The following is a 110,816-nucleotide window of genomic DNA, read 5'->3' as shown; positions in this document are numbered from 1 at the left end:
AGCTCCAGCGCGAGCGAGCGCGTGAGGCCCACGACCGCGTGTTTGCTCGCGCTGTAGGCCGAGAAGCCGGCCACGCCGATGCGGCCCCAGATGGACGACTGGTTGATCACGCTCGCGCCGCGCGGCAGCAGGGGCAGCAGCGCCTGGGTGAGCCGGACCATGCTGCTCACGTTGTTGTCGAGCAGGCCGGTCCAGCGCGCCATGAAACCCGCTTCGCTGTCGGCCAATGGTGTCGGGTACTCGGTGCCGGCGTTGTTCACCAGCACGTCGAGCCGGCCCCAGCGCTCCCGCACCTGGGCCGCCACGGTCGCCACCTCGGCGTCGCTACCGAGATCGCACACCGCGCTGTGCACCTGGCTGCTGTGCAGCGATTCCACCAGCGCGTCCAGCGGCGCGGCCGCGCGGTCCAGCAGCATCAGGCGCGCGCCCTGTGCGAGAAAGGCGCGCGACAGCGCGCTGCCGATGCCGCCGGCCGCGCCGGTGATCAGCACGGTCTTGCCTTGCAGGTCGTGGTTCACGGTCACACCGCCGTCAAAAAGGACACCCCCACCGCACCGATGAACCCATCCGCGCGGTGCGGCGCCCCGGGCGGCAGCACCGCGCCGTAATCGCTGGCGAGCACGCGGGTCACGCGGTGGCGGTGGTAGGCGCGCAGCAGCTCGCCCACCGTGACCACCTGGGCATTGCCCTCGGGGTACAGCTCGCGGTGCAGGCGCGGCAGCTGGTACCAGGGCGCGACCGGGCGCTCGTGGTGGGCGTTGTGGAACCCGAAGTTGAGCCAGACCAGGTTGAGCAATGGAGCGTCCAGGCCCACCACGTCGCTGTAGGTGTTGGCCTGCTCGTAGGCGCGGTCGCGCAGCTTGTCCTGCGGGATGGGCTTGTCGTCGAGGATGGGGTAGGCGTCGTAAGTGTGCTGGAAGCAGTCGGCAAAACGCAGCAGGTGCACGAACAGCAGGTAGGCCAGCGCGTAGAGTGCCAGCGCCTTGAGCGACCACCAGGCCAGCAGCGCCCAAGCCGTGATCCGGACGATGGCGACACCGATCACGCGGCCACGCGCGGCTTTCTTGCGCTCGCCCAGGAAGGGCAGCGCGATCACGAAGCCGCGCATGACGAACTCCACCGCGGGGATGTGCAGCCATTCGAGCGCCAGCACCATCCGCCGCACCAGCGGGTGGGCGCGCAGGAAACCCTGCAGGTCGAAGGTGATGACGTCGGCGCGTTCGACGTGGTGGCGCATGTGCTTGCGGCGCAGGTCGGCGAAGCTGGCGTAGGCGCTGCCGTTGATCCAGCTCATGAACCGACCCCAGCGCTCGTTGGCCTGCGGCGTGCGGAAGATGGCGTGGTGCGCGAACTCGTGAATGAAGTAGGCCGACCAGGTGAGCGTGAGCGCGACCAGCAGCACGCCCAGCGCGTTGAGCGCCCAGTGGCTCTGGCCCAGCAGGGCGATGCCGAGCGGCCAGCCGAGCACGGTGAAGGCCAGCGCTGCGGTGTTGGGCCAGACGCCATCGGCGTGACGGAAAAGGGCTTGTTTCATGGCAGGAACTCCATGCGGAAAACGCGGGGTGGCCAGCGCTCCGCACACCCGTGCCAGCGGCACGGGCGGCGGAGAACTCTGAGCGGGATTTACTTGGCCAGCGCCTTGACGAGCGAAGCGTCGAAGGTGGCTTCGGTGGCCGGGATCGTGGTGATCTGGCCCTTGGCCTTGAGCAGCTGGCCGATGATTTCACCGCTGGCGTAGTAGGAGGTGGTTTCCTTGGCGGGCAGGAAGGCCTTGGGCATTTCGGCCAGCGGGATGTTGTAGACACCACTCATCTGTTCCTTGGCTTCCTTGGCCGAGACGCCCATGAACTTGCCGATGATCTTGGCGGCCTCATCGGGCTTGGCTTTCATGTAGGCCATGCCGTCGAGGTAGGCCTTCATGACGCCGGTGATCTCGGTCGGCTTGGCCTTGATGACCTTGTCGTCGAACACCAGCACGTCAGCGATCAGACCGGGCGCGTCCTTGGAGGAGAAGATCACCTTGAATTTCTTGCCGCCGCCCTGGCCCAGGATCTGCGACAGGCTGGGTTCGTAGGTCACGCCGACGGGCAACGCGCCCGAGGCCATGGCCGCGGGCACCGCTTCGGGCGTCATGCTCACGGGGCTGATGTCCTTCTCGCTCAGGCTCACCGTCTTGAGGGCATAGGAGAGCAGGAAGTCCGAGGGCGAAAGCGGGTTGTAGCCGATCTTCTTGCCCTTGAAATCCGCCACCTTGGCGATGCTGCTGTCGGCCACGATGGCGTCGCCGCCGTTGGAGTAGTCGATGGGCATCACCACCTTCATGGCGCGGCCCGCCGCCACCTGGCCGACCACCTGGTCGTAGGTCAGCATGCCGCCGTCGACCGCGCCCGAGGCGATGGCCGCGGGGATCAGCGCCGGGTCGTTGAAGACCTGCAACGAGACCTTGAGGTTGTGCTTCTTGAACAGGTCCAGCGATTCGGCCACGTAGAAGGGTCCGTAGCCGATCCAGACCACGGTGGCCAGTTTCATGTTGACGGGCGCGGCCATCGCCGCGGCGGTGGCCAGCGAGAGCGCGGCACCCAGAGCAGGCTTGAACAGCTTGCCGAGCACGGAAGAGGACGTGGTGGAACCTGCGGGAGAGGAGAAGAGACCAGCCAGTTTCATGATGAAGCTCCATTTGATGAGGGATGGGCGCAGGAGAACCGATCAGACGTCGTTCTCCCGGGCTTTTATCCCTCCGTGGAGCCTGCGATGAGGCCGGTCCACTCTCGGACCAGACCCCGCGGTGAAGCGGACGGAACCCTAGTGGACCTACGCACGAGCCGCTGCCCCTGTGTGCAGACCGCTCTCCATGCTGATACTCCCCCATGCATGTATCGTGCCAGCTCCGCCGCCCCGTTTTTGCACCAAATAGCGGCACAGCGCACCCCGCCCGCCCACCTCGGCGCTGAAATTGGTGCGTGAAACGGGGCCTAGAATCCCCAGCACCACCGCACCCCCTCGCTGACCATGCCCCACACCATCCCCGCCTGCCCGCAATGCGGCCTTGAAAACACCTACCCCGACGGCGACCACTTCGTCTGCCCGGACTGTGCCTTCGAGTGGCCGCAGACGGCCGCGGGCGCCGAAGACGAAGCCGCCGGCGACGGCACCGTGAAAGACGCCAACGGCAACCCGCTGGTCGACGGCGACTCGGTGATCCTGGTCAAGGACCTGAAGGTCAAGGGCTCGTCCACGGTGCTCAAGAAGGGCAGCAAGATCAAGGGCATCCGTCTGGTGGACGGCAACGACGGCCACAACGTGGACTGCAAGACCGAGCTGGGGCCGATGCTGCTGAAGTCGGAGTTCCTGAAGAAGGCATGAGCCGCATCGCTGTCATCGACTTCGAAACCACCGGCATCTCGCCCGGCCAGGGAGACCGCGCCACCGAGGTGGCCATCGTGCTGCTGGAGCGCGGCCAGGTGGTGGACCGCTTCCAGAGCCTGATGAACGCGGGCGTGCACATCCCGGCCTTCATCACGCAGCTGACCGGCATCACCAACGCCATGGTGGCCGATGCGCCGCCGGCCGAGGCTGTGATGGCGGACGCCGCGCGCTTCGTCGGCGAGCTGCCAATGGTGGCGCACAACGCGTCGTTCGACCGCCGCTACTGGATCGCCGAACTCGCGCGCGCCGGTGTGCCGGCACCGCAGCCTTTTGCCTGCACCGTGCTGCTCTCGCGCCGGCTCTACCCCGAGGCGCCGAGCCACAAACTGGGCAGCCTGGTGGACTGGTTCCAGCTACCCCGGACCGGCCGCGCCCACCGCGCGCTGGCCGACGCCGAGATGGCGGCCGAGCTGCTGCAACGCATCCAGCACGACCTGCGCACACGCCACGGTGTGGCCGAGCCGGACCACGCGTACCTGATGGGCCTGCAGCGCTGCACCAAGGCGGCCGTGACCAAGCTGCTGGCCCGTCACGCCGTGCCACAGGGTGTTTTGAGCGCCCGCTGACGGCCCTCGCGTCGGGCAACGAACGCCCGGCGAGGGCAGGGCGCGAACCGCGCCGCCCATCCGCCAGCGGGCCCGAACCCGAAAGCCCGTGCTACGATTTGCAGCATGCAACGCCGCACACCCTTGTCCACCCTATCGCTAAGCCTAGTGCTCGGCCGGGGTCTGCCTGCGTTCGCCTTTCTCGTTGCCTGAAGCGCAACACCCGACTTCCCCCTGACCCCGGCCCACGAACCAGCCTCCATCACATGGAGGGCTGCAGGGGATGTCGCCTTTGTTTTTTCAGATCCCCCGATTCGTGGAGCCGTTCATGATTGCCCAGCCCGCCCGCAAGTACCAGGCCTTTCCCCCCGTCGAGTTGCACGACCGCACCTGGCCGTCCCAGTCCCTCACCCACGCCCCCGTCTGGCTGTCCACCGACCTGCGCGACGGCAACCAGGCGCTGTTCGAGCCCATGAACGTCGAGCGCAAGCTGCAGCTCTTTCAGGCGCTGGTGCGCATCGGCTTCAAGGAGATCGAGGTGGGCTTTCCGGCCGCCTCGCAGACCGACCACGATTTCGTGCGCCGCCTCATCGACGAAGGCCTGGTGCCCGACGACGTGACGCTGATGGTGATGACGCAGGCGCGCGCCGACCTCATCGAGCGCACGGTGGACGCCGTGCGGGGCGCGCCGCGCGCCATCGTGCACCTCTACAACGCCACCGCCCGGGTCTGGCGCCGCGTGGTGTCCGGCATGAACGTGACGCAGGTGATGGCCTTCGTGCAGGACCACGTGTCACTCCTGAAACGCCTGACCGACGCCCGGCCCGAGACGCGCTGGACCCTGCAGTATTCGCCCGAGACCTTCAGCGCCACCGAGCTGGAGCTGTCGCTCAAGGCCTGCCAGACGGCCATCGCGGCCTGGGGCGCGGGCCCCGGGCGCGAGGTGATCATCAACCTGCCCAGCACGGTGGAAAACGCCACGCCCAACGTGTTCGCCGACCAGATCGAGTGGATGCACCGCCGCCTGAGCCCGCGCGAGCACATCGTGCTCTCGGTGCACCCGCACAACGACCGCGGCACCGGCGTGGCCGCGGCCGAGCTGGCGATGCTGGCCGGGGCGCAGCGCGTGGAAGGCTGCCTGTTCGGCAACGGCGAGCGCTGCGGCAACCTCGACCTCGTCACGGTCGCGCTCAACCTCTACACCCAGGGCATCCACCCGGGTCTGGACTTCTCCGACATCGACGGCGTGGCGCGCGTGGCAGAGGCCTGCACGGGCCTGCCCATCCACCCGCGCCATCCCTACGCGGGCGACCTCGTGTTCACGTCGTTTTCCGGCTCGCACCAGGACGCGATCAAGAAGGGTTTCGCGGCGCACGATCCCGAGGGCCTGTGGCAGATCCCCTACCTGCCCATCGACCCGGCCGACCTGGGCCGCACCTACGACAGCGTGATCCGCGTCAACAGCCAGTCGGGCAAGGGCGGCATCGCTTTCCTGCTGGAGCGCGAGCGCGGCGTGGTGATGCCACGGCGCATGCAGGTGGAGTTCAGCGCCGCCGTGCAACGCCACACCGACGCCAGCGAAACCGAGATGAGCGGCCCGGCGCTGTGGGCGCTGTTCCAGACCACCTACCTCGACCCGGGCACCACGTTGTCCGCGGTGGCGCAGGCCATCACCTGCCACGCGCACCGCCTGTCGGAAGACGGCCAGGGCATCGAGCTGGACGTCACGATCGAAGGTGTGCGGCAGACGCTGCAAGGACAGGGCAACGGCCCGATCGCGGCCACCGTGGATGCGCTGGGCCTGCCGCTGGAGGTGCACGGCTACGAAGAGCGGGCCACCGGTGCGGGCGCCCAAGCGCAGGCCCTGGCCATCGTGGAGGCCGGGCTCGCCGGCACGCCCGGCGCGACCTTCGGCGTGGGCCTGGACAACAACATCGTCACCGCCTCGGTGCGTGCCGTGCTGAGCGTGGCCAACCGCCTGGTGGCGCCGCCCCGGACGGCGCCGGCGGTGGCCGCCACCGCCGAAGGCTGATCCGGTCGGGCTGCGCGGATGGGCCGGCGACGGCCCATCCGTTACCCTTGGCACCCATGCGCCGTGTCCTGCCCATCCTCGCCCTGACCATCCCCTTGCTGATCGCCGGCTGCGGCAGCTCGCCGCCAGCACGGGGGCCCGTGTACCGGTCGCTGTCGACCGAGCAGTCGAGCGACATCGCCATCCACGCACTGGGGCTGGTGGGCACACCCTACCGCTGGGGCGGCAACACGCCCGAAAGTGGCTTCGACTGCAGCGGCCTGATCGGCTACGTCTACAAGAGCCGCGCCGGCGTGGCGCCGCCGCGCACGGTGGCCCAGCTGTCGGGCTTCGGCCAGCCGGTGAGCACCCGCGAGTTGCGCACCGGCGACCTCGTGATCTTTGGTTCCGGTCGGCCGTTCCACGCCGGCATCTACGTCGGCGAAGGCCGGTTCGTGCACGCACCGTCCAGCGGTGGCACGGTGCGGCTGGACCGGCTGGACAACCGCTACTGGGCGCGCCAGAGCACCGCCTTCCGCCGCCCTTGAAGGGCGGCCCTTGGTGGCCGCGCGACAATACCGGGCTATGACCCACGCCCACCGCACCACCACCCCGCTGTCCACCCAGGACACCACCCGCATCGACGACCTGCGCATCGGCGCGGTGCGCCCGCTCATCACACCCGCCCTGCTGCAGGAATGGCTGCCCACGCCGTCCGGGGCATTGGCGCTGGTGGAGAGCAGCCGCGCCGCGCTCTCGCGCGTGCTGCACGGGCAGGACGACCGGCTGATCGTGGTGGTCGGGCCGTGCTCCATCCACGACCACGGGCAGGCCATGGAATACGCCCGCTTGCTGAAAGAACAGGTGGACGCGCTGAACGGCGACCTGCTCATCGTCATGCGCGTCTACTTCGAAAAGCCGCGCACCACCGTGGGCTGGAAGGGCTACATCAACGACCCGCACCTGGACGGCAGCTTCGCCATCAACGAAGGCCTGGAACTGGCGCGCCAGCTGCTGCTGGACGTGCTGGCGCTGGGCCTGCCGGTGGGCACGGAATTCCTCGACCTGCTGAGCCCGCAGTTCATCAGCGATCTCGTGAGCTGGGGCGCGATTGGCGCGCGCACGACCGAAAGCCAGAGCCACCGTCAGCTCGCCAGCGGCCTCTCGTGCCCGGTGGGCTTCAAGAACGGCACCGACGGCGGCATCAAGGTCGCGAGCGACGCCATCCAGGCGGCGCAGGCATCACACGCCTTCATGGGCATGACCAAGATGGGCCAGGCCGCGATCTTCGAAACGCGCGGCAACGCGGATTGCCACGTCATCCTGCGTGGTGGCAAGGCGACCAACTACAGCGCCGACGACGTGGACGCCGCCTGCGCGCTGCTCAGGGCCGCGGGCCTGCGCGAGCAGGTGATGATCGACGTCTCGCACGCCAACAGCAGCAAGCAGCACCGCCGGCAGATCGACGTGTCCGCCGACGTGGCGCAGCAGATCGCCGCGGGCGACGCGCGCATCACCGGTGTGATGATCGAAAGCCACCTGCACGAAGGCCGCCAGGACATCGTGCCCGGCCAGCCGCTGCAGCACGGCGTGAGCGTGACCGACGCCTGCATCAGTTTCGAGCAGACCGTGCCGGTGCTGCAGGGCCTGGCCGAAGCGGTGCGGGCACGGCGCTCGAAAACCAGCCGCTGACCCACCGGCGCCGCGACGCACAGGCCGTCCTGGCTGGCTCGCGGTCCGTGACACTGTCAACTTTTACAGGGATTTGATCCCGCTCCTGTGCCGGGTGTCTAGAGTGCGCCAGTCGCTGGCTTTGGCTGGCGTCTCATTCACCCACAAACAGCATTCAGGAGGTTTCATGTCCCCATTCAATCTGACCGGCCGCAAGGCCCTGGTGACCGGCGGTGCCCGGGGCCTGGGCGCCGGCATGGCCGTGGCGCTGGCTGCGGCCGGGGCATCCGTGATGATTGGCGACGTGCTCGAAGAGCAGGGCCAGGCGACCGCACGGGCCCTGGCCGCCACAGGCGCGCAGGCCGCGTTTGTGCACCTCGATGTGACCGACGAAGCCCACTGGCTCGCGGCGATCAGTGCCACGCACTCGGCATTCGGGGGGTTTGACATCCTGATCAACAACGCCGGCATCGAGATCACCGCGCTGGTGACGGAGATCGATCCCGACGCGCTGCGCCGCATGCTCGACGTGAACATCGTCGGCACCGCGATCGGCATGAAGCAGGCATTCCGCGCCATGCGCCCGGGTGGCCTGGCCGGACAGGGCGGCGTGGTGGTCAACGTGTCGTCGGTGGCGTCCACCATCGCGTTCCCGGCCATCGCGGGCTATTCGGCCACCAAATCGGCGGTGGACCGGCTCACGCGGGTGGGCGCCATGGAAGCCGGCAAACTGGGCTACGGGGTGCGCGTGAACAGCATCTACCCCGGCCTCGTGCCCACCGACATGGGCATGCAGCTCGCCAGCGACGTGGTGAGCGCCGGCTTGTTCGAGTCACCCGATGCCGCCGTGATGGCCATCGTGGAGCAGACGCCGCTGGGGCGCCTGGGCACGGTGAGCGACATGGCCGACGCGGTGGTCTTCCTGTGCTCCGACGCCTCGCGCTTCATCACGGGCGCAGGTCTGCCCGTGGACGGCGGCATGGGCATGTGAGGCCGGGCCGGGCCTTGGCCCGGTCGGCCCGTGTGCTCAGTTCAGCGCGGCTTGCGCGGCACCATCGGGCCGCGGCCTTCGATGTGGCGGAAATTGATACGGCCCTTGGTCAGGTCGTAAGGCGAGAGTTCAAGAGAAACCCGGTCACCCGCGAGGATGCGGATGTGGTTCTTCTTCATCTTGCCGGCGGAGTAGGCAATCAGCTGGTGACCGTTGTCCAGCGTCACGCGAAAGCGCGTGTCGGGCAGCACCTCGTTGACGATGCCCATCATGTCGATCAGTTCTTCCTTGGCCATGTGAGGCTCCTTTGCTTCAAATACAAATCTGGGGAGAAGGCACCGTCGCTGCCACGGTGGCCGGGCGCACGCGTGCACGCAACGCGTCGTTCACCCAGTCGATGCCTTGCGCCACGGCGTAATGCGCCGCTGCGTCGTGAGTGGGGAAATCATCGTGGAAGCGCATGACACGGTCGGTACAGGCGCTGCCCGAGCCGCTGGCGATGGACACCTGGGCGGCAAAACGGCCGCACGGCAGCGGCCGGGGGCAAGCCGCGATGCGGTACTTGCCCAAGGTGAGAGGAGTCAGTCTCTTCGTTGTTGTGGTCGTGGAAATCGTATGAATCATCAAAAACATCAAAGGGCGGAACGCCGCGGTCTCATGGACCGCACAGCAGGAAAACGCCCGAAAAACACATTGGCAGCCCCAAGCGCCGGGGTGCCCGACTGAATCAGCCGGCGCCGGCCCGGTGTCGGGAACACCTGACCAGAACCGGTGCACGAGCCACGGCAGGGGCATCGGCAACAGCAGGGAAAAGATTGCGACGGCGCCGACCTGGAAAGGGTGCGGGGCTGGCGCGGCTCGCGATGGAGGGGCTGGACCGGCGGCCCCTCTGCCGGGGGCGGTGCGTCAAGGTCGTCAAACCCGGACGCGGCTGGTCGCCCAAGGCGAACCAGTTAATGTACCACGATGTGGAAAAACGTGCACGGTTGGAGCACTCACCAGTGCTCGGTTGGGCCGCAACCCAACATCAGCAATGCAACCGTGAACTGCACGTCACGGGTCACTTTTTCCCCCGGAGACGGTCCGGGTTCCGGCGGCTTGAACGGCGCATCGTCTTGAACACCTTCGCGCATCCAGTCACTGACCATGTGGTTCCCTCGTGAAGGCAGGGCGAACACCCCACCGCTTTGGCGTGGGGCTCATTCACTCTTCCCCGACATCCCGCCCCTTGCTGCTGCGCCAGATCGCGCGCACCAGCCACAGTCCGCCGACGAACGCGCTGGCAAAGCCGAGGAAGCCGAAGGCGGGCAGGCCGAACAGGGTGGGACCACCTTTGACGGTCATGACGATGGACGAGCCGATGATGAGCGCGGCGATCACCAGCGCCATGGTGAGGCGGTTGGCGGCGCGGTCGATCTGGTCGCCCACGCGCTTGAGGTGCGCCAGCTCGATGCCCACGTGCACCTTGCCACGGCGCGCGTTGCGCAACAGGCGCGAAACGTCGTGCGGCAACTGCTCGGCCACGGCGAGCGTGCGGCGCAGGGTCTGCCAGGCGCGGTTGGCCATGACCTTGGGCTGGTAACGCGCACGCACCACCTGCTTGAGCAGCGGCAGGGCCTCGGTGGTCATGTGGAACTCGGGGTCCAGGCTGCGCCCCATGCCTTCAAGCGTGATGAAGGCCTTGATGAGCAGGGCCATGTCGGACGGCAGACCAAGGTGGTGCTCGCGCAGGATGGTGGTGACGTCGGCGAGCATCTCACCCAGGTTCAGCTGGGCCAGCGGGGTGCCGTGGTACTGGTCGACGAAGGTTTCGATCTCGGTTTCGAGCAGGCTGAGGTTGACGCCGTGCTCGTCGCCGGTCCAGTCGAGCAGCACATCGGCCACGGTCTGCGGGTTGCGCTCCACCAGGCCCAGCAACAGGTTCAGGAGTTCTTCGCGTCGGCGCACCGACAGGCGGCCGACCATGCCGAAGTCGATGAAGGCGATGCGGTTGCCTTCGAGATAGAAAACGTTGCCGGGGTGCGGGTCGGCGTGGAAAAGGCCATCTTCGACGATCTGTTTGAGCACGGCCTGTGCCCCGCGTTTCGCCAGCAGGCTGCGGTCCAACCCCTGGGCATCCAGCAGGTCAAGTTGATTACCGGCAATGCCACCCACGAAGTCTTGTACGTTGACGCGCTCTTTGGTGTGCACCCAATGCACCCTGGGCACCACGATCCAGGACAGGCTGACCAGGTTGGCGGCGATGCGTTCGGCGTTGCGGCATTCGCTGGCCAGGTCGAGTTCGCGTTTGAGCGAGCGCGCCAGCTCGCGCACCAGCTGTTGCGGGCGGTAGGGTTTCAGCGCCGGGATTTCGGCTTCGGCGATGGCAGCCAGCCGGGCCAGCAGGCGCAGGTCGGCGTCGATGGTTTCGGTGATGCCGGGGCGGCGGATCTTGACAACCACTTCGGTGCCGTCGTGCAGCTGGGCGCGGTGCACCTGGGCGATGGACGCGGCGGCCAGCGGCTCCACGTCGAAACGGGCAAAGATGGTTCCAGGCTCGCCACCGAGGTCTTCGCGCAACTGCGGCAGCAGGACCTCCAGCGGTACCGCAGGCACCTGGCTGTGCAGTTTCTCGAACTCCGCGATGAATTCGGGGCCGAACAGGTCGGCGCGACCGGCCAGGATCTGGCCGAGCTTGACGAAGGTGGGGCCGAGTTCTTCGAGCGTGAGGCGCAGCTGGACCGGGGGTTCGAGCCGCGCCAGATCGGCGGCGTGTTCCCACTTGAGGACGTGGCCTGTGCGCTCCAGCCGGTCGGCCAGGCCGAGGCGGCGCACGCTGTCGCCGAAGCCATGGCGGATGAGCACGCCCAGAATGGTGTTCAGGCGGCCCATGTCTCGGGCAGCGCCCAGGGTTTCGATCAGCATCCGAGCATCATAAAGACCCGCCGCCGCGCAGCGCGCGCCGCGGATCGCTCTCCGGCTCGGTGGAGTGCAGGACCCGACTTACTTGCGGTCCGGCAACTCGATCTTGACTTCGAGCACTTCCAGGTTGTCCTGGCGCTCCAGCATGACCTTGATGTCGTCCGGATTGATCTTGATGTACTTGCCGATCACGGCCACCAGCTCGCGCTGCAGCGCGGGCAGGTAATCGGGCTCGGCGGCATTGCGACCGCTGCGCTCGTGCGCGAGGATGATCTGCAGCCGCTCCTTGGCGACGCTGGCAGTCTTCTTTTTTTCGCCCAGAAAGAAGGAAAGGAAGGACATGCTCACTTCCTTCCGAACACGCGCTTGAAGAAGCCCGCCTTTTCGGCTTCGACGAAACGAAGCGGTTTCTCGGCACCGAGAAAACGGTCGATCACGTCGCTGTAGGCCTCGGCCACGTCGGTGCCCTTCAAGTGGATCGCCGGCATGCCCTGGTTGGACGCGGTCAACACGTTTTCGCTCTCGGGGATGACGCCGATCAGCTTGATGCGCAGGATGTCCTGAATGTCTTCCAGGCTGAGCATCTGGCCATCGGCCACACGCGTCGGGTTGTAGCGCGTGATCAGCAGGTGTTCCTTGATCGGATCCTTGCCCTCGATGGCGCGTTTGGTCTTGCTGCCGAGCATGCCGAGGATGCGGTCGGAGTCGCGCACGCTGGAGACTTCGGGGTTGGTCACGATCAGCGCTTCGTCGGCGAAGTGCATGGCCATGAGCGCGCCGGTCTCGATGCCGGCGGGCGAATCGCAGACGATGTATTCAAAGCCCATGGCGGACAGGTCGTTCAGCACCTTTTCAACGCCGTCCTGCGTGAGCGCGTCCTTGTCGCGCGTCTGGCTGGCGGCGAGCACGAACAGGTTGTCGCACTGCTTGTCCTTGATCAGCGCCTGGTTCAGGTTGGCTTCACCGTGGATGACGTTGATCAGGTCGTAGACCACGCGGCGTTCGCAGCCCATGATCAGGTCAAGGTTGCGCAGGCCGACGTCGAAGTCGATGACAGCGGTCTTGTGGCCGCGCAGGGCGAGGCCGGAGGCGAAGCTGGCGCTGGTGGTGGTCTTGCCCACGCCGCCCTTGCCGGAAGTGATGACAACGATTTGGGTCATGTGGAGGTTCCTGTGAAGGTGGGGAAGTGGCTGAAAGGCTGCTGGCAGCCGTCAGGCAGACAGGGGATCGATGATCAGTTTGTCTTCGCCGTCGGGACCGGGCATGAGACGCACCTGGGCGGCCTTGCCCCGCACTTCGGGGGGCAGATCGGTCTCGCTGGTGCGGTAGATGCCGGCGATGGAGATGAGTTCGGGGTCCATGGACAGCGCGAAGATGCGCGCGTCGGCGTTGCCACGGGCACCGGCGATGGCTTTGCCGCGCAGCGGTGCGTAGACGTGGATGTGGCCGTCGGCGATGACTTCGGCGCCGGGGTTGACCATGGCCATGACGACCAGATCGCGCCCGCGGGCGTAGACCTGCTGACCGGAGCGCAGCGGTTTGTCGATCACCATCGCACCCGGTGCCACCGGGGGTGGCACAGCGGCGACCGGAGCGGGCGTTTCGGGCTGGACCGGCGCCCGACTCGGGGCGGGCTGGGGCGCGGGGCTGCGCTGGACCAGGGCGTCGGGCGCCGAAATGAGACCCGCGGCCAGGGCGGCGGCGGTCTGGGCATCGCTGCCGCCGCGCACGGCGATGGGCTGCAGGCGGTACTGGCGCAGGAGGTCGGCGAGTGCGGCGAAGTCGAGCGCGGTTTCGAGACCGGTGGCCTCGGTGCCCTGCAGGGGAGAGAGGTCGATGACCAGCGGGTCCTGGTCAAAAAAATCGGGCATGTCGCCGAATCGCTGGGCCAGTTCTTCGCTCAGACGGGCGAGGTCGGCGGATTTGAGCAGCAAGGCGACCAGGGGCAGGTTGGCGCTCTTGATCTCGAAGGTGGCGGGCGCGTTGGCAGCGAGGGCAACGGACATGAAGGGCAGGCTCGGTGGCTGGAGAGAAAAACGAGGTCCCAGCGGATGTGCAGAGGGTGAAGCCGCACAGCAAGACCCGGGCCCACTGCGCGCCGCGCATCTTACCAGCCGGGGGGTGTGCGTTTGTGCCCAGGTGTGTGCCGGTGTGAGGGGCTGTAAACCCGGTGCCCAGCCGTTCGTCGGTTTGCTCGATGGCAACGCACAAACCGAGGTGTCCCGGCATACTGAAACCCGTATGGAAAACACCCCCATGTCCCCTGAGAAGTCGCCTTCCGGTACGCCGGTTTCAGCCTGGGCCCGTGTGTCGCTGGTGTGGCGCATGACGCGGCCTGCCTTCCTGCTGCTGACCGTGGTGGCCTGCGTTCTGGGCACCGCCACGGCAGCGGCCTGCGGCTGTGGTCTGGATCTGCCGCTGGCGCTGGGCGCCATGGCGCTGGCGGTGCTGGCGCACGCGGCGGGCAATGTGTTGAACGACCTGCACGACGCCCGCAACGGCGCCGATGCGGCCAACACGGACGGCATATCTCCCTTCACCGGCGGTTCGAGGCTGATCCAGACCGGCGCGGTGAGCGAACAGCAGACCGCCGAGCTGGCCAAGGCGTTGCTGGTGTTTCTGGTGCCCGCGGGTCTGTTGCTGGCGGTGAAGGTCGGCGGCGGGGTGTTGCTGCTGGGCATGGCCGGACTGCTGCTGGCCTGGGCGTATTCCGCGCCGCCGCTCAAGCTGATGTCGCGCGGTCTGGGCGAACTGACGGTGGCGCTGGTCTGGTTTCTGGTGGTGGTGGGCGCGGACTATGTGCAACGGCGGCAGTTCTTCGTGATCCCGGCGAGCGCAGCGGCGGGTTTTGCGCTGATGGTGGGTGCCTTGCTGCTGATCAATGGTTTTCCGGACGCCGCAGCCGATGCCCGGGTGGGCAAACGCACCCTGGTGGTGCGGCTGGGCCCGGTGGCGGCGGGCGCGCTGTACGGGGTGCTGGTGCTTGGCGCCCATGCGTGGCTGGCGGCCAGCGTGTGGCTGTTGATTCCGCCGGAGCCCGCGCTCTGGGGACTGGTCTCACTGCCGTTCTCGCTGGCGGCACTGACCTGGCTGCTGACCCATCTGCACCGGCCGCAGCAGCTGAAGCCGGCCCTGGCCCTCACTGTGGTGGCCACGCTGCTGCACGGTCTGGGCATGGCCTGGGGCTTTGCGCAGATGGCGCGCCTGCACTGAAACCCCGCTTTTTGGCGATTGCGCAGGGGGTTTTTGCACAACCCTGTGTGTAACTTTCTAATAAGCACCGTGTTATCCACAGCACGGTGGAAAAGCGTGAACTTATCCCCGTTTGGCTTCGGCAGCAACAGGCCCGTCTTCACACGCTTGTACTGGCGCCAAGTCCTTGATTGGCCAGCAAAAAAGCCGCTTGTCCACAAAAATTTGGCTGCTCTACTATTCCTACTAATTTGAAATAAAGCTATAGAAGAATAAGAACAGCCGGGGAAGCGCCGTCCGGCGCACCGAACGGACAAGTCCAAAAAAGTGACCCGGTCGGTGTTGGAAACCGGTTCCGGTTGTTTTGGGTCCAGAGGGTTTTCCATCACCGAAACCCGCCGGAACTGCAGCCGCAGATCGGCTGTTGGCAGCTGTTTCTCACAAGCCTGTGTGTAACTTTTTAATAAGTTCAAGGTTATCCACAGAGTTGTGATCAGTTGCCGGGTTATCCCCTTTTCTGTCCGATCGCAACAGGGACGCCCTCACAGGCTTGTACGGTCATCAAGTCCTTGATGGCATTGGAGAAAAAACGCTTGTCCACAAAAATGTGGCTGCTCTACTACTCCTACTAATTTGAAATAAAGATATAGAAGAATAAGAAAGCCAAAAAAAACCGCCCGGAGGACCGGGCGGTGGTGTCAGAAAAACGCTGCGCCGGTGGCGCGCAGCTTTTCAGAGCGTGTGTGTGACGAGTTTGAAGTCCGGGTCTTCGGGAAACGGCTTGATGCTGTAACCGAGGCCCTTCATGAGGCGCAACATGCCCGGGTTGTTGGCCAGCACCAGGCCCTCGATCTCGGCCAGGCCCTTGTCACGCGCTTCTTCCATGATGCTGAGCATGAGACGCGAGCCCAGGCCCTTGCCGTTGAAGTCGTCAGCCACCACCAGCGAAAACTCGCAACTGGCCTTGTCGGGGTTGGTGATGTAGCGCGAGACGCCCACGATGCGCTCGGTTTCCACGATTTCGCCATCGGCGTCGGTCTTGCGGGTGCGGTGGATGGCCACCAGCGCCATCTCGCGGTCGTAGTCGATCAGGGTCAGCCGCGACAGCATCGACGGCGGCAGCTCCTTGAGCGATGACACGAAACGGAAATAGCGGCTCTCGGGCGACAGGTTCTGCACCAGGTCCTGCAGCATCTGGGCATCGTCGGGGTGGATCGGGCGGATGGTGTATTCACCGCCGCCGCGCAGCGGCCAGATCTGCTCGTAGCGCGCCGGGTAAGGCAGGATGGCCAGGTGGGCGTAGTTGCGTGCCGTGGCGGGCGCGCTGTCGATCACGATGCGGGCGTCCACCGCCACCGCGCCCGATTCGTCCACGATGATGGGGTTGATGTCCATCTCGCGCAGCTGGGGCAGCTCACAGACCATTTCCGAAACGCGCAGCAGCACGTGTTCCAGCGCGTCCATGTCGACCGCGCTGGCACCGCGCCATTCACCCAGGGTCTCGGCCACGCGGGAGCGGTCGATCAGGCGGCGGGCCAGGAACTGGTTGAGCGGCGGCAGCTCCATGGCGCGGTCGTCGATCAGTTCGATCATGGTGCCGCCGGCGCCGAAGGCGATCACCGGGCCGAAGGGGTCGTCGGTCACCAGGCCGATGCAGATCTCGCGGCCGCGTTTGTTGCGGGCCATTTTCTGGATCGTGACGCCGTTGATGCGTGCGCCGGGCTGGGCCTTGGTGACGGCCTGGATCATGGTGTTGTAGATGTCGCGCACGCCAACCGCGTTGAGCACGTTGAGCGCCACGCCGTTGACGTCGCTCTTGTGGCTGATGTCGGGCGAGTCGATCTTCAGCGCCACCGGGTAACCGAGTTGGGTGGCGATCATCATGGCTTCGTTGGCGCTGCGCGCCAGGATGGTCTGGGTGACCGGGATGTGGAAGGCCGAGAGCAAGGCCTTGGATTCCATCTCGGTCAGGATCTTGCGACGCTCGGTGAGCACGTTTTCGATCAGCAGGCGCGCGCCCTCGATGTCGGGCTGGGCCAGGGTGGACAGGGGCGGTGGCGTCTGCTGCAGCAGTTGCTGGTTCTGGTAGAAGCTGGCGATGTTGCCGAAGGCGCCCACGGCGGCTTCGGGCGTGCGGAAGCTGGGGATGTTGGCGGTGGCGAGCACGGTGCGCGCTTCGCCCACCGAGGCATCGCCCATCCAGCAGCAGAGCAGGGGTTTGCCCAGCCGGGGTTGGAGATCGGCCATGGCGCGCGCCACGTCGGCCGCATCGATACCCGACTTGGGTGAATGCACCACCAGGATGCCATCCACCGTGTTGTCGCGGCCGGCGGCGTCGATCGCGGCGCGGTAGTGTTCGGCCGAGGCCTCCTCGGAGAGGTCGATCAGGTCGTTGAGCGAAGCCAGGGCGGGCAGCAGGGGTTTGAGGCTGGCGATGGTGTCGGGCGCGAGCTTGCCCAGTTCCAGCGAAATCTCGCTCACCCAGTCGGCGGCCAGCACGCCGGGGCCGCCCCCGTTGGTGACGATGGCCAGGCGCTTGCCGACCGGGCGGTAGCGCGAAGCCAGGCATTTGGCGGCCGAGAACAGTTCAACGAAGGAGCGCACGCGCACCGCCCCGGCGCGGCGCAGTGCAGCGTCAAACACGTCGTCGCTGCCGACGATGGTGCCGCTGTGGGTCTGCGCGGCTTCGTTGCCCGCCTGCTTGCGCCCGGCCTTGAGCACCACCACCGGCTTGGCGTTGGCGGCTGCGCGCAGCGCGCTCATGAAACGGCGCGCGCTGGAGATGCCTTCCATGTAGACGACGATGCTGTGGGTTTGTGCATCGGAGGCGAGGAAATCGAGCACCTGGGCGATGTCGACCGAGGTGTTGGGGCCGAGTGAAACCACGGTGGAGAAGCCCACGGCGTTCTGGCTCGCCCAGTCCAGGATGGACGCCGTGAGCGCGCCCGATTGCGAGACCAGCGCGAGCGGGCCGGCGGCTGTCAGCGGGCCCACCACGCTGGCGTTGAGGCCGGCGCGCGGGCGCTGGAAGCCCAGGCTGTTGGGGCCGAGCAGGTGCATGCCGTGGCGACGCGCGACCCGGTGCATGTCGCCCGCCATGTCGGCCGTGGTGCCGCTGCCGACCACCAGCGCCGCCTTGCACTTGATGCGCCCGGCCACTTCCAGCGCGGCGATCGCCTCGGCCGGAGGCAGGGCGATGATGGCCAGGTCGGCCCGGGTCTGGGCCAGATCGGCCAGGGTGCCGGTGGTGTGGATGTCGAGGAAGACCAGGTTGCCGCTGAAGCGCTGGGCGGTCAGTGCGTTGATCAGCGCCCGCGCTTGCGGTATCTGGCTGTCGGGATCGTCGGTTTTGCCGGCAAAGACGGCGATGGTTTCGGGCAGGAAGAGCGGGGTGAGGTAGTGTTTGTCCATGAGGGACTCAGGTTGCTGAAGATTCGGATGGTTCGTGTTCTCAGTCGGCGCCGATCAGCACGCGCACATGGGCCGCGACACTGCGGGCGAGGGGGCTCAAAACGTAGCCGCCCTCCAGGCAGGAAATCACGCGCCCCTGGCAGTGTTTGCCGGCCAGTTTCATGAGTTGCTGGGTGACCCAGGCGTAGTCGGCTTCCACGAGGCCGAGGTTGCCCATGTCGTCTTCCCGGTGGGCGTCGAAGCCGGCCGAGATGTAGATCAGCTGCGGCGCGAAGGCGTCGAGCGCGGGAATCCAGTGGTCGGTGACCGCGGCGCGGAAGGCGTCGCTGCCGGAGCGGCTGGGCAGGCCGACGTTGACCATGTTCGGGCCGACGGCGTTCTCACCGTTGAAGGGATACAGGCCCTTCTCGAAGATGGAGCACATCAGCACGCGTTCGTCACCGCGGAAGATGTCTTCGCTGCCGTTGCCGTGGTGCACGTCGAAGTCGATCAGGGCGATGCGCTGCAGGCCGTGCACATCGAGCGCGTGGCGCATGCCAACGGCCACGTTGTTGAAGAAACAGAAACCCATGGCCGCCGAGCGCTCGGCGTGGTGGCCTGGCGGGCGCACGCTGCAGAAAGCGGTGGTGGTTCTGCACGTCAGCACCAGGTCGGTCGCCTGCACCGTGGCGCCTGCGGCGCGCAGGGCGGCCGAGAGCGTGTGTGGGCACATGTTGGTGTCCGGGTCCACCGGGTGCAGGCCTTCCTTGGGCGAGGCTTCGAAGATTTCGCGCACGTAGAGCGAGGCGTGGGCCCGGCCCAGCTGTTCCTCGGTGGCCATCGGCGCGTCGTACGGGATCATGTAATCCAGCAGACCCTTGACCAGCAGGTGGTCGTTGATGGCACCCAGGCGCTCGGGGCATTCGGGGTGGTGGGCACCCATGTCGTGGCGGGCACAGTCGGCGTGCGTGATGTAGGCGGACAGCATGGTCTTGTGGTCTCCTCGGGGGGTGGTGAGAGGCCGGGCCTCTGCGTGCCCGTGCGGATTGACATGCATCAATCTAGACCCGAATGCTGACAAGCATCTTGACGCACCGCAACAAGACCTTGCCGGAGCCCACCCCTGGAGCCTGGATCGGAGCGCGTGTCTGCTTTCCAGAAAGCGGTGGAACCGGCTTTGCCGGGCCACTCGCGTTTGCCCCTAGGGGGGTGACGCGAAGCGGCGCGGGGGGACGATCAGTGCAGGCCCGTCAGGGATGCCGCCACCGCACGCTTGAACGGCGTGAAGCGTTCACCCAGCCCCACCATGGCCTGGCGCAGCAGGCGGGCCGGCGTTTCTTCTCGGGTGTAGAGCGTGGCAAGGGCGTGGGTGGCCATGTAGAGGCCGCGGCTGGCGCCCTGGTGGGCGCGCTGGTAGCGCTGCAGCAGGGCGGGCGAGGCGATGTCCTGCCCTTTCTGATGCGCCTGGATCAGTGCCTTTGACAGGCTGTCAATGCTGCGCAGGCCGAGATTGAAGCCGTGGGCCGTGACCGGGTGCATGCCCACGGCGGCGTCGCCGACGACCGCGAAGCGCTGCGCCACCAGGCGGCGTGCCCAGACGCCCACCAGCGGGTAGGCGTGGCGCGTGCTGCTGAGCCGCATGGCGCCGAGCTGGTGGCCGAAGCGCTGCGCCATGGCGGCGTTGAACGCGTCTTCCGGCAGGTCCATCAGGGGCTGGAGTTCCTGGCTGGGCAGGGTGAGCACGACCGAGGAGCGCGGCAGGCCCGTCTGCGGACAGGGGTTCATGGGCAGCAGGGCGAGCGTCTGGCCGTGGTCGAACCACTCCCAGGCGGTCTCCAGGTGAGGCTGCTCGTGCGTCATGTTGCAGACCAGCATGGTGCGACCGTAGTCGTGCATGTCGGCCGGAATGCCCATGGCGCGGCGGGTGCTGGAATGGCGGCTGTCGGCGGCCACCACGAGTTTGGCGCTCAGGCGCTGACCGGCGGCAAGCGTGAGGTGGGCGCCGCTGGCGCCGGTGTGGATCTGGGTGACCTGTTCGCCGCAGCGCAGCTCGGGCGGCTGGCCGCTGGCGTCTTCGGGTGCCAGGGCCGCCTCGAAGGCGGCGCGGCGGATGTGGTGGTTGGCGACAAGGAAACCGAGTTCGGATTTGGGGCTCAGCTGGTGGCTGATGCGCATGCGCTGCTGGCCGGGGCCGGCGCCGCCGTCGAGCACGAGTGCGTCGCGCAGCGGCGCGATGTGGGCTTCACCGAGCAGGGGCCAGATCCCGAGCTGGCGCAGCAGCTCGGCGCTGTGCTGGGTGAGGGCAATTTCTCGGCCATCGAAAACGGGCTGTTGCAGCGCGTCGCGGGTGTGCTGTTCGATCAGGCCGATGTGCAGTCCGCTGCCGCGCAACGCTCGGGCCAGGCTCAGGCCGGCCGGGCCGGCGCCGATGATGATGAGGTCAAAGTCCATGGCGGGGCAGCTTATCGGGTGGCTGGGCGGTGGGGCTTGACTCAGGTCAAGCCCATGAAAAAGCCCCGACGGGCGGGGCTTGGGAAAGGGTTCGGGTCGGGTTCAGCTGCGCGGCTGCATCGGGGCATCGCAACCGGCACCGCCACCCATGCCACCCATGCCACCCATGCCACCCATGCGGTGGTGACCGCCGTGGTGGTGTTCGCCCATCATGCCGCGTTCACCCTGCAGGCCGGCGCGCTGGAAACCGCCGTGGCGCTGGCTGTCAAACACCTTCTGCTGCTCGGGCGTGAGCGCGGCGTAGAAGCTCTTGGTGGCGTCGATGCGCTTGTCCATCCGGGCGTCGCGTTCGGCTTTCAAGGCCTGCATCTTGTCCAGACGCTGCGGCGTGGTCAGCTTGGCCCAGTCTTCACGGTTCACGTCGCGACCCATGTATGGCTCCGGTGTGGTGCGGGCCACAAAGGCGCTCCACGCGGCTTCCTGCGCCGGCGTGATCTTCAGGGTTTCCTTGAGCTGGGCCTGGCGCTCGGCCATGCGTTTTTGCATGCGTTCCATGCGATAGGCCCGCTTCTGGGTGAGCTCGGCGCTGCCCGGTGTGGCGGCCGGTCCGGTCTGAGCGCGTTGGGCCATGTGTTGCGCACGCATGTCTTGCGACGGGGCACCCATGCCCTGGGCGATGGCGGTGGCGGAAACACCCACGAAAGCGGTGGCGAGGGCGGCGGCGATGAGGGTGCGTTGGCTGAACAGTTTCATGAATCACTCCTGAGGTTGAAGAAGGGCTTTCCAGAATGGGCAGGCGGGGTACCTGCTTCCGGAATGGCTTCAGTGTGAGCAGCTGCTGTATCTGCTCTGTGCTGGAGTGATGCCGGTTTGTAAAGATTTGTTCCGCTAACGCCTGGATGGCTTGCGGCAGATCAAGGATCCACAACCTGGCCGCCCAAGGTGGATCAACCCGCTGCGGGACAGCGACCCGCGCAGCGGTGGAGTGTGGGGGTCAGAGACTCCCGAGGTCGTCGAGGATCGGGCAGTCGGGCCGGTCGTTGCCGGGGCAATGGCACAGCAGTTCGTCCAGCGTGCGCTGCATGGCCTGCAGCGCTTCGATGCGCTGGCCCAGTTCGTCGCGGTGTTTCTGCGCGATGCGCTTGACGCTGGCGCTGCTGCGGCGCCGGTTGTGCCACAGGCTCACGAGTTCGGTGATGGCGTCGAGGCCGAAGCCCATGTCGCGCGAGCGGCGGATGAAGCGCAGGGTGTGCACGTCGGCCAGGCTGTATTGCCGGTAGTTGCTGTCGGTGCGCGCCACCGCGCCCAGCAGGCCGAGCGCTTCGTAATGCCGCAGCATCTTGGGCGAGATGCCGCTCAGGCTGGCTGCGGTGCCGATGTTGGCCGGCCAGGCGCCTGCGGCATCCAGCGGGAACTCGGCCACATCGCTGGGCCGGGCGGCACCGCTGGCGTGTTTCATGCAGCGACGGCGTAGCCTTCTTCGCTGATGGCCGCGGCCACCGCGTCGCGCGGCTGTTCGGTCTGGACTTCCACCAGGTTCTGGCTGCGGTCAATGCGCACCTCGGCCTGGGGGTCCAGGGTCTTGATGGCGGTGGTGACGGCTTTTTCGCAGTGGCCGCAGGTCATGCCCTGTACGGTGAAGGTCTGTTGGCTCATGGTGGTTCCTCAAATTGAAAGCTTGCATCTTCAGCCTTGACACGGTGTCAAGGTCAAGTCCCCAGGCGATGAACGATACACCTTGTCGCTTGACCTTCCCATGGGGGTAAAGCTTATAAACAGGGAGTTTCCCTTGCGCCTCTGCGCGTCTTCCCCTCAGGGGGCCACGCCAGCGGCCCGCCAGAGGCGGTTCCACGGCGTGTGCTATTAAAGATCTCATGAACACAGCAACCTTAGAAGCCTCGGAGCTTTCCCCATCCTCCTGCCAGATCGACCTGGGCATCGGCGGCATGACCTGTGCTTCCTGCGTCTCGCGCGTGGAGAAGGTGTTGAAGAAGCAGGCTGGCGTCAGCGGTGCGAGCGTGAACCTGGCCACCGAGTCGGCGCGCGTCACGCTCGCCGGCCCCGACGACGCCGAGACCCTGGCGCGCATCAAGCGCGCGGTGCGCGACGCTGGCTACGAGCCGCGCTCCATGGCCGCGATGGACGAAGACAGCAGCGAACGCTGGCACGGCATCCCGACCGACTTCCTGCCCGTGCTTGCAGGCCTGCTGCTCTCGGCGCCGCTGGCCCTGCCCATGGTGGGTGATCTGTTCGGCAAACACTGGATGCTGCCGTCGTGGTTGCAGTTCCTGCTCGCCACGCCGGTGCAGTTCTGGCTCGGCGCGCGCTTTTACAAAGCCGGCTGGCACGCGCTGAAGGCGCTCACCGGCAACATGGAGCTGCTGGTGGCCATCGGCACGACCGCCGGCTGGATGCTGTCCACCTGGCTCTGGTGGCGTGCCGAACCGGGCGAGATGGTGCACCTGTATTACGAAGGCTCGGCGGTGGTGATCACGCTGGTGCTGCTGGGCAAGTGGCTGGAGGCGCGCGCCAAGCGCCAGACCACCAGCGCCATCCGCGCGCTGCACGCGCTGCGGCCAGAGTGGGCGCACCTGTTGCCCGACGGCATCAAACGCACCGAAGAGACCGACGTGCCGGTGGACGAACTGCTGCCGGGCGACCTGATCACCGTGCGGCCGGGCGAACGTTTTCCGGCCGACGGCACGGTGGCGCAGGGCAGCACGCAGGCCGATGAGTCCATGCTCACCGGTGAAGCCATGCCGGTGGCCAAGGCGGTGGGCGACGGCGTGACAGGTGGCGCGCTCAACGGCGAGGGTGCGGTGCAGGTGAGCGTGCGCGCGGTGGGCGCGCAGAGCGTGCTGGCGCACATCATCGCGCTGGTGCAGGACGCGCAGGCGGGCAAGGCGCCGGTGCAGCGCCTGGTGGACCAGGTGGCGGCGGTGTTTGTGCCGGTGGTGCTGGTGATCGCGCTGATCACGCTGGGTGGCTGGCTCTACGTGGGCGCGCCGGTGGAAGAGGCCTTGTTGCACGCGGTGTCGGTGCTGGTGATCGCCTGCCCCTGCGCACTCGGCCTGGCCACGCCCGCGGCCATCATGGCCGGCACCGGGGTGGCGGCGCAGCACGGCATTTTGATCAAGGACGCGCAGGCGCTGGAGATCGCGCACCGCGTGGACACCGTGGCGTTTGACAAGACCGGCACGCTGACCGTTGGCCATCCGCGGCTGCGACTGATCGAGGCGGCCGCGGGTGTGGACGAGCTGGCGGTGTTGCAGGCGGCGAGCGCGCTGCAGGCGCAAAGCGCGCACCCGCTGGCGCGCGCCGTGCTGGAAGCTGCGGCCACGCGTGGGCTGACGGTGGCCGCCGATGCGGCGCAGGATGTGCAGGCGGTGTCGGGCCGCGGCAGCCTGGGCACGGTGCAGGGCGCGAAGCTGGCGTTGGGCAGCCTGCGCTGGATGGACGAGCTGGGTGCGGCCATGGGGCCGCTGGCGGCGCGCGTGCAGACGCTGCAGGACGAGGGCGCCACGGTGTCGGTGCTGGCGGCGCAGGGCGAGGCCGATCAATGGGCGCCGCTGGCCCTGCTGGCCTTCGCCGACGAGGCCAAGCCCGGCGCGGCCGCCGCGCTGGCCGGGCTGCGCGCCCAGGGCCTGCGGCTCTTCATGGTCTCGGGCGACAACCGCGGCGCCGCGCTGGCCATGGCCCACACGCTGGGCCTGCGGGCCGACGCAGGCGAGGTGATTGCCGAGGTGTTGCCGGGCGACAAGGCGGCGGTGGTGCGGCGCCTGAAGCAGGGGGAACGCGAACCGCCCGCGGGGCTGGTGGCGCTGGCGGCGGTGGAGGGTGGCACAGCGCCCGCGGCCGTCACAGCGGGTTCAAAAGAAAGCCACCACACCGTGGCGATGGTGGGCGATGGCGTGAACGATGCGCCGGCCTTGGCCGCCGCCGATGTGGGCCTCGCGATGAGCCACAGCCAGGGCGGCAGTTCCGACGTGGCGATGCACGCCGCGGGGATCACGCTCATGCGCGGTGACCCGATGCTGGTGGCCGCTGCGCTCGACATCTCTCGCCGCACCGTGAGCAAGATCCGGCAGAACCTGTTCTGGGCCTTCGCCTACAACGCCGCCGGCATCCCGCTCGCCGCGCTGGGCTACCTGAGCCCGGTGCTGGCCGGCGCGGCGATGGCCCTGAGCTCGGTGAGCGTCGTCAGCAACGCACTCTTGCTCAAGCGCTGGAAGCCACCGGTGCAGCGCTGAAACCCCGTGTGCCCGGCCGCTCACCCGTTGTCCGTGCTTCGGGGACGTCGCAACTTGGCGGGCAGGGTTGATGTGCATCAAGCTGGTGCGCGCCGTGTTCGGTGATAGTCTTGGGTCGAGTTAACCGACCGATGGGTCGGTTTTATGACCCCAGAGGAGACCAGCACCATGAACCACGAAGCCCTGCGGGTCATCCGCGACGAACACGCCTCCCTGGCGGCGATGCTGCAATCGCTCATGCAGATGGTCCGGCGCGGTCCCGATCCCGATGGGACGGGCCAGTCCGAGCTGTTTTTTGACGTGTTGCGGGCGATGCTGTTCTACATCGACGAATTTCCCGAGAAGCACCACCATCCCAAGGAGTCGGACCTGCTGTTCCCCCGCGTGGCGCGCGTGGCACCGCACACCATGGCCGCCATCGACCAGCTGGAGCGCGACCACATGCAGGGCGAGCTTCGGGTGCGCGAACTCATGCACCTGCTGATGGCCTGGGAGCTGCTGGGCGACACCCGGCGCCAGGCGTTCGAAGACGAGGTGACCCGCTATGTGGATTTCTACCTCGAGCACATGCGGCTCGAAGAGTCGGTGATCCTGCCGGAGGCCGAAAAGAGCCTGACCGACGCCGACTGGCACGCGCTCAACGCCGCGTTCGCCACCAACCAGGACCCCCTGAACAGCCGCGTACCGCGCGACCCGCAGTTCGACCGCCTGTTCACCCGCATCGTCATGCGCGCGCCCGCACCGGTCGGTCTGGGTCAGGGCTGATCGCCGCGCTCGATATCAGCCACCTCAACCTGCCCCGGACGCTGCGGCCAGGGCAGCGTGGCGCGGAACACCGGGCTGCGGCCAGCGAGCCCGATGCCCACCCGGACAGGCATCGCCCGTCCGCGCGGGCGCGCTCTGGCCCACAATGGCCGGCGATGTCCATCCCCTTGCCCGCTTCCCCGGCGCCCGACGCGTCCGACCGCACGCCCTACCTGCGCCTGGCCCTGGCGCTCTCGCTGGGCGCGGCGGTGTCGTTGGGCATCACGCGCTTTGCCTACGGCCTGCTGTTGCCGCCCATGCGCGACGACCTGGGCTGGAGCTACACCCTGGCCGGCGCCATGAACACCGCCAACGCTGTTGGCTACCTCATCGGTGCGCTGGCCATGTCGTGGCTGCTCAAACGCCTGTCGCCCATGCGCGTGCTGCTGGCGGGCTCGGTGCTGGCCACGCTGTTCATGGCCGCCAGCGGCTTTTTCACCGACGCCACGGCGCTGCTGCTGCAGCGCTGTCTGGCGGGTGTGGCGAGTGCGCTGGTGTTCAGCACCGGTGGCCTGCTGGCTGCCCGGCTGGGCGCGCGCCAACCGCATCGAAGTGGTTTTCTGCTCGGGCTGTATTACGGCGGCACCGGACTGGGCATCGTGGTCTCCGCGTTCGGCGTGCCCTGGCTGCTGGAACGGGCGGCCGGTCTGCCCCACGGCTGGGCCTGGGCGTGGTGGGGCCTGTCGGTGTTGTGTGCGCTGGCCACCGCGCTGCTGGCCTGGCCCGCGCGCGTGCTCGCGGCCAGCGAAGCTGCCCGCCCGGCTGCGGCCGCGTCTCCCGGTCAGGCCGCCGGACCGCTCGCCAGCCGCGTGTTCCGCATGCGCGACTTCGCCTTTGCGCTGGCGGGCTATGCCGGTTTTGGCGTGGGCTACATCGGCTACATGACCTTCGTGATCGCGCTGCTGCGCGAGCAAGGCAGCAGCCCCGGCGCGATCACCCTGTTTTACGCGCTGCTCGGGGTGGCGGTGGTGGCCTCGTCGCGCATCTGGGCCGGCCTGCTCGATCGCCACAGGAGCGGCCAGGCGCTGGCGCGGCTCAACGCCCTGCTCGGCGTGGCCGCCATCCTGCCCGCGCTCACCACCGCCTGGCCGCTCGTGATCGTTTCGGGCCTGCTGTTCGGTGGCGTGTTCCTCTCGGTGGTCGCGTCCACGACGGCGCTGGTGCGGCACAACCTGCCACCCGCGCAGTGGGCCGCAGGGATCAGCGCTTTCACCGTCATCTTCGCCGCCGGCCAGATCGTCGGCCCCACCGTGGTGGGCCTCATCGCCGACGGCCCGGGCGGGCTGGCGCGCGGGCTGGTGTTTTCAGCGCTGGCGCTGTGGGTGGGGGCGGCGCTGGCGCTGCGGCAGCGGGCGCTGTGAGGTGATGCTCAGCCGTGGATGCGCTGGGGCAGCTGCTGCACGGTCCAGATCGGACAGCCCAGTTCGCGCTCCATGGCGCTTGCCTGCGCCCACAGACCCTGATCCCCGGAAACCAGCGCGGCGGTTCGCGCTGTTCAGCGGCCATCGCTGTGGCGGGTGCCTGGGTGCGCGCCCAGACGATGGCGCCGTTTGCGATCGGTGCAACGCCCATGAAAAAGGGCCCCGATGAGCCCCTTGTCGTGATTCGGAACGCTGCAGGCGTCAGATCAAACCCTCGGCCTTCATCGCGGCCTGCACCGCCGGACGGGCCGCCACACGCTCGCGGTAGGCGGCGAGGTTGGCCAGGCCGCTCACGTCCAGGCCCAGTGGCTTGATCCAGTTGGTGACGGTGAAGAGGTAGCCGTCGGCCACGGTGAACTGGTCGCCCATCAGGTACTGCCGGCCGGCGAGTTGGCCGTCCACCCAGATCAGGCGCTGCAGCAGGCGGTTTTTGAAAATCTGCTTGGCCTCGGCGGGCTGGGCGGGGTTGAACAGGGGGCTGAAGCCGCCCTTGTGCAGTTCGGTTCCGATGAAGTTGAGCCACGACTGCAGCTGGTAGCGGGCCAGGGTGCCGTTGGCGGGGGCAAGGTTCTTCTCGGGTGCCTGGTCGGCGATGTACTGCACGATGGCCGGGCCTTCGCGCAGGGTTTCGCCGCTGTCGAGCGCGAGGAAGGGCACGTAGCCCAGCGGGTTGACGAGGTAGTAGTCGCTGCCATCGGGCAGCTTGTGCGTCTTGGTGGGTGCGGCGACGGCTTCGAACGCGAGACCGGCTTCGTGCAGGGCGATGTGGGGTGACAGCGAGCAGGCGCCGGGAGAGTAGTAGAGCTTCATGGGGTGGTTGCCTCGGGGGTTGCCGGGGGAGAGGGTGGGTCCGGGCTTGGGCACCGGGTGGCGGGATGCTAGCGGACGGGCCGGTTTTCTGCTGGGCGCGAGGGCTTTGGTGCTGTGTGGCCCGGTGGACGGTGGGTTGGTGCTTCAAATGGACTCATGAAGCTTGTGAATCGTTGGTATCTTGAGGTTCCAATTCCGAGCATTGCCACACCAAGGACCACCATGGCCACGGGACAGTTTGCCTACGCCAACAACACCAACCGCTTTCTGGCCGCGCCGGAACTGGGCGCACAGCCGTTTGCCGTGGCCGGTGTGCCGTTCGACGGCGTGGTGACGAACCGGCCGGGGGCGCGTTTCGGCCCGCAGGCGATCCGCGCGGCGAGCCTGATGCTGTGCGACGGCACCCACCCCGTGTTCGACGTGTCGCCGCTGGGCCGGCTGGGCGATGCGCTCGACATGCGCCTGCCCAACGCCTCGCCGCTGCCCGAGGTGCGCGCCGCCATCGAGGCGCAGGCGGCGGCGCTGATGGCGAAACACCACGGTGTGTTCCTCGGCGGCGACCACTCGGTCACGCTCCCGCTGCTGCGCGCGGCGAAGGCTCAATACGGCGGCGGCGAGCCGCTGGCCTGTGTGCATTTCGACGCGCACTGCGACACCTGGAGCGACCACTTCGGCGAACCCTCGGGCCATGGCACCTGGACCTACGAAGCGCTGCAGGAGGGGCTGATCAGCCCGGCGCACACGGTGCAGATCGGCATCCGCTCCAGCGGCGAGCGCGCCGCGCGTGAGTACGTGGCCGACCAGGGCGGGCAGATCTTCACGGCGCGCGCGCTGCGCGGGCTCGACGGTGCGGGGTTGCGGCCCGCGATCGACGCGATCCGCGCGCGCATCGGCCAGCGGCCCTGTTACCTGACGCTGGACATCGACGTGCTGGACCCGGCGTTCGCGCCCGGCACCGGCACGCCCGAGCCCGGCGGGCTGACCAGTTCGCAGGTGCTGACCTTCATCGAGGAGCTGGCCGGGCTGAACTGGATCGGCATGGACTGCGTGGAGGTGGCTCCGGCCTACGACCACGCCGAGCTCACCAGCAACGCCGCGGCGAACTTTGTCTGGACCTATCTGTGTGGCCAGGTGGCCAAAGCGGCCCGAACGCCGAAAGGGGGCTGACCCATGTTCTCGCGCTCCTTGCTGGGCTCCGACACCCAGCTCAACCAGCAGAGCTATTACGAAGCCAGCGTGATCCGGCCCTTGCCGAATGCGCCCCTGCGCGGCGCGGTGCAGGCCGACGTGGTGGTGGTGGGCGCGGGCTTTGCGGGCCTGAGCGCGGCGCTGGAGCTGGCGCAGCAGGGCCTGAGCGTGGTGGTGCTGGAAGCCGACCGCGTGGGCAGCGGCGCGAGCGGGCGCAACGGTGGTCAGGCCATCGTGGGCTATGCCAGCGGGCAGGGACCGTTTGAAGCGCAGCTGGGTGAGGCCGATGCGCAATGTGCCTGGGACATGTCGGTCGAGGCGGTGGACCTGATCGAGCAGCGGACCCTGGCCCTCGGCATCGACTGCGACTGGCAGCGCGGCTACACCTATGTGGCCGAATCGGCCCGAAAGGCGCGCGCGCTGCAGGCCGAGGTGGACGATCTGCGGCGGCGCGGCGTGGTCTGTGATGTGGCGACGGGCGACGATGTGCGCCGGCTCATCGACAGTCCGCGGTATGTGGCCGCGGCGTACGAACGGCGTTCGGGGCATCTGCACCCGCTGAAGTACGCGCTCGGTCTGGCGCGGGTGGCGCAGGCGACGGGCGTGCGCCTGTTTGAGAACACGCCGGTGACCGGCCTGCGGCGCGGCCAGACGCTGGTGGCCACGACCGCGCACGGGCAGGTGACGGCGCGCTTTGGCGTGCTGGCGGGCAACTGCATGCTGCCCGAATACGGCCCGCAGGTGGCGCCCGAGATCACGCCGCGCGTGATGCCGGTGGGCACCTACATGGTGGGCACCGCGCCACTGGACCCGGCCCTGTGCGAGCGCCTGATCGCGCACAAGGCGGCGGTCTGCGACAACAACTTCGTGCTCGACTATTTCCGTTTCAGCGCCGACCACCGGCTGCTGTTTGGCGGGCGCGTGAGCTACACGACCATGACGCCGCACGACCTGAAGGGGGTGATGGCGCGGCGCCTGTGCGCCGTGTTCCCGGCCTTGAAGGGCGTCCCGATCGAATACGTCTGGGGGGGCTTCGTGGACATCAGCATGAACCGCGCGCCCGACTTTGGCCGCCTGGGCGACAACCTCTATTACCTGCAGGGCTTCAGCGGCCACGGTGTGGCGCTCACCGGGCTGGCGGGCCAGCTCGTGGCCGAGGCGGTGGCGGGGCAGGCGGGCCGTTTTGATGTCTTCAGCCGCCTGCAGCACCGCCCGTTTCCCGGCGGCTCCCTGCTGCGCACGCCCAGCCTGGCGCTGGGCATGCTCTGGTACCGCTTGCGCGATGCACTTTGAGGGCCATTGGCCCTCAAAGCATCACCGTTGCTGGCGCGGCTCGCCCCGTTCGTTCACCGTGATGGTGTTGCCCGGGTCCATGGCCATCTGGACGCGGTGGTCCTGGCCGCGGAAGTTGTAGGACACGTCCCAGAACGCGGGTTGCGCGCCACCGGGGGTGTTTTCGCAGCGCCGCACGTCCTGCGTGGCGGCCTGCCCATCACGACCGACGTTGGCACCGAGCGCGGCACCCGCGATCACCCCACCCACGGTGGCGATGTCCTTGCCGCTGCCGCCGCCCACCTGGTGGCCCAGGATGCCGCCGATGAGGGCGCCAGCCAGCGCACCGGGCACGTTGGCGTTGCCGCCCTGGCCCTGCACCTGTTCACGCTCAACCCAGCAGCGCTGCCCCGAGGTGGCGAGCACGGCCCGCACGGACGTGACCGGGGCTTCGAAGAGGCGCTCGTTGTTGCGGCGGCGGCTGTCGTAGACCGCCACCGGTTGCGGCGCGTAGCGGTGGTTGTCGATGCGATCGTTGCCTTCAACGGTGCGCACGGACGAGATGCTGTCGTTCATGCCCATGGCTTCCAGCGAAGGGTAGCGGCCGGGACGCAGCACGACGCAGCGGCCGCGGTACCGTTTGTCGTCGCAGACCTCCCAGCGCTCACCGATCACCACCGCCGAGGTGGCGCGGTCGTTGAAACCGGCCCGTTTGAGGTTGGCGATGGCTTCTTCTGCGGTAAAGGAGCGGCCCTGGAAGCCCGCCCGTTCGAAGAAGGTGACCTGGCCGTCCACTGGGGCGTGTCCGAATGGAGGTGCATAGCGGTCGGGGCGGATGCGCACGTTGCCCGCGACGGTACGCACCGAGGTGACCTCGTTGTCCAGACCCATCGCTTCCAGCGACGGGTAACGTCCGGGGCGCAGCACGACGCAGCGCCCGCGGTAGCGGTTGTCGTCGCAGACCTCCCAGCGTTCACCGACCACGACCGCCGACGAGGCGCGGTCGTTGAAGCCGTAGCGGCGGAAGTTGGGGATGGCCCCGGTGGTGGTGAAGGCGCGGCCGTCGAAGCCTTTGCGCTCGTAGAACGTGACCTGGGGCGCGACCACGACCGGAACCGGCGCGTAGCGGTCGTCGTCCACCCGGGCGTTGCGGGCGATGGCGCGCGCCGAGGAGAGCTCGTCGTTCAGGCCCATGTCGGCCAGCGAAGGGTATTTCCCCGGACGCAGCACCACACAGCGACCCTGGAAACCGCTGTGCTCACAAACCTCCCAGCGGTTGCCGACGATCACCACGGACGAGGTGCGGTCGTTGAAGCTGTAGCGGTCGAACCGGGTGATTTCCTGGTTGGCACGCACGGTCCGGCCGCCAAAGTCCGGGTTTTCGTAGAAGGTGGCCTGCGCGGCCACCTGGGCACTGAAGGCGATGCCGGCCACGGCCAGCAGGGTTCTTGATAGGGAAGTCATGTCGGGGTCTCCTGAAAGGTTGTCACCTGTCAGTTTGATCCCCGGTTTCCATCGGGTCTGTGCGCTGTCGCACACGCTGCCGAAAGATCCTATCCCGTGCCGCCCAGGCCGTACCACGGTGGGGTGATGTCCTGGACGTACAGGTCCGGCGGGTGCGTGGGCACACCGGGAAACGCCGATGCCGGGGTGCCGGGGGCGCGCAGGAAGCGCCGGCAGGCCGTGCCATCGGCGGGCGCGGTCCCGGGCGGGGTCCGGAGCGCCGGGACCCGGGCGTTCAGGCCCGCCTGAAAGTGCGCCAGATGGAGAGAGCAGGACATGGAGGGGGATTTGCTTGGAAGGACGGGCCGGTGGTGCGATGGGCTTGCGCAATCGCTGTGCCAGCCGACCCTCCCTGCCCGGTGTGTGCCCCATGAGGCCCTTGAATCTGTTGGCTTTTCGGACCGTTTCGACGCCGTTCGCAGCACCGGGACCGGGGGTCGGTGGGTGGGGCAGATGCCCCGTTTGGGCCCGTCGCCGGGGGTTTTGCCCCACCCACCGCTGAGGCCTGCTGAGCGGCGATCAGGCGCCCGCCGCCAGCGGGTTTTGCGTTACGCTGCCCAGCATGGAATGGGATCCACCATGACCCGAACAAGCTTCTCTGGTGCCCGCCTGCTGGCTTCCCTGCGGGCCTTTTTCGCCCATTCGCCGCTGACCTGGACACGCCGTTTTGCCGTGCTCAGCCTGGTGTGCATCGCCCTCTCGGCCTTGACCAGCGCGACCCTGCTGTCGCGCCATGTGTCCGAGCGCATGCTCTGGCGCAACGCCGAGCTGGCGCAGGAGTTCCTCGACAGCCTGGTGCGCATGCAGGACGGCCACCGCCTGTTCCAGCAGGGCGGCGAGGCCCGGCAGTTCGAGCAGCTGTTTGGCGAGATGGCGCGCATGCCGGGGCTGGTGCACACCAATGTGTTTGATGCGCAGCGCCGGCTGGTGTGGTCCACCAACCCCGAGGCCATCGGGCGCGACGCCGGGGTCAACGCCGAACTGGACGAAGCACTGGGCGGACGGCTGGCGCTGGAGAGCGCGCTGCTGGAGGCTTCCAGCTTCATCAAGCCGGAACACGCGTTCGTGCCCGACGACGGGCGCGATGCCATCGAGGTCTACATCCCGGTCCGGGACGCGGCCACCCACCGCGTGGTCGGTGTGGCCGAGCTCTACATGCTGCCCACGCGCCTGATCGACTCGGTGCACGAGGTGACGCGTTACGTGTGGCTGGCCTGCGCGGGTGGCGGCCTGCTGACCTACCTGGTGCTGGTCTGGATGGTGATGCAGGCCGACCGGCAGATCGCGGCCCAGCAGCGGACCATCGTGACCAACGAGTCCCTGGCCGCCGTGGGCGACATGGCGTCGGCGGTGGCGCACGGCTTGCGCAACCCGCTGGCGTCGATCCGCTCCAGCGCCGAGCTGATCGCCATGGGCCCCGAGCAGCCGCGGGAGGCGAACGACATCATGTCGGAGGTGGATCGGCTGCAGGCCTGGATCGCCAAACTGCTGGCCTACGCCCAGCAGGGCGGCCGGGCGCTCCAGCCTTTGTGTCTGCGTGACCTGCTCGACGCCGTGCTGGCCGCGCACGCGCCGCGCGCCCGGCGCCAGGGGATCGCCGTGTCGTGTGAACTGGCCCCCGACCTGCCACAGGTCTGGGCCGACGCGCCCGCGCTGGAGCAGGTGGTGGACAACCTGGTCAGCAACGCGCTCGATGCCATGCCCGCGGGCGGCGAGCTCCGCCTGAGCGCCGCGCTGGAAAAGGGCGTGCTGAACCTGGTGGTGGCGGACAACGGTGTGGGCATCCCGGCCGACGATCTGGAGCGTGTGTTCACGCCCTTCCACACCACCAAGCGCAGCGGCCTCGGTGTCGGCCTGCCGCTGGCGCGCCGCAGCATCGAGCGGCTCGGCGGCACGCTGACGCTGGAGAGCCGGCCCGGCCAGGGCACCCGCGCCCGCATCCGCTGGCCGGTGCGCAGCCACCCCGCAACCCAAGACCTGCCCAACTGAACCGGAACACCGACCCCATGAGCTACAGCGTTCTGATTGTGGAAGACGAGCCCGTGCTGGCGCGCAACATGCACACCTACCTGGAGCGCCACGGCATCGGCTGCCAGCTCGCGGCCAGTGGCGAAGAAGGCCTGGAACTGCTGGAGGCCGAGCGCCCGGACGTGGTCCTGCTGGACCACAACCTGCCGGGCAAGACGGGGCTGGCCGTGCTCCGCCTGATGCGCGAGCGTGAGCCGAACCTGCCGGTGGTGATGGCCACCGGGCACGGCAGCGAGCAGGTGGCGGTGGACGCGATGCGGGCCGGCGCTTTCGACTACCTGATCAAGCCGGTGTCGCTGCACCAGCTCAAGCAGGTGCTGGACCGCGCGGTGCAGCAGCAGCGCCAGGCGCAGGAGCTGCGGCACCTGCGGGCGGGCAGTGCGGTGGCGTTGCCCGAGGGCCAGGGCATCGCGGCGCTGGTCGGCGACTCTGCGCCCATGCAGCGCCTGCGCGGGCGCTTGCGCCAGCTGGTGGAGGCCGATGCGCAGATGACCGACGGGTTCGCCCCGGCGGTGCTGATCGGCGGCGAGACCGGCACCGGCAAGGAGCTGGTGGCGCGCGCGCTGCATTTCGAAGGGCCGCGGCGCAACGGACCGTTCGTCGAAATCAATTGCGCCGGTCTGCCCTCCCAGCTGGTGGAGAGCGAACTGTTCGGTCACGAACGCGGGGCTTTCACCGATGCGCGTGAGCGGCGCATCGGCCTGGTGGAGGCGGCGCACGGCGGCACGCTGTTCCTGGACGAGGTGGGTGAGCTGGAACTGGCCACCCAGGCCAAGTTGCTCAAGCTGCTGGAAGACCACCAGGTGCGACGTCTGGGCAGCGTGCGCGCGCGGACGGTGGACGTGCGGGTGCTGGTGGCAACCAACCGCTCACTGGAGGCCATGGTGAAAGAGGGCCGGTTTCGCGACGACCTGTATTTCCGGCTCGGGACTTTGAAAGTCAACCTGCCGCCCCTGCGCCAGCGCCAAGGCGACGTGACCCAGCTGGCGCTGCTGTTCCTGGCCCGTTCGGCGCGCCGTTATGGCAAGGGCCCGCTGGTGTTTTCCGCAGAGGCCCTGCAGCGCATGGAGGCGCACAACTGGCCGGGCAATGTGCGCGAGCTGGCCAATACGGTGGAGCAGTGCGCGATGCTGGCGGGCGACCCGGTGATCGAGGCCGACGATTTGCCCCTGCCGGTGGCGCTGGAGGCGGGGTTCGCCGGCGTGGCGCCGCTGAACACCGACCCGCTGCCGACCAGCCTGCCCGACGCCGAGCGCCGGCTGTTGCTCAGCGCGCTGGAGCGCAACCGCTGGAACGTCACCCAGGCGGCGCGCGCGCTGGGCATCTCGCGCGACACCATGCGCTACCGGATCGACAAGTTCGATCTCCGCGAAGGCGGTCCGGCGGCCTGAGCGCTCAGCGGTGCCTCAGGTTTTCTTCAGGCTCCGGACGGCCGCACTGAGCACCGGGCCGCAGCGCTTGATGTCGGACAGCGGCGCATAGCCGTAGCCGATCACCAGGCCCCTGAGGTCTTTGCGGGCGAGGCAGTAGGCCGAGAGCGGGCGCACCGTGAGACCCTGTTGCGCGATGCGCTGGGCCAGCGCGACGTCGTCCACCGCGGCGGGCAGGCGCAGGCACAGGTGCAGGCCCTGTTCAGCGCCGCTGATGGCGGGGCCTTCGGTGCCGGGCGCGAGCACCGGCTTGAGCGCTTCCAGCAAGGCCTGCCGGCGCTCGCCGTAGCTCTGGCGGGCGCGGCGCAGCGCGCTGCTGAAGTGGCCCATCTCGATGAACTCGGCGAGCGCAGCCTGCATGGGCATCTGGCCGGGGCGGTTGAGGTCGTAATGCGCCTGCTTGAAAGCGGCGACGAGCGGCTTGGGCACGACCAGGTAGCCCAGCTTGATGCCGGGGTAGAGCACCTTGGAGAAGGTGCCCATGTAGAGCACGCGGCCATCGGTGTCCAGGCCTTCGAGGCTGGAAATGGGCGGGCCGCTGAAACGGTATTCGCTGTCGTAGTCGTCTTCGAGCACCCAGGCGCCGTGTGCGCGCGCGGTGGAGAGCAACTGGTGGCGCCGCGGCAGCGACATCACCGCGCCGGTGGGGTACTGGTGCGAGGGCGTGACGTAGATCAGGCGTGGCGGCTGGGCGTTGTCGGCGGCGCTGGGGCAGATGCCTTCGTCGTCCACCGGCACCGGGTGGATCGCCAGGCCGGTGGCCATGAAGGCCTTGACGGCACCCCAGTAGGCCGGGTCTTCGACCCACACGGTGTCGCCGTGGTCGGCCAGCAGCCGGGCGCAGAGTTCGAGCGACTGCTGGGTGCCGGTGGTGACGATGACCTGGTCCGCATCCAGCTGCACGCTGCGGAACACGCGCAGGTAGTCGGCGATGGCGCGGCGCAGCGGGGCGTAGCCGCCGGAGTCGTTGTAGTCCAGCATGTCCGGGTAGGTCATGCGCCAGTGTTTGTTTTGCAGGCGCTGCCAGAGCGTGAGCGGGAAGGCGCTGAAGTCGGCGATGCCGGGCGTGAAGGGCTGGACTTCGAGCTGCGTGGCGCAGAACGTGGTGGATAACGCCAGACCGCGGGCCGACAGGCGCGAGGGCGCTACCGTCGGGGCGCCGCGCTGGTGGGGCCGGGCGGCAGAGGCCGGGTTGACCCGCGGCACGTTGTCGTTGACAAAGGTCCCGCTGCCCACCCGGCTGACCAGATAGCCTTCAACGCTGAGCTGGTTGATCGCCGCGACCACGGTGTTGCGCGACAGGCCCAGGTCCTGCGCCAGGTCGCGGCTGGAGGACAGGCGCTCACCCGCACCGAGCTTGCCGTCGAGCATGGCGCGGCGCAGGGCCTCGTACAGTTGGCGGTGCAGGGGCAGGACGTCCTGGCTGCCCAGTCGGTTCATCTCGCTCAGCAAAAACTCGGACAGCATGGGTGTTGGAAAAAATGTTCAATGGACTGTTCGGAGCGGAGTGCCTCACCCTGAAGCAACGTGGAACCGGCTTTGCCGGGCCACCCGTGCGGACCCCCTCAGGGGGAAGCCGCGTCAGCGGCACAGGAGGGTATTCGCGAAATGGCACCATAAGGTGGCATCAACTGGCTCTGATTGTGATCCAATTTGAGCATCAGAATCAAGTGACGTATTTGGAGATTCCATGAACAAGCTGCCGCCCTGCATGGTTTGGCTGCCAGCCGACCACCGCCTCATGGGCGATCACGGGCATCTGATGCCGTTTTTGCTGCTGGGTGACAAATACGCGCGCGCCGTCAAGGTGGGAGCCCAGGCCCAGCCGGTGATGTTCCCGCTGGCCGAGACGGGCGACATCAGCGACCTGCTGGCGATGGTGGATGGCGTGATGCTGACCGGATCGCCCTCCAATGTGCACCCCTCGCATTTTGATGAAGACGTGGCCGACCCCAGCCTGCCGCTGGACCCCGCGCGCGACTTGCTGACGCTGGCGCTGGTGAAGGCCTGCGTGCACGAAGGCGTGCCGCTGCTGGGCGTGTGCCGGGGTTTCCAGGAGATCAATGTGGCGCTGGGTGGCCGGCTGCACCAGCGGGTGCACGAAGTGCCGGGCCTGGCGGACCACCGTGAACCCAAGGCCGCCCCTTTTGAAGAACAGTACGCGCCCAGCCACCCGATCCGGCTGGCGCCGGGCAGTGTGTTCGAGGCCTGGGCTGGTGGCGCCGAGACGATGGTGAATTCGCTGCACGGCCAGGGCATCAGTCAGCTCGCGCCCGGGCTGGAGGCACTGGGTCATGCACCCGATGGTCTGGTGGAGGCGTTCGGCGTCAAGGGCGCCCACACCTTCGCCTACGCTGTGCAGTTCCACCCCGAATGGCGATGCTGGGAAACGCCGTTCTACGCCGCGATCTTCGAGGCCTTCGGCAAGGCCTGCCGCCAGCGCATGAGCTTGCGCATGCAGGCCGCGGACCTGAACCGCAGCCGCGTCACCCTCGGCGCCTGAGCGTTTTTCCCAACCCGGCAGCACCGCACACAACGACAGACAAGGAACCGGCACATGACAGCCCCCAAAACCGTGATCACTTTCAACGACCTGGAGAACTGGCTCAACGAGCGCCGCGTCACCGAGGTGGAATGCCTGGTGCCCGACCTGACCGGGGTGGCGCGCGGCAAGATCCTGCCGCGCGGCAAGTTCACCGAAGACCGTGGCATGCGCCTGCCCCAGGCCATCGTGGGCATGGGGGTGACGGGCGAGTTCCCCGAGAGCGGTCCGTACTACGACGTGGTGGACCCGACCGACAAGGACATGCAGCTGCGCCCGGATCCTTCTACCGTGCGCATCGTGCCCTGGGCCACCGACCCGACCGCGCAGGTGATCCACGACTGCTTTGACCACGAAGGCAAGCTGGTGCCGTTTGCGCCGCGCAGCGTGCTGCGCCGCATCTGCGACCTCTATGCCACCGAGGGCTGGGAGCCGGTGGTGGCGCCCGAGCTGGAGTTCTACCTGACCGCGCGCAACACCGATCCGAACACCCTGCTCAAGCCGCCGATCGGCCGCAGCGGCCGCGCCGAGACTTCGCGCCAGGCCTACAGCATCGACGCGGTGAACGAGTTCGATCCGCTGTTCGAGGAGATCTACGACTACTGCGACAAGATGGAGCTCAACGTGGACACGCTGATCCACGAGGTGGGCGCGGGGCAGATGGAGATCAACTTCTTCCACGCTCATCCGCTGGGCCTGGCCGACGAGGTGTTCTTCTTCAAGCGCACGGTGCGCGAGGCCGCGCTGCGCCACGACATGTACGCCACCTTCATGGCCAAGCCGATCGCCGGCGAGCCCGGCAGCGCCATGCACGTGCACCAGAGCATCCTGGACAAGGCCACCGGCAAGAACATCTTCAGCAACGAGGACGGCACGGCGTCCGATGCCTTCCACCACTACATCGGCGGCCTGCAGCGCTACATACCGGCCGCCATGGTGCTGGTGGCGCCCTACGTCAACAGCTACCGCCGCCTCTCGCGCCACACGGCCGCGCCGATCAACATCGAGTGGGGCCACGACAACCGAACGGTGGGCATCCGCTCGCCGATCTCCAGCCCGGCCGCGCGCCGGGTGGAAAACCGCGTGATCGGTGCCGACGCCAACCCCTATGTGGCGATGGCCATGACGCTGGCCTGCGGTTACCTGGGCATGAAGAACAAGATCAAGCCCAAGCCCGAGATGAAGGGTGACGCCTACCTGGCGCCGTACTCGCTGCCGCGCTCGCTGGGCGAAGCGCTGGACTGGCTGCGCCGCGAGCCCGACCTGCACGAGGTGCTGGGCAAGGAATTCATCACCATCTACACCGAGATCAAGGAACTGGAGTTCGACGAGTTCATGAAGGTCATATCCCCTTGGGAACGTGAGCATCTACTCCTCCACGTCTGAACACGCCATTCAAGGACCGACCATGAACCCCTCGACCCTCATCGCCCCGCCCGCTCTGGTCCGCCGCGCCGAGCAGCAGGACACCCAGGCCATCCAGGCGCTGGACAGTGCGCACTTCATCCACCCCTTCACCGACCACGCCGGGCTGGCCTCGCGCGGCGCGCGGGTGATCACGCACGCGGACAACATCTATGTGTGGGACTCCGAAGGCGCCAAGATCCTGGACGCGATGAGCGGCCTGTGGTGCGTGAACGCAGGTTACGGCCGCAAGGAGCTGGCCGACGCGGCCTACCAGCAGATGATGACGCTGCCGTTCTACAACAGCTTCTTCAACACCACCAACGTGCCGGCGGTGCAGCTGGCGACCAAGCTCGCCTCGCTGGCGCCCAAGGTCGGTGGGCGCAGCTTTGAACATGTCTTTTTCAGCAGCAGCGGCAGCGAAAGCAACGACACCAACGTGCGCATGGTGCGCCGTTACTGGGACCTGCTGGGTCAGCCGCAGCGCAAGGTGATCATCAGCCGCAACAACGCCTACCACGGCAGCACCATGGCGGGCGCCTCGTTGGGTGGCATGAGCGGCATGCACGCGCAGGGCGACCTGCCGATCCCGAACATCACCCACATCGAGCAGCCGCACCATTGGGAAAACGCGTTGCCCGGTGAGAGCAAGGCCGACTTCGGCCGCCGCGCCGCGGGCTGGCTGGAAGCGAAGATTCTGGAAGTGGGCGCAGACAAGGTGGCCGCCTTCATCGCCGAGCCGGTGCAGGGCGCGGGCGGGGTGATCATTCCGCCCGAGACCTACTGGCCCGAGATCCAGCGCATCGTCGACCAGTACGGCATCCTGCTGATTTCCGACGAGGTGATCTGCGCCTTTGGCCGCCTGGGCCACTGGTTCGCTTATGAGAAGTTCGGCTACCGGCCCGACCTGGTCACTTTTGCCAAAGGCGTGACGAGTGGCTACATCCCGCTCGGCGGTGTGATGGTGGGCGACCGCGTGGCCAAGGTGCTGATCGAGCAGGGCGGCGAGTTCAACCACGGCTACACCTACAGCGGCCACCCGGTGGCCTGCGCGGTGGCGCTGGCCAACCTGGAGCTGATGGAGCGCGAGAACCTGGTGGGCCGGGTGAAGGACGACGTCGGTCCCTACCTGGCCCAGCGCTTTGCCGAACTCAACGCGCATCCGCTGGTGGGCGACGCCGAGACCTGCGGCTTCGTGGCCGGTCTGGTGCTGGTGAAAAACAAGACGACCCGGCAGATGTTCGACGCGGACCTCGGCGTGGGCATGATCTGCCGCGGCCACTGTTTCAAAAACGGGCTGATCATGCGCGCCGTGGGCGACCGCATGATCATCGCGCCGCCGCTGGTGATGACACGCGCCCAGATCGACGAGATGATGGCCCTGATCCGCCGCTGCCTGGACGCCACGCTGGACGACCTGCGCGCTGCCGGGCAACTGGCCTGAACCGCCCGTGGATGGGGCCCGAAGGGCGCCCGGTGTTGCCCCGATTCGGTGACCGCTGAATCTTTGTTACAGTGTTTCCATGCCCCAAAGCGGGGATAAAGTTGGTCTGTAACTTGCATGCTCCCGGGTGTGCAAGCCAGCCGGTTCCGTTGTGTCAACCGTCGGGTTTCATCCCACCTATCTGGAGTGTCCCTCACCATGAAGAAGCAAGTTCTGGCTCTGGCCATCTCGGCGATCCTGCTGGCCGCCTGCGGCAAAAAAGAGGAGCCGGCGCCCGCCGCCGCGCCCGCGGCCCCGGTGGCTGCTGCCCCGGCCGCGCCGGCCGCACCCGCCGTCCCGGTGTACGACGATGAAAAAGTCCTGAACATCTACAACTGGCCCGACTACGTGCCCGAGGGCATGATCGCCGCGTTCGAAAAAGAGTCCGGCATCAAGGTCAACTACGACACCTTCGAGACCAACGAAGCGCTGCACGCCAAGCTGGTGGCGGGCAACACCGGTTACGACATCGTGGTGCCCGGCACCGTGTTCGCCAAGGGCCAGATCGAAGGCGGCCTGCTGCAGCCGTTGAAGAAGGACCAGATCCCGAATCTGGCCAACATGGACCCGGCCATCATGGCCACGCTGACCAAGGCCGATCCGGACAACGCGCACCTGGTGCCCTGGGCCTGGGGCTTCACCACCGTGGGCATCAACAAGACCAAGGTCGAGAAGGCGCTGGGTGGCATGGCCATGCCGGAAAACGCCTGGGACCTGGTGTTCAAGCCCGAGTACACGAGCAAGCTCAAGAGCTGTGGCATCGCCTACCTGGACTCGCCGACCGAGATCATCCCGGTGGCGCTGCACTACATCGGCAAGGACGCCTATTCCAACGATCCGGCCGACTACAAGGCCGCGGGCGAGATGCTGGCCAAGGTGCGCAAGGACGTGCGCCTGTTCAGCTCGACCATGATCGACGACATCGCCGGCGGCAAGGCCTGCGTGGCCATTGGCTGGTCGGGTGACGTGAACATCGCCGCCGCCCGCGCCACCGAAAATGGTTCCAAGGACGTGATCGAAGCCATGCTGCCCAGCACCGGCGCGCTGATCTTCTTTGACACCATGGCCGTGACCAAGGACGCCAAGCACCCGAACAACGCGGCGGCCTTCATCGACTTCTACCTGCGCCCCGAAAACGCGGCCCTGATGTCGAACGAGATGGGCTACCCCACCGGCAACAAGGCCGGCGTGTCCCTGGTCAAGCCCGAAATCGCCAGCAACAAGACCATCTTTGTCGAAGCCGATTACTTCGCCAAGATGATCCCGCCGAGCAGCTTCACCAACGAGGCGCGCGAAGCCATGGGCAACACCTACAACGCCTTCAAGAAAGGCAAATAAGCCGTCCGGCTTTTTCCTGAGCACCAAGGCTCCAGGGCTGTTCAACCACCAGGGATGAACAGCCCTTTTTGTTGGGCCATCCGATTTCCATCACGTTCTACACAGCGAGGTTCACCCATGGCAGAGGCAGGCACACAGGCGGGTTATCTGGTCACAGAAAAACTGGTCAAGCGCTTCGACGAGGCGGTGGCAGTGGACGAGGTGTCGCTCTCCATCGGCAAGGGCGAGATCTTTGCCCTGCTCGGCAGTTCGGGCTGCGGCAAATCCACGCTGTTGCGCATGCTGGCCGGCTTCGAGAAACCGACCTCGGGCCGCATCATGCTGGGTGGTCAGGACGTGGCCAACATGCCGCCCTACGACCGGCCGGTGAACATGATGTTCCAGAGCTACGCGCTGTTCCCGCACCTGAACATCTGGGAAAACGTGGCCTTCGGTCTCAAGCGCGAAGGCCTGCCCAAGGCCGAGGTGCAGCAGCGCACCGACGAGATGCTGGGCCTGGTGCAGCTCACGCCCTATGCCCAGCGCAAGCCGCACCAGCTCTCGGGCGGTCAGCAGCAGCGCGTGGCGCTGGCGCGCAGCTTGGCCAAGAAGCCCAAGCTGCTGCTGCTGGACGAACCGCTGGGCGCGCTGGACAAGAAGCTGCGCGAACAGACGCAGTTCGAGCTGGTGAACATCATTGAAAAGGTGGGCGTGACCGTGGTGATGGTGACGCACGACCAGGAAGAGGCCATGACCATGGCCAGCCGCATCGCCATCATGAGCAAGGGCCGCGTGCTGCAGGTGGGCACGCCCGAGGAGATCTACGAACACCCGCGCAACAAGTTCGTGGCCGACTTTATCGGCAACGTGAACCTGTTCGCCGGCAAGCTCACGGTGGACGAGCCCGACCGCTGCGCCGCCACCACCGCCATCGGCGAAGTCCATGTGGGGCACGGCGTGAGCGGCACGCTGAACATGCCGGTATCCATCGCCGTGCGGCCCGAGAAGATCGAGATCAGCAAGACCCGGCCCGAGGGCGTGGGCTTCAACCTGTTCCAGGGCAAGGTCAAGGAGATCGGTTACCTGGGCTCGTACACCACCTACATCCTGCAGGCCGGTGATGGCTCCAAGGTGCGGGTCACCGAGGCGAACACCACGCGCCAGGACCTGACCGACATCACCTGGGAAGACGAGGTGTATTTCTGGTGGGACGACAAGGCCGCGGTGGTTCTCAGGGACTGACACCTGTCAGTCTCCCCCCGCGCCGCTTCGCGTCACCCCCCGGAGGGGGGCGATGCGAGTGGCCCGGCGAAGCCGGTTCCACCGCATCCTTGGTCGAGGTTGCTGCGCTCTTAGGTTGTACGTTTCTGGAGGTTCTGGATGGCCACTTCTTCGCTCCCCATGCCCGGCAAGCGCTTCGTCATCGGCGTGCCGTACGTCTGGCTGTTTGTCTTTTTCCTGCTGCCCTTCCTGATCCTGCTGTACATCAGCTTCGTGGACCAGGGCGAGAGCATCAACCCGTTCAAGCCGATCTGGGATCCGGTGACCGGCATCCTGAGCCTGAAGTACGAGAACTACTGGACCATCTTCCGCGACGTGGAGGGCGGCGGGCTGTTCCAGACCATCTACATCGAGGCTTACCTGCGATCGATCTGGTACGCGCTGTGCACCGCCGTGCTGTGCCTGCTGATCGGCTACCCCTTCGCCTACTTCATCGCGCGCTCGGCACCCAGCGTGAGGCCCGCGCTGCTGATGATGGTGATGCTGCCGTTCTGGACCTCGTTCCTGCTGCGCGTCTATGCGTGGAAGGGCATCCTGGCCGATCAGGGTGTCATCAACCAGTTGCTGATGGCGGTCGGGATCATCGACGAGCCGATCCAGATGCTCTACACCAACGTGTCCATGCTGGTCGGCATGACTTATGTGTATTTGCCGTTCATGGTGCTGCCGCTGTACGCCAACCTCGTGAAGATGGACTTCCGCCTGCTGGAAGCCGCCTACGACCTGGGCGCCTCGCCCTTCAAGGCCTTCTGGCTGGTGACCGTGCCGCTGTCCAAGGCCGGTATCGTCGCGGGTTTCATGCTGGTGTTCATCCCCGCCGTGGGCGAGTTCGTGATCCCATCCCTGCTGGGCGGGCCGGAGAACATCATGATCGGCCGCGTGGTCTGGGACGAGATGTTCACCAGCAACAACTGGCCACGCGCCTCGGCGCTGGCGGTGGTGATGATCCTGTTGATCATCGTGCCGCTCGCGATCTACTACCACTTCACGGCAGAGGAGAAATGACATGAAACAGCTCCTCGAAAAACACTTCGGCAAGGCCTGGCTGGCCCTGGTCTACCTGTTCCTCTACGTGCCGCTGTTCTTCATGATCGTGTTCAGCTTCAACAGCACACGGCAGGACGCGAACTTCACCGGCTTCTCGCTGCGCTGGTACGAAGCGCTGACCAGGGACACCAAGATCGTCGAAGGCTTCTGGCTGTCGGTGAAGGTGGCGGCGGTCACGGGTGTGCTCTCGGCCATCCTCGGCACCTTCGCCGCCTTCGTGCTGGTGCGCTACCGCCGCTTCCTGGGCCGCACGGTGTTCTCGGGCATGGTGAACGCGCCGCTGGTGATGCCCGAGGTGGTGATCGGTCTGTCGCTGCTGCTGCTGATGGTGGGCGCGCAGAACGCCTTTGGCTGGCCCGAACGCGGCATGCTGACCATCATCTTCGGCCACACCCTGCTGGGCATGGCCTACGGCATGGTGGTGATCCAGAGCCGGCTGATGGAGATGAACCGCAGCATCGAAGAAGCCGCCATGGACCTCGGTGCGCGGCCGTTCCAGGTGTTCTTCCTGATCACGTTGCCCAACATCTTCCAGGGCATCCTGGCCGCCTTTCTGCTGTCGTTCACGCTGTCGTTCGACGACGTGGTGATCTCCGAATTCCTCTCCGGCCCGGGTGTGTCCACGCTGCCGCAGGTGATCTTCGGCTACGCGCGACGTGGCATCAACCCGACCATTTACGCCGCCGCCACGCTGCTGATCACCACGGTGACGATCGTGATCATCAGCTACTCGGTGTGGGTCGCGCGGCAGACGCGCAAGCGCGAGCGCGAGATCGCGGCGGCCACGCGGGCAGAACTGACGGCGTTGGCGACGACGAACTGATCCCGTTCCGGTCTCCGCGGCGGCCCCGGTGTCCTTGGATGCCGGGGCCGCTGGCTTTTCGGGGGCACTGGATGCTTGCGCCGTCGGGAAAGTGGATGGGGCAACAAGGTCTTTCCCGGCGTAGCATGGTGCCAATGCCCACTTTCCGATCCGCTGGATATTGCCCATGACCGACACCTCCACCCCCCTGAAGTTTGACGGCCGCGCCGTCATCAACGGCGACCGCGTGGCCGCGCGCGACGGCCAGACCTTTGACTGCATCTCGCCGGTGGACGGCCGCGTGCTCACGCAGGTGGCGCGCGGGGGTCAGGCCGACATCGACGCGGCGGTGGCCGCGGGCCGCGCGGCGTTCGAGGACCGGCGCTGGAGCGGCATGGCGCCGGCGCAGCGCAAGCGCGTGATGATCAAGTTCGCCGACCAGCTGCTGGCGCACGCCGACGAGCTGGCGCTGACCGAAACGCTGGACATGGGCAAGCCGGTGAAATACGCGCGGGCGGTTGACGTGAACAGCGCGGCCAACTGCATCCGCTGGTACGGCGAGGCGGTGGACAAGGTCTACGACGAGATCGCGCCCACGCCGAGCAACTCGCTGGCGTTGATCACGCGCGAGCCGGTGGGCGTGGTGGGCATCATCGTGCCCTGGAACTACCCCATGATCATGGCGGCCTGGAAGATCGCGCCGGCCCTGGCCGCAGGCAACTCGGTGGTCTTGAAGCCGTCGGAGAAGAGTCCCCTCACCGCGCTGCGCCTGGCCGAGCTGGCGCTGGCCGCCGGTATTCCGCCCGGCGTGTTCAACGTGGTGCCGGGTTTCGGCACCGAAGCCGGCTCGCCGCTGGCGCTGCACATGGACGTGGACTGCATCGCCTTCACCGGCAGCACGCGCGTGGGCAAGCAGATCCACGTGATGGCCGGGCAGAGCAACCTGAAACGCGCGTGGACCGAACTGGGTGGTAAATCGCCCAACATCGTGTTCGCCGACTGCCCGGACCTGGACCGCGCCGTGGAAGCTGCCGTGGGCAGCATCTTCTTCAACCAGGGCGAGAGTTGCAACGCGCCTTCGCGCCTGTTCGTGGAAGCGTCCATCAAGGACGCGTTCCTGGAGAAGGCCTTGAAGCTGGTGCCGAGCTACCAGCCGGGCAACCCGCTGGACAAGGGTACGGTGATGGGCGCCATCGTCGATCAGGTGCAGCTGGACAACGTGATGCGCTACATCGGTCTGGGCCAGAGCGAGGGCGCGAACCTGATCGCGGGCGGCGCGCTGGCGTCGCCGGTGGTGGGTGGCTGTTATGTGCAGCCGACCATCTTTGATGGTGTGAAACCCGAGATGACGATCGCGCGCGAAGAGATTTTTGGTCCGGTGCTCGCGGTGCAGAGCTTCACCGACGCGGCCGATGTGGTGAAGCAGGCGAACAACAGCGTCTACGGCCTGCAGGCGGGCGTGTGGACGCGCGACATCAACAAGGCGCACGGCGTGGCGCGCGCGCTGCGCGCCGGCACGGTGCACGTGAACCAGTACGACGAAGACGACATCACCGTGCCCTTCGGTGGCTTCAAGCAGAGCGGCGTGGGGCGCGACAAGTCGCTGCACGCGTTTGACAAGTACACCGAGACCAAGACAACGTGGATCAGGATTGATTCGCCGGTGTGACCGGCGCCCCCCGCGCCGCTTCGCGTCACCCCCCGGAGGGGCGGCACTGGCGGCCGGGCAAAGCCCGTTCCGCGGTGCCCTGGCATTAGACACCTCGCGCCTCTAGGTGCGCTTCTTAGGAGACCCCCATGAACGCCATGAATGACCTCAAGACCGACAACACCAACGCCGCCTGGCACCAGCGCCGGCTCGACGCCACGCCGCGCGGCGTGGGCGTGATGGGTGACTTCTTCATCGACCGCGCCAAGAACGCCGAGTTCTGGGACATCGAGGGCCGGCGTTTCATCGATTTCGCGGGCGGCATCGCGGTGCTCAACACCGGCCACGTGCACCCCAAGGTGCAGGCGGCGATCGCGGCGCAGCTGCAGCGCTTCACGCACAGCTGCTACCAGGTCGTGCCCTACGCCGAGTACGTGGCGCTGGCCGAGCGCATCAACGCCATCGTGCCGATCGAGGGCCAGGTCAAGACCGCGTTCTTCTCCACCGGCGCAGAGGCCATTGAAAACGCCGTGAAGATCGCGCGCTCGTCCACCGGACGCAGCGGCGTGATCGCGTTTGGCGGCGCCTTCCACGGCCGCAGCATGTTTTCGGTGGCGCTGACCGGCAAGGTCCAGCCCTACAAGGCCGGCTTCGGCCCGTTCCCGCCCGAGATCTACCACGTGCCCTTCCCCTGCCACTGCAGCTCGCTGGACGACACGAAGAAGGCGATGGAGCAGGTGTTCAAGTGCGACATCGAACCCAGCCGCGTGGCGGCCATCGTGTTCGAGCCGGTGCAGGGCGAGGGCGGTTTCAACCCCATCCAGCCGGCCGCCGTGAAGTGGCTGCGCGAGCTGTGTGACCAGCACGGCATTTTGCTGATCGCCGACGAGGTGCAGACCGGTTTTGCGCGCACCGGCAAGATGTTCGCGATGGAGCACTACGGCGTGTCGCCCGACCTGATGACCATGGCAAAAAGCATGGCCGGCGGCACCACGCTGTCGGCCGTGAGCGGCAAGGCCGCCATCATGGACGGTCCGGCCCCGGGCGGCCTGGGCGGCACTTACGCGGGCAACCCGCTGGCGATTGCCGCGTCGCACGCCGTGCTGGACGTGATGGCCGAAGAGAAGCTGCCCGAGCGCGCCCAGTTGCTGGGTGACCGGCTGGTGGTGCACCTGAACGGCGCGAAGGCAAAGTACCCGCGCATCGGCGACGTGCGCGGCCTGGGTGCCATGGTGGCCTGCGAGTTCATCGATCCCGCCACCGGCGCGCCCGACGCCGACACCACGAAGCAGGTGCAGGCCGCGGCCCTGAAACGTGGCCTGCTGCTGCTGACCTGCGGCGTGTACGGCAACGTGATCCGCTACCTGTTCCCGCTGACGATTGAAGACAGCGTGTTCGCCGAAGCGCTGGGCGTGCTCGACGCGGCGATGGCCGAGGTGCTGGCTTGAGCCTGGGTGACGACCACTCGCTGACCGAGCGCATGGGCGCCTTGCGCGCGCAGGGCATCCATTCCATCCTCGCCACCTTCACCGACCTGCACGGCAGCCCGAAGGGCAAGCTGGTGCCGCTCGAAGCGCTGCCCGACGCGGTGGCCACGGGTGCGGGTTTCGCCGGCCCCAGCATCTGGGGCACGGGCCTGCCGCGCATGGGTGCGCGCGGTGAGTATTTCGGTCGTGTGGTGCCCGAGTCGCTGCGGCCATTGCCGTTCATGCCCGGCGTCGCGCACGCGGTGTGCGATGGCTTCGCCGGTGGTGAGCCGCTGGACACCTGCTCGCGGCAATTGCTCAAGCACCAGTTGAACCGCCTGCGCGAACGCGGCTGGACGTTTCATGTGGGCATCGAGCCCGAGTTCTTCCTGATGAAGCAGGACCCGCAGGGCCGCTGGGGTGTGGCCGATGCGCAAGACCATCTCGACAAACCGTCCTACGACCTGAAGGCGATCCAGCGCAACTTCGGCTTCCTCGACGACATGCGCCGCCACCTCACGGCGCTGGGTTTTGAGTTGCAGCAGATGGACCATGAAGACGCCATCGGCCAGTACGAGATCAACTACCGGCACGACGAGGCCCTGGCCGCCGCCGACCGCTACCAGCTCTTCAAACTCACCGCGCACGCGGTGGCGCAGCAGCACGGCGCCACCTTCAGCTGCATGCCCAAGCCGCTGGCGGGCGCGCCGGGCAGCGGCCTGCATTTCCACATCAGCCTGAAGGACGCACAGGGCCGGGCCGTGATGGCCGACCCGGCGGGCGCGCTTGGGTTGAGCACGGTGGGCCACCAGTTCGCCGCCGGCCTGATCCACCACGCCGACGCGCTGGCCGCGCTCTGCGCGCCCACGGTCAACAGCTACAAGCGCCTGGCCAGCAGCGCCAGCGCCTCGGGCACGACCTGGTCGCCGGTGTGGAAAACGGTGGGCGACAACAACCGCACCTGCCTCGTGCGCACCGTGGCCGGCCGCATCGAGTGGCGCCTGCCCGACCCGTCGTGCAATGTGTACGCCGCGCTCGCGGCCACGCTGGCCGCCGGGCTGGACGGCATCGATCGCGAACTGCCCGCGCCCGACGCCTGCGACGAAGACCTCTACCAGCGCCAGGCCAGCGGCCAGCCCATGCCGCCGCGCCTGCCGCGCGACCTGCACGACGCCCTGGCGGCGCTGCGCAGCGCCGCCATCCTGCGTGACGACCTCGGTGAGGCTTTCTGCGAACAGTTCCTTGCGCTCAAGTGCGCCGAGTGGGACGCCTATGCGCAGCAGGTGAGCGAATGGGAGCTGCAGCGGTACGTGTGATGCGTGTCTTGCGGTCGAGCGCAGAACAGGTTGATGCAACGAAGCGCTCGCTTTGATGGCGAATCCCCGTCGTTTGCCACGCCACGCCGGAGCGTGATCCGCGACGCACGAAACAGTCCAGCCGTGGGGCACCGCCAGGCCGGCTTTGCCGGATGGCTGGTGTCGCCCCCTTGAGGGGGGATGCGGCCACGCGCAGCGGGCAAGCAACGGGGGTGGGCTGCTTCACTTCAGTTCTTGTAGCCCGGGTCCAGCCGCTCGACCTTGCGCAGCAGCGCCGGCCAGGCGAGCTGTGCGCCCTGGCCGGCGGTTGCGATCTTCATCACCTCCGCCATGCCGGCGAGGATGCGCGGATCCACCTGCGTGAGTTCACCGCCTCCGGCCAGCGCGTCGATCTGGATGCGGCAGGTGTTCTCGAAGGTGTACATCGACAGGAAGGCGTCGGCGATACTGCTGCCCACGGTGAGCAGGCCGTGGTTGCGCAGCATGAGGAAGTTCGCCCGACCCAGGTCGGCCTGCAGGCGCGGCTTTTCGTCGGGGCGGAAGGCCACGCCTTCGTAGTCGTGGTAGGCCAGCGAGGCCAGCACAAAGGTGCTCTGCTGGCTGATGGGCAGGATGCCGGCCTTCTGCGCGCTCACGCCCACGCCGGCGCGCGTGTGGGTGTGCAGCACGCACTGCACTTCGGGCCGCGCCTCGTGCACCGCGCTGTGGATCACGAAGCCCGCGGGGTTGACCGGGAAGGGCGAGTCGAGAAGCTTGTTGCAGGCCATGTCGACCTTGACCAGGCTGCTCGCCGTGATCTCGTCGAACATCAGGCCGTAGGGATTGATGAGGAACTGGTGTTCACCGCCGGTGACGCTGTCGGGCAGCTTGGCGCTGATGTGGGTGAAGACCAGATCGCTCCAGCCGTAAGCGGCTACCAGCCGGTAGCAGGCCGCGAGGTCGCAGCGCAGCGCCCACTCTTCGGCGCTGACGGATTCTTTGAGCGAGGGGATGTTGAGCATGTCGTGTCTCCTGCGCCGCGTCAGGATGCGCGGCTGTGGGCGACATGGTCGCGCGGAGAGGCGATGCGGGCTGTCGCAGGTCGGACAAACCGGAGATGCAGAAGGGGACAAGCGACCCAGCCGGAGCGCCTGCCGCAAAGCCCAGGATGCGGTGGAACCGGCTTTGCCGGGCCACTCGCATCGCCCCCCGGGGGGGCGATGCCGCAGGCGGCGCGGGGGGGGGGGTGAAGGTTACTTCTTCATGCTGCAGGTGTTGAAGCCCAGCAGCGCGTAGGGCGGGCACCAGCCCATCAGGCCGGTCAGCAGCGGCACCACGCCGATGTAGCCCCAGACGCCGATGCTGCCCATGGCGGCGGCGGCGATGAGGGCGACGCCCACGAGGATGCGAAGGATGCGGTCGATGCCGCCGACGTTCTTGGTCATGTGAATACTCCTGTTAACGGTGGTTGAGCCGCTGCCATGAACCCAAGGGGGTTCGCCCGGTGGCGGAACGTGGAGCGTATTGAATCGAAACGTCGGGGCGGGGTATGTGACCTGTGTCACAAAGCGCGAGCGGCGCCGCGGCGGCTCACTTCGCCGACATGGCCGCGATGGCGCGCAAGGCGGTGCTGTCGCGGATGGTGATGCACTCGCGCGAGAGTTCGACCAGTCCGTCGCGCTCGAAGCGGTGCAGCAGGCGTGTGATGATTTCGCGCACCGTGCCCAGCTCGTCGGCGAGCGCCTGGTGGGTGGCGCGCACCTGCTGACCGTGGCCGAGCAGGGTGCTGGCGAGCCGGCTGTCGAGGCGCTGGAAGGCGATGGCCTCGATCAGGGCGGTGAGGTCGGCCATGCGCGAGGCGAACAGGCCGAGCACAAAAGAGCGGAAGTCGCTGTCGGTCAGGGCGAGCTGGAAGTCGGGCGGCGAGAGCAGGGTGAGCGTGGTTTCGCAGGCGGTCACGCCATGCGCCGTGAGCGGCTGGCCGGCAAACAGGCTGGCGGACGAGACCAGGCACATTTCGCCGGGCAGCACGCGGTAGAGTTCCAGCTCCCGGCCGTTGGCGGCGCTGCGCGAGACGCGCACCTCGCCACTGAGCACCATGGGGAAGCCCTGGCAGGTTTCGAGTTCCCGGAACAGCGCTGTGCCCGCCGGCACCTGGATCGTCTGCAGGCGCGGCAACAGCGCCTTGAGCGAGCCCATGGCGGGGTAGAGCGTCAGCAGGGTCTGGGCATCGGTGTCGGGCATGGGCGCATTGTAGGAGCGGCACTGCGCCGGTGCGTGATTCGAATTGGCTGACGGAGTTCATTCAAATTTTTTGAAGTCAGGCTTCAAGCCGTTTCACACAGGGCGCGGCGCCGGCTGCCTAAACTCCCGGCATGTCCGAACCGACCGTCACCCGATACCACCCCGTGGCCGTGGCCCTGCACTGGCTGCTGGGCCTGGCCCTGATCGGCAACTTTGCCCTCGGCCTGTACATGGCCGACCTGCCGTTTTCGCCCGCCCGCCTCCAGTACTACAGCTGGCACAAGTGGGCTGGTGTGCTAGTGCTCACTTTCTCCCTGGTTCGCCTTCTGACTCGCCTTATGGCCCGTCCGCCTGCCTTGCCGGTGGCCGTCGAGGCGACCATGCCGGCCTGGCAGCGACTGGCCCACCATGCCACGCACGCCGGTCTGTACGCGCTGTTTTTCGCGGTGCCCTTGCTGGGTTGGGCTTACAGCTCGGCCGCTGGCTTCCCTCTGGTGCTGTTTGGCGTGCTGCCGCTGCCGGACTTTGTGCCGGTGAGCGAAGGCCTGGCCGACGTGCTCAAGCCGCTGCACAAGTTCTCGGCCCTGGCCATGGCCGCGCTGGTGCTGCTGCACGTGGCCGGCGCACTGAAACACCACTTTGTGGACCGCGACGGCCTGCTGCGCCGCATGGCCCTGGCCGGCCGCTGAGCGCGCTCGCCTCCCCGCCCTTTTTCCTGTTCCGAAAGTTGCCGACATGACCTTCCGCCTGAAACCTGTTGCGTTCGCCCTGGCCCTGACCAGCCTGTTGCCCCTGGCCGCCCAGGCCCAGCAGCAGCTCGTGCCGGCGCAGAGCGAGGTCTTGTTTGTAAGCCGCCAGATGGGCGTGCCGGTGGAGGGCAAGTTCAAGGCTTTCAGTGCCCAGGTGGCGTTCGACCCGGCCAAGCTGGCCACCAGCAAGATCGCCTTCACGGTCGACACCGGCAGCGCCGACATCAGCCGTGAAGCCAACTCGGAGCTCGTCAAACCCTTGTGGTTCAACGTGGCGGCCTTTCCCAAGGCCACGTTCCAGTCCAGCGCGATCAAGCGCATCGACGCCAACAAATTCGAAGTCGCCGGCAAGCTGAGCATCAAGGGCGTGAGCAGCGACGTGGTCGTGCCCGTCACGCTGGCCCAGAGCGGCGCCACCACCACGGCCACCGGCACCTTTCCGATCAAGCGCCTGTCTTTCCGCATTGGCGAGAAAGAATGGGCCGACACCTCGACGGTCGCCGACGAGGTGCAAGTCAAGTTCAAGCTGGCGCTCACGGGCTTGGGCAAGCTCTGACCGGCCGTTTTGATTTTCCCCTGTTCGTTGTTCTTCGATACCTTTGATCTTTTAACTGGAGTCACACACACCATGCGCAAATCCCTGACCTTGCTGGCCGCGGCCGCCACCCTGTCCACCGGTGCCTTCGCCGCTGACTACGCGATCGACCCGACGCACACGTTTGCCAGCTTCGAAATCGGCCACTTCGGCGCCAGCGTGAACCGCGGCCGCTTCGACAAGAAGGAAGGCCAGATCAGCTTCGACAAGGCCGCCAAGACCGGCTCGGTGGATGTGTCTTTCGATGTGGCTTCGGTCAACACGGGCACGCCGAACTTCGACAAGCACCTGCAGAGCGCCGACCTTCTGGACGCCACCAAGTACCCCAAGGCCCGCTTCGTGTCGACCAAGTTCCAGTTCAGCGGTGACAAGGTCAGCGCGGTCGACGGCAACCTGACGCTGCTGGGCAAGACCCAGCCCGTGACGCTCAAGGCCAACCAGTTCGCCTGCTACGAGAGCCCCATGCTCAAGCGCGAAGTCTGCGGCGGCGACTTCGAGGCCACCATCGACCGCACCGCCTTTGGCGTGAACTACGGCGTGGACTGGGGCTTCCCGAAGAACGTGCGCCTGGTGGTTCAGGTCGAAGGCGTGAAACAGTAAACCCCCCTGCGCCGCTTCGCGGCTTCCCCCCTGGAAGGGGGGACCACGCCCTTGGACCGGCAAAGCCGGATCCTCGGCGTGTGCTGGATGAATGCACGCGCTCCGGAGTCGTTCGCTTGTTCCCAAAGGCCCGCTTGTGCGGGCCTTTGTTGTTCCGGGGGTGGAAGTCCTGGCGTGCGCGGGGTACAAAGGTTCCATGGACACAATCAACTGGGTGGGGCGGCCTGTAGCGGTGCCGGGGCTGGGTGAACTCTGGAGCGAGGCCTGTGGCCCGGCGGACGGCCCCCCGGTGCTGCTGGTGATGGGCGCGATGAACCCCGGCCTGTTCTGGCCGCCGGCGTTTGTGGGGGCGTTGGTGCGTGCGGGCTGCCGAGTGCTGCGCTACGACCACCGCGACACCGGTCGCTCCTTCGTCATGCCATCGACCGCACCGCCGTATGCGCTGGGCGATCTGGTGGGCGATGCGTTGCGGGTGCTGGATGCCTGGGCGCTGCCTCGTGTGGCGGTGGTGGGTTGGTCCATGGGCGGTTACATCGCGCAGTGCCTGGCCCACGAACACCCGGATCGGGTGAGCCATCTGGTGCTGCTGGCGACATCGCCCGACCACCGGCCCTACATGGCCGCCACGCTGGGGCGGGCAGCGCCCCCCGTGGGCCTGCCGGGGCCGACACCTGCTTTTCTGCAGGCCTTGCAGCGCATGGCGGCCGAACGCAACGGCGCGCCGGACGACGTGGCGGTGCGCGGCTGGAGCGCCTTTCATGCGGGTTCCCATCCGTTTCCGGCCGACATGGTGCGGGCCCAGGTGCGGGCGGCGCTGGCGTCTGGCCACCAGCCACTGGCCGCGATGCGCCATGGCCTGGCCGTGGATCTCGCACCACCGCGGACCGACTGGTTGCCTTCCCTCACGGTGCCCACCCTGGTGCTGCACGGCGCCGAAGATCCGTGTCTGCCCTTGCCGCACGGGCAGGCGCTTGCGCGCCTCATCCCTGGCGCAGGGTTGACCGTGCTTGACATGGGTCACCTGCTGCCGGAGGCCCTGGCCGCTCCGGTCGGCGCTCAGGTAGCGGCGTTCATGGGCGCACCGCAGGTTGGGTAGCCTGTTCCAGTTGCACTAAAAAATGCATCGCTTGCTCGCGTGAGTTGCCACACATCTCGGCGCTGGGTGGCAGCGAGCCGCACACCGCGGGTCGCTCGGGCTGGCCGAACAGGCGGCAGCGCAGGGCTTCGTCCAGATGCGGGCAGGGCACGCCCGCGGGCTTGCCGTTGGGCAGGCCCGGCATCGGGCTGCTGATGGACGGCGCGATGCAGCAGGCGGCGCAGCCTGGGCGGCAGTTCATGCCTGGAATTTGCCAGCGGCCCAGAGCACCTGGTCGACCACCGCCTGCACACCGGCGCGGCTGGCGTCGGTGGTGAGGCCGCCTTCCGCATCGAAGGCCTCGGCCGCCCTGGATAGCGCGAATTGTTTGGGCGAGACCCAGCACTGCAGGTTCATCAGCAACGGTGCCAGGTGGCTCAGGCTGCGCAGTCCACCGAGTGCACCAGGGGACGCCGAGAGCATGCCCACCACCTTGCTGGCGAAGGGCTTGCCGCCGTTCGCCCACAGCGGGTCGCCGGCGACCGGGCGCGAGGCCCAGTCGATGGTGTTCTTCAGCAGGCCGGTGTAGCTGCCGTTGTATTCGGGCGAAACCACCAGCCAGGCCGGGTGGGCGAGGAAGATTTCCTTCAGGCGGATCGCATCGCGCGGGAAGCCGCGTGCTTCCAGGTCGCCGTTGTAGAGCGGCAGATCGAAGTCGGCCAGTTCGAGGTGGGTGACCTGGGCGCCGGCGGCGCGGGCGGTGTCGGCCGCGACCCTGGCCAGCTTGCGGTTCCAGGACTGGGCACGGCTGCTGCCGGCGAAAACGAGGAGGGGAAGGGGTGCGGTCATGCGGGCCTTGGTGTGGTGGCCTTTGATTGTGAGGCTGGCACCGCCAACCTTATGGACTTGGGGACTTCGGATCGTTGAATGTGTCCAGCGCCAGCAGCAGGCTGGTGCGGTGCTCGCGTGCCACGGTCTGCCAGGGCAGGCCGGTGAGCGCCGCTTCGAGCCCCCAGAGCAGGTTGAGGCTGGCGCGTGGGTCGCTGCGCTTCACCCGGGCGTAGGCGGCCACCGATCCCAGCCGCCGCAGCGTGGCCAGATCGGGAATGCCGGCCGCTGCCAGCATGGCCTGCGACTTCGGGCCGAGGCCGGGCAGGGCGGCCAGCGCCGGTTCGCCGGTTGCGCGTGGGGTGGTGCTGGGCACGGGTGGGCGGCGAAGGGGCATTGATGGGACAATTGCGGGTTGCCCGAGCCAGACGCCGGCCGGGCGGCGGGTGTTTCACGTGAAACACACCGCATCCGCATTGTCGGGCAGCGCGCCAGCCGCCGTGCCCTGGAGCTTTCACCATGTTGTACCCACAAGAATTTGATGTCATCGTCGTCGGCGGTGGCCACGCCGGCACCGAGGCCGCGCTCGCCGCCGCGCGCATGGGCTGCGCCACGCTGCTGCTCACGCACAACATCGAGACGCTGGGGCAGATGAGCTGCAACCCCAGCATCGGCGGCATCGGCAAGGGCCATCTGGTGAAAGAGGTGGACGCACTGGGCGGGGCGATGGCGCTGGCCACGGACGAGGGTGGCATCCAGTTTCGCATCCTCAACAGCTCCAAGGGGCCGGCGGTTCGCGCCACCCGCGCCCAGGCCGACCGCATTCTGTACAAGGCCGCGATCCGCCGCATGCTGGAGAACCAGCCGAACCTGTGGCTGTTCCAGCAGGCGGTGGACGACCTGATGGTGGAGGGCGACCGGGTGGTGGGCGCCGTCACGCAGGTGGGCATCAAATTCCGCAGCCGCACCGTGGTGCTGACGGCCGGCACTTTCCTCGACGGCAAGATCCACGTCGGCCTGAACAACTACGCCGCTGGCCGCGCGGGCGACCCGCCGGCGATCAGCCTGTCGGCCCGGCTCAAGGAACTCAAGCTGCCGCAGGCACGCCTGAAAACCGGCACCCCGCCGCGCCTGGATGGTCGCAGCATCGACTATTCCAAGTGCCAGGAACAGCCCGGCGACGGCGTGCCCGGTGGCATGAACGCCGACCAGCCGGTGCCGGTGTTCAGCTTCATGGGGCAATCGGTGCCGCACCCGAAACAGGTGCCGTGCTGGATCACGCACACCAACCTGCGCACACACGAGATCATCCGCTCCGGCTTCGACCGCAGCCCCATGTTCACCGGCAAGATCGAGGGCGTTGGGCCGCGTTACTGCCCGAGCGTGGAAGACAAGATCAACCGCTTCGCCGATAAGGACAGCCACCAGATCTTCCTGGAGCCCGAGGGCCTGACCACGCACGAGGTCTACCCCAACGGCATCTCGACCAGCCTGCCGTTCGACATCCAGTACGCGCTGGTGCGCAGCATGCCTGGGCTGGAAAACGCCCACATCCTGCGCCCGGGCTACGCCATCGAATACGACTACTTCGACCCGCGCTCGCTCAAGAACAGTTTTGAAACCCGGCAGATCGCCGGCCTGTTCTTCGCCGGCCAGATCAACGGCACCACCGGCTACGAAGAGGCCGCGGCCCAGGGCCTGTTCGCCGGGCTCAATGCCGCGCTGCAGTGCCAGGGCAAAGACGCCTGGCTGCCGCGCCGCGACGAGGCCTACCTGGGTGTGCTGGTAGACGACCTGGTGACCCAGGGCGTGACCGAGCCCTACCGCATGTTCACCAGCCGCGCCGAGTTCCGCCTGCAGCTGCGCGAAGACAACGCCGACATGCGCCTGACCGAAGCCGGGCGCCAACTCGGGCTGGTGGATGACGCGCGCTGGAACGCCTTCAGCCGCAAACGCGACGCGGTGGCGCGGGAAACCGAGCGCCTGAAGTCGACCTGGGTGAACCCGCGCAACCTGCCAGCGACCGAAAGCGAACGCGTGCTGGGCAAGGCGATTGAACACGAGCACAACCTGTTCGACCTGTTGCGCCGCCCGGCCGTGGGCTACGCCGATCTGGTGGGCATGGAGGCTGGCAAGTATGTGAGCCCCGATGTTTCACGTGAAACGCTGGGGGACTTGCTGGAGCCTGTGGTGGAACAGGTGGAGATCGCCGCCAAGTACTCGGGCTACATCGACCGCCAGAAGAACGAGGTGGAACGGGCATCGCACTACGAGGGCCTGAGGCTGCCCGCCGATCTGGATTACCTGCAGGTGGCGGCGCTCTCGTTCGAGGCGCGGCAGAAACTGGCCAAGCACCGGCCCGAAACCCTGGGGCAGGCCTCGCGCATCTCGGGCATCACGCCGGCCAGCATCTCGCTGCTGCTGATCCACCTGAAGAAGGGCGGCTTCAAGGGTTTTGCCACCGTGGCGGTGGAAGGCGCTGAGGCATGAGCCGGGATGTGCTGACTTCTGGTCTTCGCGCTCTGGGCCTGCAACTGAGCGACGAACAGGTGAGCCTGCTGCTGGACTATCTGGCGCTGCTGCAGAAGTGGAACAAGGTCTACAACCTGACCGCCGTGCGAGACCCCGCCGAGATGATGACGCACCACCTGCTGGACAGCCTGGCGGCCATCGGCCCGTTGCTGCGCCAGACCGGTGGCCAGCCGATCAAGCTGCTGGACGTTGGCTCGGGTGGCGGGTTGCCGGGTGTGGTGATCGCCATCACCTGTCCGCAGATACAGGTGAGCTGTGTGGACGCGGTGGGCAAAAAGGCTGCCTTCATCCAGCAGGCAGCGGCCGCGCTGAAGTTGCCGAACCTGCGCGGCGTGCATGCGCGGGTGGAATCGCTCAAGGCGGAAGAGGGCGGGGGCTTTGACGTGGTCTGCTCGCGGGCCTTTGCATCATTGGTGGATTTCACGACCTGGTCTTCGTCGGCCTTGAAGCCGGGCGCGGTGTGGATGGCGATGAAGGGCAAACACCCGGCGGACGAGATCGCTGCGTTGCCCGCCTCGGTGGTGGTGTTTCACGTGGAACAGTTGGTGGTGCCGGGGTTGGATGCGGAGCGTTGCATCGTCTGGCTTCGTCCTTCCTTCCCGGTCTGAGTCTCCTCCGTCCCCCCATCTCTTGCAGAAACCTCGCGCAGGCCGGTGGCGTCATGCGCGTTCTCCGGCCCACGCTCGCGGGGAGCTGCTTGTGGCGCTCGACTGGGTTTGCGTCAACACTGGGCTGGCGCTCATCCTTTTGTGGCCACCGCGAATGGGTGCCTGCGCCCGCGCACGCCACCACCGACCTCTGAGTGGCGACGTGGACTCCTCTTGGATAACCCTTCTGTCACTGGAGGTGGTTGGTTTGGGTGGGCCGGAGCAATCCCACCCGGACCAACCGCCTCTGCGAACACGCCGCGAGCGCAAAACGCAACGCAAGCAAAGACACCAAGAAGAAGAGCAGGGCAGTCACGTAAACTCAGCCCCTCAACTCCCGGGGTTTTCACATGTTCGGCATCGCTGATTACGGCGCGTTTGTGGCCGCCATCGTCCTGTTTCTGGCCATTCCAGGCCCGGGCAACCTCGCGCTGATCACCTCGACCAGCAAGGGGGGCGTGCGTGGCGGACTGGCCGCCACCCTCGGCGTGATCGCGGGCGACCAGGTGCTCATGTGGATGGCCGTGGCCGGGGTGGCGGCCCTGCTCGCCGCCTACCCGGCGGCCTTCACCGCGGTGCAGTGGCTGGGCGCTGCCTACCTCGCCTGGCTGGGCTGGAAGATGCTCACCGCCAAGCCTGGCAACAAACCCGTGCTCAACATCAAGCCACACCACTTCTTCCAGCAGGCGCTCACCATCACCCTGCTCAACCCCAAGGCCATCGTCTTCTACATGGCCTTCTTCCCGCTGTTCGTGGATCCCGCGAAGCACCAGGGCCTCATCACCTTCGGTGCCATGGCCGCCACCGTCGCGGTGCTGACCTTCCTCTATGGGCTGACTGCCGTGTTGCTCACGCACTTCTTGGCCGAGCGCATGCGCGCCAACCCGGTCATCGCCCGCACGCTGGAAAAGCTCGCGGGCATTTTCCTCATCGGCTTCGGCATCAAGCTGGCCATCTCCAAATAAACACCGGGACACCAGATGGCGAAGATCTTTTGTGTGGCCAACCAGAAGGGCGGTGTCGGCAAGACCACCACCACCGTCAACCTCGCCGCCGGCCTGGCCAAGGTGGGGCAGCGGGTGCTCATGGTCGACCTCGACCCGCAGGGCAACGCCACCATGGGCTCGGGCGTGGACAAGCGCAGCATGGAACTCTCGGTCTACGACGTGCTGCTGGAGTCGGCCACCGTCCAGGAGGCCGCCCTCTTTTCGGAGAAGTGCGGTTACCACGTGCTCGGTGCCAACCGGGAGCTGGCCGGGGCCGAGGTGGAGCTGGTGGACGTGGAGCGGCGGGAAAAACGCCTCAAGACCGCGCTGGCTGCGGTCGATGCCGACTACGATTTCGTGCTGATCGACTGCCCGCCCAGCCTGTCCATGCTCACGCTCAACGGCCTGTGCTCGGCGCACGGCGTGATCGTGCCCATGCAGTGCGAATACTTCGCCCTGGAAGGACTGACCGATCTGGTCAACACCATCAAGCAGGTACACGCCAACCTCAACAAGGACCTGCAGATCATCGGCCTGTTGCGCGTCATGTTCGACCCGCGCATCACGCTGCAGATGCAGGTGAGCGACCAGCTCAAGGCGCACTTTGGCGACAAGGTGTTCGACACCGTGATCCCGCGCAACGTGCGCCTGGCCGAAGCACCCAGCTACGGCCTGCCGGGCGTGGTGTTCGATCCGGGGGCCAAGGGCAGCCAGGCCTTTGTGACCTTCGCCACCGAAATGGTGGCGCGCATCGACAAGATGTGAGCGGCGGGCTGTTTCACGTGAAACCCCACAACGTGCTCATCCTGCCCGGCTGGCAGAACAGCGGGCCGGACCACTGGCAAAGCCGCTGGGAAGCCCTCCACGGCTACCGCCGCGTGGACCAGCACGACTGGATGACCCCGCGCCGCGGTGACTGGATCGCGCGGCTGGAAGACGTCATCCTTGGCAGTGACGGACCGGTGGTGCTGGTGGCCCACAGCCTCGGCTGTATTCTGACCGCCGCCTGGGCGCAGGTCTCGCGCAGCACCGGCCAAGTGCAGGGCGCGCTGCTGGTCGCACCCGGTGATGCCGAGCGCGAGGAACTGCGCGGGGTGCTGCCCAGCTGGTCACCCATCGTTCGCCAGCGCCTGCCGTTCCCCAGCATCCTGGTGGGCAGCCGCAACGACCCGTATTGCCGCTTCGAGCGCGCGCAGGGCCAGGCCGACAGCTGGGGCTCGCGCTTCATCGACTATGGCGAGCGCGGTCACATCAACGCCGAATCGGGGCTGGGCGACTGGCCGGAAGGGTTGAGCTTGCTGCGTGACCTGGCTCCTTTACAAGGTCCTCAATGAGGCTGCTGCGCAGTTCGGGAAGCAGTCCGCCGCCCGCTGTGGCCGGAGCCGGGCAGAACCAGAACCTGGGATGGATGGCCCGCACGAAGGCCTCGGTTCAGGGCCGAGTGCTCCTGGTGGTCGAGGCCGCGGGCACCTTGGCCTCGGCGGTGGGCGTGCCGCTCGCTGCCCTGACCGGCAAGCTGTACCTGGCCGTGCTGGTCGCCCTGTTCGGGCTGGGCTGTTGTCTGCGTTTTGTGCGCTTGCGGCAGAGGTTGCGTCAGACCCGTCAAGAGGTCGTTGCAGACTCGCCGCCTGCGCCAGTATGGCTGACGCCCGCGGTGGGCCTGTTGTCAGCGGTCGAAATCGCCGTCCTCGTGGAGGCCACGCGCCTGCCGGTGCGTGCCGACCAGGCGGGTTTTGAAACTGCCCACTGGTGGTGGGTCCTGGCGGGGTTCGCGGTGCTGTTCTGGTTGCAGCGAGGCTGGCTGGGCGAGCGCCTGACCAGCAGCCCGACGCCGCGTCGCTGACCTGTCGGAAGTCATTTCAAGAACAAACAGAAAGAAGGAACCAGACCATGGTCACCAAGAAACCCAAGGGCCTCGGCCGCGGACTCGAAGCCCTGCTGGGCCCCAAAGTGGCGGAAGCCGCTTCGCCCGACGCGCAGGACAACGCGCGCAACCAGACGCCGAGCAGCCTGCCGCTGACCGAGCTGGTGCCGGGTGTCTACCAGCCGCGCACCCGCATGGACGAGGGCGCGCTCTACGAGCTGGCCGAGTCGATCAAGGCGCAGGGCATCATGCAGCCGATCCTGGTGCGCAAGCTCGCCGACGGCCCGAACGCCGGCAAGTACGAAATCATCGCTGGCGAGCGGCGCTTCCGTGCTTCCCGGCTGGCGGGTCTGGACAGCGTGCCGGTGCTGGTGCGCGATGTACCCAACGAATCGGCCGCCGCCATGGCGCTGATCGAAAACATCCAGCGCGAAGACCTGAATCCGCTGGAAGAAGCCCAGGGTTTACAACGCCTGGTGAAGGAGTTTGGGCTCACTCACGAACAGGCGGCCCAGGCGGTGGGCCGCTCGCGCAGCGCAGCCAGCAACCTGCTGCGCCTGTTGCAGCTGGCCGAGCCGGTGCAGACCATGCTGATGGCGGGCGACCTGGACATGGGCCATGCGCGTGCGCTGCTGACGCTGGACAAGGCCACCCAGATCACGGCCGGCAACCAGATCGCCGCGAAAAAGATGTCGGTGCGCGAAGCCGAGAGCCTGGTGAAGAAACTCAGCGCCGAGTTCGAGCTGGCGCCGCAGAAGCTGAAAAAAGAGAAGTCGCGCGACATCAAACGCGTCGAGGAAGAGCTGTCGGACCTGTTGACCGCCGAGGTGGAGGTGCGGGTGAAAAAGCGCGTGAAGCGCCATGGCCGTGTGGAAGAGCAGGGCGAGCTGGCGATCCAGTTCGGTTCGCTGGACGAGCTCAACGGGCTGATCGATAAGCTCAGGAAGTGACCCCCTGCGCCGCTGCGCGGCTTCCCCCAAAGGGGGACGGCGCCCTTTGACCGGCAGAGCCGGATCTTCGGCGCCTCTGGGTTTGGGGTGCTGGCGCGCCGGTTGCGCTGCCTGTCATCGGGCCGAGAAGCGCAGACCCGATTCAGTTCAAAGCGCACACCCAATAGAAAAGGCCTCCCGAAGGAGGCCCAGTTCGAATGAGGGGAAGCCCCTCAGCAGATGCCGAAGGTCCGGCTCCGCCGGCCCAAGGGCATCGTCCCCCCGGGGGGACGCCGTGCAGCGGCGCAGGGGGACCTTAATTGCCCACCTTGAGCTGACCACCGCGGCCCAGGCCGCCCTTGACTTCCTGCGCCTTGTAGTTGCGCAGCGAAATCACCATGTTGTTGTAGGCGTCGGTGAATGCGGCCACGGTGGCTTTGCCGGCCGGGGTGCGTGAGAAGCCGCCGAGGGCACCGCCGGCGCTGGGGCCGAAGGCGCCAAGGGCCGCACCGTAGTTGGTGGCGGTGGCGTTGCCTTCGGAGATGGCGATCTGCACGCCCGAGCGGATGTCCAGCAGGGTCATGGTGACCACGGAGGCCTTGCTTTCCAGCGAACCGGCCAGCACACCCAGGTTGCGGTTGCGACTGCCCAGCAGACCGCCGAGAGCGCCGGCGATCTGGCCGGTGGACTCGTTGTCGATGATCACGGCGGGTTCCAGGTAGTAGTCGGCGGCAACGCGCTGGCCCTTTTGCTGGTTGGAGCCGGCGCGGAACTCACCCGAGTTGCGCTGCTTGTCGGTGATCGCCGAAATCTTGCTTTCGGTGCGGTTGTTGCCGATCGAGGTGATGACGAAGCAGTTCGACTGCTGCACCGCCAGGCGTATCAGCGGCTCGATGGTCGTGACCTGGGTTTCGCGTCCGAAGCTGGCGTACCACTCCTTGCCGCGTCCGTCGTCCACGGCCAGCGTGCCCAGCGGCGAATCGCAGCGCTGCAGGCCGCTGTTGGCGTTGACGCTGGTGCTGCCGCCGGCCGAACCCGTGGCGGCGGTGGGGCTGCCACCGGTGGACACGATGCCGCCGCCCGGTGTGACACAACCGGCCAGTGCGAGGGAGGCGGCCAGGGCGGCCCAGCGGAGGGAAGAGGTGGTTTTGCTCATGGATGGACTCTCTGTTGACGTATAAAAAAGCGATCAAAAAAGCACTCTTGGGTGCATTCAGCGGTTTTTCCAGCCGTTCGATCCCCAGTACCAGTAATAAGGGTAGGCACCATACCACCCGCTGTACCAGGTTTTGCGGTTGGCTTCGCGCCATTCGTAGGCGCTATTTTCGTCCTTCTTCGCGGCCTGGGCCTGGGGCAGCAGCCTCCGTGCTTCCTTGTTGCCCTTGGCGGCCGCCATGGACAGCCAGGTCTCGGCTTCGGCGGGATCGGGGCCCATTTCTTCCAGGCCCATGAGGTAGAAGCGGCCCAGCGCCAGCTGCGCCGGGACCACGCCGCGTTCACCCGCGTCGCGCATCCATTTCAGCGCCTGGTAGCTGTCCTGACGCACGCCGTCACCGCGGAAATAGCGCAGGCCCAGGTCGTAGGCGGCGCGTGGGTCGTCGCGCGCCACCTCGGTCAGCTGCAGCAGGCGCTGCTCGGCCACCGGGTCGGTCGCCTCGGGCTGGAAAGTGGCGCTGTCACGTGGGCGGTCGGAACAACCGCTGCTGTCGCAGATGCGGACGGTGGGCACGGCGTCTTGCGCAAACACGGCGGACGACGCCAGCAGCAAGGGGAGCAGCAGCCTGTGCATGAAACACCTCCTCCAGAAATAATGAGCCCTAAAGTTTACATCTTCCCTGGGCGCCGGACCCGGCTCTGAGGGCCACGGTGCGCAGGCGTTCAGCGTTTTTTTCCCCTGCATGGGGGAATGCCCAAGGCCCAGCGCCCGACGCACGGTTCACGTGAAGCCCCGTCAGAGCGCGAAGATCTTGCCGGGGTTCAGGATGTTGTCCGGGTCGAGTGCGCGCTTGATGCTGCGCATCATGTCGACGGCGCCCGCGCCGGCCTCGGTGAGCAGGAAGTCCATCTTGTGCAGGCCCACGCCGTGTTCGCCGGTGCAGGTGCCTTCAAGCCGCAACGCCCGGGCCACCAGCTGGTTGTTCAACCCTTCGGCGCGCTCGCGTTCCTCGGGGATGGCCGGGTCGATCAGGTAGCCGAAGTGGAAGTTGCCGTCGCCCACGTGGCCGACCAGGAAGTAGGGGATGCCGCTGGCGTCGGCCTCGGCCACCGAGTCGAGCAGGCAGTCGGCCAGGCGGCTGATGGGCACGCAGGTGTCGGTGCTGATGGCGCGGCAGCCCGGCTTGCTCTGGATCGCGGCGAAGTAGGCGTTGTGCCGCGCGGTCCACAGGCGCGTGCGCTCTTCGGGCGTGGTCGCCCACTGGAAGGCGTTGCCGCCGAAGTCGGTGGCGATTTCCTGCACCGTCTCGGCCTGTTCCTTCACGCTCGCGGGCGAGCCGTGGAACTCCATCAGCAGCATGTGTTCTTCGCGCAGGCCGAGTTTGCTGTGCGTGTTGACCATGCGCACGGTGTTGGCGTCGATCAGCTCGCAGCGCGCGATCGGCACGCCGAGCTGGATCACCTGAATGACCGTGCGCACCGCGGCTTCGATGGTGGGGAAGGAGCAGGTCGCGGCCGAGATCGCTTCGGGCAGCGGGTAGAGCTTGAGCGTCACTTCGGTGATCACGCCCAGCGTGCCTTCGCTGCCCACCATCAGGCGCGTGAGGTCGTAGCCGGCGCTGCTCTTCTTGGCGCGCGTGCCGGTGCGGATGACTTCGCCACTGGCCGTGACCACTTCGAGCGCCAGCACGTTCTCGCGCATGGTGCCGTAGCGCACGGCGTTGGTGCCGCTGGCGCGGGTGGCCGCCATGCCGCCGATGGAGGCGTCAGCGCCGGGGTCGATGGGGAAGAACAGGCCTTCGCTTTTCACCGCCTCGTTCACGGCCTTGCGCGTCACGCCGGGCTGCACCGTCACGGTCAGGTCTTCGGCGTTGATCGACAAGACCTGGTCCATGCGGCTCACGTCGATGCTGATGCCGCCCTGCACCGCGAGCAGGTGACCTTCGAGCGAGGAGCCGACACCGAACGGGATCACAGGGACCTTGTGCGACGCGGCGAGCTTCACCGCATCGGCCACGTCCTGCGTGTTCTGCGCAAACACCACCGCAGCGGGCGGCGGCACGTCGTACACCGACTCGTCGCGGCCGTGTTGTTCGCGCACCGCCATGGCGGTGGAGCACTGGCTGGAAAAACGGGATTGCAGCGTCGCCAACAGTTCCGCAGGCACGGGGCGCTGCTGGATGTCGGGCACCAGATGGGCGAGTTGGGCGGGGGCGTTCATGGCAGTCTCCAAACTGGGCTGAGCGAAACGACCCAGTTTACTGCCAGCCCCCCGCAGGGAGAAGCGCTGCGCAATGCCCCTGTCGGACCCACGCTGGGTTCAGTCGATCAGGACTTGGGATCCTTCATGGCTGCCGTGAACTCCGCCAGCGAAATGGCGCCGTCCCGGTTGGCGTCGATCTTGGTGAACTGCTGCGACACCGCGGGCAAGGTCTTCGCCTCTTCGGCGCTCAGGGCCTTGTCGGCGTTTTTGTCGGCCCTGGCGAAGGCGGCGCTGATGGCCTGGTCGCTGGAGGCCATCTCGGGCAGGGCGGTGCTTTGCGCCATCAGGGCGCTGGTCGAGCCCATGGTCAGGGTGGCGAACAGCAGGACGCTGCGGACTTCGAACAAGGTGTGGTGTTGTCGATCAGACATGGTTCTTGACTCCTTGAGATTGAACAGTACCCCGTGCCCTGAAGCGCGGGGTTCTGCTATTTCATAGCAGCACACCGAGCAACGCCAATGGTTTTGCCGGCTGTTGCCTGCATGACATTCCGCTTGCCGCAGACACATTTCCCTGCCCGGTGTAACGGGCGCCGATTCCCGCACAATGCGAGGTTCCCCGCACAGCGGCCACCAAGGAATCCGTCATGGGCAACCGCCTCACCCAGATCGCCACCCGCACCGGCGACGCCGGCACCACCGGCCTCGGCGACAACACCCGCGTCTCCAAGAACAGCCTGCGCGTTCACGCCATGGGCGATGTGGACGAACTCAACTCGCACATCGGCGTGCTGCTGTGCGAAGACATGGCGCCCGACTTGCGCACGCTGCTGGTGGAGATCCAGCACCAGCTGTTCAACCTGGGCGGCGAGCTGTCCATCCCGGGTTTCGAGCTGCTCAAGCCCGAGGCCGTGCTCGCGCTCGACGAAGCGCTGGCGACCTACAACGGACAGCTGCCGCGCCTGCAGGAATTCATCCTGCCCGCGGGCACGCGCGCCGCGGCACAGGCGCACGTGTGCCGCACCGTGGCGCGCCGCGCCGAGCGTGTCGTGGTGGCGCTGGGCAATGAAGAAGCGATCAAGGAGGCCCCGCGCCAGTACCTCAACCGCCTCTCGGACCTGATGTTCGTGCTCGCGCGCGTGCTCAACCGCATGAACGGCGGTGACGACGTCTACTGGAAGAGCGAACGCATGGCGCAGGGTGGCGCCGAATGAACATGGCGCGGTGGGCCTTGGCGCTCGCGCTCGCGTTCAGTGCGGCCGCCCACAGCCAGACCCCGCCGGCAACGAGCCAGGTGGTGCTGGTGTGCGAGGCCGCCTACCTGCCGGCCCGCTCTGTCTGGACGCGCACGGTCGCCATCGCCTATGACCAGAAACGCGTGCGCTCGGTGCTGATCGACGGCGTGCCGGTGTACACCTTCGCGGTTCGTGGCACGGTGATCCTCACCGCGCTGGACAACGAGCGCATCCAGATCGACACCGCTGCCCAGACCTGGACCAGCGATTTCCGTGGCCTGGCCAGTGCGAACGGCCGCTGCGAACGTGGACGGCCCATGCCCGCGGCGGGCGCCGTGTCCCCCGGCTGAACGCCGGGCGCGGGCCGGTGGCCCCCATCAGCTTTGGGCGATGTGCAGACCGCCGGTCTGCGGCCGCTGCCCGTGGTGCAACCGGATGCGCAGCGAGAGGTCGGTGCGCGAGTCGGCGTTGTCCACCGCCTGTTCGGCCGTGAGTTCGCCGCGCTCGTAGAGCTCGTAAAGCGACTGGTCGAACGTGGCCATGCCGAGCTCCGTGCTCTTGGACATGGTTTCCTTGATGTCGTCGGTCTGGCCCTTCTGGATCAGATCGGCGATGTAGGGCGAGAGCAGCATCACTTCCACCGCCGGCACCAGCTTGTCGGCCACACCGCGGATCAGCCGCTGGCCCACCACGCCCTTGAGGTTGAGCGACAGGTCCATCAGGATCTGTTTGTGCGCGGTCTCGGGGAAGAAGTTCAGGATGCGCTGGATCGCCTGGTTGGCGTTGTTGGCGTGCAGTGTCGAGACGCACAGGTGGCCGGTTTCTGCGTAGGCCATGGCGTGCTGCATGGTGTCGCGGTCGCGGATCTCGCCGATCATGATCACGTCGGGCGCTTCGCGCATGGCGTGGCGCAGGGCCTCGTCGAACGACTGGGTGTCCAGGCCCACCTCGCGCTGGTCCACGATGGACAGGCCATGGCTGTGCTCGAACTCCATCGGGTCTTCGACGGTGAGGATGTGCCCGCTCAGGTTGCGGTTGCGGTGGTCCAGCATGGCCGCCAGCGTGGTCGACTTGCCCGAGCCCGCTGCGCCCACCACCAGCACCAGGCCGCGTTTGAGCTGGGCCAGTTTTTTCAGCACCGGCGGCAGCTTCAGCCCGTCCAGTGAGGGGATCTTGGCGTTGATGTGGCGCACCACCACGGCCACGTCGCCGCGCTGGCGGTAGACGTTGACGCGGAAGCGTCCCAGGCCGGGCAGGGCGATGGCCAGGTCGCATTCGAGCGTGGCTTCAAAGCCGCGGATCTGCGATTCGCGCATCACCGAATAGGCCAGGCGCTGCGTGCGCGACGGGTCCAGCGGCGTTTCCGATAAACGCCGTACCACGCCCTGCACCTTGAGCGCGGCCGAACTGCCACTGGAGAGAAAGAGGTCCGACGCGCCATGCGAGACCATCAGCGACAGGTAGTGGCCGAGATCGTCGTCGTTCGAGGGCAGGGCGGAGTCCATGGCGGGCCGTGACGGAAGTGCGAGATTGATCACTATATCGGCTAACCGTCAGCTGGGCATGAAGCGGTTGCGCTCTGGCGCAGTGAGGATCAGCGAGGCGCCAGAACCGCCATGGTGATGCGCGAGACGCAGGTCAGCTCGCCCGCGTCGTTCGAGAGGTCGATCTGCCAGACCTGGGTGGTGCGGCCGATGTGCACCGGCCGCGTGATGCCGGTGACCCAGCCACTGGTCGCGCCCTTGAGGTGGTTGGCGTTGATGTCCAGCCCCACGGCGCGGTGGCCTTCGGGGCAGCTGTAGGCCGCGCCACACGAGCCCAGTGTCTCGGCCAGCACCACGCTCACGCCGCCGTGCAGCAGGCCGTAGGGCTGTTGGGTGCGCGTGTCCACCGGGACGCGTGCGCGGATGAAATCGTCGCCGACTTCCAGAAACTCGATGCCCAGGTGTTGCACGGCGGTGCCCACATGGATGGTGGTGAGTTCTTCGACGGAGATGGGTTTTTTCCAGAGGGACATGGTGGCTGAACAGGTGGCTGGTTGGAGGAAGGTCCGCCACACTGTAGCGGTCCACCGCCCGCATGCACCGCACCGGGTGTCGCCGATGCCCGCCCCTCAGCCCTTGCGCCGCAGCGCCACCACCGTGCCGGACGCCGCGGGCATCGGCAGCGCCCAGTGCGAGGGAAGCGCATGCAGCACGGCGCGTGCGTCGAGCGAGCGGATCGGCACCGCGTTGTCCATGGGGATGCGGTCGTGGGCCTGCAGCGCCATGTAGCGCAGCGCGCTGACCCGCAGGAAGGACGCGAAGTTGCCGACCTCGCCCCGCGCATCGACCAGTTCGTCGTACAGCTTCTCGATCAGCTGCACCACCGACATGCCGTCGCGCAGCCCGATCTCTTCGAGCACGTCCCAGTAGAGGTTCTCCAGCCGGATGCTGGTGACCACGCCGTGCAGCCGCACCGAGCGGGTGCGGCTGGCGTAGCTGTCGGGGTTGGCACTGATGAAGATTTCACACATGGCAGGTCTCCTGGGCCGGTGGGCGGATCGGCCGCGTTGGTGCGGGGCATTGTCCGCCCGCTCCGCGCTCAGTGGCTGATCTTCGTGCCCAGCACTTCCAGGAACTGGGCGATCCAGGCCGGGTGGGCCGGCCAGGCGGGTGCGGTGACGAAGGGGCCGTCGGTCACCGCCTGGTCGACCGCGATCTGGGCGTAGGTGGCACCGGCCAGCTCGACCTCGACCTGGCAGGCCGGGTAGGCCGAGATGGTGCGGCCCTTGATGTCGCCGGTGGCCGCCAGCAGCTGCGCGCCGTGGCAGACGGCGGCCACGGGTTTGCCGGTCGAGGTGAAGTGCTTGACCAGCGCCATCACGCTGGCGTGCATGCGCAGGTACTCCGGGCCCCGGCCGCCGGGGATCACCAGGCCGTCGTACTGCTCGGGTTTCACGTCGGCGAAGCTGGCGTTGAGCGTGAAGCGGTGACCCGGCTTCTCGCTGTAGGTCTGCGCGCCTTCGAAATCGTGGATGGCCGTGTGGATGAAGTCGCCGGCCTTCTTGTCCGGTGCCACGGCGTGCACGGTGTGTCCCACCGCCTGCAGCGCCTGGAACGGCACCATGGTTTCGTAGTCTTCGCAGTAGTCACCGCAGATCATCAACAGCTTCTTGCCCATGGCAGTCTCCTAGGAAAACGGGGATCGGGCTTCGATTGTTGGCGGGTGGCTGGCGGCCGGGGTAACAGCCCGTTGCTGCACGGATGGGGGTTTGCCCTGAGGCCGGTCGCCAGCGGACAGGCGAAAAAAAGGCCTGTCGCCTTGGCGGGCAGACAGGCCTTGAAGCGGTGCCAGGCCTTCAGCCAGGGCGGCGTCCCAGCAGGGCCCACAGCCCGATCGCGCCGAAGGTCGCGGTACCGATGCCGCCGAGCGCGAACTCGCCGAAGCGCAGCGTGTAGTCGCCGGTGCCCAGCACCAGGGTGATGGCGGCCACGAGCAGGTTCCTGTTGTCCGAGAAGTCGACCTTGTTGTCGACCCAGATCTTGGCACCGGCGATGGCGATCAGGCCGAACACCACGATGGACACGCCGCCCATCACGGCCAGCGGAATGGCCTGGATCAGCGCGCCGAACTTGGGGCTGAAACCCAGCAGGATGGCCATGCAGCCGGCCACGAAGAAGATGGCGGTGGAGTAGATCTTGGTCGCGGCCATGACGCCGATGTTTTCGGCGTAGGTGGTCACGCCGGTGCCGCCCGCGCTGCCGGCCACGATGGTGGCCACGCCGTCGCCCATGAAGGCGCGGCCCATGTAGCGGTCCAGGTTCTTGCCGGTCATGGCGGTCACGGCCTTGATGTGGCCCAGGTTCTCGGCCACCAGGATGATGGCCACCGGCGCGATCAGCAGCATGGCGTTGCCGCTGAAGACCGGCGCGCTGAAATTGGGCAGGCCGAACCAGGCGGCGCTGGCGATGCCGCTCAGGTCCAGCGGTTTGCCCAGGCCCAGGCCGTTGGTGAGCACGGCGTAGATGACGCTGGCGATGATCAGGCCCATGAGGATCAGCAGGCGCTGCAGCATGCCGCTGCTGAACACCGCCACCAGCGCCACGCAGACGAAGGTCACGCCCTGCATCCAGGCGTCAAAGCCGGTGGGCGCCATGTTCTTGATCGGGATGCCGGCCAGGTTCAGGCCGATCACCGCCACCACCGAGCCGGTGACCACCGGGGGCATCAGGCGCTCGATCCAGCCGGTTCCGATGGCCTGCACCAGCGCGCCGATCAGCGTGTAGACGATGCCGCAGGCGACGATGCCACCGAGCGCCACGCCGATGTTGGCGTTGGGCCCCGGGCCGGCGTAACCGCTGGCCGCGATCACCACGCCGATGAAGGCGAAGCTCGACCCCAGGTAGCTCGGCACCTTGCCGCCGGTCATGACGAAGAAGATCAGCGTGCCGATGCCGCTCATGAGAATGGCGACGTTGGGGTCGAAGCCCATCAGGATGGGCGCGAGCACGGTGGCGCCGAACATGGCGATCAGGTGCTGCACGCCCATGACAGCCGTCTGTGGCCAGGGCAGGCGCTCGTCGGGGCCGATGACGCCGCCGCCGGCCAGCGTGGCCGATGATTTTTCGCTCCAGTGGAACATGCCCATGAAAACTCCTTGTTGTGGTTGTGGAAAGCGGGTGTCGGGTGGCGGCGATTCTGCCGGGTGGTCTGGAGGTGCGCACGCTGCGTTGCAGCAGGCGCGACGCGGGCGGGACAGCGCCGCTGCGATCTTGGCGTTGATGCCGGTGTGCGGGCCTTGATCCGCGTCAGGCGACGCGGAAGAAGCGCATTTCCACGCGGTCGGGAAAACGCGCACCGGTGCCGATGAAGAGGCTCTGTGTCATCCAGGCCAGCGCCGGGTGCGAGACCTCGAAGCTGGGCGCGCAGCGGAAATAGATGGCGGCCGGGTCTACCGGCTCGCCGCGCACCAGCTTCGCGATGTCTTCCGGCGAGCCGCGGCGCAGCGCGCGGTTCTGCACGAACACATGGGCGCCCGCCCAGTCGGGGTCGTCCAGCTGCAGCAGGTAACGCGCGTCGAGGTCGGCGCAGGTGTCGCTCACCACGAGCTGGAAATCGGCCCCGCCGGGCAGCACCCGGCCGTGGATGGCGCCGCTGACCGTGCCGCCGGTGATCGGGATGATGCGGCGCTTGCCGCGGCTGTTGAGCCCCGTGATCTCGCCCGCCTCGATGGGCGCGGCGACAAAGACCGTGAGGTCCAGGGCGGGTTCGAGTGTGGGGGCGGGCAGGGGCATGCGCGGGTTATACCGCAGGGGGCCCTGTCACCTGGGCAGTGGCGCGGTCAGGGGTGCGCTGCTACCCTCGCGGCAGACGGAGACAACAGGCCCCCAAGGGCCCAAACCAAGAGCGAGCCAACATGAGCACCACGCCGGGCACCCCTGCGCCCCACATCCCCCAGATCCGCCTCTACCAGCAATGGCTCGCGGAACACCGCGGCCTGCGGTTCGACGACTACGACGCGCTCTGGCGCTGGTCCACCACCGATCTCGACGCCTTCTGGCAAAGCATCTGGGACTACTTCGAGATGCAGTCGCCCACGCCGCACACGGCGGTGCTGGAGCGCAACGTGATGCCGGGGGCGAAGTGGTTCCCGGGCGCGCAGTTCAACTACGCGCAGCAGGTCTTGCGCCATGTCATGCCCGCGCACGCGGCCGGCTTCAGCGCCATCGTCAGCCGCAACGAGAAGGGCCGCCATGTCGAGCTGAGCTGGCCCGAGCTGCGCCGCCAGGTCGCGTCGCTCGCGCTGCACCTGCAGGCCCAGGGCGTGAAGCCCGGCGATCGCGTGGCCGCCTACCTGCCCAACATCCCCGAGACCATGGTCGCCTTTCTCGCGGTGGTGAGCGTCGGCGCGGTGTGGAGCGTGTGCGCGCCCGACATGGGCACCAACGCCGTGCTCGACCGCTTCAAACAGATCGAGCCGGTGGCCCTGATCGCCTGCGACGGCGTGACCTACGGCATGAAAGACTTCGATCGCCTGGACGTGGTGGCCGAACTGCGCGCGGCGCTGCCCACGGTGCGCCACGTGATCCTGCACACCAACCTGGCCGATGACCCGGCCGCGGTGGACCGCGCGCTGGAAGCCGCCCAGCCCTGCACGGCCTTCAGCACCGCCACCGCGCGCTACGACGCGGCCACTGCCGCTTTCGAGCCGCTGTGGCTGCCGTTCGATCACCCGCTGTGGATCGTCTACAGCAGCGGCACCACGGGCCTGCCCAAGCCCATCGTGCACGGCCACGGCGGCACGGTCATCGTGGCGATGGCACTGAAGATCATCCACAACGACGTGGGCTGCAGCTACGCGCCCAACAGCTGGGGCGAGCGCTACCACTGGTACAGCTCCACCGGCTGGGTGATGTGGAACGCGCAGACCAGCGGCCTGCTCAACGGCACCACCTGTGTGCTCTACGACGGCAATCCCGGCGGGGCGAAAGAGAGTCCCGACTGGACCACACTGTGGCGCTTTGCTTCCGAGCTCGGCGTCACTTTCTTCGGCGCCGGCGCGGCATTTTTTGCGAACTGCCTGAAGGCGGGCGTGGACCTGTCGACCTGCGGTGATCTGTCGCAGGTGAGGGCACTGGGCACGACCGGTTCGCCGCTGTCGGAGGACGCGCAGAACTGGGGAACGGCGCAGTTTCGCAAGTTGCGCGCCCTTGCCGGAGAGAAAGACGATTCGCCGCTGGGCCGCCCCAAGGCGAATCAGCCCCCTCGGGGGGCAGCGACCCGCGCAGCGGCGGAGCGTGGGGGCGACATCTGGTGGTGCAACATCTCCGGCGGCACCGACTTCGCCGGCGCCTTCATCGGCGGCAACCGCGAGCTGCCCCAAACGCCAGGCCGCATGCAGTGTCGTCTGATGGGCTGCGCGGTCGAGTCGTGGAACGAGCAGGGCCAGCCCGTCATCGACGAAGTGGGCGAACTGGTCTGCGCGCAGCCGATCCCGTCCATGCCGCTGTACTTCGTCGGCGACAAGGACAACCAGCGCCTGCTCGGCAGTTATTTCGACACCTTCCCGCCCGGCCACGGCCGCCGACCCGGTGGCGGTGACCTCGGTCCCGAAGCCGGTGCGGTCTGGCGCCACGGCGACTGGCTGCGCATCTATCCGGACGGTTCTTGCGTCATCTACGGCCGCTCCGACGCCACCATCAACCGCCACGGCCTGCGCATGGGCACCAGCGAGCTGTACAGCGCGGTCGAGGCCCTGCCCGAGGTGCTGGACTCGATGGTGGTGGACCTCGAATACCTGGGCCGCGAGAGCTACATGCCCCTGTTCGTGGTGCTGCGCCCGGGACTGACGCTGGACGATGCCATTCGCGCGAAGATCAACGCGGCCATCCGCACCGCACTCTCGCCGCGCTTCCTGCCCAACGACATCTTCCAGGTCGCCGAGATCCCGCGCACGCTGTCGGGCAAGAAGCAGGAGCTGCCGATCAAGAAGCTGCTGCTCGGTCAGCCGCTGGAGAAGGTCATCAACAAGGAAGCCATGGCCAACCCGGGCTGCCTCGACTGGTACGTGGACTTCGCGCGCCGACGGGCCGATGCCACCCGCATCTGACGGCCTCAACGTGCAAGGCCGATCGGGCCCTTCACATGTTGAAACGGATTGATACTGGTCAAACCGACTGCTTTGCAGAACACTCGGGCCGTGATCGCACTGTCGTTCGCCCTGTCCGGTGCGCGCCGTCGATCAGATCGGAGGACCCAGATGAACCGTGGACCTTCCACTTTGCCGCCCGAGGGCTTGGTCGAGCCCCTGGACATTGATATCGACACCCTGGACCATGCGCTGATGGAACTGCTCACCAGCGACTGGCAGACCCTGGACGACGGCGAGCCGCTGGGCAAGGCCGACGACCTGCTGGGCGAGCAGACCGCCACTTGAAGACCTGAGCCTGCGTCGCGCGGGTGACGGATTCCGGGGGGAGCTTCGGGCATGCCCCATTCACGGTTGGGCCCGCTGGTTCTATGTTGCATGTCTCACTTCAAAGCAACAGGAGACACCGCATGAGCCACCCGTCCAGCCGCCCCGCCAACTTCAACCGCCGCCAGATCCTGTCGGCCGCTGCCGCTGTGGCCGCTCCGGCGCTCCTGCCGACGCACGCGTTCGCACAGGACAAGTTCCCCAGCCGCCCCATCAAGCTGATCGCACCCTGGCCCGCCGGTGGCAGCAGCGACGGTGTCATGCGCGCCTTCGCCGAGAGCGCCAGCAAGACGCTGGGCGTGCCCGTGATCATCGAGAACAAACCCGGTGTGGGCGGCACGCTGGGCGCGGCCGCCATGGTCGGCGCCGCTCCCGACGGCTACACGCTCACGCAGCTGCCGCTGGGCATCTACCGCTTGCCGCACATGCAGAAAATGCCGTTCGACCCGGTGCAGGACATCAGCCACATCGTCTGCCTCACCGGCTACACCTTCGGCATCGCCTGCACGGCGGACGCACCGTTCAAGACGCTCAAGGAGATGGTGGCCTACGCCAAGGCCAACCCCGGCAAACTCGAATACGGTCACACGGGAACGGGCACCACGCCGCACCTGGCCATCGAAGAGTTCAGCGAGAAAGCCGGCATCCAGCTCAACCCGATCCCGTTCAAGGGTTCGGCCGAGATCATGCAGGCCATCCTGGGCGGCCACATCCGCATGATGAGCGGCACCACCGAGTTCGCGCCGCATGTGCAGAGCGGCAAACTGCGCCTGCTCGCCACGCTCGGCAGCAACCGCAACAAGGCCTTCCCCGACGTGCCCACGGTCAAGGAAAGCGGCTGGGACACCATCACCGAATCGCCCTTCGGCATCGGCGGTCCCAGGGGCATGGACCCGGCCGTGGTCAAGGTGCTGCACGACGCGTTCAGGAAGACGCTGGACGACGCCAAGGTGCAGGAAACGCTGGACAAGTTCTTCATGCCCACGGTCTACATGAGCACGGCCGACTACACGGCCTACGGCGAGCGCACCTTCAAGAACGAGAAGGCGACGATCGAGCGGCTGGGGCTGACGAAGAAGGCCTGAGTCACCGGCCGTCGGGCATGGCAGCGTCCCGTTTCGACAACCTGCTGGGCCGCGTCCGAGCGTGCAGCCTCTGCGCCGACCAGCTGCCCCATGGACCGCGCCCGGTGCTTCAGGCACACCCGTCTGCGCGACTGCTGATCGCCGGGCAGGCGCCCGGCCGCAAGGTGCACGAAAGCGGTGTGCCGTTCGACGACGCCAGCGGCGAACGCCTGCGCGACTGGATGGGCGTGTCACGCGAGGTCTTCTACGACCCGCACCAGGTCGCCATCCTGCCCATGGGCTTTTGCTACCCCGGCACCGGTCGCTCGGGTGACCTGCCGCCCCGCCCGGAATGCGCACCCGCCTGGCGCGCCCCGCTGCTCGAGGTCATGCCGCAAATCCGTCTCACCCTGGTCATCGGCCAGTACGCGCTGGCGCACCACCTGCCGGCGGACACCCGCGCCCTCACCGACGTGGTGAAAGCCTGGCGCGATCTGCCACCGGCACTCGCGGTGTTGCCCCACCCCAGCCCGCGCAACAACCCCTGGCTCAAGAAGAACCCGTGGTTCGAAGCCGAATGCGTCCCGCAGCTGCGCCAGCGGGTGGCGGCGGCGTTGTCTGTCTGAATCCATGCGCTCCATCCTGAACACCACTTTGCGCACGAAGTGGCAGACATCTCGAAGCCGTGAGAGCGGGGCGCGTGCCCGCGCTGGTGGTGGACCTGCGCAACAAGCTGGAAGACAGCGGCCTGGCTCCGCATGTCATGGTGGTCGGCACGCACGCACTCTACGCCCACGAAGCGCACCGTGCACGGCGTGCTGCGGGTGCTGACGGCGGGGATTTGGGGGTTGGCGGGGGAGTTGCCTTGGCGGTGGGCTTTGAGCCATTGGCACTTGCCGACCCGGAGTGGGCATCCACCTCCGAGCCCCGAACCGGTCATTGAAAACGCGGCAGGAATGGAGTGAAGGAACTGCGGTGGGGATTCTGTGGGCCTGAACGAAAGCTATAGTCCGAGTGCTGAATACGCTGATGGCTTTCGTAGCGCAAGGGCTTGGCCACCAGCGGCGCACCGACGACGGCTTGGTCGGTTATTTTGTGCCTGTTCATTCATCCAGATTGTTGAGGCAAGTGCCTGATGCCAAAAGATTTTTTAGCCTCTGTGCCGCCACGTTTTCCGACTGTCCCCGGGCATATCCGGTGATTCGGCGACTACATCAAAGTTAGGCGGTACGAAGAACCAACAGCGGTGCCATGAACCACGAAGTCGCGCTCACGGTCGTCAAGGTGGCGCACACCGCGATCTGGGCTTTCTTTGTGGCTTGCATCCTGGGTGCGCCGCTTGCTGCCTGGCACCGCAACTTCGCTCTCGCTGCTGCGCTGATCGGCTTGGTCGCCCTTGAAGCGCTTGTTCTGCTGCTCAACAAGTGGTCGTGCCCCCTCACCGGCGTTGCCGCTCGCTACACCGAGCGACGTGAAGAGAATTTCGACATCTACCTCCCTCGCTGGCTGGCCAAGTACAACAAGAGCATCTTCACTTCTCTGTACTTGCTCGGCGCTGCCTACTCAGCGTACGCATGGTGGCACCACAGCTAGCAGTTCCTGGCCTCTGCGGGTATCGGCTCAATGCTTCGTGGCCGGCCCGGGCAGGCCCATCTGCCATCGGGCCATTCGCAGCGCCCATGTGTGCGTCTTGCGACGTGCAAACAGCGCCGCCTCGCGACGGCTTCGCCGACCTGGCAATGGCGGTTCATGGCCGAGGCCGGCCCCTCTCCGGGTAAACCCTCCATTGACACCACCCCGCGCTCCCCCGAAGGTGCAAGGCCCGCCCGCCAGCTTTGAACCCGGAGTCGCGCCATGCCCACCACACAGCACCAACACATCGCCACCGTGATGCAGGTGGCCGCCGACGGCGCGGGGGCGCAGGCGGCGGCGGGCCATGAGCCGGTGATCCGCGATTCTTGGCTCCGCTGTGTGCACGAGCACAGGCTGGACCCGACCCGCATGCAGGAGGCCGTGATCCTGCCGCAGGCGCGGCTGCGCGAGCACCAGGACCAGATGGAGGCGCTGCTGCAGATCGCGCGCCACGGGCTGGAGGCGCTCTACAGCAAGGTGGCGGGGCTGGGCTATGTGGTGCTGCTGACGGACGCGCGCGGCGTGACGGTGGACTTTCTGGGCGACCTGGTGTTCGAGCCCAGCCTGCGCAAGGCGGGCCTCTACCTCGGCGCGGACTGGAGCGAGCAGCACGCGGGCACCTGCGGCGTGGGCACCTGCATCAGCACCGGCGAGGCGCTGACCGTGCACCTGGACGACCACTTCGACGCGACCCACATTCCGCTCACCTGCACCACCGCGCCGGTGTACGACAGCGCGGGCGAGCTGAGCGCGGTGCTGGACATTTCGCAGCTCAGTTCGAGCCAGCCCAAGAGCAGCCAGCACCTGGCGCTGCAGCTGGTGAAGATGACGGCGCACGACATCGAGCACGCGGCCTTTCTGCACCGCCACCGGCACGACTGGATCCTGCGGCTCTCGTCGGCGCCGCAGTTCCTGGACGTTCAGCCCGAGTACCTGCTGGCGCTGGACGCCAACGGCCGCGTGGTGGGCCACAACCGGCGCGCGCAGCTGGCCTTGCAGGGCCGCGCGGTGCACGCGCCGCCGCTGGTGGGCCGCAGCTTCGAGGCCCTGTTCGAGTTGCCGTTCAGCCAGATCGGCCGTTTCGTGCTGACGCAGCCCTCGGACCAGCGCGCGGTGATGCTGGCGGGTGGGCGGCAGCTGCTGTTTCTCTCGGCCGTGCCGCCGCCGCCGCGCCCGGTGGCCGCCGCGCAGCGCGAGCGCGCGGTGCCGGCACCGCTGGCCGCGCTGTCGGCGGGTGACGCCGCGCTGGACCGGCAGGTGGAGCGCGTGGCGCGGCTGGTGAACACGCCGATCAGCCTGCTGATCACCGGCGAGACCGGCTCGGGCAAGGAGTTTTTTGCGAAGGCGGTGCACAGCAGCAGCGAGCGGCGCAGCCGGCCTTTCGTGGCGGTGAACTGCGCGGCGATTCCCGAGCACCTGATCGAGAGCGAACTGTTCGGCCACCTGCCGGGCAGCTTCTCGGGCGCCTCGCCCAAGGGCAAGCGCGGCCTGATCGCCGAGGCCGACGGCGGCACGCTGTTCCTGGACGAGATCGGCGACATGCCGCTGGCGCTGCAGGCGCGGTTGCTGCGCGTGCTGTCCGAGCGCGAGGTGCTGCCGGTGGGCGCGACGCGGCCGGTGCCGGTGAACATCCGCGTGATCGCGGCGACGCACGCGCCGCTGGAGCAACTGGTGCTGGCGGGGCGCTTCCGCGACGACCTGTACTACCGCCTCAAGGGCGCGCACATCCAGCTGCCGCCGCTGCGCGAGCGCAGCGACCTGGGCGCCATGATCACGCGGCTGCTGGGCGGGCGCTCGCTCACGTCCACCGCGCTGCAGCGGCTGCTGGCGCACCGCTGGCCGGGCAACCTGCGCGAGCTGCGCAACGTGCTGGACTACGCGGGCAGCCTTTGCGCGGACGGGGCGATCGATCTGGACGATCTGCCGGAACTGCAGGCAGGTCGGTTGGCGGTGCGTGCCGACGCTGCTGTTGACGCGGCACCCGACGACGGGCCGGAAGCCTTGCTGCAGGCACTGCGCGCGGCGCACTGGAACGTGAGCGCGGTGGCGCGGCAGATGGGGCTGTCTCGCATGACGCTGTACCGGCGCATGAAGCGGGCGGCCATCGTTCCCCCGAATCGGCTGGACGATCCGTCGCTCCATTGAAAGCCCGGTCGCAGGGCTGTGACACCTGTCACTCCGGCGGGTGACAGGTGCACGGGGTGTGACACCCGCACCGTTTCAAGAAGTCCCCGCAAATCAAGCACTTGCACACGCGTGCCGCCTGGCACAGGTCTTGAGATGAAAGGAGCACCGGCCCGTTTCGAGGCCGGCATCCACAGGAGACAAGACCCATGACCGTTACCACGCCTTCCCAGCGGGCCCAGGCCTGGCTGGACCAGTTCGGCGCCGCCCTGGCTTCCGGCAACCCCGAGTCCGTGTTGCCGCTGTTCGACGCCGATTGCTACTGGCGCGACCTCGTTTCGTTCACCTGGAACATCCGCACGCAGGAGGGCCATGAGGCCGTGCGCGACATGCTCGCCGCGCGCCAGACCGAGACGGGCGCCTCCAACTTCCAGCTCGAAGGCGAGGCCACCGAGGCCGACGGCGTGACCGACGCCTGGTTCACCTTCGAGACCACGGTCTCGCGCGGACGCGGCCACCTGCGCCTGAAAGGCGACAAGGCCTGGACGCTGCTGACCACCATGGTCGAACTCAAAGGCTTTGAAGAGAAGAAGGGCACGCGCCGCATCAAGGGCGCGGAGCACGGCGCGCAGCAGGGGCGCAAGAACTGGCTGGAGCGGCGCCACGAAGAAGAGGCGCGGCTGGGCTACGACGAGCAGCCGTACACGGTGATCATCGGCGGCGGCCAGGGCGGCATCATCCTCGCCGCGCGGCTGCGCCGCCTGGGCGTGCCGACCATCGTGATCGAAAAGAACCCGCGAGCGGGCGACAGCTGGCGCAACCGCTACAAGACGCTGTGCCTGCACGACCCGGTCTGGTACGACCACCTGCCCTACATGCCCTTTCCCGACGACTGGCCGGTGTTCGCGCCGAAAGACAAGGTGGGCGACTGGCTGGAGATGTACACCAAGGTGATGGAGATCAACTACTGGGGCTCGACCACCGCGAAGAAGGCGACCTTCAACGAGGCCAAGGGCGAGTGGGATGTGATCGTGGACCGCGATGGTGAGGAAGTGACGCTGCGGCCCAAGCAGCTGGTGTTTGCGCTCGGTGTGTCGGGCTACGCCAACGTGCCCAAGATCCCCGGCGCCGAGACTTTCGAGGGCGACCAGCACCACTCCAGCAAGCACTCCGGCCCCGAGCAGTACCGGGGCAAGAAGGCGGTGGTGCTGGGCTCCAACAACTCGGCGCACGACATCTGCGCCGCGCTGTGGGAAAACGGCGCCGACGTCACCATGATCCAGCGCACCAGCACGCACATCGCGCCGTCGGATTCGCTGATGGAGCTGGCGCTGGGCGGGCTGTACAGCGAGGAGGCGCTGAAGAACGGCATCGACCACCACAAGGCCGACCTCGTGTTCGCCAGCGTGCCCTACAAGATCATGCACACCTTCCACATCCCCGTGTACGACGAGATGAAGAAGCGCGATGCCGACCTGTACGGCCGGCTGGAGAAGGCGGGCTTCATGCTCGACTTCGGCGACGACGGCTCGGGCCTGTTCATGAAGTACCTGCGCCGCGGCTCGGGCTACTACATCGACGTGGGCGCGAGCGAGCTGGTGGCCAACGGCAGCATCAAGCTGAAAAGCCACAACAACATCGAGCGCATCAACCCGAAAAGCGTGACGCTCACCGACGGCACCGAGTTGCCCGCCGACCTGCTGGTCTACGCCACCGGCTATGGCTCGATGAACCACTGGCTGGCCGACCTCGTGTCGCCCGAGGTGGCCGACCGCGTGGGCAAGGTCTGGGGACTGGGCTCGTCCACGACGAAAGACCCGGGACCGTGGGAGGGTGAGCTGCGCAACATGTGGAAGCCGACCAACCAGAAGCAGCTCTGGATCCACGGCGGCAACCTGCACCAGAGTCGCCACTACTCGCAGTTCCTCTCGCTGCAGCTCAAGGCGCGCTACGAGGGCCTGGACACGCCGGTCTACGGGCAGGCGGCGGTGCACCACCTGCGCTGACGTTCGATCCGCACGACGGACTGCGCAGTGAAGGGGCTCCATGGGGCCCCCTTCTTTTTTTTCGTCGTCAAAAATTTTTTTCGGCCGGCTGCATCCAGGCGGCGTTTCGTTCCGTTCTATAGGCAGGGCGCCATCCGGTGACCCCTTCAACCACTCTTCACATCAAGGACGAAACACCATGAACCACTGCACCACCCTCTTTGCTTCCCTGGCCCTGGCAGGCGTCTTCGCCGGCGCTGCGCATGCCCAACCCGTGATGCGCGACGGGGTGCTGGCCGACGCCGCGGGCCGCACGGTCTATACCTTCGACAAGGACGAGATGGGCAAGAGCAACTGCAGCGGCGGCTGCCTGACGCTGTGGCCGGCCTTCGTGGCCAAACCCGAGGCCATGGCCAAGGGCGACTTCGGCGTGATCGAAGCCAACGGCGTGCGCCAGTGGACGGTCAAGGGCAAGCCGCTCTATTACTACGCCGCCGACGCCAAGCCGGGTGACCGCAACGGCGACGGCAAGGGCGGTGTGTGGCACGTGGTCACCGACAAGGCCACCACCGCCGCGACCGCCCCGAGCTCGTCCAACTACACCTACTGACGCCGCTGCCGGGGAGGGCGCACCACCCGTGCGCTATCCTCGATCCGTCGCTCACAAGGAGGTCCTACCGATGGATGGCCGGGATGAAGTCAGTCGGCTGCTGGCGCGCATCGCCCTGCGGGACGCCAAGGCGTTCGAAGCCCTGTTCACCCTGGTGGCTGACCGCCTGATGGCGGTGGCCATGCGCGTGACGCAGGACGCGGCCATGGCCGAAGACGTGCTGCAGGAGGTGTTCACCGCGATCTGGAACCGCTCGACCGCAGCGGCGCCCGGACAGCACCGGACCCTGGCCTGGCTGTGCGTGGTCACCCGGCACCGGGCGATCGATCTGCTGCGCCAGCGCAAGCCCGAGGAGCCGCTGCAGTGGCGTGGCGCCTCGGGCGAGGAGCACTCGCACGATGTGGCCGCCGAAGGGGCATCGCCCGTCGAGCAGCTGCTGGTGCAGGAGTCGGACGTGCGGCTTTCGCATTGCATTGGCGCGCTGGAGCAGGACCCGAGGCGGGCGCTGATGCTGTCCTTCTACGAAGGACTGACCCACGCCGAGATCGCGCTGCGCATGCAGCGGCCGCTCGGCACGGTGAAGGCCTGGACGCGACGCAGCCTGATGCGGCTCAAGGACTGTCTGGAGGCGCTGACATGAACTGGAGCCAGAACCCATCGGCGATCGAACAACTGGCGGCGGCCTATGTGGCCGGCACGCTGCGGGGCCCCGCGCGGCGGCGTTTCGAAGCGGTCATGCAGCGCCAGCCGGCGCTGGTGGACGCGGTGAACGGCTGGACGGCGCGGCTCGGTCCGCTGCACAGCGCCTTGCCGCCCCAGGCCGTCAGCGCCGAACTGTGGCCGCGCATCGCGCGCACGACCGGGCTGGCCCGGGCCGCCGAGCCACCCCCGTCCAGGGCAGTGTCGTGGTGGCGCCGCCTGCTGGCACCCGTGCCGGCCGGTGCGTTGGCCATGGGGCTGGTGCTGGGCGCGGTGGTGCCGGTGGTGTGGCAGGCGCAGATCGAGAACCAGCGCGGCATGGCACTGCCCGACAGCTACGTGGGCGTGCTCGCCACGGCAAAGGGCGAGCCGGGACTGATCGTCTCCAGCCTGCGGCAGGGGCGCGAGGTCGACCTCAAGCAGCTGACCCCGGTCGAGGTGCCGCAGGGCAAGACCCTGTACCTGTGGCGCATCGACAAGGCCGGCGCGATCACGGCGGTGGCGCCCTTGCCCAACGGCAAGTTCACCCGCGTGACCCTGGATGAGCCCGCCGAGAAGGTTTTCTTCCCGGCGGTGGAGCTGGCGGTTTCGCTGGAAACCGCGGGCGCCACGCCGGCCATCCCGACACAGCCCTTCGTTTATCGGGGCCTGTGCGGAAAGCTCTGGCGCTGAGCCGGGCGATCCCCGAATCCATTGATGCCAGCCGTCGGCCCGTTCAGCCCTTGCGACTGACCAGCACGATGCCGGCCGCCACGCCGACCAGTGCCAGCACCAGCTGCAGCGTCAGGGGCTCGCCCAGCAGCACCACGCCAAAGACCAGTGCGAACAGCGGTGTGAGGAAAGTGAAGGTGGACATCTGCGTCGCGGGGTAGTGGCGCAGCATCCACATCCAGGTCAGGTAACTCGCGAAGGCGCCCACGGCGGTCTGCAGGAAGACCGAGCCCCAGGCCATGGCCGAGTAACCAAAGCCCCAGCTTTCGCCCAGTGCGAGCGAGAGCAGCGGCGTCACGGCGGCGGTCACGCCGAGCTGGTAGAACAGCGATTTTTCGGCCGCGGCGGTGGCGATCCTGGTGGTGCGGATCGCCAGCGTGGTCAGGCCCCAGAGCATGCCGGCGGCCAGACCCATGGTGTCACCGATCCACTGGCCCGGTGACGAGCCGTGCAGGAAGGCTTCGCTGAACGCCACCGCGACGGCGGCAAAGGCCAGCGTCAGGCCGATCCACTGGATGCGGCGCAGTTTTTCCGCGTGCACAAACCGCGGCAGCAGCAGCGCCACCCAGAACGGGCTGGTGTAGAGGAACACCGTGAGCCGCGAGGCGCTGGTGTGCGTGAGCCCGAGGTAGATGAAGACGAACTCGCCCGCGAACAGCAGGCCCACGAGCAGGCCGCCCTTGAGCGTGCCGTCGCGTTTGAACAGTGGCACGCCGCGGTACTGGCACCAGAGCCAGAGCAGGGCGGTGGCGCCCCACATGCGGATCGAGGCCTGCCACAGCGGCGGGATTTCGCGCGAGGCGAACTTGATCAGGATCTGCTGGAAGCCCCAGAAAGCGCAGCACACCACGAGCAGGGTGATGGCGAGGGTGTCGAGGTGGTCTTTGCGTTGGACAGAGGTCATCGTGTCGAGGGTATCGCGGGGTCGGGGCGCGGTCTGTCGCACCCGGGAATCGTTGGCGGTCCGGCGCCGGGCCGCCCCAGGCCGGATCAGCCCCCTCGGGGGGGGGCGACCCGCGCAACAGCGGCGTGTGGGGGCTCGTTCACGAGTTTTTGAAGGTACCGCTTGAAGGCTTCGGCTTCGCTGGCCGACCAGCGCGCGAGCAGGGTGGTCTCCTGCTGGCGCGCCTGCGCGATCAGGGCGCTGGCTGCGCGTTGACCGGTGGGCGTGGCGGTCACGAGTGTGCGCCGCTGGTCCGTCGGGTCGGCGTGCAGCGCGACCAGGCCTTCTTCGGCCATGCGCTGCACCAGCTTGGTCACGGTGGGCTGTTTGGCGAGCACGTCGTGGGCGAGCTGGCCGATGGCGACGCCGGCCGGCTCTTCGGGGGACAGCGCCGCGTCGTGCAGCACGGCGAGCACGCGCCAGGCGATGTGCGTGAGGCCCTGCGCCGCGATGGCGTCTTCAAAGTCGCGGTACACGGCGTGGTTGGCCTGCCCGAGCAGGTAGCCCAGGTAGCTGCCGACGAAGCGGTCGTCGGGTGCCTGCGGCGCGCTCGGGTCGGCCTGTGAGCCCTGCAAGGGGTGCTCGGTGTAGAAGCGGCCGCCGTGGTAGAGCAGGGGCGAGGCGGCGGCGCGGCGGCTGCAGCGCTCGACCTCGCCAACGAAGATCACGTGATCGCCTTCGGTGTACTGGCTGCGGTTGAAGCACTCGAACGTGGCGACGCTGCCGGTGAGCAGCGGTGCACCGCTGACGCCTTCCACAAAATCCACGCCCTGCCAGCGGTCCACATCGCGCGCGGCAAAGCGTTCGGCCAGGGCCTGCTGGTCGGCAGCGAGCACGTTGATGGCGTAGTGCTGACCGTTGGCAAACGCCGCCATGGAGCCGGCCGCCTGGGCCAGGCTCCAGAGCACCAGCGGTGGGTCGAGCGACACCGAGTTGAACGAACTGGCCGTCAAGCCCGCCGGCTCACCGGACGCGGTGCGCGCGGTGACGATGGTCACGCCGGTGGCGAACATGCCCAGCGAGGCACGGAACTCGCGCGGTGAGAAATCGGGGGGGCGGGCCTGGTGGCCGGCGTTACGGGCTGGGGACATGGCTGCAATTTATATGAAAATTCATGAATAATGTGTCCGCTGGTGCCATTCCCCTGATGGCAGCCGGCCCAAAACAGGAGACAAGCGATGTTGCAGGAGCGGATCGAGCCCGTCTGGATCGACGCCTTTGAGTTGGTCTTGAAGCGCTGTGCGCTGCAGCCGGGCGATACGGTTGCCATTCTCGGTGAAACCCAGAGCCGCCCGGTGCTCATGGAGCTGGCGCGGCTCGCGGTCGCGCGCGTCGGGGCCGATGCCTTCACGCTCACCCTGCCGTCGGTGTTCGCCCGCGGCGAGCCGGTCACGCGCTCCACCGGTGCCACACCGGCGATCCAGCAACTGGGCCCGGTGATCGCGGCGCTGCAGGCCTGCACCCTGGTGGTGGACTGTACGGTCGAGGGTCTGATGCACGCGCCCGAGCTGCCGGCCATCCTGCAGGGCAACGGAACGACGCAGCCGCGCATCGTCTACGTGAGCAACGAGCACCCCGAAGCGCTGGCGCGCCTGCTGCCCGACGACGCGACCGAAGCGCGCGTGAAGGCCCACGTGAAACGCCTGCGTGGTGCCCAGGCGATGCGCGTGACCTCGCCCGCGGGCACCGACCTCAGCATCGCACTGCAGGGCGCGGTGGCCGGCGGCAACTGGGGCAGCACCACCCGCCCCGGCACGCTGACCCACTGGCCCGGTGGCCTGGTGCTGGCGTTCCCCGCCGCGGGCAGCGTCAACGGCACGCTGGTGCTGGCCGAGGGCGACGTGAACCTGACCTTCAAGCGCTACATCGAGCGCGCCATCACGTTGACGATCGAGAACGACTACGTGACGCGCATCGAAGGCTCGGGGGTCGATGCCGAGCTGCTGCGTTCGTACTTTGAAGCCTGGCAGGAAAAAGAAGCGTACGCCGTGAGCCACGTGGGCTATGGCCTGAACGACGCCGCGCGCTGGGACAGCATGGCGCTCTACGACAAGCGCGATTTCAACGGCACCGAGTTGCGCGCTTTCGCCGGCAACTTCCTCTACAGCACGGGCGCCAACGAAACCGCCGGGCGCTACACGCGGGGCCATTTCGACTGGCCGATGCGCAACTGCACCGTGGTCCTGGACGACTCGGTGGTGGTCAGCGCTGGAAAGGTGAACGACTGATGCCACTTCCCCAATTCACGACGCTGGGCAGCGGCCCCACCGTGCTCATGCTGCACGGCATCGGCGGCGGTCACCTCGCGTTCGCGCCGCAGGTGGAAACCCTGGCGCAAGCCGGTTACCGTGCGGTGGCCTGGGACATGCCGGGTTACGGTCGCAGCGCGCCCATCGAGCCCTACACCTTCAAGGCGCTGGCGCAGAGCTGCATCGACCTGATCGACGCGCTGCGGTGCGAGAGCGTGGTGCTGTTGGGTCACAGCATGGGCGGCATGGTGGCGCAGGAGGTGATCGCGCGCCGGCCCGACAAGGTGAAGAAGCTCATCCTCTGCGGCACCTCGGCCGCTTTTGGCAAACGCACCGACGGTCGCTCGGCCGAAGCCTGGGCGCAGCAGTTCATTGGCCAGCGCACCGCACCGCTTGACGCCGGCAAGACCATGGCCGACATGGCGGCCACGCTGGTGCCGCAGATGGTCGGCCCGGGCGCCTTGCCCGAAGGGGCGCGCCTGGCCGAACACTGCATGGCCGGCGTGCCCGCCGCCACCTACCGGCGCGCGCTCGAATGCCTGGTGACGTTTGACCGCCAGGCCGCGCTGGCGGACATCCGCGTGCCCACGCTGCTGCTCGGCGGCGAGTTCGACCGTGTGGCCGCGCCCGCGGTGATGAAGCAGATGGCGGCTGCCATTCCGCGCGCCCGCTACGCCGAACTCGCCGGCATCGGCCACCTCATGAACCTCGAAGCGCCCGACGCCTTCGACGCGCTGCTGCTCGCCTTCCTGCGCGAGCCCGCGCCCAAGCCTTTGCCCGATACCCACTGACCCGCACCGAAAAACAGCAGGAGACAAGACCCATGAACAACCCCATCAACCCGCACACCGGGCTCGACTTCACCCCCGCTGTCGGCGACATGGCCTTCACGCCGCTGCAGCGCGAACTGCTGGCCAAAGCCCACGCGCTGGGCCGCGACAAATTTGCCGCGCGCGCGCAGCAATGGGACACCGAAGCCAGCTTCCCGTTCGCCAACTACGACGACCTGCGCGAGGCCGGTTTCCTCAAGCTCTGCGTGCCCACGTCGCACGGCGGCCTGGGCGCGGACTACACCACCTACATGATGGTCGCGGCCGAGATCGGGCGTTTCTGCGGTGCCACCGCGCTCACCTGGAACATGCACATCTGCTCGACCATGTGGACCGGCGTGCTGGCCGACGGCATTCCGATGAGCGACGCCGAGCGCCGCGAACACGCGGCGCGTCGCGAGCTGCACTTCGGCCGCATCGTCAACGACGGCGCGCTCTACGCCCAGCCCTTCAGTGAAGGCACGGCCGCAGCCGCCGGCCGCGCACCGTTTGGCACCACGGCCAAGAAGGTCGACGGCGGCTGGCTCATCAACGGCAAAAAGATCTGGGCCAGTCTCTCCGGCGCGGCCGACTACTACGGCGTGCTCTGCACCGAAGACAAGGGCGACCAGCACCCCGACGCGCGCGACACGCTTTACATCAGCGTGCCCGCCACGTCGGAAGGCTTCAGCATCAGCGGCGACTGGGACCCGCTGGGCATGCGCGGCACGGTCAGCCGCAACCTGGCGTTCAAGGACGTGTTCGTGAGCGACGCCGAGCAGCTCATGCCGCGCGGCATCTACTTCAAGGGCGCGCAGACCTGGCCGGCCATGTTCTTCACGCTCTCGCCCACCTACCTGGGCGTGGCCAACGCCGCCTACGACTTCACGGTGCAGTACCTGCGCGGCGAGGTGCCGGGCGAGCCACCCATCAAACGCCGCCAGTTCCCCACCAAACAGATCGCGGTGGCGCAGATGCGCATCCAGCTGGAGAACATGAAGAGCCTCTTTGCCCGCGCCATCGCCGAGGCCAAGCCCAACCCGAGCAAGGACGAGAAGATGCGCCTGTACGCCGCGCACTACAGCGTGATGGAAGGCGCCAACGACATCGCGCGCCTGGCGATCCGCACCTGCGGCGGCCAGAGCATGCTCAAGCACCTGCCGCTGGAACGCCTGTACCGCGACAGCCGCTGCGGCGCGCTCATGCTGCCCTGGACGGCCGAGCTGATCCTCGACCGCATGGGCCGCGAGACGCTGTACGAGCCGGGTGAAAAGGACGAGTGAGATCCGCGCCGCCGTGCAGCGGTTCAGGGCGATCCAGAGGCCCGTCATTTGCCGGATGAACAAGGTCCCTAGAATGCCGTGATGTCCCGATTTCCTTCCCTGACACCCACCCTTTCGCTGGCCGTGGCCGCATGCCTGCTGTGGCCGCTAGCGGGCACCGCGAAGCCCACCGAAACGAACCCGGCCCGCGGCCCCGGTCACCCGTTGGGCACCATCCAGGGCAGCGATCCCTGTCGGGAATTCGTGGCGCGCCTGCCCAACGTGAAAGCGCCCATGTGCGCCAGCGCCGAACTCAAGCCCACCGTGGGCCGCTCGGTCCAGGGCCGTACCCTGTACCAGCGCGACGTGGTCGCACCCGAAGCCCGCATCCGCGTGCTGGTGGTCGGGGCCATGCACGGCGATGAGCTGTCGTCGGCCTCGGTGGCCTTGCACTGGATCCAGCTCGCCCTGCAGACCCCGTCCAATGCGCATTGGCGCTTCATCCCCGCGCTCAACCCGGATGGCCTGATGGTGCGCCCGGCCAAGCGCGTCAACGCCAACGGCGTGGACCTCAACCGCAATTTCCCCACGCCCAATTGGAAGCGCGACGCCAAGATCTACTGGGAAGAGCGCACGCGCAAGGACCCGCGCCGCTGGCCCGGCCCCAAGCCCTTGTCCGAACCCGAGTCGCAGTACCTCTACGACGAAATGGAGCGCTTCCAGCCCGACCTGATCGTCAGCATCCACGCCCCCTATGGCGTGCTCGACTTCGACGGCCCGAGCGTGCCACCGGCGCGCCTCGGCCGCCTCTATCTGGATCAGGTCGGCATCTTCCCCGGCAGCCTGGGCAATTTCGGTGGCGTGCACAAGGGCATGCCGGTGGTCACCATCGAACTGCCGAGCGCTTTCCGCACGCCACTGGATGCCGAGATGCGCCAGATGTGGCTGGACCTGCTGCGCTGGATGAGCGAGCGCGTGGTGCCCGAGCAGCCGGACCCCCGGGTGGTGCCGGTGAAGGCGAAGAAGACCAGCTGAGTGGTCCGGAACCGGTCAAACAAAAGCCCGCAGTTGCGGGCTTTTGTTCGGGTGACCGGCTCTTTGCCTCAGCTGGTGGTGGTGATGCGGCCGCTCTGGATGCCGGCGCGGTAGTGCTGGAGTTCGCGCTTCACGACCGGCATCAGGAAGTACAGGCCGACGATGTTGGCCAGCGCCATGGCGAAGATCATCGAATCCGAAAAATCGATCACCGGACCCAGGCCCATGCTGGCGCCCACCACCACGAAGACGAGAAACAGCAGCTTGAACGTGAGTTCCGACGCGAAGCTCTCGCCCAGCAGGTAGGTCCAGGCCTTCATGCCGTAGTAGCTCCAGGTGATCATGGTCGAGAAGGCGAACAGCACCACAGCCAGCGCCAGCACATACGGGAACCAGCTCACCGCGCTGCCGAAGGCCACCGACGTCAGGCCCACACCGGTGGCGCCGCCGGCCTGCGGCGTGAGGCCGCCCGCGTCCACATGGCCGGTGATGATGATCACCAGGGCCGTCATGGTGCAGATCACCACGGTGTCGATGAAGGGTTCGAGCAGTGCGGCAAAGCCTTGCGAAACCGGCTGGTCGGTCTGCACCGCCGAGTGCGCGATGGCCGCCGAGCCCACGCCGGCTTCGTTGGAAAACGCCGCGCGCTTGAAGCCCTGGATCAGCGCCCCCACCACGCCGCCCACCACACCTTCGGACGAAAATGCCCCGAGGAAGATCTGGCCAAAGGCCCAGGGCAGGCGGTCCACATAGACGAACAGCACGACCAGACCCGAGATCAGATAGAGCCCGGCCATGAACGGCACCAGTTTTTCGGTCACCCGGGCGATGGACTTGATGCCGCCGATGATGACCAGGCCCACCGACACCGCCATGATCAACCCGAACAGCCAGCCCTTGCCCGCGAAGAAGCTCGCGTCGCCACCGGTCACACCCACGATCTGCTGGAAGCTCTGGTTGGCCTGGAACATGTTGCCGCCGCCGATGGCGCCACCGACGCAGCAGATGGCGAAGAACACCGCGAGAAACTTGCCGAGGCGGGGGAAGCCCTGTTCGGCCAGGCCCTTGGAGAGGTAACGCATGGGGCCGCCCGAGACGGTGCCCACGGCGTGGTTCACGTCGCGGTACTTCACGCCCAGCGTCACCTCGGTGAACTTCGAGGCCATGCCCAGCAGGCCGGCCAGGATCATCCAGAAGGTGGCGCCGGCGCCGCCGATGCCCACGGCCACCGCCACGCCGGCGATGTTGCCCAGGCCCACGGTGCCCGAGACCGCGGCGGTCAGGGCCTGAAAGGGCGTCACCTCACCTGGCATGGACGGGTCGGAATAACGGCCGCGCACGACCTGGATCGCGTGCGAGAAACCGCGCAGCTGGATGAAGCGGAAATTCAGGGTGAAGATCAGCGCCGCCAGGATCAGCCAGCCGACGATGAGCGGGAAGCTGGTGCCGCCGACCGGCACCGAATAGAAGATGGCGCCGGCCACCGCGTCGGAGTACGGCTGCACCGCGGCGCTGATGCGCGCGTCGAGGCTGTCGCCCTGGGCGCTGGCGGCTCCGTGGGCCAGCAGCAGGGTGGCGCCGAGGCCGATGCCGCGCGGCAGGGCCGTTGAGGGTTGGGGGTTCATGTCTGTCTCCTGTCGTTGTAATGGTGCGGTCACGGGTGGTGCCGCGGTCTCCGGTGGCCGGTTCGGTCGCCGGATGTGAAAAGGCCGGGTGCTGCGGTTTGCAGCACCCGGCCAATGCGGGGATGGTTCAGGCCTGTTGCGGCGGCGCTGCGTGGCGCAAGCGGCCGGTGTTGACCGCTGCGGTGCGCCGTGCCGCGGGCTGGCCGACAAAGCCGAAGTTCATCGCCGGCACTTCGCCGCTGATGAGTTCGGCGAGGGCCTTGCCCGAGCCGGCGCCGTGTGTCCAGCCCAGCGTGCCGTGGCCGGCATTGATCCAGAGCTTGCCAACTTTCGTGCTGCCGATCAGCGGGATGTTGGTCGGTGTGGCCGGGCGCAGGCCGCACCAGAACTGCGGGTCGCCACCTTCCTCGGGCGTGCGCGTGTCGGCCACGCCGGGGAACACCTCTTCAATGCGCTTGACCAGCATCTTCGCGCGGGTGCGCGCCAGCGGCGTGTCCAGCGACAGGTCAAAGCCGCCGAGTTCGATGGTGCCGGCCACGCGCAACTGGTCGCCCAGACGCGAGATCGCGATCTTGAGCTGGTCGTCCAGCAGGCTCACCTGGGAAGCCGCTTCGGGCTTGAGCAGTTTCAGCGTGGCGCTGTAGCCCTTGCCGGGGTAGATCGGCACGTGCACACCCACCTGCTTGAGCAGCGCGGTGGAGTAGGAGCCGGCGGCCACCACGAAGGCGTCGGCCTGGAGTTCGCGCGTCTGGCCCGTCGCCCGGTCGTGCACGCTCACGCTGTCCACCTGGTCACCGCTGGCGCGGATGCGCTGGATGTCGTGGCCCATCAGGGACAACATGCCCTGCTCGCGGCACAGCTGCGCCAGCTTCTGGGTGAAGACCAGGCAGTCGCCCGACTCGTCGCTCTCGGTGTAGGTGCCGCCCACGATGCGGTCGGCAAAACTGCGCAGCGCGGGTTCGATCTTCAGCAGCTCGTCCTTGCTCACGACCTTGCGGTTCACGCCGTGGCGGCGCATCAGTTCGGCCGCGCCGCCGGCGTCGTCGAACGATTTCTGGCTGGTGTAATAGTGGGCGATGCCCTTGGTGAGCCGGTTGTATTGCAGGCCGGTGGCGGCCACCACGTCTTTCAGCGCGGCGTGGCTGTAGCTGCCTAGCGCCACCAGCTGCGCCACGTTGCGTTCAAAGGCGGCGTCGTTGCACTGGCTCAGGAATTGCATCCCCCAGAGCCACTGGGCCGGGTCCAGCTGCAGGCGGAATTTGAGCGGACCTTCGGGGTCGAACAGCCACTTCAGCGCCTTCAGCGGCGCTTCTCGGTTGGCCCAGGGCTCGCAGTAGCTGACCGAAATCTGCGCCGCGTTGCCGAAACTGGTTTCCAGCGCGGCGTCTGCCTGCCGGTCGACCAATGTCACCTCGTGACCACGCTGCAGCAGATGCCACGCCGTGCTCACCCCGATGATGCCTGCACCCAGTACAACGACTCGCATGGCCCGCTCCTGAAAAAAGTGGAAAAACTGGGGCGAAGTATGGGAAAAACCGCGGTGTTAGTGAAGAGAAATTAAACTAAAATCTTCGGCATCATGTTGGCTAATGGAAGCTGCCCCCTCATGTCCGCCCGGAAACACACGCTTCCTGCGTCCACATCCCCGTCTCTTTTCGCCGTTCAAACGCATGAGCACTTTTGATCCCGACGCCCTGGAATGCCTGGCCGCCATCATCGAAGAGGGTGGTTTCGAGCGCGCCGCGCAGCGCCTGTCCATCACCCAGTCGGCGGTGTCGCAACGGCTGCGCGCGCTGGAGGCGCAGGTGGGCACGGTGCTGATCGTGCGCAGCCGGCCGCTCAAGCCGACGGCGGCCGGACAGCTCATGCTCAAGCACGCCAAGATGCAACGCCTGCTGCGCGCCGACCTGGAAAAAGACCTCAAGGAACTCGCACCGAGCTCCACCGGCAATGGCCGCGAAGAAGAGCGCATCTCGGTCGCCATCAACGCCGACAGCATCGCCACCTGGGCGCTGCCAGCGCTCAACGGGCTGGCGCAGGGCGGCCTGCCGATCGAAATCATCACCGACGACCAGGAATTCACCCACGAGTGGCTGCGCGAAGGCCAGGTGCTGGGCTGCGTCACCTCGCTCGGCCAGGCATTGCGCGGCTGCAAGATGGAGGCGCTGGGCAGCATGGGCTACGTGGTGGTGGCGCAGGCGGCTTACGCCGCTGCGCACTGTCCCAAGGGCCTGAATGCGCACAACTTCCACCAGCTGCCTTTCGTCGCGTTCAACCGCAAGGACCACCTGCAGCACGGCTTCGTGGAGCAGGCGTTTGAGCTGCCGCGTGTCATGCTCAAGCAGCTCTTCGTGCCTTCCAGCGAAGGCCAGGTGCGGGCGGTGCGGGCGGGCTGGGGGGTGAGCGTGTTGCCCGAGTTGAGCGTGCACGAGTTCATCGCCAGCGGCGAACTGGTCAACCTCGCGCCGCGGCATCGGCTGGAGGTGGCCCTGTACTGGCACTGCTGGAACCTGAGTTCGGATGTGCTGGACGCGCTGAGCAGCGCGCTGCGCAGCGCCGCGGCGCAGAACCTGCATCAGGCGAAGGCGTAAAAAAAGCCCCGCCGGGCGGGGCTTCGGACCGAGAGCCGACCTTATTTCGGCATGACCACACTGTCGATCACGTGGATCACGCCGTTGTCGGCCACGATGTCGGTCTTCACCACGTTGGCCGCGTCCACCTTCACACCACCCATGGTGCTCACGGTGAGTTCGCTGCCTTGCACCGTCTTCACCTTGCCGGCCTTCACGTTGGCCGCCATCACCTTGCCGGCGACCACGTGGTAGGTCAGCACCGCGGTGAGCTTGGCCTTGTCTTTCAGCAAGGCGTCCAGATCGGCCTTGGGCACCTTGGCGAAGGCTTCGTCGGTGGGGGCGAACACGGTGAACGGGCCCTTGCCCTTGAGCGTGTCCACCAGGCCGGCTGCCTGCAGGGCCGTGGCCAGGGTCTTGAACGAACCGGCCGCAACGGCCGTGTCCACGATGTCGGCGGCCTGAGCGGTCCATGCGCCGAAGGCGAGCGTGGCGGCGATGAGGGTCTTTTTCATGCGGAACTCCAGTGAGGTTGGACAACAGGGATGGAAGCCGGCAGCGCGGGGGAGGCGGTGGGATGGCCGCTTCTTTCGCGTTCACCGGTCTTCGGAACAACCGCGTCACCGGGTGGTCGGCTCACCCCGGGAAAGTCGGTCGTCGGAGCGAATAATACACCGATCAGGATAAAAAGATACTGATCAGTATGTAACAAGACTTGTTGGTGCTTATGTCGACCTTGCCGTCAATTTCGGGCAGAATCCGGGCAAGCATTCAAAGGTTGTTCATGGTCAGCGTTGTCCTCAAGTCGTCTCCACCCGTCCCAGCCAAGCGCAGCTTTCGCGAGCAGATGCACATCGCGCGCGAGGACGCCATCGTGTCGGCGGTGAACCGGTTGCTGGCCGAAAAAGGTTTTGAGGCGATGACGGTGGACGAAGTGGCGGCCGAAGTCGGCATCGCCAAGGCCAGCCTCTACAAGCACTTCCCGAGCAAGGAAGACCTGGCCGCGGCGGCCATGGTGCGTGTGATGGACCGGGCGCGTGCCTTCCTGGACACGCTGGACGCCCAGCGCCCGCCGCTGGAGCTGTTGCGCGAGGTGGCGCGCTGGACGATGGCGGTGCAACTGGCGGGCGAGATGCCGTCACTGCCGAGTGAAAACTCCAGCCTGCGCGCGGCCTTGACCACCAACAAGGCCTATGTCGATGGCCTGATGGACGTGAGCGATCGCCTCGGCGCCTGGATCACCGCCGCCCAGGCCGATGGCAGCCTGAACAGCGCCCTGCCACCGATCGCGGTGCTCTACACCCTGTATGCGCGCGCCTGCGACCCGGTGCTGGGCTTCCTCAAAGGCGCGGGGCTCTACAGCAACGAGCAGATCATCGACATGGTGCTCAGCACCTGCTTCGACGGCTTGAGGACGCGGTGAGCTGACCCACCCCTGCCGCGCTGCGCGCGACCCCCTCCAGGGGGCGATGCGAGTGGCCCGGCAAAGCCGGTTCCACCGCATCCTGGGTCAGGGCTGGCGCGCGGGAAAGAGAGCCGGAGGGCTCCGAGGGGGCGTTCATCCCAGGGCACCGCGGAACCGGCTTTGCCGGGCCGCCAGTGCCGCCCCCTGGGGGGTGACGCGAAGCGGCGCGGGGGGAGCGTTTACCTCACAAGCAACACCGGCACCTCACAGTGCGCCAGCACCTGGGTGGTCACCGAACCCATGACCAGGTTGCCCAGGGCGCTGTGGCCGTGTGAGCCCATCACCACCAGGTCAAATTTGCCGGCGTTGGCCGCCTTGGCGATCTGTTCGCCGGGCGTACCGACCTTGTGCACGACCTTGGGCTCCATGCCGTGGCGCTTGAGAAACTTGACCACCGGCGCGGTGACCTTTTCGGCCTCTTCGGCGTAGTAGCTGTTGGCCACTTCGGCGCCCACGGCGGCCCGTGCGCGGGCGGGCAGGGGCAACTGCACCGTGAACAGGGTGAGATCGTTGTTCGAGCCGAACATCTCTTCGTGGGTGGTCAGGTAAGCGAGCATTTTTTTGGTGTAGGCGCTGCCGTCCACCGCGAGCAGGATCTTCATCTAGGTCTCCAGTTCATTGAGGTTGGCGCCGAGTTTACGGCCTGCCGGCGCGGGCCGGTACCCGCGCTGCACCCTATGGGTTCACCGTGATCAGCTGGGTCGGCTGGAACCCCAGCTGTTCGTTCTTGTCGGCGTAGCCGAACGGGTTGGCGACGATGCGGCAGCGGCCCAGTTGCAGGTCCTGCGGACAGTGCAGGTGACCGTGCAGCCACAGATCGGCCAGCGGCAGCAGATCGTCCAGTCCGTTGCAGAAACCGGCGGTGCCCGGGCTCAGGCCGTAGCGCGGATCGGCGCTGTGCAGGGTGGGGGCAAAGTGGGTGATCACGACCGTGGTGCCGTCGAACGGCTGGGCCAGCGCCTGGCGCAGCCAGTCCTGGCATTCCAGCCCGAGCTCGCGCATGGCCGCAGCGTCGAACAGGCGCCCGTGGCGCTGCCCGTTCATTTTGTTCAGGTAGAAGTTGGCCGCGCGGAAGGCCTTCTGGCGCTGGTGCAGGCGATGGGCGAGCGGATCGCGGGTGCGGCCTTTGGTCTGTGGCTGCGTGGCCAGGGCGTCGTAGTCGCTCCACAGCGTGGTCCCGACCAGCCGCATGCCGTCCAGCAACAGCGTTTCACGCTCCAGCCACTGGATGCCCAGCCGGTCGCAACTGGCGCGCAACCCCGCATGCGCCGCGTCCACATCCAGCGCATCGTATTCGTGGTTGCCGGGCACATAGACCACCGGCACCGGCCAGGCCGCGTACTGTGGCAGGGGAGAGAAGCGCTGCAGACCCCAGTCGGGTTCGGCCATCACGCTGCCGTCGCGCCGGGTCTGGTAGGAGCCGATGTCGCCGGCGAGCACCAGCAGGTCGGCACCGGGGGCCGGCGTGGCGACAAAGTCGGGATTGGCTTCGAGGTGCAGATCGCTCAGAAGCTGGATGTTCATGCCCGCATTGTCGGGTGAACACCGGGTTGCCCGCTCGGCGCACGATGAGCAGGTTGCCCTGGAACTGCTTGGCTGCCACCACCAGCTCTTTGGCCGGTTCGCCCCGGCGCGTCCCGCACAACGGTGTGAAGCCTGGGGCCTGCAGGAATTTCATGGACATGGTGCGGTCTTCCCGGTGAAATGGCGATCCTCGTCACGGGTTTTGCACCTTGTCGATGCGAAAGCCCCGTACTGAAGCCCTCACCACCGCGTCCCTCAACCAGCTGTGGGCACTGTTGTGGGACGCCTGGCGGTGCCACAGCGTGTCCACATGCACCGCAGGCACCGGCAGCGGCAGTTCGCTCAGGGCCAGTTCGTGTTCCATGCCGGTGGCGCCCACGAAATGGCGTGGCAACACCGTCAGCAGGTCGGTGGTCGCCACCACGCGCCCTGCGGTGAAGAACTGGTTCACGGTCAGCACCACGCGCCGCTGGCGCGAGAGCGCGGCCAGCGCCTCGTCCACGAAGCCGAACGGCCGCCCGGAGAAGCTCACCAGCAGGTGGCGCGCGGCGCAGTAGCTGTCCAGATCGATGGGGCGCCCGGCCAGCGGGTGGCCGCGGCGCATGACGACCACGTACTCGCCGTCGTACAGGCGCTGGTTCAGGAAGCGGGGGCTGTGTTCCTGCAGGTGGCTGGCACTGAGCTCGGCCAGCACGCCGGGGAAATGGCCGATCGCCAGGTCCGCCGAACCCGATTCCAGCAGTTCGCGCGGGTCGCGCGTGGTCAGCGGCAGCACCCGCAGGTTCACCCCGGGGGCTTCGTTCTCCAGGATGTCCATCAGGCCGGGCACCAGCTTGGCGGCGGTGGCATCGGCCATCGCGAGCACGAAGGCGTTGTGCGCGGTGGCCGGGTCGAAACCGCCCGGCGCCAGCGATTCGCGCAGCTGCTGCAGCGCGTCGCGCACGGTGGGCCACAGCGCCAGCGCCATGGGCGTGGGTTCCACGCCGTAGCCCGAGCGCCGCACCAGCTCGTCGCCCAGCGTCTCGCGCAGCCGCTTGAGGGCGTTGCTCACGGCCGGCTGGGTCATGGCCAGGTTGTGGGCCGCGCGGGTGAGGTTGCGCTCGACCATCACCTCGTCGAAGACCCGCAGCAGATTCAGGTCGAGGGTGCGAAAGTTCAGTTCATTCATATGATTTGTGAATGTAATTCATCACAAAAATAAATTGGCGTGACATGCGGGTTAACCCTAGTATCCACCTGTCCAAAAGACATTTCTTTCAAGGAGTCCGCCATGAGCACCGTCTTTTCCCCCTCCCCCGCATCCCTGGGGCTGTCCCCCACCTCGTCGCCCGACGCAGCGGGTACCTACCGGGTCCGGCCCAGCCGCGATGGCGCCCGGGGGCTGGCCGCCTTGCTGCTGGCCGCCGCAGTGGCTGCGCTCGTGGTGCTGGCCGACCGTCTCATCAGCACCTGGGCCGACGGCCACCTGTTTCTGGCCTGGGTCGCTCTGTGGGTCGTGATTTTCGCGGGCCTGGCGCTGTTCGCGGGCACCGCCCGGAACCTGGCGCAGCGCACCCTGCGCTCGCTGGACAGCTGGTCGGCCACGCTGGCCGAAGCCCGTGCCGATATGCGCCTGTGGGAGCAGGCCCGCCGCGACCCGCGCCTGATGAACGAACTGATGCAGGCCCGCATGCGCGATACCGATGACGGTGACTTTGAAACCGCGCTGGCGCCCATGGGTCTGGAGCCCGGTGTGGTGCAGAAGCCGGTCAGCGGCTGGGGACGTTTCCCCGAGCGGCTCGCCGAAAGCCGTGCGCGCAACATCCACCTGTATTACATCTGACGCCGCCGGGCCGAAAGGCCTGAGCCACAGCAAAAAAGCCACCGGGTCCGGTGGCTTTTTTTTCGCCCGGACCGTTCATCCGGGGGCGTGGCGCCGGAAGGGCAGATCGTGCCCTTCCAACGTGTTTCCTCAGGCTGCCAGGCGTTTTTCCAGTTCAGCCTTGGTGTCGACCAGGGCCTTCGGCAGGTGGTAGGCCAGCTGCTCGAAGTGCGACTCGTGCAGCTTGAGTTCGTCAACCCAGGCGGCCTTGTCGATGCTGGTCACGGTCTTGAACTGCTCGGCGCTGAAGTCCAGGCCGGTCCAGTTGATTTCGGCGTAGGTCGGGGCGGTGCCGAACATCGTGGTCTCGCCCTGGGCAGAGCCTTCGATGCGGTCGATCATCCATTTGAGCACGCGCATGTTGTCGCCATAGCCGGGCCAGACGAACTTGCCGTCGGCGTCCTTGCGGAACCAGTTCACGCAGAACATCTTGGGCAGCGAATGTCCCTGAGTCTGCAGCTGGTCGCCCATGTCGAGCCAGTGCTGGAAGTAGTCGCTCATGTTGTAGCCGCAGAAGGGCAGCATGGCGAACGGGTCGCGGCGCACCACGCCCTGCGCGCCGAAGGCGGCGGCGGTGGTTTCGCTGCCCATGGTGGCGGCCATGTAGACGCCTTCGGTCCAGTTGCGGGCTTCGGTCACCAGCGGCACGGTGGTGCTGCGGCGGCCGCCGAACATGAAAGCGTCAATGGCCACGCCGTTGGCGTCGTCCCACTGCGGGTCGAGCGCGGGGTTGTTGGTGGCGGCGACGGTGAAGCGCGAGTTCGGGTGCGCGGCCTTGGCGCCGGTGGCCTTGGCGATCTCGGGCGTCCAGTCCTTGCCTTGCCAGTCGATCAGGTGCGCGGGCACGCCGCCACCGTCCTTCTCCATGCCTTCCCACCAGACGTCACCGTCATCGGTCAGCGCCACGTTGGTGAAGATCACGTCTTTGTTGAGCGACAGCATGCAGTTCGGGTTGGTGTGCATGTTGGTGCCGGGCGCCACGCCGAAGTAACCCGCTTCGGGGTTGATGGCGTAGAGCTTGCCGTCGGCGTGCGGCTTGATCCAGGCGATGTCGTCACCAATGGTGGTGACCTTCCAGCCGGCGAAACCGGCTTCCGGCGGCACCAGCATGGAGAAGTTGGTCTTGCCGCAGGCGCTGGGGAAAGCGGCGGCGACGTGGTACTTCTTGCCTTGCGGATTGGTCACGCCGAGGATCAGCATGTGCTCGGCCAGCCAGCCCTGGTCGCGGCCCATGTTGGAGGCGATGCGCAGCGCGAAGCACTTCTTGCCCAGCAGCGCGTTGCCGCCATAGCCCGAGCCGTAGGACCAGATCTCGCGCGTCTCGGGGAAGTGCACGATGTACTTGGTGGTCGGGTTGCAGGGCCAGGTGCTGCTGTCCTTCTGACCTTCGGCCAGCGGTGCGCCCACGGTGTGCATGCAGGGCACGAAGGCGCCGTCGGTGCCGAGCACGTCGTACACGGCCTTGCCCATGCGGGTCATCAGCTTCTGGTTCACGGCCACGTAGGCGCTGTCGGTCAGTTCGATGCCGATGTGGGCGATGTGCGAGCCCAGCGGGCCCATGCTGAACGGCACCACGTACATCGTGCGGCCCTTCATGCAGCCGTCAAACAGCGGCTGCAGGGTTGCGCGCATCTGGGCCGGTTCCATCCAGTTGTTGGTCGGGCCAGCGTTTTCCTTCTTCTCGGAGCAGATGAAGGTGCGGTCTTCCACGCGCGCCACGTCCGACGGGTCGGAGCAGGCCAGGTAGCTGCCCGGGCGCTTGGCGGGGTTGAGCTTCTTGAAGGTACCGGCGTCCACCAGCTGCTGGCACAGGCGGTTGTATTCCTCCTCGCTGCCATCGCACCAGACCACGTCGGCCGGCTTGCACAGGGCGACCATGTCGGCCACCCAGGCGATCAGCCGGGCGTTTTTCACGTAGACGGGTGTGTTGAGGTTGAGGCCCTGCATCACGGGAGAATTCATGGAAACGGCTCCAGAAGTTTGTAAAGCGGCAAGCCCAAGAGACAGCAACAGCCGCTGGCCACAATCAAATGGGCGGGCGGCTGGTCAAGATCCCTTGGGCCAATAAGGGCGGTCGGCGCTCGGTGCTGCGGTGCGGATGGCAGGTGCAGCCAGATGGGCAAAAGGCGGGTGGATGGACCCGGGTTTTGATCCGCGTGTCGGCCAAAACGCCAATTTTATGAAAGTGGCGGGTCAGTTACCGGCAAGTTACATGCAAAACATGCATAACCTGATGCGCCAATTGATCGGGGCGGTTCCGGATCTGCCCTGATCCAGACGCCGGCCAGACAAGAAAAAAGCCGAAGGCCCTGGCGGGCGTTCGGCTGGACGCTGCCTGAAGGCGGCTTCAGGCCATGAAGACGGCGATGAAGGCCAGCAGGAAAATCAGCACGCCACCGGCCACAGGCAACACGATGGGCATCAGGGGAACGATGGACTCCACCACGTCATGGGGCTGGTCGCTGTGGTTGTCGTGTTCGTGGTGGGACATGGTTTCTCCAGGGTATTTGACAAATATCAACAGGATTTTAAGGGCAGCGGGCGTCCTGGCGCTGGCCCGGGCCTCGTGACATACCCTAAAGCAGGGCGTAGGTGGTGCTGGCCCGGCAGACACTCTTGCCGTCGCCCGCGGCCACGATGTCGATCTCGCCAAACACCAGGCTCTTGCCCGCCCGGATCACGCGGGCCGTGACCAGCGCGTCCTGGTTGGCCAGCGGCTTCAGGAAGCTGGTGTTGAGCTGGACGGTGGTCATGGGCCGCTGGTTACCCAGCTGCGTCACGATGGCCAGCACCATGGCGGTGTCGGCCGCCGCCATCAGCGCCTGGCCGCACACCATGCCGCCGATGCGGCTGAGTTCGGGGTTCTGCGGCAGGCGCAGCGTGACCTCGCCGGGGCCGAAGCCCTGCACCCGCAGGCCCAGTGCCTGGACCCAGGGGGCGAACCAGTCGCTCAGCGCGGACTGCAGGGTGTCGGTGGTGACCGCGGGTGCGGTGTCGGGGGTGTGCAGGGCTGATGTCATGGGTCGCGTCAGGGTTCGTTGTTGCGGCGGAAACGGGACAGCCAGTGTTCCATGAGTTTGCCCGCGGCTTCGCGCCCGCCCAGACCGAACGAGAGCGCGACGGCCACGGCCACGGCGCCCAGCGTGAGGCCGAAGGCGAGGTTGACAATGTCGTCGGCGATGCCCATGGCGCGCAGGCCCATGGCCAGCACCAGGGCCAGGATGGCGAGGCGCGCGATGCGGGCCAGCCCCTGGCTGTTGGCACCGCTGGCGCGGTCGATGGCGGTGTAGGCCACATTGGCGAGCCAGAAGCCGATGACCAGGATGGCCGATCCGAGCAGCACGTCGCCGCCAAAGGTGATGAAGGTGGTCACGACACCGCTGACCTGGCTGAAGCCGAGCTGGGAGGCCGCTTCGACCGTGGCGAACAGCATGGCGAAAAACATCGCGACGTGACCCACAAAGCTGGAGGCGCTGGTCTTCTCGAAGGCGTGGGCCATGCCGATGCGCGCGGGCAGCGTGTCGAAACCCACGGTGGCGAGCAGGCTGGCCAGCAGTTTGCTGGCGAACGAGGCCACCAGCCAGGTGATCACGAGGATCAGCGCCGCGGCAAGGATGTGTGGCACGGCGGCCAGGATCATGGCCAGCATCTGGGTGGCGGGCTGCGAGATGGCTTCCACCTTGAGCGCGTCCAGCGCGGCGATCAGCGACGGCAGGAACACCGCGACGAACACCAGCAGGCCGACCACGCTGGAGAGCTGCACGGCGCTGGAGAGACCGGCTCGGCCGCCGATCTTGTCGATACCGGCGGTGCGCGTGAGGTTGGTGGTGAGGTTGCGCAACACCGTGGCCACGATCCAGCCCACACCGCCGATCACGAACGCGGCCACCGCGTTGGGCAGCATGTCCAGCGTCTTGGCCACCATGTCCCGCAGCGGGTCCAGCAGGCCCTGCATCTCCAGCGCGCCCAGGATGCCGGGCACAAACAGCAGGATCACCAGCCAGAACAGCGCGCCAGCCAGACTCTCGCTGATGGGGGCCATGTCCGCGTGTTCGGACAGCTTCTCGTCGAGCGAGCTGCGATCCAGCAGCTTCTGCGTCATCGTGCGCACCAGGCTGGCCACCAGCCAGGCGACCAGCGCCAGCACCAGACCCGCGAGCAGGCGCGGCGCGTATTCGAACACCTTGGTGATCAGCGCGCTGAAGGGGCCCGACACCAGGGCCAGGTCCAGCGAGTTGAAGACCGCCATCAGTGTGACCAGGATCACGGCCCAGAACAGGCCCAGGGCCACCGCGCCCTCGATGTCCACGCCGTTGCCCGTGAGGCGGTTGAAGCGGTGGTTGATGCCGGCAAAGCCCAGGCTCTTGCGCACGGCGGCGCGCACCAGCACAGCGATGAACCAGCCCAGCACGAAAATGGCGAGGGCCCCGAGCAACTGGGGAATGTGGCCGCCAAGGCTGTTCTGCAAGGACTCCCACAAGGCATTCATGTTCATGGTCTTTCTCCTGTGAACGGGTCAAACACCGGGTCATGATGCAAGTGGGGGCATGACACGTCAACCTCTGGTGAAAAAGCGTTCACCAGAATGGCGTGTTTTGGGACCGGAATGCGCAGACATATCGGCCATTGCCGGCAGATGCCAGAAAGGCGCTGTGGTGCTCGCGGGCCCCGTCAGGGGCCGCGCCGGGCCCTCAGATCACCGTGGCGTCAAAGCCCGCGGCCTGGAGGTGCTCGATCACCAGCGCCAGGTGTTCGCGGCCACGCGTCTGCAGCACCAGCTCGATCGCCACGTTCTGCGCCGCCAGCAGCGTGAAGGCGCGCTGGTGGTGCACCTCGTCGACGTTGGCGCCGGCGTCGGCCACGATGGCGGTGATGCGCGCCAGGTTGCCTGGCACATCGCGCGCGTTGACCTGGATGCGCGCCAGCCGCCCGGCGCGCACCATGCCGCGTTCGATGATGGAGGCCAGCAGCAGCGGGTCGATGTTGCCGCCGCAGAGCACCAGCCCGACCTTCTTGCCGGCAAAGCGCTGCGGGTGTTTGATCAGGGCCGCGAGACCCGCCGCGCCGGCGCCTTCCACCAGGGTCTTCTCGATCTCCAGCAGCATCACGATGGCCTGCTCGATGTCGCCTTCGTCGACCAGCACGATGTCATCCACCTTGTCCCGGATGATGGCCTCGGTGACCGCGCCGGGTGTGCCGACGGCGATGCCCTCGGCGATGGTGCTGTTGCCCTGGGGCAGGTGTGTGCCCTTGATGGCGTTGTACATGGCCGGGAAACGCTCGGTCTGCACGCCCACGATCTCGATGCCCGGCTTGATCGCGCGAGCCGCCGTGGCCATGCCGCCGATCAGACCGCCACCACCGATCGCGATCACCAGCGTGTCCAGATCGGGCTGGACGCGCAGCATCTCCAGCGCCACCGTGCCTTGCCCGGCCACGATGGCTTCGTCGTCGTAGGGGTGCACAAACACCAGGCCGTCGCGCGCCGACAGCTCGCGCGCGTGGGTCCGCGCTTCGTCCAGCGTGTCGCCGTGCAGCACCACCTCGGCGCCAAAGCCGCGAGTGCGTTCAACCTTCACGCCCGGCGTGAAGCGCGGCATCACGATCACCGCACGAATGCCCAGGCGCTGCGCGTGATACGCCACGCCCTGGGCATGGTTGCCGGCGCTCATGGCCACCACGCCACGCGCCCGTTCGTCGGCGCTGAGCTGCGAGAGCTTGTTGCAGGCACCGCGCTCCTTGAACGAGGCGGTGTACTGCAGGTTCTCGAACTTCAGGAACACCTGACAGCCGAGGAGTTGGGAGAGCGTGCGCGATTCCACACAGGGTGTGTCGAGCACCTGGCCCGCGATCCGCTGCGCGGCGGCTTCAATGTCTTTGAGTTCCAGCATGGCGCGATTGTGGACCGGCAGGCCCGGAGGCGGCCCCCGGGAAAAGCCCCACAAATTCGTCATGCATGCTCCATCAATCACTTCCATGATGGATCAAGCTGAGTTATGGTCCGCTTCAAAGCCGGTATCTGGTCCGCCGTCCCCTGTTGTCACGACTGGAGGTAGTCCGAATGAGCAAACGCCTGTTGCAGCCTGTCGGGCCTGTGACACGCACGGTGTCCGAGCCGCGTGCGGGCGCCGAGGCGCGCCACACGGTGTCGCCGGATGCGCGCGTGTTCGTGCCGCCGGGACTGCGCCAGGCGCCGGTGCTGGACCTCATGTGCTCGCACTTCGTGCTCAGCCTGGCGGCGCGCCAGGGGCCGCGTTTCAATGTGCGGCGCGACCTCAACACCCTGCTCGCGCTGGCCGGTCGCCACCTCATCTGGCCGCTGACGGTGTTGCACCGCCTGCGGGACTTTCTGGAGCGCCGCTGCAAGGGCAACGAACTCTGGAGCGGCTTCGAAAAGCTGTCCACTGCGGCCTTCATGGAGCGCTACGGCGTCTGGCGCGGACCCTACGAAGAAGGCACGCTGTTCTTCTACCTCGACGAGTACGCCAAGGAGTCGCCGAAGGACCTGCTCGCCGTGCTTGCCGTGACCGGTGACTGGCTGAGCCAGTCGCTCAAGAAGCAGTCCACCCTGGTGGAGAAGAACATCGACGCCCTGGCCGGCCTGCTGCAGCTCAACCGCGCCGAGCGCGCCCTGCTGCTCTACGGCACGCTGGCGCGCTACCAGCGCGACCTGCGCTCCATCCTGGTGGAGTTCAAGGTCAACAACGCGCCCGAGGCCTATGCGGCGATCGCCGACGTGGCCGGCGTCAAGGCCAGCGAGGTGGGCGAGGCGCTGCGCGCCGGCTCGCGCCTGGAGCGCATCGGCATGGTGGAGAACCTGATCTCCGAACACAACATCACCGACCTCGCCGACCTCATGAAGGTCAGCGAAAAGCTCCCACCCGTGCTGATGCGCGAGTACCGCACCCAGAGCGAGCTGATGGCGGTGTTCACCCGCCCGGCCGCGCGTTCCGCGCTCACCAGCAAGGACTTTGAATACGTGGGCGAAGACGTGCGCCTGCTCTGCGCCTTGCTGCGCGAAGCGGTGGCGCGCAAGGAGCCCGGCGTCAACGTGCTGCTCTACGGCCCGCCCGGCACCGGCAAGACCGAGCTCGCGCGCGTGGTGGCGCAGGCGGCGGGTCTGGAGCTGTTCGAGGTCGAATACGCCGACCGCGATGGCAACGCGCTCAGCGGTCGCGACCGCTACCGCTCGCTGCAGATCGCCCAGGTGTTCCTCAAGGGAACGGCGCAGTCAGCGCTGCTGTTCGACGAGGTGGAAGACGTCTTTCCGCCCATCTCCAGTGAGGCGGCGCAGATCATTGCACGCGCCGAACACGTGGCTGCGCCCCACACGGGCAGCGTCAGCGGCAAGGCCTGGGTCAACCAGATCCTCGAATCCAACGCCGTGCCCACGCTGTGGGTCACCAACCGCATCGAACAGATCGACCCGGCCTTCCGGCGCCGTTTCGCCTACCACCTCGAACTCAAGAGCCCGCCGCCCGGCGCGCGCGAGCAGCTGGTGCGCAAGACACTCGAAGGCGCTGCGGTGTCCGACGCCCTGGTCGCGCGCCTCACCGAGCGCAAGGGGCTCACGCCGGCCCAGATCCGCACCGCCCTGCGCTTTGCGCAGCTCGCCGCCCATCCGGCCAAACCCGCGGCACGCCGGGGCGCCAAGCGCCGTGCGGCCGATGCCCCGATGCTGGACGACCTGATCGAACGCCAGTTGAAGAACGCCGACCAGGCCCTCGGGCGGCAGCCCGACCTCGCGCTGCGCCCGAGCGTGACGCAGTACAGCCTGGACATGCTCAACGTCGAATCGCGTTACGAGTTGCCGCGCATCGTCGCGGCGCTCAAGGCGCGCGGGCATGGCTGCCTGTGTTTCCACGGCGCGCCCGGCACCGGCAAGACCGCGCTCGCCGAACACATCGCCCAGCAACTCGAACGCCCGCTCATGATCCGCCGCGCCAGCGACCTGGTGAGCAAGTTCGTGGGCGAAACCGAGCAGCAGATGGCCGCCATGTTCCGCGAGGCGCAGGCGGAAAAGGCGGTCTTGCTGCTCGACGAAGCCGACAGCTTCCTGCAGGACCGACGCGGTGCCCAGCGCACCTACGAAGTGACCGAGGTCAACGAGATGCTGCAAGGCATGGAGCGTTACGACGGCATCTTCATCTGCACCACCAACCTGATGGACAGCATCGACCAGGCGGCGCTGCGGCGCTTCACCTTCAAGATCCACTTCAAGCCCCTGACCGCCCTGCAGCGCGAAACCATGTTTGTGGTGGAGGCGCTGGGTGGCGAGGCCGGGGCGCTGGAGCCAGCGCTGCGCGAGCGCCTGTCCAGGCTCGATCAGCTGTGCCCGGGTGACTTTGCGGCGGTGAAGCGCCAGGTGGAGATCTTGGGCGAGTCCATCGAGCCGGCCGAATTCCTCGCCCAGCTGGAGGCCGAGCACCGCATCAAACCGGGCGTGCGCGAGGCGCGGAAAATCGGATTTTGATCCCCCCGCCGCGCTGCGCGCGACTCCAGGGGGCGGCACTGGCGGCCCGGCAAAGCCGGCTCCGCGGTGCCCTTGGATCAACGCCCCCTCGAACACCACGCTGCTCTTGCCTTCCGCCTGATGAAGATGCCGGGTTGGCAAAGCTGCGCGTCACGGCCTGTCACGTTGTTTGTCGAGCGCGAGCCGTGCAAACCGCGGAAGCACCGATGCCGCTTCGGGCGTGTCTTTCAGCTGGCTTGTGATCTGCGCTGCGTCGCGTCCTTCGCTGGCCAAGGTGGGGCCGAGTCCGTCCAGATAGGCCTTGAGGGCTTCGGCGGAAAACTCGGGGTGGAACTGCACGCCCCAGGCGTTGGGGCCGACGCGGAAAGCGTGGTGTGGTTCGTGCGCATTGCCCGCCAGCAACACCGCGCCCGGTGGCAGGCGGCGCACCGACTGCCAGTGCGTGGCCTGGGCATCAAACTCGTCGGGCAGGGTGCCCAGCAAGGGGTCCGTCTGCGCGGCCGGGAGGCGCTGCACGCGCACGGTGCCGATCTCCACGCCCTCGGGGTGGTGGGCCACCTCTCCACCCAGCGCGTGGGCCAGCAGCTGGTGGCCGTAGCAGATGCCCAGCAACGGCGTTTCTGCCCTCACCGCCTGCTGCAGCCAGGGCACCAGTGCCTCGCTCCAGGGCTCACGCTCGCTGACCATGGCGTGCGAACCCGTGAGCACGATGCCGGCCAGCGTCTCGGGCGCGGGTGGCGGCGTGTCGCCGAGCGGGTTGTGGGTTTGAACCTCGGCGCCACCGGCGCGCAAGCCCGCCGCGATCCAGTCGTCGAAATCACCGAGGCGTTCGCGGATGTGGTCGTGCGTGCGACCGGTCTGGACGATGAGCAGGGGGCGGGTTGGAGTCATGCGGCCGATTCTAGAAACCCGGGCGCACGGCATCTTCGTTCCAAGAAAAGGCCCGTCTCAAGGACGGGCCAAACAAGGAACCCTGTGAGAAAACCAGAGAAGAATCCGGAGCGAAGTGCCTCAACCCAGAACGCCGCGGAACCGGCTTCGGCGGGCCGCCAGCCTTGCCCCCTGGGGTGTGACGCGCCTTCAGGCGCGGCGCGGAGGGGTCAATGCAACAACGCCATCGGCCCCGAAGGCAGCTCTTCCGACGTGTGGTCCGGGTGGTGGTCGACGAAGAAACGCAGCTTCTGGTCCAGCCGGGCGACGCGGCGGTTGGCCTCGTTTTCGCAGTGGTGCTTGGAAATCAGGTTGAACAGCTTGCCGCGCAGGAACCACAGGTCCTTGGGACTCTGGCAGCCGACCAGGGCCGCGTGCATGCGGGTGCGGATGGGGTCCTTGATGTCGGCCATGGCTTCGTGGAATTCGTCCACGAGGAAGTCCATCTCCAGCACTTGCGTGTCGTGGTAGTTGTCTTTTTTGGTCCTGTTGAACCAGGGCAACTTGAAAAACATGCTGTGCTCCATCGGGTGTGTTCGCTGGCCACGGACAGGATATTCCCGGGCTCACCTTGAACATCGGCAGATGGGGCTGCGCCTTGAGGTTTCAGGGGGTCGAAAACCCCGGCTCCCCGACGAGTGGTCGACCCCGGGCGAAGGGGTCAGACGATGGTTGACACCCGGCTCCCGCCAGGCGTCAAAGCCTCATTCAAAAGCACTCACGACCCGCAGCACCTCGGCGCCATAGGCCTCGCGTTTTTTCTGGCCGATGCCGGCCACACCATCCAGATCGGCCATCGAGCGCGGTTTCTGAGCGGCGATCGCGCGCAGGGTGGCGTCGTGAAAGATCACGAAGGCTGGCAGGTTGTGTTCGCGCGCCACTTCGGCGCGCCAGGCCTTGAGCGCGTCCAGGCATTCGCGTTCGGCCAGCGACAGCGGCTGGCCATCGGGCGCCAGCGCCGCCTGGCTGTTGCGGCTGCTCTTGCTGCGCGACGCGGCTTTTTTCTTCTCGCTCTGTGGCCGCAGCCAGACCTGGGTTTCACCCTTGAGGATGGCGCGCGCCGCGTCGGCCAGGTGCAGGGTGTTGAAGTGGGCCGAGTCCACGTGGATCGCTTCGCGCGCGACCAGCTGGCGCATCAGCGCGCGCCACTGCGTTTCGCCCAGGTCGGCGCCGATGCCGAAGGTGCTGAGCTTGTCGTGGCCGTACTGCGTCACCTTCTCGGTCACCTTGCCGCGCAGGATGTCCATGATGTGGCCGGCGCCGAAGGCCATGCCGCTGGACTGCTGCACGCGGTAGATGCACGAGAGCAGCTTGCGCGCGGACTCGGTGCCATCGTCCAGCGCGGGCGGGCTGATGCAGTTGTCGCAATTGCCGCAGGGTGTGCTGGTTTCACCAAAGTAGGCCAGCAGCCGCACACGCCGGCAGTCGCTGGCTTCGGCCAGCGTGAGCAGGGCGTCGAGCTTGCCGCGCAGCACCTGCTTGAACTCGTCGGCCGCGGGGCTTTCGTCGATCATGCGGCGCTGGTTCACCACGTCCTGCAGGCCGTAGACCATCCAGGCGGTGGCGGGCTCGCCGTCGCGCCCGGCGCGGCCGGTCTCCTGGTAATAGCCTTCGATGTTCTTGGGCATGTCCAGGTGGGCCACGAAGCGCACGTCGGGCTTGTCGATGCCCATGCCGAAGGCGATGGTCGCGACCATGATCACGCCCTCTTCGCGCAGGAAGCGGTCCTGGTGCCGCTGCCGCACGGCCGCGTCCAGGCCGGCGTGGTAGGGCAGGGCGTTGAGGCCCGCGTCGCACAACATGCCGGCCACTTCTTCCACCCGCTTGCGCGACTGGCAGTAGACGATGCCGGCGTCGTGGCCGCTCGCGCCCATGTGCTCGTCGCGGATGAAGCGCAGCAACTGGGTCGAGCCGTCCTTCTTCTCGACGATGGTGTAGCGGATGTTCGGCCGGTCGAAACTGCTGATGAAGCGCCGCGCGTCCTGCAGCTGCAGGTGGTTCACGATGTCTTCGCGCGTCAGGTCGTCGGCGGTGGCGGTGAGCGCCACGCGCGGCACACCGGCAAAGCGCTCGTGCAG

At 67.3% G+C, this 110,816-nt stretch carries 106 protein-coding genes, 1 pseudogene and 1 riboswitch (2 of these 108 only partly in view); of the genes and pseudogenes, 55 read left to right on the top strand and 52 right to left on the bottom strand.

What is annotated here, in order from left to right; genetic code table 11:
- From ACN5W5_RS16575 to ACN5W5_RS16565, 3 genes are all read right to left on the bottom strand, one after another.
- Positions 1-518, bottom strand: the 5' portion of a protein-coding gene (locus tag ACN5W5_RS16575) for an SDR family NAD(P)-dependent oxidoreductase (protein ID WP_420049588.1). Its footprint begins 262 nt before the window's first position; only the first 518 of its 780 coding nucleotides appear in the window; the start codon lies at positions 516-518; its stop codon lies off the left edge, out of view.
- A gap of 2 nt (positions 519-520) precedes the next feature.
- On the bottom strand, positions 521-1,534 hold the full coding sequence (locus ACN5W5_RS16570) for a fatty acid desaturase family protein (RefSeq protein WP_420049587.1): 1,014 nt from the start codon (positions 1,532-1,534) through the stop codon (positions 521-523).
- 89 nt (positions 1,535-1,623) lie between these two features.
- The gene (locus tag ACN5W5_RS16565) at positions 1,624-2,664 is read right to left on the bottom strand and encodes an ABC transporter substrate-binding protein (protein ID WP_420049586.1); all 1,041 of its coding nucleotides are present in this window, start codon (positions 2,662-2,664) and stop codon (positions 1,624-1,626) included.
- A gap of 52 nt (positions 2,665-2,716) precedes the next feature.
- A riboswitch (guanidine-I (ykkC/yxkD leader) is annotated at positions 2,717-2,817 on the bottom strand.
- Between the two features lie 192 nt (positions 2,818-3,009).
- Here ACN5W5_RS16565 and ACN5W5_RS16560 point away from each other — a divergent pair.
- The 6 genes from ACN5W5_RS16560 (at position 3,010) to ACN5W5_RS16535 (ending at position 8,644) form a co-directional block, all read left to right on the top strand.
- Complete coding sequence (locus tag ACN5W5_RS16560) at positions 3,010-3,363, top strand: zinc ribbon domain-containing protein YjdM (protein ID WP_420049585.1); 354 nt, start codon at positions 3,010-3,012, stop codon at positions 3,361-3,363.
- Entirely contained in the window at positions 3,360-3,992 is a 633-nt protein-coding gene (locus ACN5W5_RS16555; protein WP_420049584.1) for a PolC-type DNA polymerase III, read from the top strand. Before ACN5W5_RS16560 ends, ACN5W5_RS16555 begins: the two co-directional genes overlap by 4 nt.
- Positions 3,993-4,299: 307 nt before the next feature.
- Positions 4,300-6,003, top strand: coding sequence for a 2-isopropylmalate synthase (gene leuA, locus ACN5W5_RS16550; RefSeq protein WP_420049583.1), 1,704 nt, complete (start codon positions 4,300-4,302; stop codon positions 6,001-6,003).
- A 56-nt stretch (positions 6,004-6,059) separates the two neighbouring features.
- On the top strand, positions 6,060-6,530 hold the full coding sequence (locus tag ACN5W5_RS16545; RefSeq protein WP_420049582.1) for a C40 family peptidase: 471 nt from the start codon (positions 6,060-6,062) through the stop codon (positions 6,528-6,530).
- A gap of 37 nt (positions 6,531-6,567) precedes the next feature.
- Positions 6,568-7,674 carry a 3-deoxy-7-phosphoheptulonate synthase gene (locus tag ACN5W5_RS16540; protein WP_420049581.1) on the top strand — a complete coding sequence of 369 codons (1,107 nt, stop codon included), beginning with the start codon at positions 6,568-6,570 and terminating at the stop codon, positions 7,672-7,674.
- 166 nt (positions 7,675-7,840) lie between these two features.
- Entirely contained in the window at positions 7,841-8,644 is an 804-nt protein-coding gene (locus tag ACN5W5_RS16535; protein WP_420049580.1) for an SDR family NAD(P)-dependent oxidoreductase, read from the top strand.
- Between the two features lie 41 nt (positions 8,645-8,685).
- Here the strand turns inward: ACN5W5_RS16535 and infA are convergent, their stop codons facing one another.
- The 7 genes from infA to minC form a co-directional block, all read right to left on the bottom strand.
- Complete coding sequence (gene infA, locus ACN5W5_RS16530; protein WP_056265133.1) at positions 8,686-8,940, bottom strand: translation initiation factor IF-1; 255 nt, start codon at positions 8,938-8,940, stop codon at positions 8,686-8,688.
- A gap of 16 nt (positions 8,941-8,956) precedes the next feature.
- Complete coding sequence (locus ACN5W5_RS16525) at positions 8,957-9,214, bottom strand: hypothetical protein (RefSeq protein ID WP_210828338.1); 258 nt, start codon at positions 9,212-9,214, stop codon at positions 8,957-8,959.
- A 425-nt stretch (positions 9,215-9,639) separates the two neighbouring features.
- Positions 9,640-9,792 carry a hypothetical protein gene (locus ACN5W5_RS16520; protein ID WP_420049579.1) on the bottom strand — a complete coding sequence of 51 codons (153 nt, stop codon included), beginning with the start codon at positions 9,790-9,792 and terminating at the stop codon, positions 9,640-9,642.
- Positions 9,793-9,847: 55 nt separating this feature from the next.
- The gene (locus ACN5W5_RS16515) at positions 9,848-11,548 is read right to left on the bottom strand and encodes an ABC1 kinase family protein (RefSeq protein ID WP_420049578.1); all 1,701 of its coding nucleotides are present in this window, start codon (positions 11,546-11,548) and stop codon (positions 9,848-9,850) included.
- Positions 11,549-11,626: 78 nt separating this feature from the next.
- Positions 11,627-11,887, bottom strand: coding sequence for a cell division topological specificity factor MinE (gene minE / locus ACN5W5_RS16510; RefSeq protein WP_177136621.1), 261 nt, complete (start codon positions 11,885-11,887; stop codon positions 11,627-11,629).
- Between the two features lie 2 nt (positions 11,888-11,889).
- The gene (gene minD / locus ACN5W5_RS16505) at positions 11,890-12,705 is read right to left on the bottom strand and encodes a septum site-determining protein MinD (protein ID WP_177136620.1); all 816 of its coding nucleotides are present in this window, start codon (positions 12,703-12,705) and stop codon (positions 11,890-11,892) included.
- A gap of 51 nt (positions 12,706-12,756) precedes the next feature.
- On the bottom strand, positions 12,757-13,551 hold the full coding sequence (minC, locus tag ACN5W5_RS16500; RefSeq protein WP_420049577.1) for a septum site-determining protein MinC: 795 nt from the start codon (positions 13,549-13,551) through the stop codon (positions 12,757-12,759).
- A 250-nt stretch (positions 13,552-13,801) separates the two neighbouring features.
- On the opposite strand from minC, the gene ACN5W5_RS16495 reads away from it, so the two are divergent.
- Entirely contained in the window at positions 13,802-14,758 is a 957-nt protein-coding gene (locus tag ACN5W5_RS16495) for a prenyltransferase (protein WP_420049576.1), read from the top strand.
- A gap of 711 nt (positions 14,759-15,469) precedes the next feature.
- On the opposite strand, the gene ACN5W5_RS16490 is transcribed toward ACN5W5_RS16495, so the two are convergent.
- The 6 genes from ACN5W5_RS16490 to ACN5W5_RS16465 all read right to left on the bottom strand — a co-directional run bounded on the left by ACN5W5_RS16490 (position 15,470) and on the right by ACN5W5_RS16465 (position 22,234).
- Positions 15,470-18,148: a GNAT family N-acetyltransferase gene (locus ACN5W5_RS16490; RefSeq protein WP_420049575.1), complete on the bottom strand. Its 2,679-nt coding sequence runs from the start codon at positions 18,146-18,148 to the stop codon at positions 15,470-15,472.
- Between the two features lie 40 nt (positions 18,149-18,188).
- Complete coding sequence (locus ACN5W5_RS16485) at positions 18,189-19,115, bottom strand: histone deacetylase family protein (RefSeq protein WP_420049574.1); 927 nt, start codon at positions 19,113-19,115, stop codon at positions 18,189-18,191.
- Between the two features lie 248 nt (positions 19,116-19,363).
- A complete protein-coding gene (gene ubiM, locus ACN5W5_RS16480; RefSeq protein ID WP_420049573.1) occupies positions 19,364-20,578 on the bottom strand; it encodes a 5-demethoxyubiquinol-8 5-hydroxylase UbiM in 1,215 nt (404 codons plus the stop codon).
- Positions 20,579-20,680: 102 nt separating this feature from the next.
- The gene (locus ACN5W5_RS16475) at positions 20,681-21,331 is read right to left on the bottom strand and encodes a Spy/CpxP family protein refolding chaperone (protein WP_420049572.1); all 651 of its coding nucleotides are present in this window, start codon (positions 21,329-21,331) and stop codon (positions 20,681-20,683) included.
- A 241-nt stretch (positions 21,332-21,572) separates the two neighbouring features.
- Positions 21,573-22,037 carry a Cu(I)-responsive transcriptional regulator gene (gene cueR, locus ACN5W5_RS16470; protein WP_420049571.1) on the bottom strand — a complete coding sequence of 155 codons (465 nt, stop codon included), beginning with the start codon at positions 22,035-22,037 and terminating at the stop codon, positions 21,573-21,575.
- Positions 22,034-22,234: a heavy-metal-associated domain-containing protein gene (locus ACN5W5_RS16465; RefSeq protein ID WP_420049570.1), complete on the bottom strand. Its 201-nt coding sequence runs from the start codon at positions 22,232-22,234 to the stop codon at positions 22,034-22,036. The genes cueR and ACN5W5_RS16465 overlap by 4 nt, the downstream gene beginning before the upstream one ends.
- Before the next feature lie 218 nt (positions 22,235-22,452).
- Here ACN5W5_RS16465 and ACN5W5_RS16460 point away from each other — a divergent pair, with 218 nt between their 5' ends.
- From ACN5W5_RS16460 to ACN5W5_RS16450, 3 genes are all read left to right on the top strand, one after another.
- A complete protein-coding gene (locus ACN5W5_RS16460; protein WP_420049569.1) occupies positions 22,453-24,828 on the top strand; it encodes a heavy metal translocating P-type ATPase in 2,376 nt (791 codons plus the stop codon).
- A 168-nt stretch (positions 24,829-24,996) separates the two neighbouring features.
- Positions 24,997-25,593, top strand: a complete 597-nt coding sequence (locus tag ACN5W5_RS16455; protein ID WP_420049568.1) for a hemerythrin domain-containing protein — start codon at positions 24,997-24,999, stop codon at positions 25,591-25,593.
- Positions 25,594-25,748: 155 nt separating this feature from the next.
- Positions 25,749-26,993, top strand: coding sequence for a YbfB/YjiJ family MFS transporter (locus ACN5W5_RS16450; protein ID WP_420049567.1), 1,245 nt, complete (start codon positions 25,749-25,751; stop codon positions 26,991-26,993).
- 261 nt (positions 26,994-27,254) lie between these two features.
- Here ACN5W5_RS16450 and gstA read toward each other — a convergent pair whose 3' ends face one another.
- On the bottom strand, positions 27,255-27,863 hold the full coding sequence (gstA, locus tag ACN5W5_RS16445) for a glutathione transferase GstA (RefSeq protein ID WP_420049566.1): 609 nt from the start codon (positions 27,861-27,863) through the stop codon (positions 27,255-27,257).
- Positions 27,864-28,085: 222 nt separating this feature from the next.
- Between gstA and speB the strand changes: the two genes are divergently transcribed.
- Both speB and ACN5W5_RS16435 read left to right on the top strand, forming a co-directional pair.
- Positions 28,086-29,030 carry an agmatinase gene (gene speB / locus ACN5W5_RS16440; RefSeq protein ID WP_420049565.1) on the top strand — a complete coding sequence of 315 codons (945 nt, stop codon included), beginning with the start codon at positions 28,086-28,088 and terminating at the stop codon, positions 29,028-29,030.
- A gap of 3 nt (positions 29,031-29,033) precedes the next feature.
- Positions 29,034-30,344, top strand: coding sequence for an NAD(P)/FAD-dependent oxidoreductase (locus ACN5W5_RS16435; protein WP_420049564.1), 1,311 nt, complete (start codon positions 29,034-29,036; stop codon positions 30,342-30,344).
- 21 nt (positions 30,345-30,365) lie between these two features.
- Here ACN5W5_RS16435 and ACN5W5_RS16430 read toward each other — a convergent pair whose 3' ends face one another.
- Together ACN5W5_RS16430 and ACN5W5_RS16425 are read right to left on the bottom strand one after the other, a co-directional pair.
- On the bottom strand, positions 30,366-31,787 hold the full coding sequence (locus tag ACN5W5_RS16430; RefSeq protein ID WP_420049563.1) for a beta/gamma crystallin-related protein: 1,422 nt from the start codon (positions 31,785-31,787) through the stop codon (positions 30,366-30,368).
- 89 nt (positions 31,788-31,876) lie between these two features.
- A complete protein-coding gene (locus tag ACN5W5_RS16425; protein ID WP_420049562.1) occupies positions 31,877-32,104 on the bottom strand; it encodes a hypothetical protein in 228 nt (75 codons plus the stop codon).
- A gap of 301 nt (positions 32,105-32,405) precedes the next feature.
- Between ACN5W5_RS16425 and ACN5W5_RS16420 the strand changes: the two genes are divergently transcribed.
- Together ACN5W5_RS16420 and ACN5W5_RS16415 are read left to right on the top strand one after the other, a co-directional pair.
- Positions 32,406-33,815 (top strand): sensor histidine kinase, encoded by a 1,410-nt coding sequence (locus ACN5W5_RS16420; RefSeq protein ID WP_420049561.1) that lies wholly within the window; start codon positions 32,406-32,408, stop codon positions 33,813-33,815.
- A 17-nt stretch (positions 33,816-33,832) separates the two neighbouring features.
- A complete protein-coding gene (locus ACN5W5_RS16415; protein WP_420049560.1) occupies positions 33,833-35,245 on the top strand; it encodes a sigma-54-dependent transcriptional regulator in 1,413 nt (470 codons plus the stop codon).
- Positions 35,246-35,260: 15 nt separating this feature from the next.
- Here ACN5W5_RS16415 and ACN5W5_RS16410 read toward each other — a convergent pair whose 3' ends face one another.
- Positions 35,261-36,751, bottom strand: a complete 1,491-nt coding sequence (locus ACN5W5_RS16410; RefSeq protein ID WP_420049559.1) for a PLP-dependent aminotransferase family protein — start codon at positions 36,749-36,751, stop codon at positions 35,261-35,263.
- Positions 36,752-36,974: 223 nt separating this feature from the next.
- Here ACN5W5_RS16410 and ACN5W5_RS16405 point away from each other — a divergent pair, with 223 nt between their 5' ends.
- The 10 genes from ACN5W5_RS16405 to ACN5W5_RS16360 all read left to right on the top strand — a co-directional run bounded on the left by ACN5W5_RS16405 (position 36,975) and on the right by ACN5W5_RS16360 (position 49,590).
- Positions 36,975-37,787: a gamma-glutamyl-gamma-aminobutyrate hydrolase family protein gene (locus ACN5W5_RS16405; protein WP_420049558.1), complete on the top strand. Its 813-nt coding sequence runs from the start codon at positions 36,975-36,977 to the stop codon at positions 37,785-37,787.
- 54 nt (positions 37,788-37,841) lie between these two features.
- A complete protein-coding gene (locus ACN5W5_RS16400) occupies positions 37,842-39,212 on the top strand; it encodes a glutamine synthetase family protein (RefSeq protein ID WP_420049557.1) in 1,371 nt (456 codons plus the stop codon).
- 22 nt (positions 39,213-39,234) lie between these two features.
- Positions 39,235-40,674 carry an aspartate aminotransferase family protein gene (locus ACN5W5_RS16395; protein ID WP_420049556.1) on the top strand — a complete coding sequence of 480 codons (1,440 nt, stop codon included), beginning with the start codon at positions 39,235-39,237 and terminating at the stop codon, positions 40,672-40,674.
- 198 nt (positions 40,675-40,872) lie between these two features.
- Positions 40,873-42,051, top strand: coding sequence for an extracellular solute-binding protein (locus tag ACN5W5_RS16390; protein WP_420049555.1), 1,179 nt, complete (start codon positions 40,873-40,875; stop codon positions 42,049-42,051).
- A 117-nt stretch (positions 42,052-42,168) separates the two neighbouring features.
- The gene (locus ACN5W5_RS16385) at positions 42,169-43,272 is read left to right on the top strand and encodes an ABC transporter ATP-binding protein (RefSeq protein WP_420049554.1); all 1,104 of its coding nucleotides are present in this window, start codon (positions 42,169-42,171) and stop codon (positions 43,270-43,272) included.
- A gap of 138 nt (positions 43,273-43,410) precedes the next feature.
- A complete protein-coding gene (locus ACN5W5_RS16380) occupies positions 43,411-44,316 on the top strand; it encodes an ABC transporter permease (RefSeq protein WP_420049553.1) in 906 nt (301 codons plus the stop codon).
- Between the two features lies 1 nt (position 44,317).
- A complete protein-coding gene (locus ACN5W5_RS16375; RefSeq protein WP_290966090.1) occupies positions 44,318-45,181 on the top strand; it encodes an ABC transporter permease in 864 nt (287 codons plus the stop codon).
- Positions 45,182-45,347: 166 nt separating this feature from the next.
- Complete coding sequence (locus tag ACN5W5_RS16370) at positions 45,348-46,829, top strand: aldehyde dehydrogenase (protein WP_420049552.1); 1,482 nt, start codon at positions 45,348-45,350, stop codon at positions 46,827-46,829.
- A 128-nt stretch (positions 46,830-46,957) separates the two neighbouring features.
- Positions 46,958-48,256 (top strand): 4-aminobutyrate--2-oxoglutarate transaminase, encoded by a 1,299-nt coding sequence (gene gabT, locus ACN5W5_RS16365; protein ID WP_420049551.1) that lies wholly within the window; start codon positions 46,958-46,960, stop codon positions 48,254-48,256.
- Positions 48,253-49,590, top strand: coding sequence for a type III glutamate--ammonia ligase (locus ACN5W5_RS16360; RefSeq protein WP_420049550.1), 1,338 nt, complete (start codon positions 48,253-48,255; stop codon positions 49,588-49,590). The genes gabT and ACN5W5_RS16360 overlap by 4 nt, the downstream gene beginning before the upstream one ends.
- A 227-nt stretch (positions 49,591-49,817) precedes the next feature.
- Here ACN5W5_RS16360 and ACN5W5_RS16355 read toward each other — a convergent pair whose 3' ends face one another.
- The 3 genes from ACN5W5_RS16355 to ACN5W5_RS16345 all read right to left on the bottom strand — a co-directional run bounded on the left by ACN5W5_RS16355 (position 49,818) and on the right by ACN5W5_RS16345 (position 51,813).
- The gene (locus tag ACN5W5_RS16355; RefSeq protein WP_420049549.1) at positions 49,818-50,591 is read right to left on the bottom strand and encodes a class II aldolase/adducin family protein; all 774 of its coding nucleotides are present in this window, start codon (positions 50,589-50,591) and stop codon (positions 49,818-49,820) included.
- 231 nt (positions 50,592-50,822) lie between these two features.
- Positions 50,823-51,014: a YgaP family membrane protein gene (locus tag ACN5W5_RS16350; RefSeq protein ID WP_420049548.1), complete on the bottom strand. Its 192-nt coding sequence runs from the start codon at positions 51,012-51,014 to the stop codon at positions 50,823-50,825.
- Positions 51,015-51,159: 145 nt separating this feature from the next.
- The gene (locus tag ACN5W5_RS16345; RefSeq protein WP_420049547.1) at positions 51,160-51,813 is read right to left on the bottom strand and encodes a Crp/Fnr family transcriptional regulator; all 654 of its coding nucleotides are present in this window, start codon (positions 51,811-51,813) and stop codon (positions 51,160-51,162) included.
- A gap of 131 nt (positions 51,814-51,944) precedes the next feature.
- Here ACN5W5_RS16345 and ACN5W5_RS16340 point away from each other — a divergent pair, with 131 nt between their 5' ends.
- The 4 genes from ACN5W5_RS16340 to ACN5W5_RS16325 all read left to right on the top strand — a co-directional run bounded on the left by ACN5W5_RS16340 (position 51,945) and on the right by ACN5W5_RS16325 (position 54,853).
- Positions 51,945-52,502: a cytochrome b gene (locus ACN5W5_RS16340; protein WP_420049546.1), complete on the top strand. Its 558-nt coding sequence runs from the start codon at positions 51,945-51,947 to the stop codon at positions 52,500-52,502.
- Positions 52,503-52,548: 46 nt separating this feature from the next.
- Positions 52,549-53,118 carry a YceI family protein gene (locus ACN5W5_RS16335; RefSeq protein WP_420049545.1) on the top strand — a complete coding sequence of 190 codons (570 nt, stop codon included), beginning with the start codon at positions 52,549-52,551 and terminating at the stop codon, positions 53,116-53,118.
- 72 nt (positions 53,119-53,190) lie between these two features.
- Positions 53,191-53,757, top strand: coding sequence for a YceI family protein (locus tag ACN5W5_RS16330; RefSeq protein WP_420049544.1), 567 nt, complete (start codon positions 53,191-53,193; stop codon positions 53,755-53,757).
- A gap of 196 nt (positions 53,758-53,953) precedes the next feature.
- Positions 53,954-54,853 (top strand): alpha/beta fold hydrolase, encoded by a 900-nt coding sequence (locus ACN5W5_RS16325; RefSeq protein ID WP_420049543.1) that lies wholly within the window; start codon positions 53,954-53,956, stop codon positions 54,851-54,853.
- On the opposite strand, the gene ACN5W5_RS16320 is transcribed toward ACN5W5_RS16325, so the two are convergent.
- From ACN5W5_RS16320 to ACN5W5_RS16310, 3 genes are read right to left on the bottom strand one after another with little or no spacing between them, the layout of a single operon-like run.
- Positions 54,828-55,094 (bottom strand): YkgJ family cysteine cluster protein, encoded by a 267-nt coding sequence (locus ACN5W5_RS16320; protein ID WP_420049542.1) that lies wholly within the window; start codon positions 55,092-55,094, stop codon positions 54,828-54,830. The genes ACN5W5_RS16325 and ACN5W5_RS16320 overlap by 26 nt on opposite strands.
- A complete protein-coding gene (locus tag ACN5W5_RS16315; protein ID WP_420049541.1) occupies positions 55,091-55,681 on the bottom strand; it encodes an NADPH-dependent FMN reductase in 591 nt (196 codons plus the stop codon). The genes ACN5W5_RS16320 and ACN5W5_RS16315 overlap by 4 nt, the downstream gene beginning before the upstream one ends.
- A 49-nt stretch (positions 55,682-55,730) precedes the next feature.
- Positions 55,731-56,036 (bottom strand): TfoX/Sxy family protein, encoded by a 306-nt coding sequence (locus ACN5W5_RS16310; RefSeq protein WP_420049540.1) that lies wholly within the window; start codon positions 56,034-56,036, stop codon positions 55,731-55,733.
- A 143-nt stretch (positions 56,037-56,179) separates the two neighbouring features.
- Between ACN5W5_RS16310 and mnmG the strand changes: the two genes are divergently transcribed.
- The 7 genes from mnmG (at position 56,180) to ACN5W5_RS16275 (ending at position 62,639) form a co-directional block, all read left to right on the top strand.
- Positions 56,180-58,150, top strand: a complete 1,971-nt coding sequence (gene mnmG / locus ACN5W5_RS16305) for a tRNA uridine-5-carboxymethylaminomethyl(34) synthesis enzyme MnmG (protein WP_420049539.1) — start codon at positions 56,180-56,182, stop codon at positions 58,148-58,150.
- Positions 58,147-58,800, top strand: coding sequence for a 16S rRNA (guanine(527)-N(7))-methyltransferase RsmG (rsmG, locus tag ACN5W5_RS16300; protein ID WP_420049538.1), 654 nt, complete (start codon positions 58,147-58,149; stop codon positions 58,798-58,800). Before mnmG ends, rsmG begins: the two co-directional genes overlap by 4 nt.
- 389 nt (positions 58,801-59,189) lie before the next feature.
- Positions 59,190-59,804, top strand: coding sequence for a LysE family transporter (locus ACN5W5_RS16295; RefSeq protein ID WP_420049537.1), 615 nt, complete (start codon positions 59,190-59,192; stop codon positions 59,802-59,804).
- Positions 59,805-59,819: 15 nt separating this feature from the next.
- Positions 59,820-60,590, top strand: a complete 771-nt coding sequence (locus ACN5W5_RS16290) for a ParA family protein (protein ID WP_420049536.1) — start codon at positions 59,820-59,822, stop codon at positions 60,588-60,590.
- A 17-nt stretch (positions 60,591-60,607) separates the two neighbouring features.
- Positions 60,608-61,159, top strand: coding sequence for an RBBP9/YdeN family alpha/beta hydrolase (locus ACN5W5_RS16285; protein ID WP_420049535.1), 552 nt, complete (start codon positions 60,608-60,610; stop codon positions 61,157-61,159).
- Positions 61,160-61,233: 74 nt separating this feature from the next.
- Positions 61,234-61,668, top strand: coding sequence for a hypothetical protein (locus ACN5W5_RS16280; protein WP_420049534.1), 435 nt, complete (start codon positions 61,234-61,236; stop codon positions 61,666-61,668).
- Positions 61,669-61,715: 47 nt separating this feature from the next.
- The gene (locus ACN5W5_RS16275; protein WP_420049533.1) at positions 61,716-62,639 is read left to right on the top strand and encodes a ParB/RepB/Spo0J family partition protein; all 924 of its coding nucleotides are present in this window, start codon (positions 61,716-61,718) and stop codon (positions 62,637-62,639) included.
- Between the two features lie 295 nt (positions 62,640-62,934).
- Here the strand turns inward: ACN5W5_RS16275 and ACN5W5_RS16270 are convergent, their stop codons facing one another.
- The 4 genes from ACN5W5_RS16270 to ACN5W5_RS16255 form a co-directional block, all read right to left on the bottom strand.
- Positions 62,935-63,774, bottom strand: coding sequence for a hypothetical protein (locus ACN5W5_RS16270; protein ID WP_420049532.1), 840 nt, complete (start codon positions 63,772-63,774; stop codon positions 62,935-62,937).
- Between the two features lie 57 nt (positions 63,775-63,831).
- Positions 63,832-64,407 (bottom strand): tetratricopeptide repeat protein, encoded by a 576-nt coding sequence (locus ACN5W5_RS16265; RefSeq protein WP_420049531.1) that lies wholly within the window; start codon positions 64,405-64,407, stop codon positions 63,832-63,834.
- Positions 64,408-64,569: 162 nt separating this feature from the next.
- Positions 64,570-65,994, bottom strand: a complete 1,425-nt coding sequence (locus ACN5W5_RS16260) for an FAD-binding oxidoreductase (protein WP_420049530.1) — start codon at positions 65,992-65,994, stop codon at positions 64,570-64,572.
- 107 nt (positions 65,995-66,101) lie between these two features.
- Positions 66,102-66,407, bottom strand: a complete 306-nt coding sequence (locus tag ACN5W5_RS16255) for an EF-hand domain-containing protein (RefSeq protein WP_420049529.1) — start codon at positions 66,405-66,407, stop codon at positions 66,102-66,104.
- A 215-nt stretch (positions 66,408-66,622) separates the two neighbouring features.
- On the opposite strand from ACN5W5_RS16255, the gene ACN5W5_RS16250 reads away from it, so the two are divergent.
- Both ACN5W5_RS16250 and ACN5W5_RS16245 read left to right on the top strand, forming a co-directional pair.
- On the top strand, positions 66,623-67,189 hold the full coding sequence (locus tag ACN5W5_RS16250; RefSeq protein ID WP_420049528.1) for a cob(I)yrinic acid a,c-diamide adenosyltransferase: 567 nt from the start codon (positions 66,623-66,625) through the stop codon (positions 67,187-67,189).
- On the top strand, positions 67,186-67,560 hold the full coding sequence (locus tag ACN5W5_RS16245) for a hypothetical protein (RefSeq protein WP_420049527.1): 375 nt from the start codon (positions 67,186-67,188) through the stop codon (positions 67,558-67,560). Before ACN5W5_RS16250 ends, ACN5W5_RS16245 begins: the two co-directional genes overlap by 4 nt.
- Before the next feature lie 27 nt (positions 67,561-67,587).
- On the opposite strand, the gene ACN5W5_RS16240 is transcribed toward ACN5W5_RS16245, so the two are convergent.
- From ACN5W5_RS16240 to ACN5W5_RS16215, 6 genes are all read right to left on the bottom strand, one after another.
- Positions 67,588-68,715, bottom strand: a complete 1,128-nt coding sequence (locus ACN5W5_RS16240; RefSeq protein ID WP_420049526.1) for a PilT/PilU family type 4a pilus ATPase — start codon at positions 68,713-68,715, stop codon at positions 67,588-67,590.
- 89 nt (positions 68,716-68,804) lie between these two features.
- Positions 68,805-69,227, bottom strand: coding sequence for a hotdog fold thioesterase (locus tag ACN5W5_RS16235; protein WP_420049525.1), 423 nt, complete (start codon positions 69,225-69,227; stop codon positions 68,805-68,807).
- 96 nt (positions 69,228-69,323) lie between these two features.
- On the bottom strand, positions 69,324-69,725 hold the full coding sequence (locus tag ACN5W5_RS16230) for a ribbon-helix-helix domain-containing protein (RefSeq protein ID WP_420049524.1): 402 nt from the start codon (positions 69,723-69,725) through the stop codon (positions 69,324-69,326).
- A 68-nt stretch (positions 69,726-69,793) separates the two neighbouring features.
- Positions 69,794-70,372, bottom strand: a complete 579-nt coding sequence (locus ACN5W5_RS16225) for a DJ-1/PfpI family protein (RefSeq protein WP_420049523.1) — start codon at positions 70,370-70,372, stop codon at positions 69,794-69,796.
- Positions 70,373-70,550: 178 nt separating this feature from the next.
- Positions 70,551-71,840 (bottom strand): solute carrier family 23 protein, encoded by a 1,290-nt coding sequence (locus tag ACN5W5_RS16220; RefSeq protein ID WP_420049522.1) that lies wholly within the window; start codon positions 71,838-71,840, stop codon positions 70,551-70,553.
- A 160-nt stretch (positions 71,841-72,000) separates the two neighbouring features.
- Positions 72,001-72,486 (bottom strand): DUF3237 domain-containing protein, encoded by a 486-nt coding sequence (locus ACN5W5_RS16215; RefSeq protein ID WP_420049521.1) that lies wholly within the window; start codon positions 72,484-72,486, stop codon positions 72,001-72,003.
- 122 nt (positions 72,487-72,608) lie between these two features.
- On the opposite strand from ACN5W5_RS16215, the gene ACN5W5_RS16210 reads away from it, so the two are divergent.
- The 10 genes from ACN5W5_RS16210 to ACN5W5_RS16165 all read left to right on the top strand — a co-directional run bounded on the left by ACN5W5_RS16210 (position 72,609) and on the right by ACN5W5_RS16165 (position 83,953).
- Complete coding sequence (locus ACN5W5_RS16210; RefSeq protein ID WP_420049520.1) at positions 72,609-74,801, top strand: acetoacetate--CoA ligase; 2,193 nt, start codon at positions 72,609-72,611, stop codon at positions 74,799-74,801.
- Positions 74,802-74,951: 150 nt separating this feature from the next.
- Entirely contained in the window at positions 74,952-75,128 is a 177-nt protein-coding gene (locus ACN5W5_RS16205; protein ID WP_420049519.1) for a hypothetical protein, read from the top strand.
- Between the two features lie 122 nt (positions 75,129-75,250).
- Positions 75,251-76,252 carry a tripartite tricarboxylate transporter substrate binding protein gene (locus ACN5W5_RS16200; RefSeq protein ID WP_420049518.1) on the top strand — a complete coding sequence of 334 codons (1,002 nt, stop codon included), beginning with the start codon at positions 75,251-75,253 and terminating at the stop codon, positions 76,250-76,252.
- A 17-nt stretch (positions 76,253-76,269) separates the two neighbouring features.
- Positions 76,270-76,857, top strand: a complete 588-nt coding sequence (locus ACN5W5_RS16195) for a uracil-DNA glycosylase family protein (protein ID WP_420049517.1) — start codon at positions 76,270-76,272, stop codon at positions 76,855-76,857.
- A gap of 625 nt (positions 76,858-77,482) precedes the next feature.
- Positions 77,483-77,824 carry a hypothetical protein gene (locus ACN5W5_RS16190; RefSeq protein ID WP_420049516.1) on the top strand — a complete coding sequence of 114 codons (342 nt, stop codon included), beginning with the start codon at positions 77,483-77,485 and terminating at the stop codon, positions 77,822-77,824.
- A gap of 261 nt (positions 77,825-78,085) precedes the next feature.
- The gene (locus tag ACN5W5_RS16185) at positions 78,086-80,008 is read left to right on the top strand and encodes a sigma-54-dependent Fis family transcriptional regulator (RefSeq protein WP_420049515.1); all 1,923 of its coding nucleotides are present in this window, start codon (positions 78,086-78,088) and stop codon (positions 80,006-80,008) included.
- A gap of 188 nt (positions 80,009-80,196) precedes the next feature.
- Positions 80,197-81,993 carry an NAD(P)/FAD-dependent oxidoreductase gene (locus ACN5W5_RS16180; protein ID WP_420049514.1) on the top strand — a complete coding sequence of 599 codons (1,797 nt, stop codon included), beginning with the start codon at positions 80,197-80,199 and terminating at the stop codon, positions 81,991-81,993.
- 178 nt (positions 81,994-82,171) lie between these two features.
- Positions 82,172-82,582, top strand: coding sequence for a hypothetical protein (locus ACN5W5_RS16175; protein ID WP_420049513.1), 411 nt, complete (start codon positions 82,172-82,174; stop codon positions 82,580-82,582).
- A 70-nt stretch (positions 82,583-82,652) separates the two neighbouring features.
- Positions 82,653-83,222, top strand: coding sequence for a sigma-70 family RNA polymerase sigma factor (locus ACN5W5_RS16170; protein ID WP_420049512.1), 570 nt, complete (start codon positions 82,653-82,655; stop codon positions 83,220-83,222).
- A complete protein-coding gene (locus ACN5W5_RS16165) occupies positions 83,219-83,953 on the top strand; it encodes an anti-sigma factor (RefSeq protein WP_420049511.1) in 735 nt (244 codons plus the stop codon). The genes ACN5W5_RS16170 and ACN5W5_RS16165 overlap by 4 nt, the downstream gene beginning before the upstream one ends.
- Before the next feature lie 43 nt (positions 83,954-83,996).
- On the opposite strand, the gene ACN5W5_RS16160 is transcribed toward ACN5W5_RS16165, so the two are convergent.
- Positions 83,997-84,896, bottom strand: coding sequence for a DMT family transporter (locus ACN5W5_RS16160; protein WP_420049510.1), 900 nt, complete (start codon positions 84,894-84,896; stop codon positions 83,997-83,999).
- A 611-nt stretch (positions 84,897-85,507) separates the two neighbouring features.
- A pseudogene (locus ACN5W5_RS16155) lies at positions 85,508-86,026 on the bottom strand (flavin reductase family protein); the annotation flags it as partial.
- An 87-nt stretch (positions 86,027-86,113) separates the two neighbouring features.
- Here ACN5W5_RS16155 and ACN5W5_RS16150 point away from each other — a divergent pair.
- From ACN5W5_RS16150 to ACN5W5_RS16135, 4 genes are all read left to right on the top strand, one after another.
- Positions 86,114-87,163, top strand: coding sequence for a peptidase M29 (locus tag ACN5W5_RS16150; RefSeq protein ID WP_420049509.1), 1,050 nt, complete (start codon positions 86,114-86,116; stop codon positions 87,161-87,163).
- Positions 87,160-87,975 carry an alpha/beta fold hydrolase gene (locus ACN5W5_RS16145; RefSeq protein WP_420049662.1) on the top strand — a complete coding sequence of 272 codons (816 nt, stop codon included), beginning with the start codon at positions 87,160-87,162 and terminating at the stop codon, positions 87,973-87,975. The genes ACN5W5_RS16150 and ACN5W5_RS16145 overlap by 4 nt, the downstream gene beginning before the upstream one ends.
- 32 nt (positions 87,976-88,007) lie before the next feature.
- Positions 88,008-89,276 (top strand): acyl-CoA dehydrogenase family protein, encoded by a 1,269-nt coding sequence (locus ACN5W5_RS16140; protein ID WP_420049508.1) that lies wholly within the window; start codon positions 88,008-88,010, stop codon positions 89,274-89,276.
- An 81-nt stretch (positions 89,277-89,357) separates the two neighbouring features.
- Complete coding sequence (locus ACN5W5_RS16135; RefSeq protein WP_420049507.1) at positions 89,358-90,290, top strand: M14 family zinc carboxypeptidase; 933 nt, start codon at positions 89,358-89,360, stop codon at positions 90,288-90,290.
- Between the two features lie 68 nt (positions 90,291-90,358).
- Here the strand turns inward: ACN5W5_RS16135 and ACN5W5_RS16130 are convergent, their stop codons facing one another.
- Both ACN5W5_RS16130 and ACN5W5_RS16125 read right to left on the bottom strand, forming a co-directional pair.
- Complete coding sequence (locus tag ACN5W5_RS16130; protein WP_420049506.1) at positions 90,359-91,915, bottom strand: alanine/glycine:cation symporter family protein; 1,557 nt, start codon at positions 91,913-91,915, stop codon at positions 90,359-90,361.
- 127 nt (positions 91,916-92,042) lie between these two features.
- The gene (locus ACN5W5_RS16125) at positions 92,043-93,401 is read right to left on the bottom strand and encodes a D-amino acid dehydrogenase (RefSeq protein ID WP_420049505.1); all 1,359 of its coding nucleotides are present in this window, start codon (positions 93,399-93,401) and stop codon (positions 92,043-92,045) included.
- A gap of 184 nt (positions 93,402-93,585) precedes the next feature.
- Here ACN5W5_RS16125 and ACN5W5_RS16120 point away from each other — a divergent pair, with 184 nt between their 5' ends.
- Positions 93,586-94,506, top strand: a complete 921-nt coding sequence (locus ACN5W5_RS16120; RefSeq protein WP_420049504.1) for a LysR family transcriptional regulator ArgP — start codon at positions 93,586-93,588, stop codon at positions 94,504-94,506.
- A gap of 41 nt (positions 94,507-94,547) precedes the next feature.
- On the opposite strand, the gene ACN5W5_RS16115 is transcribed toward ACN5W5_RS16120, so the two are convergent.
- Positions 94,548-95,000: a fasciclin domain-containing protein gene (locus ACN5W5_RS16115; RefSeq protein WP_420049503.1), complete on the bottom strand. Its 453-nt coding sequence runs from the start codon at positions 94,998-95,000 to the stop codon at positions 94,548-94,550.
- Between the two features lie 269 nt (positions 95,001-95,269).
- Here ACN5W5_RS16115 and ACN5W5_RS16110 point away from each other — a divergent pair, with 269 nt between their 5' ends.
- The gene (locus ACN5W5_RS16110; protein ID WP_420049502.1) at positions 95,270-95,908 is read left to right on the top strand and encodes a TetR/AcrR family transcriptional regulator; all 639 of its coding nucleotides are present in this window, start codon (positions 95,270-95,272) and stop codon (positions 95,906-95,908) included.
- 221 nt (positions 95,909-96,129) lie between these two features.
- On the opposite strand, the gene ACN5W5_RS16105 is transcribed toward ACN5W5_RS16110, so the two are convergent.
- The 3 genes from ACN5W5_RS16105 to ACN5W5_RS16095 form a co-directional block, all read right to left on the bottom strand.
- The gene (locus ACN5W5_RS16105) at positions 96,130-96,552 is read right to left on the bottom strand and encodes a universal stress protein (protein ID WP_420049501.1); all 423 of its coding nucleotides are present in this window, start codon (positions 96,550-96,552) and stop codon (positions 96,130-96,132) included.
- A 73-nt stretch (positions 96,553-96,625) separates the two neighbouring features.
- Positions 96,626-97,474, bottom strand: a complete 849-nt coding sequence (locus ACN5W5_RS16100; protein ID WP_420049500.1) for a metallophosphoesterase — start codon at positions 97,472-97,474, stop codon at positions 96,626-96,628.
- Positions 97,475-97,667: 193 nt separating this feature from the next.
- Positions 97,668-98,642, bottom strand: coding sequence for a LysR family transcriptional regulator (locus tag ACN5W5_RS16095; RefSeq protein WP_420049499.1), 975 nt, complete (start codon positions 98,640-98,642; stop codon positions 97,668-97,670).
- Positions 98,643-98,744: 102 nt separating this feature from the next.
- On the opposite strand from ACN5W5_RS16095, the gene ACN5W5_RS16090 reads away from it, so the two are divergent.
- Complete coding sequence (locus tag ACN5W5_RS16090) at positions 98,745-99,296, top strand: hypothetical protein (protein WP_420049498.1); 552 nt, start codon at positions 98,745-98,747, stop codon at positions 99,294-99,296.
- Between the two features lie 129 nt (positions 99,297-99,425).
- Here ACN5W5_RS16090 and ACN5W5_RS16085 read toward each other — a convergent pair whose 3' ends face one another.
- From ACN5W5_RS16085 to ACN5W5_RS16065, 5 genes are all read right to left on the bottom strand, one after another.
- A complete protein-coding gene (locus ACN5W5_RS16085) occupies positions 99,426-101,297 on the bottom strand; it encodes a phosphoenolpyruvate carboxykinase (GTP) (RefSeq protein WP_420049497.1) in 1,872 nt (623 codons plus the stop codon).
- Between the two features lie 385 nt (positions 101,298-101,682).
- Entirely contained in the window at positions 101,683-101,826 is a 144-nt protein-coding gene (locus ACN5W5_RS16080) for a hypothetical protein (RefSeq protein ID WP_226464369.1), read from the bottom strand.
- 85 nt (positions 101,827-101,911) lie between these two features.
- On the bottom strand, positions 101,912-102,355 hold the full coding sequence (locus tag ACN5W5_RS16075; RefSeq protein ID WP_420049496.1) for a PaaI family thioesterase: 444 nt from the start codon (positions 102,353-102,355) through the stop codon (positions 101,912-101,914).
- A gap of 8 nt (positions 102,356-102,363) precedes the next feature.
- A complete protein-coding gene (locus ACN5W5_RS16070; RefSeq protein ID WP_420049495.1) occupies positions 102,364-103,830 on the bottom strand; it encodes a mechanosensitive ion channel in 1,467 nt (488 codons plus the stop codon).
- A 196-nt stretch (positions 103,831-104,026) separates the two neighbouring features.
- Positions 104,027-105,226 (bottom strand): threonine ammonia-lyase, encoded by a 1,200-nt coding sequence (locus tag ACN5W5_RS16065; RefSeq protein WP_420049494.1) that lies wholly within the window; start codon positions 105,224-105,226, stop codon positions 104,027-104,029.
- Between the two features lie 317 nt (positions 105,227-105,543).
- Here ACN5W5_RS16065 and ACN5W5_RS16060 point away from each other — a divergent pair, with 317 nt between their 5' ends.
- Positions 105,544-107,808 (top strand): ATP-binding protein, encoded by a 2,265-nt coding sequence (locus tag ACN5W5_RS16060; RefSeq protein WP_420049661.1) that lies wholly within the window; start codon positions 105,544-105,546, stop codon positions 107,806-107,808.
- A gap of 150 nt (positions 107,809-107,958) precedes the next feature.
- On the opposite strand, the gene ACN5W5_RS16055 is transcribed toward ACN5W5_RS16060, so the two are convergent.
- The 3 genes from ACN5W5_RS16055 to recQ form a co-directional block, all read right to left on the bottom strand.
- Positions 107,959-108,699, bottom strand: a complete 741-nt coding sequence (locus ACN5W5_RS16055; protein WP_420049493.1) for a glutamine amidotransferase — start codon at positions 108,697-108,699, stop codon at positions 107,959-107,961.
- A 209-nt stretch (positions 108,700-108,908) separates the two neighbouring features.
- Positions 108,909-109,253 (bottom strand): hypothetical protein, encoded by a 345-nt coding sequence (locus ACN5W5_RS16050; RefSeq protein WP_420049492.1) that lies wholly within the window; start codon positions 109,251-109,253, stop codon positions 108,909-108,911.
- A gap of 189 nt (positions 109,254-109,442) precedes the next feature.
- Positions 109,443-110,816, bottom strand: partial view of a DNA helicase RecQ gene (recQ, locus tag ACN5W5_RS16045; protein ID WP_420049491.1) — the 3' portion only. Its footprint extends 528 nt past the window's final position; 1,374 of the gene's 1,902 nt are visible here — the last part of the coding sequence; its start codon lies beyond the right edge, outside the window — the gene reads right to left on this strand; the stop codon is at positions 109,443-109,445.

The organism is Hydrogenophaga sp. ZJX-1, assembly GCF_048590325.1.
Lineage (GTDB): Bacteria > Pseudomonadota > Gammaproteobacteria > Burkholderiales > Burkholderiaceae_C > Hydrogenophaga.
The sequence above is the reverse complement of the archived record's forward strand: the minus strand, read 5'-3'. Positions and strand labels throughout refer to the sequence as shown.

Coding starts and splice junctions, on each gene's coding strand:
- ACN5W5_RS16315 (WP_420049541.1), bottom strand. CDS start 55,681: ATGACCGCACCCCTTCCCCTCCTCGTTTTCGCCGGCAGCAGCCGTGCC.
- ACN5W5_RS16185 (WP_420049515.1), top strand. CDS start 78,086: ATGCCCACCACACAGCACCAACACATCGCCACCGTGATGCAGGTGGCC.
- ACN5W5_RS16150 (WP_420049509.1), top strand. CDS start 86,114: ATGTTGCAGGAGCGGATCGAGCCCGTCTGGATCGACGCCTTTGAGTTG.
- minE (WP_177136621.1), bottom strand. CDS start 11,887: ATGTCCTTCCTTTCCTTCTTTCTGGGCGAAAAAAAGAAGACTGCCAGC.
- rsmG (WP_420049538.1), top strand. CDS start 58,147: ATGAGCCGGGATGTGCTGACTTCTGGTCTTCGCGCTCTGGGCCTGCAA.
- ACN5W5_RS16560 (WP_420049585.1), top strand. CDS start 3,010: ATGCCCCACACCATCCCCGCCTGCCCGCAATGCGGCCTTGAAAACACC.
- ACN5W5_RS16115 (WP_420049503.1), bottom strand. CDS start 95,000: ATGAAAAAGACCCTCATCGCCGCCACGCTCGCCTTCGGCGCATGGACC.
- ACN5W5_RS16495 (WP_420049576.1), top strand. CDS start 13,802: ATGTCCCCTGAGAAGTCGCCTTCCGGTACGCCGGTTTCAGCCTGGGCC.
- ACN5W5_RS16060 (WP_420049661.1), top strand. CDS start 105,544: ATGTGCTCGCACTTCGTGCTCAGCCTGGCGGCGCGCCAGGGGCCGCGT.
- leuA (WP_420049583.1), top strand. CDS start 4,300: ATGATTGCCCAGCCCGCCCGCAAGTACCAGGCCTTTCCCCCCGTCGAG.
- ACN5W5_RS16295 (WP_420049537.1), top strand. CDS start 59,190: ATGTTCGGCATCGCTGATTACGGCGCGTTTGTGGCCGCCATCGTCCTG.
- ACN5W5_RS16405 (WP_420049558.1), top strand. CDS start 36,975: ATGAACAAGCTGCCGCCCTGCATGGTTTGGCTGCCAGCCGACCACCGC.
- ACN5W5_RS16120 (WP_420049504.1), top strand. CDS start 93,586: ATGAGCACTTTTGATCCCGACGCCCTGGAATGCCTGGCCGCCATCATC.
- ACN5W5_RS16460 (WP_420049569.1), top strand. CDS start 22,453: ATGAACACAGCAACCTTAGAAGCCTCGGAGCTTTCCCCATCCTCCTGC.
- ACN5W5_RS16535 (WP_420049580.1), top strand. CDS start 7,841: ATGTCCCCATTCAATCTGACCGGCCGCAAGGCCCTGGTGACCGGCGGT.
- ACN5W5_RS16055 (WP_420049493.1), bottom strand. CDS start 108,699: ATGACTCCAACCCGCCCCCTGCTCATCGTCCAGACCGGTCGCACGCAC.
- ACN5W5_RS16125 (WP_420049505.1), bottom strand. CDS start 93,401: ATGCGAGTCGTTGTACTGGGTGCAGGCATCATCGGGGTGAGCACGGCG.
- ACN5W5_RS16190 (WP_420049516.1), top strand. CDS start 77,483: ATGAACCACGAAGTCGCGCTCACGGTCGTCAAGGTGGCGCACACCGCG.
- ACN5W5_RS16095 (WP_420049499.1), bottom strand. CDS start 98,642: ATGAATGAACTGAACTTTCGCACCCTCGACCTGAATCTGCTGCGGGTC.
- ACN5W5_RS16565 (WP_420049586.1), bottom strand. CDS start 2,664: ATGAAACTGGCTGGTCTCTTCTCCTCTCCCGCAGGTTCCACCACGTCC.
- ACN5W5_RS16395 (WP_420049556.1), top strand. CDS start 39,235: ATGAACCCCTCGACCCTCATCGCCCCGCCCGCTCTGGTCCGCCGCGCC.
- gabT (WP_420049551.1), top strand. CDS start 46,958: ATGAACGCCATGAATGACCTCAAGACCGACAACACCAACGCCGCCTGG.
- ACN5W5_RS16455 (WP_420049568.1), top strand. CDS start 24,997: ATGAACCACGAAGCCCTGCGGGTCATCCGCGACGAACACGCCTCCCTG.
- ACN5W5_RS16325 (WP_420049543.1), top strand. CDS start 53,954: ATGGACACAATCAACTGGGTGGGGCGGCCTGTAGCGGTGCCGGGGCTG.
- ACN5W5_RS16245 (WP_420049527.1), top strand. CDS start 67,186: ATGAACATGGCGCGGTGGGCCTTGGCGCTCGCGCTCGCGTTCAGTGCG.
- ACN5W5_RS16355 (WP_420049549.1), bottom strand. CDS start 50,591: ATGCTCAACATCCCCTCGCTCAAAGAATCCGTCAGCGCCGAAGAGTGG.
- ACN5W5_RS16490 (WP_420049575.1), bottom strand. CDS start 18,148: ATGGACAAACACTACCTCACCCCGCTCTTCCTGCCCGAAACCATCGCC.
- ACN5W5_RS16540 (WP_420049581.1), top strand. CDS start 6,568: ATGACCCACGCCCACCGCACCACCACCCCGCTGTCCACCCAGGACACC.
- ACN5W5_RS16130 (WP_420049506.1), bottom strand. CDS start 91,915: ATGAACCCCCAACCCTCAACGGCCCTGCCGCGCGGCATCGGCCTCGGC.
- ACN5W5_RS16215 (WP_420049521.1), bottom strand. CDS start 72,486: ATGCCCCTGCCCGCCCCCACACTCGAACCCGCCCTGGACCTCACGGTC.
- ACN5W5_RS16160 (WP_420049510.1), bottom strand. CDS start 84,896: ATGACCTCTGTCCAACGCAAAGACCACCTCGACACCCTCGCCATCACC.
- ACN5W5_RS16400 (WP_420049557.1), top strand. CDS start 37,842: ATGACAGCCCCCAAAACCGTGATCACTTTCAACGACCTGGAGAACTGG.
- ACN5W5_RS16415 (WP_420049560.1), top strand. CDS start 33,833: ATGAGCTACAGCGTTCTGATTGTGGAAGACGAGCCCGTGCTGGCGCGC.
- ACN5W5_RS16370 (WP_420049552.1), top strand. CDS start 45,348: ATGACCGACACCTCCACCCCCCTGAAGTTTGACGGCCGCGCCGTCATC.
- ACN5W5_RS16390 (WP_420049555.1), top strand. CDS start 40,873: ATGAAGAAGCAAGTTCTGGCTCTGGCCATCTCGGCGATCCTGCTGGCC.
- ACN5W5_RS16210 (WP_420049520.1), top strand. CDS start 72,609: ATGAGCACCACGCCGGGCACCCCTGCGCCCCACATCCCCCAGATCCGC.
- ACN5W5_RS16380 (WP_420049553.1), top strand. CDS start 43,411: ATGGCCACTTCTTCGCTCCCCATGCCCGGCAAGCGCTTCGTCATCGGC.
- ACN5W5_RS16175 (WP_420049513.1), top strand. CDS start 82,172: ATGAACCACTGCACCACCCTCTTTGCTTCCCTGGCCCTGGCAGGCGTC.
- ACN5W5_RS16485 (WP_420049574.1), bottom strand. CDS start 19,115: ATGCTGTCCGCCTACATCACGCACGCCGACTGTGCCCGCCACGACATG.
- gstA (WP_420049566.1), bottom strand. CDS start 27,863: ATGAAGCTCTACTACTCTCCCGGCGCCTGCTCGCTGTCACCCCACATC.
- ACN5W5_RS16345 (WP_420049547.1), bottom strand. CDS start 51,813: ATGCCCGACACCGATGCCCAGACCCTGCTGACGCTCTACCCCGCCATG.
- ACN5W5_RS16570 (WP_420049587.1), bottom strand. CDS start 1,534: ATGAAACAAGCCCTTTTCCGTCACGCCGATGGCGTCTGGCCCAACACC.
- ACN5W5_RS16465 (WP_420049570.1), bottom strand. CDS start 22,234: ATGAGCCAACAGACCTTCACCGTACAGGGCATGACCTGCGGCCACTGC.
- ACN5W5_RS16520 (WP_420049579.1), bottom strand. CDS start 9,792: ATGGTCAGTGACTGGATGCGCGAAGGTGTTCAAGACGATGCGCCGTTC.
- ACN5W5_RS16410 (WP_420049559.1), bottom strand. CDS start 36,751: ATGCTGTCCGAGTTTTTGCTGAGCGAGATGAACCGACTGGGCAGCCAG.
- ACN5W5_RS16270 (WP_420049532.1), bottom strand. CDS start 63,774: ATGAGCAAAACCACCTCTTCCCTCCGCTGGGCCGCCCTGGCCGCCTCC.
- ACN5W5_RS16230 (WP_420049524.1), bottom strand. CDS start 69,725: ATGTGTGAAATCTTCATCAGTGCCAACCCCGACAGCTACGCCAGCCGC.
- minC (WP_420049577.1), bottom strand. CDS start 13,551: ATGTCCGTTGCCCTCGCTGCCAACGCGCCCGCCACCTTCGAGATCAAG.
- ACN5W5_RS16375 (WP_290966090.1), top strand. CDS start 44,318: ATGAAACAGCTCCTCGAAAAACACTTCGGCAAGGCCTGGCTGGCCCTG.
- ACN5W5_RS16140 (WP_420049508.1), top strand. CDS start 88,008: ATGAACAACCCCATCAACCCGCACACCGGGCTCGACTTCACCCCCGCT.
- ACN5W5_RS16475 (WP_420049572.1), bottom strand. CDS start 21,331: ATGAAACTGTTCAGCCAACGCACCCTCATCGCCGCCGCCCTCGCCACC.
- ACN5W5_RS16255 (WP_420049529.1), bottom strand. CDS start 66,407: ATGTCTGATCGACAACACCACACCTTGTTCGAAGTCCGCAGCGTCCTG.
- ACN5W5_RS16545 (WP_420049582.1), top strand. CDS start 6,060: ATGCGCCGTGTCCTGCCCATCCTCGCCCTGACCATCCCCTTGCTGATC.
- ACN5W5_RS16165 (WP_420049511.1), top strand. CDS start 83,219: ATGAACTGGAGCCAGAACCCATCGGCGATCGAACAACTGGCGGCGGCC.
- ACN5W5_RS16065 (WP_420049494.1), bottom strand. CDS start 105,226: ATGCTGGAACTCAAAGACATTGAAGCCGCCGCGCAGCGGATCGCGGGC.
- ACN5W5_RS16350 (WP_420049548.1), bottom strand. CDS start 51,014: ATGACCAAGAACGTCGGCGGCATCGACCGCATCCTTCGCATCCTCGTG.
- ACN5W5_RS16320 (WP_420049542.1), bottom strand. CDS start 55,094: ATGAACTGCCGCCCAGGCTGCGCCGCCTGCTGCATCGCGCCGTCCATC.
- ACN5W5_RS16100 (WP_420049500.1), bottom strand. CDS start 97,474: ATGAACATCCAGCTTCTGAGCGATCTGCACCTCGAAGCCAATCCCGAC.
- ACN5W5_RS16435 (WP_420049564.1), top strand. CDS start 29,034: ATGTTCTCGCGCTCCTTGCTGGGCTCCGACACCCAGCTCAACCAGCAG.
- ACN5W5_RS16265 (WP_420049531.1), bottom strand. CDS start 64,407: ATGCACAGGCTGCTGCTCCCCTTGCTGCTGGCGTCGTCCGCCGTGTTT.
- ubiM (WP_420049573.1), bottom strand. CDS start 20,578: ATGGACTTTGACCTCATCATCATCGGCGCCGGCCCGGCCGGCCTGAGC.
- ACN5W5_RS16515 (WP_420049578.1), bottom strand. CDS start 11,548: ATGCTGATCGAAACCCTGGGCGCTGCCCGAGACATGGGCCGCCTGAAC.
- ACN5W5_RS16330 (WP_420049544.1), top strand. CDS start 53,191: ATGCGCAAATCCCTGACCTTGCTGGCCGCGGCCGCCACCCTGTCCACC.
- ACN5W5_RS16220 (WP_420049522.1), bottom strand. CDS start 71,840: ATGGGCATGTTCCACTGGAGCGAAAAATCATCGGCCACGCTGGCCGGC.
- ACN5W5_RS16110 (WP_420049502.1), top strand. CDS start 95,270: ATGGTCAGCGTTGTCCTCAAGTCGTCTCCACCCGTCCCAGCCAAGCGC.
- ACN5W5_RS16240 (WP_420049526.1), bottom strand. CDS start 68,715: ATGGACTCCGCCCTGCCCTCGAACGACGACGATCTCGGCCACTACCTG.
- speB (WP_420049565.1), top strand. CDS start 28,086: ATGGCCACGGGACAGTTTGCCTACGCCAACAACACCAACCGCTTTCTG.
- ACN5W5_RS16260 (WP_420049530.1), bottom strand. CDS start 65,994: ATGAACGCCCCCGCCCAACTCGCCCATCTGGTGCCCGACATCCAGCAG.
- ACN5W5_RS16080 (WP_226464369.1), bottom strand. CDS start 101,826: ATGTCCCACCACGAACACGACAACCACAGCGACCAGCCCCATGACGTG.
- ACN5W5_RS16090 (WP_420049498.1), top strand. CDS start 98,745: ATGAGCACCGTCTTTTCCCCCTCCCCCGCATCCCTGGGGCTGTCCCCC.
- ACN5W5_RS16335 (WP_420049545.1), top strand. CDS start 52,549: ATGACCTTCCGCCTGAAACCTGTTGCGTTCGCCCTGGCCCTGACCAGC.
- ACN5W5_RS16290 (WP_420049536.1), top strand. CDS start 59,820: ATGGCGAAGATCTTTTGTGTGGCCAACCAGAAGGGCGGTGTCGGCAAG.
- ACN5W5_RS16275 (WP_420049533.1), top strand. CDS start 61,716: ATGGTCACCAAGAAACCCAAGGGCCTCGGCCGCGGACTCGAAGCCCTG.
- ACN5W5_RS16105 (WP_420049501.1), bottom strand. CDS start 96,552: ATGAAGATCCTGCTCGCGGTGGACGGCAGCGCCTACACCAAAAAAATG.
- ACN5W5_RS16555 (WP_420049584.1), top strand. CDS start 3,360: ATGAGCCGCATCGCTGTCATCGACTTCGAAACCACCGGCATCTCGCCC.
- ACN5W5_RS16420 (WP_420049561.1), top strand. CDS start 32,406: ATGACCCGAACAAGCTTCTCTGGTGCCCGCCTGCTGGCTTCCCTGCGG.
- ACN5W5_RS16050 (WP_420049492.1), bottom strand. CDS start 109,253: ATGTTTTTCAAGTTGCCCTGGTTCAACAGGACCAAAAAAGACAACTAC.
- ACN5W5_RS16250 (WP_420049528.1), top strand. CDS start 66,623: ATGGGCAACCGCCTCACCCAGATCGCCACCCGCACCGGCGACGCCGGC.
- ACN5W5_RS16070 (WP_420049495.1), bottom strand. CDS start 103,830: ATGAACATGAATGCCTTGTGGGAGTCCTTGCAGAACAGCCTTGGCGGC.
- ACN5W5_RS16205 (WP_420049519.1), top strand. CDS start 74,952: ATGAACCGTGGACCTTCCACTTTGCCGCCCGAGGGCTTGGTCGAGCCC.
- ACN5W5_RS16170 (WP_420049512.1), top strand. CDS start 82,653: ATGGATGGCCGGGATGAAGTCAGTCGGCTGCTGGCGCGCATCGCCCTG.
- ACN5W5_RS16340 (WP_420049546.1), top strand. CDS start 51,945: ATGTCCGAACCGACCGTCACCCGATACCACCCCGTGGCCGTGGCCCTG.
- cueR (WP_420049571.1), bottom strand. CDS start 22,037: ATGAAACACGCCAGCGGTGCCGCCCGGCCCAGCGATGTGGCCGAGTTC.
- ACN5W5_RS16235 (WP_420049525.1), bottom strand. CDS start 69,227: ATGTCCCTCTGGAAAAAACCCATCTCCGTCGAAGAACTCACCACCATC.
- mnmG (WP_420049539.1), top strand. CDS start 56,180: ATGTTGTACCCACAAGAATTTGATGTCATCGTCGTCGGCGGTGGCCAC.
- ACN5W5_RS16075 (WP_420049496.1), bottom strand. CDS start 102,355: ATGACATCAGCCCTGCACACCCCCGACACCGCACCCGCGGTCACCACC.
- ACN5W5_RS16450 (WP_420049567.1), top strand. CDS start 25,749: ATGTCCATCCCCTTGCCCGCTTCCCCGGCGCCCGACGCGTCCGACCGC.
- ACN5W5_RS16195 (WP_420049517.1), top strand. CDS start 76,270: ATGGCAGCGTCCCGTTTCGACAACCTGCTGGGCCGCGTCCGAGCGTGC.
- ACN5W5_RS16430 (WP_420049563.1), bottom strand. CDS start 31,787: ATGACTTCCCTATCAAGAACCCTGCTGGCCGTGGCCGGCATCGCCTTC.
- ACN5W5_RS16385 (WP_420049554.1), top strand. CDS start 42,169: ATGGCAGAGGCAGGCACACAGGCGGGTTATCTGGTCACAGAAAAACTG.
- ACN5W5_RS16135 (WP_420049507.1), top strand. CDS start 89,358: ATGTCCCGATTTCCTTCCCTGACACCCACCCTTTCGCTGGCCGTGGCC.
- infA (WP_056265133.1), bottom strand. CDS start 8,940: ATGGCCAAGGAAGAACTGATCGACATGATGGGCATCGTCAACGAGGTG.
- minD (WP_177136620.1), bottom strand. CDS start 12,705: ATGACCCAAATCGTTGTCATCACTTCCGGCAAGGGCGGCGTGGGCAAG.
- ACN5W5_RS16425 (WP_420049562.1), bottom strand. CDS start 32,104: ATGTCCTGCTCTCTCCATCTGGCGCACTTTCAGGCGGGCCTGAACGCC.
- ACN5W5_RS16225 (WP_420049523.1), bottom strand. CDS start 70,372: ATGGGCAAGAAGCTGTTGATGATCTGCGGTGACTACTGCGAAGACTAC.
- ACN5W5_RS16180 (WP_420049514.1), top strand. CDS start 80,197: ATGACCGTTACCACGCCTTCCCAGCGGGCCCAGGCCTGGCTGGACCAG.
- ACN5W5_RS16280 (WP_420049534.1), top strand. CDS start 61,234: ATGGCCCGCACGAAGGCCTCGGTTCAGGGCCGAGTGCTCCTGGTGGTC.
- ACN5W5_RS16085 (WP_420049497.1), bottom strand. CDS start 101,297: ATGAATTCTCCCGTGATGCAGGGCCTCAACCTCAACACACCCGTCTAC.
- ACN5W5_RS16200 (WP_420049518.1), top strand. CDS start 75,251: ATGAGCCACCCGTCCAGCCGCCCCGCCAACTTCAACCGCCGCCAGATC.